99 protein-coding genes, 1 tRNA gene, 3 pseudogenes and 3 riboswitches (1 of these 106 running past the window's edge) are annotated in these 115343 nt (G+C 37.2%); of the genes and pseudogenes, 79 read left to right on the plus strand and 24 right to left on the minus strand.

Going from position 1 to position 115343, the window contains the following annotated elements; translation table 11 throughout:
- A protein-coding gene (locus tag AC4D4B_RS01475) for a YhgE/Pip domain-containing protein (RefSeq protein WP_490998976.1) crosses the window boundary here: on the minus strand, positions 1–624 show its 5' portion. It extends 528 nt beyond the left edge of the window; only the first 624 of its 1152 coding nucleotides appear in the window; it begins with the start codon at positions 622–624; the stop codon falls past the left edge of the window.
- A gap of 129 nt (positions 625–753) precedes the next feature.
- On the opposite strand from AC4D4B_RS01475, the gene AC4D4B_RS01480 reads away from it, so the two are divergent.
- Positions 754–1338, plus strand: coding sequence for a TetR/AcrR family transcriptional regulator (locus tag AC4D4B_RS01480; RefSeq protein ID WP_490998977.1), 585 nt, complete (start codon positions 754–756; stop codon positions 1336–1338).
- A 227-nt stretch (positions 1339–1565) separates the two neighbouring features.
- Positions 1566–2045: a metal-binding protein gene (locus AC4D4B_RS01485; protein ID WP_490998978.1), complete on the plus strand. Its 480-nt coding sequence runs from the start codon at positions 1566–1568 to the stop codon at positions 2043–2045.
- A 190-nt stretch (positions 2046–2235) separates the two neighbouring features.
- Here AC4D4B_RS01485 and AC4D4B_RS01490 read toward each other — a convergent pair whose 3' ends face one another.
- The gene (locus AC4D4B_RS01490; RefSeq protein WP_490998979.1) at positions 2236–2685 is read right to left on the minus strand and encodes a NanQ anomerase/TabA/YiaL family protein; all 450 of its coding nucleotides are present in this window, start codon (positions 2683–2685) and stop codon (positions 2236–2238) included.
- Positions 2686–3070: 385 nt separating this feature from the next.
- Here AC4D4B_RS01490 and AC4D4B_RS01495 point away from each other — a divergent pair, with 385 nt between their 5' ends.
- From AC4D4B_RS01495 to AC4D4B_RS01510, 4 genes are all read left to right on the plus strand, one after another.
- A complete protein-coding gene (locus AC4D4B_RS01495; RefSeq protein WP_490998980.1) occupies positions 3071–4093 on the plus strand; it encodes a C45 family autoproteolytic acyltransferase/hydrolase in 1023 nt (340 codons plus the stop codon).
- A gap of 279 nt (positions 4094–4372) precedes the next feature.
- Positions 4373–4419, plus strand: a riboswitch (PreQ1 riboswitch).
- 125 nt (positions 4420–4544) lie between these two features.
- Positions 4545–5045, plus strand: coding sequence for a preQ(1) synthase (gene queF, locus AC4D4B_RS01500; protein WP_490994277.1), 501 nt, complete (start codon positions 4545–4547; stop codon positions 5043–5045).
- A gap of 38 nt (positions 5046–5083) precedes the next feature.
- Positions 5084–5127: riboswitch (PreQ1 riboswitch) on the plus strand.
- Positions 5128–5175: 48 nt separating this feature from the next.
- Positions 5176–5847: a 7-cyano-7-deazaguanine synthase QueC gene (queC, locus tag AC4D4B_RS01505; RefSeq protein WP_490998981.1), complete on the plus strand. Its 672-nt coding sequence runs from the start codon at positions 5176–5178 to the stop codon at positions 5845–5847.
- Positions 5847–6389, plus strand: a complete 543-nt coding sequence (locus tag AC4D4B_RS01510; protein ID WP_490999054.1) for a VUT family protein — start codon at positions 5847–5849, stop codon at positions 6387–6389. Before queC ends, AC4D4B_RS01510 begins: the two co-directional genes overlap by 1 nt.
- A 339-nt stretch (positions 6390–6728) precedes the next feature.
- Here AC4D4B_RS01510 and AC4D4B_RS01515 read toward each other — a convergent pair whose 3' ends face one another.
- From AC4D4B_RS01515 to AC4D4B_RS01525, 3 genes are all read right to left on the minus strand, one after another.
- Positions 6729–7247 (minus strand): transposase, encoded by a 519-nt coding sequence (locus AC4D4B_RS01515; RefSeq protein WP_490998982.1) that lies wholly within the window; start codon positions 7245–7247, stop codon positions 6729–6731.
- Positions 7248–7343: 96 nt separating this feature from the next.
- Positions 7344–9005, minus strand: a complete 1662-nt coding sequence (locus tag AC4D4B_RS01520) for an FAD-dependent oxidoreductase (protein ID WP_490998983.1) — start codon at positions 9003–9005, stop codon at positions 7344–7346.
- A 548-nt stretch (positions 9006–9553) separates the two neighbouring features.
- Positions 9554–10606: an SMI1/KNR4 family protein gene (locus AC4D4B_RS01525; protein WP_490998984.1), complete on the minus strand. Its 1053-nt coding sequence runs from the start codon at positions 10604–10606 to the stop codon at positions 9554–9556.
- A 269-nt stretch (positions 10607–10875) separates the two neighbouring features.
- Here AC4D4B_RS01525 and AC4D4B_RS01530 point away from each other — a divergent pair, with 269 nt between their 5' ends.
- Entirely contained in the window at positions 10876–11526 is a 651-nt protein-coding gene (locus tag AC4D4B_RS01530; protein ID WP_490998985.1) for a FusB/FusC family EF-G-binding protein, read from the plus strand.
- A 302-nt stretch (positions 11527–11828) separates the two neighbouring features.
- Here AC4D4B_RS01530 and AC4D4B_RS01535 read toward each other — a convergent pair whose 3' ends face one another.
- Positions 11829–12395: a biotin transporter BioY gene (locus AC4D4B_RS01535; protein WP_490998986.1), complete on the minus strand. Its 567-nt coding sequence runs from the start codon at positions 12393–12395 to the stop codon at positions 11829–11831.
- A gap of 191 nt (positions 12396–12586) precedes the next feature.
- Between AC4D4B_RS01535 and AC4D4B_RS01540 the strand changes: the two genes are divergently transcribed.
- Complete coding sequence (locus AC4D4B_RS01540) at positions 12587–14119, plus strand: hypothetical protein (RefSeq protein WP_490998987.1); 1533 nt, start codon at positions 12587–12589, stop codon at positions 14117–14119.
- A 104-nt stretch (positions 14120–14223) separates the two neighbouring features.
- Here the strand turns inward: AC4D4B_RS01540 and AC4D4B_RS01545 are convergent, their stop codons facing one another.
- Entirely contained in the window at positions 14224–14508 is a 285-nt protein-coding gene (locus AC4D4B_RS01545; protein ID WP_490994286.1) for a hypothetical protein, read from the minus strand.
- An 89-nt stretch (positions 14509–14597) separates the two neighbouring features.
- On the opposite strand from AC4D4B_RS01545, the gene helD reads away from it, so the two are divergent.
- The 8 genes and pseudogenes from helD (at position 14598) to AC4D4B_RS01585 (ending at position 23261) form a co-directional block, all read left to right on the plus strand.
- Positions 14598–16838 (plus strand): RNA polymerase recycling motor HelD, encoded by a 2241-nt coding sequence (helD, locus tag AC4D4B_RS01550; RefSeq protein WP_490998988.1) that lies wholly within the window; start codon positions 14598–14600, stop codon positions 16836–16838.
- A gap of 127 nt (positions 16839–16965) precedes the next feature.
- Complete coding sequence (locus tag AC4D4B_RS01555) at positions 16966–17874, plus strand: ABC transporter ATP-binding protein (RefSeq protein ID WP_490998989.1); 909 nt, start codon at positions 16966–16968, stop codon at positions 17872–17874.
- Entirely contained in the window at positions 17871–18626 is a 756-nt protein-coding gene (locus tag AC4D4B_RS01560) for an ABC transporter permease (protein WP_490998990.1), read from the plus strand. Before AC4D4B_RS01555 ends, AC4D4B_RS01560 begins: the two co-directional genes overlap by 4 nt.
- Before the next feature lie 26 nt (positions 18627–18652).
- Complete coding sequence (locus AC4D4B_RS01565) at positions 18653–19555, plus strand: DUF1848 domain-containing protein (protein ID WP_490998991.1); 903 nt, start codon at positions 18653–18655, stop codon at positions 19553–19555.
- Between the two features lie 47 nt (positions 19556–19602).
- Positions 19603–20463 (plus strand): CvfB family protein, encoded by an 861-nt coding sequence (locus tag AC4D4B_RS01570; protein WP_490994291.1) that lies wholly within the window; start codon positions 19603–19605, stop codon positions 20461–20463.
- 11 nt (positions 20464–20474) lie between these two features.
- The gene (locus AC4D4B_RS01575; RefSeq protein WP_490998992.1) at positions 20475–21035 is read left to right on the plus strand and encodes an HAD-IA family hydrolase; all 561 of its coding nucleotides are present in this window, start codon (positions 20475–20477) and stop codon (positions 21033–21035) included.
- 504 nt (positions 21036–21539) lie between these two features.
- On the plus strand, positions 21540–22163 hold the full coding sequence (locus AC4D4B_RS01580) for an ECF transporter S component (protein ID WP_490998993.1): 624 nt from the start codon (positions 21540–21542) through the stop codon (positions 22161–22163).
- Positions 22164–22548: 385 nt separating this feature from the next.
- Positions 22549–23261 (plus strand): annotated as a pseudogene (locus tag AC4D4B_RS01585) (AAA family ATPase).
- 296 nt (positions 23262–23557) lie between these two features.
- Here the strand turns inward: AC4D4B_RS01585 and AC4D4B_RS01590 are convergent.
- From AC4D4B_RS01590 to AC4D4B_RS01605, 4 genes are all read right to left on the minus strand, one after another.
- Positions 23558–24715, minus strand: a complete 1158-nt coding sequence (locus AC4D4B_RS01590; RefSeq protein WP_490998994.1) for a mannitol-1-phosphate 5-dehydrogenase — start codon at positions 24713–24715, stop codon at positions 23558–23560.
- Positions 24712–25152: a PTS mannitol transporter subunit IIA gene (locus tag AC4D4B_RS01595; protein ID WP_490998995.1), complete on the minus strand. Its 441-nt coding sequence runs from the start codon at positions 25150–25152 to the stop codon at positions 24712–24714. Before AC4D4B_RS01595 ends, AC4D4B_RS01590 begins: the two co-directional genes overlap by 4 nt.
- 16 nt (positions 25153–25168) lie before the next feature.
- The gene (locus AC4D4B_RS01600) at positions 25169–27256 is read right to left on the minus strand and encodes a BglG family transcription antiterminator (RefSeq protein ID WP_490998996.1); all 2088 of its coding nucleotides are present in this window, start codon (positions 27254–27256) and stop codon (positions 25169–25171) included.
- Between the two features lie 98 nt (positions 27257–27354).
- Positions 27355–28797 carry a PTS mannitol transporter subunit IIBC gene (locus AC4D4B_RS01605; protein WP_490999055.1) on the minus strand — a complete coding sequence of 481 codons (1443 nt, stop codon included), beginning with the start codon at positions 28795–28797 and terminating at the stop codon, positions 27355–27357.
- Positions 28798–29419: 622 nt separating this feature from the next.
- On the opposite strand from AC4D4B_RS01605, the pseudogene AC4D4B_RS01610 reads away from it, so the two are divergent.
- Positions 29420–29655, plus strand: a pseudogene (locus tag AC4D4B_RS01610) (hypothetical protein); the annotation flags it as partial.
- A gap of 15 nt (positions 29656–29670) precedes the next feature.
- Here AC4D4B_RS01610 and AC4D4B_RS01615 read toward each other — a convergent pair.
- The gene (locus tag AC4D4B_RS01615; protein WP_490998997.1) at positions 29671–31263 is read right to left on the minus strand and encodes an ABC-F family ATP-binding cassette domain-containing protein; all 1593 of its coding nucleotides are present in this window, start codon (positions 31261–31263) and stop codon (positions 29671–29673) included.
- A 351-nt stretch (positions 31264–31614) separates the two neighbouring features.
- Between AC4D4B_RS01615 and AC4D4B_RS01620 the strand changes: the two genes are divergently transcribed.
- The 38 genes from AC4D4B_RS01620 to AC4D4B_RS01805 all read left to right on the plus strand — a co-directional run bounded on the left by AC4D4B_RS01620 (position 31615) and on the right by AC4D4B_RS01805 (position 77485).
- Entirely contained in the window at positions 31615–32484 is an 870-nt protein-coding gene (locus tag AC4D4B_RS01620; protein WP_490998998.1) for a 3D domain-containing protein, read from the plus strand.
- A gap of 245 nt (positions 32485–32729) precedes the next feature.
- Positions 32730–33824: an SEC-C metal-binding domain-containing protein gene (locus AC4D4B_RS01625; RefSeq protein ID WP_490998999.1), complete on the plus strand. Its 1095-nt coding sequence runs from the start codon at positions 32730–32732 to the stop codon at positions 33822–33824.
- A gap of 164 nt (positions 33825–33988) precedes the next feature.
- A complete protein-coding gene (locus AC4D4B_RS01630; protein ID WP_490994297.1) occupies positions 33989–34540 on the plus strand; it encodes a mismatch-specific DNA-glycosylase in 552 nt (183 codons plus the stop codon).
- A 220-nt stretch (positions 34541–34760) separates the two neighbouring features.
- Complete coding sequence (locus AC4D4B_RS01635) at positions 34761–34961, plus strand: cold-shock protein (RefSeq protein WP_066103471.1); 201 nt, start codon at positions 34761–34763, stop codon at positions 34959–34961.
- Positions 34962–35042: 81 nt separating this feature from the next.
- Positions 35043–35240, plus strand: coding sequence for a cold-shock protein (locus tag AC4D4B_RS01640; RefSeq protein WP_066103474.1), 198 nt, complete (start codon positions 35043–35045; stop codon positions 35238–35240).
- A 167-nt stretch (positions 35241–35407) separates the two neighbouring features.
- A complete protein-coding gene (locus AC4D4B_RS01645; protein ID WP_490999000.1) occupies positions 35408–36064 on the plus strand; it encodes a GTP pyrophosphokinase in 657 nt (218 codons plus the stop codon).
- An 85-nt stretch (positions 36065–36149) separates the two neighbouring features.
- Positions 36150–36566 (plus strand): CBS domain-containing protein, encoded by a 417-nt coding sequence (locus tag AC4D4B_RS01650; RefSeq protein WP_490994299.1) that lies wholly within the window; start codon positions 36150–36152, stop codon positions 36564–36566.
- 235 nt (positions 36567–36801) lie between these two features.
- Positions 36802–39111 (plus strand): ATP-dependent DNA helicase, encoded by a 2310-nt coding sequence (locus AC4D4B_RS01655; protein WP_490999001.1) that lies wholly within the window; start codon positions 36802–36804, stop codon positions 39109–39111.
- A 12-nt stretch (positions 39112–39123) separates the two neighbouring features.
- Positions 39124–39600: a dCTP deaminase/dUTPase family protein gene (locus AC4D4B_RS01660; protein ID WP_490994301.1), complete on the plus strand. Its 477-nt coding sequence runs from the start codon at positions 39124–39126 to the stop codon at positions 39598–39600.
- 104 nt (positions 39601–39704) lie between these two features.
- Entirely contained in the window at positions 39705–39854 is a 150-nt protein-coding gene (locus AC4D4B_RS01665; RefSeq protein WP_490994302.1) for a lmo0937 family membrane protein, read from the plus strand.
- A gap of 353 nt (positions 39855–40207) precedes the next feature.
- Complete coding sequence (locus tag AC4D4B_RS01670; protein WP_490994303.1) at positions 40208–41353, plus strand: histidine kinase N-terminal domain-containing protein; 1146 nt, start codon at positions 40208–40210, stop codon at positions 41351–41353.
- 671 nt (positions 41354–42024) lie between these two features.
- A complete protein-coding gene (locus AC4D4B_RS01675; protein ID WP_490999002.1) occupies positions 42025–43578 on the plus strand; it encodes an acyl-CoA synthetase in 1554 nt (517 codons plus the stop codon).
- Positions 43579–44396: 818 nt separating this feature from the next.
- Entirely contained in the window at positions 44397–45269 is an 873-nt protein-coding gene (locus AC4D4B_RS01680) for a R2-like ligand-binding oxidase (RefSeq protein ID WP_490994305.1), read from the plus strand.
- Between the two features lie 20 nt (positions 45270–45289).
- Positions 45290–46807: an aldehyde dehydrogenase family protein gene (locus AC4D4B_RS01685; RefSeq protein ID WP_490999003.1), complete on the plus strand. Its 1518-nt coding sequence runs from the start codon at positions 45290–45292 to the stop codon at positions 46805–46807.
- 35 nt (positions 46808–46842) lie between these two features.
- The gene (locus tag AC4D4B_RS01690) at positions 46843–48045 is read left to right on the plus strand and encodes an iron-containing alcohol dehydrogenase (protein ID WP_490994307.1); all 1203 of its coding nucleotides are present in this window, start codon (positions 46843–46845) and stop codon (positions 48043–48045) included.
- Between the two features lie 44 nt (positions 48046–48089).
- Positions 48090–49607, plus strand: a complete 1518-nt coding sequence (locus AC4D4B_RS01695; protein ID WP_490994308.1) for a class I adenylate-forming enzyme family protein — start codon at positions 48090–48092, stop codon at positions 49605–49607.
- 98 nt (positions 49608–49705) lie between these two features.
- Positions 49706–51847, plus strand: a complete 2142-nt coding sequence (locus AC4D4B_RS01700; protein WP_490999004.1) for a sigma 54-interacting transcriptional regulator — start codon at positions 49706–49708, stop codon at positions 51845–51847.
- A 91-nt stretch (positions 51848–51938) separates the two neighbouring features.
- Positions 51939–53027, plus strand: coding sequence for a CaiB/BaiF CoA transferase family protein (locus AC4D4B_RS01705; RefSeq protein WP_490999005.1), 1089 nt, complete (start codon positions 51939–51941; stop codon positions 53025–53027).
- Positions 53028–53291: 264 nt separating this feature from the next.
- Positions 53292–54428, plus strand: a complete 1137-nt coding sequence (locus AC4D4B_RS01710) for an acyl-CoA dehydrogenase family protein (RefSeq protein ID WP_490999006.1) — start codon at positions 53292–53294, stop codon at positions 54426–54428.
- Between the two features lie 13 nt (positions 54429–54441).
- On the plus strand, positions 54442–55593 hold the full coding sequence (locus AC4D4B_RS01715; protein ID WP_139891864.1) for a thiolase family protein: 1152 nt from the start codon (positions 54442–54444) through the stop codon (positions 55591–55593).
- Between the two features lie 48 nt (positions 55594–55641).
- Complete coding sequence (locus AC4D4B_RS01720; RefSeq protein ID WP_139891865.1) at positions 55642–56412, plus strand: 3-hydroxyacyl-CoA dehydrogenase; 771 nt, start codon at positions 55642–55644, stop codon at positions 56410–56412.
- 22 nt (positions 56413–56434) lie between these two features.
- Complete coding sequence (locus tag AC4D4B_RS01725) at positions 56435–57217, plus strand: enoyl-CoA hydratase/isomerase family protein (protein ID WP_490999007.1); 783 nt, start codon at positions 56435–56437, stop codon at positions 57215–57217.
- Between the two features lie 47 nt (positions 57218–57264).
- Positions 57265–58047, plus strand: coding sequence for an enoyl-CoA hydratase/isomerase family protein (locus AC4D4B_RS01730; protein ID WP_490999008.1), 783 nt, complete (start codon positions 57265–57267; stop codon positions 58045–58047).
- A gap of 150 nt (positions 58048–58197) precedes the next feature.
- Positions 58198–59373 (plus strand): acyl-CoA dehydrogenase family protein, encoded by a 1176-nt coding sequence (locus tag AC4D4B_RS01735; protein WP_490994315.1) that lies wholly within the window; start codon positions 58198–58200, stop codon positions 59371–59373.
- A gap of 32 nt (positions 59374–59405) precedes the next feature.
- Complete coding sequence (locus AC4D4B_RS01740) at positions 59406–60599, plus strand: thiolase family protein (protein ID WP_490999009.1); 1194 nt, start codon at positions 59406–59408, stop codon at positions 60597–60599.
- Between the two features lie 3 nt (positions 60600–60602).
- Positions 60603–61886 (plus strand): acetyl-CoA hydrolase/transferase family protein, encoded by a 1284-nt coding sequence (locus AC4D4B_RS01745; RefSeq protein ID WP_490994317.1) that lies wholly within the window; start codon positions 60603–60605, stop codon positions 61884–61886.
- A 30-nt stretch (positions 61887–61916) separates the two neighbouring features.
- Positions 61917–63101 (plus strand): acyl-CoA dehydrogenase family protein, encoded by a 1185-nt coding sequence (locus tag AC4D4B_RS01750; protein WP_490999010.1) that lies wholly within the window; start codon positions 61917–61919, stop codon positions 63099–63101.
- A gap of 47 nt (positions 63102–63148) precedes the next feature.
- On the plus strand, positions 63149–64333 hold the full coding sequence (locus AC4D4B_RS01755) for an acyl-CoA dehydrogenase family protein (RefSeq protein ID WP_490999011.1): 1185 nt from the start codon (positions 63149–63151) through the stop codon (positions 64331–64333).
- Between the two features lie 174 nt (positions 64334–64507).
- Positions 64508–65080, plus strand: coding sequence for a nucleotidyltransferase family protein (locus AC4D4B_RS01760; protein ID WP_490994319.1), 573 nt, complete (start codon positions 64508–64510; stop codon positions 65078–65080).
- Positions 65081–65242: 162 nt separating this feature from the next.
- On the plus strand, positions 65243–67000 hold the full coding sequence (locus AC4D4B_RS01765) for an ABC transporter ATP-binding protein (protein ID WP_490999012.1): 1758 nt from the start codon (positions 65243–65245) through the stop codon (positions 66998–67000).
- Complete coding sequence (locus AC4D4B_RS01770; RefSeq protein WP_490999013.1) at positions 66997–68775, plus strand: ABC transporter ATP-binding protein; 1779 nt, start codon at positions 66997–66999, stop codon at positions 68773–68775. The genes AC4D4B_RS01765 and AC4D4B_RS01770 overlap by 4 nt, the downstream gene beginning before the upstream one ends.
- A 107-nt stretch (positions 68776–68882) precedes the next feature.
- Positions 68883–69950, plus strand: a complete 1068-nt coding sequence (locus tag AC4D4B_RS01775; RefSeq protein WP_490994322.1) for a GntR family transcriptional regulator — start codon at positions 68883–68885, stop codon at positions 69948–69950.
- Positions 69951–70173: 223 nt separating this feature from the next.
- Positions 70174–71253: a multiple monosaccharide ABC transporter substrate-binding protein gene (gene chvE / locus AC4D4B_RS01780; RefSeq protein WP_490999014.1), complete on the plus strand. Its 1080-nt coding sequence runs from the start codon at positions 70174–70176 to the stop codon at positions 71251–71253.
- Positions 71254–71381: 128 nt separating this feature from the next.
- On the plus strand, positions 71382–72440 hold the full coding sequence (gene chvE, locus AC4D4B_RS01785) for a multiple monosaccharide ABC transporter substrate-binding protein (RefSeq protein ID WP_490994748.1): 1059 nt from the start codon (positions 71382–71384) through the stop codon (positions 72438–72440).
- A gap of 80 nt (positions 72441–72520) precedes the next feature.
- Positions 72521–74056, plus strand: coding sequence for a multiple monosaccharide ABC transporter ATP-binding protein (gene mmsA / locus AC4D4B_RS01790; protein WP_490999015.1), 1536 nt, complete (start codon positions 72521–72523; stop codon positions 74054–74056).
- Entirely contained in the window at positions 74053–75216 is a 1164-nt protein-coding gene (gene mmsB, locus AC4D4B_RS01795; RefSeq protein WP_490994325.1) for a multiple monosaccharide ABC transporter permease, read from the plus strand. The genes mmsA and mmsB overlap by 4 nt, the downstream gene beginning before the upstream one ends.
- Positions 75217–75246: 30 nt before the next feature.
- A complete protein-coding gene (locus AC4D4B_RS01800; protein ID WP_490999016.1) occupies positions 75247–76230 on the plus strand; it encodes an aldo/keto reductase in 984 nt (327 codons plus the stop codon).
- 214 nt (positions 76231–76444) lie between these two features.
- Positions 76445–77485: an aldose epimerase family protein gene (locus tag AC4D4B_RS01805; RefSeq protein WP_490999017.1), complete on the plus strand. Its 1041-nt coding sequence runs from the start codon at positions 76445–76447 to the stop codon at positions 77483–77485.
- Between the two features lie 80 nt (positions 77486–77565).
- Here the strand turns inward: AC4D4B_RS01805 and AC4D4B_RS01810 are convergent, their stop codons facing one another.
- Positions 77566–77958, minus strand: a complete 393-nt coding sequence (locus AC4D4B_RS01810; RefSeq protein WP_490994328.1) for a DUF1648 domain-containing protein — start codon at positions 77956–77958, stop codon at positions 77566–77568.
- A 184-nt stretch (positions 77959–78142) separates the two neighbouring features.
- The gene (locus AC4D4B_RS01815; protein WP_490999018.1) at positions 78143–79066 is read right to left on the minus strand and encodes an NAD(P)/FAD-dependent oxidoreductase; all 924 of its coding nucleotides are present in this window, start codon (positions 79064–79066) and stop codon (positions 78143–78145) included.
- A gap of 151 nt (positions 79067–79217) precedes the next feature.
- Between AC4D4B_RS01815 and AC4D4B_RS01820 the strand changes: the two genes are divergently transcribed.
- Entirely contained in the window at positions 79218–80006 is a 789-nt protein-coding gene (locus tag AC4D4B_RS01820; protein WP_490999019.1) for an SDR family oxidoreductase, read from the plus strand.
- 317 nt (positions 80007–80323) lie between these two features.
- Here AC4D4B_RS01820 and AC4D4B_RS01825 read toward each other — a convergent pair whose 3' ends face one another.
- The gene (locus tag AC4D4B_RS01825; protein ID WP_490999020.1) at positions 80324–81187 is read right to left on the minus strand and encodes a phosphatase PAP2 family protein; all 864 of its coding nucleotides are present in this window, start codon (positions 81185–81187) and stop codon (positions 80324–80326) included.
- Between the two features lie 262 nt (positions 81188–81449).
- On the opposite strand from AC4D4B_RS01825, the gene AC4D4B_RS01830 reads away from it, so the two are divergent.
- The 5 genes from AC4D4B_RS01830 to AC4D4B_RS01850 all read left to right on the plus strand — a co-directional run bounded on the left by AC4D4B_RS01830 (position 81450) and on the right by AC4D4B_RS01850 (position 85636).
- Positions 81450–81893, plus strand: coding sequence for a hypothetical protein (locus tag AC4D4B_RS01830; protein ID WP_490999021.1), 444 nt, complete (start codon positions 81450–81452; stop codon positions 81891–81893).
- Positions 81881–82171, plus strand: a complete 291-nt coding sequence (locus AC4D4B_RS01835; RefSeq protein WP_490994333.1) for a YxcD family protein — start codon at positions 81881–81883, stop codon at positions 82169–82171. The genes AC4D4B_RS01830 and AC4D4B_RS01835 overlap by 13 nt, the downstream gene beginning before the upstream one ends.
- A 200-nt stretch (positions 82172–82371) precedes the next feature.
- On the plus strand, positions 82372–83514 hold the full coding sequence (locus tag AC4D4B_RS01840) for an acyl-CoA dehydrogenase family protein (protein WP_490999022.1): 1143 nt from the start codon (positions 82372–82374) through the stop codon (positions 83512–83514).
- A gap of 84 nt (positions 83515–83598) precedes the next feature.
- Complete coding sequence (locus AC4D4B_RS01845; protein WP_490999023.1) at positions 83599–85218, plus strand: long-chain fatty acid--CoA ligase; 1620 nt, start codon at positions 83599–83601, stop codon at positions 85216–85218.
- Between the two features lie 163 nt (positions 85219–85381).
- On the plus strand, positions 85382–85636 hold the full coding sequence (locus AC4D4B_RS01850) for a sigma-G-dependent sporulation-specific acid-soluble spore protein CsgA (RefSeq protein WP_490994336.1): 255 nt from the start codon (positions 85382–85384) through the stop codon (positions 85634–85636).
- A gap of 156 nt (positions 85637–85792) precedes the next feature.
- Here AC4D4B_RS01850 and AC4D4B_RS01855 read toward each other — a convergent pair whose 3' ends face one another.
- Positions 85793–86530: a cyclase family protein gene (locus tag AC4D4B_RS01855; RefSeq protein WP_490999024.1), complete on the minus strand. Its 738-nt coding sequence runs from the start codon at positions 86528–86530 to the stop codon at positions 85793–85795.
- Between the two features lie 331 nt (positions 86531–86861).
- On the opposite strand from AC4D4B_RS01855, the gene fbp reads away from it, so the two are divergent.
- A complete protein-coding gene (gene fbp / locus AC4D4B_RS01860) occupies positions 86862–88790 on the plus strand; it encodes a fructose-1,6-bisphosphatase (RefSeq protein ID WP_490999025.1) in 1929 nt (642 codons plus the stop codon).
- Between the two features lie 67 nt (positions 88791–88857).
- Here fbp and AC4D4B_RS01865 read toward each other — a convergent pair whose 3' ends face one another.
- Positions 88858–89208 carry a hypothetical protein gene (locus tag AC4D4B_RS01865; RefSeq protein WP_490999026.1) on the minus strand — a complete coding sequence of 117 codons (351 nt, stop codon included), beginning with the start codon at positions 89206–89208 and terminating at the stop codon, positions 88858–88860.
- A gap of 211 nt (positions 89209–89419) precedes the next feature.
- Between AC4D4B_RS01865 and AC4D4B_RS01870 the strand changes: the two genes are divergently transcribed.
- The 3 genes from AC4D4B_RS01870 to AC4D4B_RS01880 are packed head-to-tail and all read left to right on the plus strand — an operon-like array spanning position 89420 to position 91278.
- Positions 89420–89995 (plus strand): copper resistance CopC family protein, encoded by a 576-nt coding sequence (locus AC4D4B_RS01870; RefSeq protein ID WP_490999027.1) that lies wholly within the window; start codon positions 89420–89422, stop codon positions 89993–89995.
- A 3-nt stretch (positions 89996–89998) separates the two neighbouring features.
- The gene (locus AC4D4B_RS01875; RefSeq protein ID WP_490999028.1) at positions 89999–91087 is read left to right on the plus strand and encodes a copper resistance D family protein; all 1089 of its coding nucleotides are present in this window, start codon (positions 89999–90001) and stop codon (positions 91085–91087) included.
- A 50-nt stretch (positions 91088–91137) separates the two neighbouring features.
- The gene (locus AC4D4B_RS01880) at positions 91138–91278 is read left to right on the plus strand and encodes a hypothetical protein (RefSeq protein ID WP_192796798.1); all 141 of its coding nucleotides are present in this window, start codon (positions 91138–91140) and stop codon (positions 91276–91278) included.
- 348 nt (positions 91279–91626) lie between these two features.
- On the opposite strand, the gene AC4D4B_RS01885 is transcribed toward AC4D4B_RS01880, so the two are convergent.
- The 5 genes from AC4D4B_RS01885 to AC4D4B_RS01905 form a co-directional block, all read right to left on the minus strand.
- Positions 91627–92118 carry a hypothetical protein gene (locus AC4D4B_RS01885; protein WP_140461513.1) on the minus strand — a complete coding sequence of 164 codons (492 nt, stop codon included), beginning with the start codon at positions 92116–92118 and terminating at the stop codon, positions 91627–91629.
- A gap of 6 nt (positions 92119–92124) precedes the next feature.
- Entirely contained in the window at positions 92125–92541 is a 417-nt protein-coding gene (locus AC4D4B_RS01890; RefSeq protein WP_066103550.1) for a hypothetical protein, read from the minus strand.
- Between the two features lie 222 nt (positions 92542–92763).
- Positions 92764–93354 carry a DUF6944 family repetitive protein gene (locus AC4D4B_RS01895; RefSeq protein WP_490999056.1) on the minus strand — a complete coding sequence of 197 codons (591 nt, stop codon included), beginning with the start codon at positions 93352–93354 and terminating at the stop codon, positions 92764–92766.
- Positions 93355–93719: 365 nt separating this feature from the next.
- A tRNA-Arg gene (locus AC4D4B_RS01900) sits at positions 93720–93793 on the minus strand.
- A 141-nt stretch (positions 93794–93934) separates the two neighbouring features.
- Positions 93935–94423 (minus strand): STAS domain-containing protein, encoded by a 489-nt coding sequence (locus AC4D4B_RS01905; protein WP_490994353.1) that lies wholly within the window; start codon positions 94421–94423, stop codon positions 93935–93937.
- A gap of 809 nt (positions 94424–95232) precedes the next feature.
- Here AC4D4B_RS01905 and AC4D4B_RS01910 point away from each other — a divergent pair.
- Together AC4D4B_RS01910 and AC4D4B_RS01915 are read left to right on the plus strand one after the other, a co-directional pair.
- The gene (locus tag AC4D4B_RS01910; RefSeq protein ID WP_490999029.1) at positions 95233–96540 is read left to right on the plus strand and encodes a hemolysin family protein; all 1308 of its coding nucleotides are present in this window, start codon (positions 95233–95235) and stop codon (positions 96538–96540) included.
- Between the two features lie 72 nt (positions 96541–96612).
- Positions 96613–97674, plus strand: a complete 1062-nt coding sequence (locus tag AC4D4B_RS01915) for a hemolysin family protein (RefSeq protein WP_490994355.1) — start codon at positions 96613–96615, stop codon at positions 97672–97674.
- A 62-nt stretch (positions 97675–97736) separates the two neighbouring features.
- Here AC4D4B_RS01915 and AC4D4B_RS01920 read toward each other — a convergent pair.
- Positions 97737–98074 (minus strand): annotated as a pseudogene (locus AC4D4B_RS01920) (YunG family protein).
- Between the two features lie 312 nt (positions 98075–98386).
- Between AC4D4B_RS01920 and AC4D4B_RS01925 the strand changes: the two are divergent.
- The 6 genes from AC4D4B_RS01925 to AC4D4B_RS01950 all read left to right on the plus strand — a co-directional run bounded on the left by AC4D4B_RS01925 (position 98387) and on the right by AC4D4B_RS01950 (position 108575).
- Complete coding sequence (locus AC4D4B_RS01925; protein WP_490999057.1) at positions 98387–100549, plus strand: DNA topoisomerase III; 2163 nt, start codon at positions 98387–98389, stop codon at positions 100547–100549.
- A 90-nt stretch (positions 100550–100639) separates the two neighbouring features.
- On the plus strand, positions 100640–101566 hold the full coding sequence (locus AC4D4B_RS01930) for a manganese-dependent inorganic pyrophosphatase (RefSeq protein WP_490999030.1): 927 nt from the start codon (positions 100640–100642) through the stop codon (positions 101564–101566).
- A gap of 380 nt (positions 101567–101946) precedes the next feature.
- Positions 101947–102402, plus strand: a complete 456-nt coding sequence (locus tag AC4D4B_RS01935) for a YueI family protein (protein ID WP_490999031.1) — start codon at positions 101947–101949, stop codon at positions 102400–102402.
- Between the two features lie 165 nt (positions 102403–102567).
- Positions 102568–104808, plus strand: coding sequence for a DEAD/DEAH box helicase (locus tag AC4D4B_RS01940; RefSeq protein ID WP_490999032.1), 2241 nt, complete (start codon positions 102568–102570; stop codon positions 104806–104808).
- Positions 104809–104893: 85 nt separating this feature from the next.
- Positions 104894–105075, plus strand: a riboswitch (cobalamin riboswitch).
- 166 nt (positions 105076–105241) lie between these two features.
- Positions 105242–107506 (plus strand): ribonucleoside-diphosphate reductase subunit alpha, encoded by a 2265-nt coding sequence (locus tag AC4D4B_RS01945; RefSeq protein ID WP_490999033.1) that lies wholly within the window; start codon positions 105242–105244, stop codon positions 107504–107506.
- Between the two features lie 16 nt (positions 107507–107522).
- The gene (locus AC4D4B_RS01950; RefSeq protein WP_490999034.1) at positions 107523–108575 is read left to right on the plus strand and encodes a ribonucleotide-diphosphate reductase subunit beta; all 1053 of its coding nucleotides are present in this window, start codon (positions 107523–107525) and stop codon (positions 108573–108575) included.
- 46 nt (positions 108576–108621) lie between these two features.
- Here the strand turns inward: AC4D4B_RS01950 and AC4D4B_RS01955 are convergent, their stop codons facing one another.
- Positions 108622–108774, minus strand: coding sequence for a YpzG family protein (locus AC4D4B_RS01955; RefSeq protein WP_077248014.1), 153 nt, complete (start codon positions 108772–108774; stop codon positions 108622–108624).
- Between the two features lie 1078 nt (positions 108775–109852).
- Between AC4D4B_RS01955 and AC4D4B_RS01960 the strand changes: the two genes are divergently transcribed.
- From AC4D4B_RS01960 to AC4D4B_RS01985, 6 genes are all read left to right on the plus strand, one after another.
- Positions 109853–110455: a DUF6438 domain-containing protein gene (locus AC4D4B_RS01960; RefSeq protein WP_490994361.1), complete on the plus strand. Its 603-nt coding sequence runs from the start codon at positions 109853–109855 to the stop codon at positions 110453–110455.
- Positions 110456–110588: 133 nt separating this feature from the next.
- Positions 110589–111692 (plus strand): branched-chain amino acid aminotransferase, encoded by a 1104-nt coding sequence (locus tag AC4D4B_RS01965; RefSeq protein ID WP_490999035.1) that lies wholly within the window; start codon positions 110589–110591, stop codon positions 111690–111692.
- Between the two features lie 176 nt (positions 111693–111868).
- Positions 111869–112300, plus strand: coding sequence for a MarR family winged helix-turn-helix transcriptional regulator (locus AC4D4B_RS01970; protein ID WP_490994363.1), 432 nt, complete (start codon positions 111869–111871; stop codon positions 112298–112300).
- 30 nt (positions 112301–112330) lie between these two features.
- Complete coding sequence (locus tag AC4D4B_RS01975; protein WP_490994364.1) at positions 112331–113197, plus strand: YitT family protein; 867 nt, start codon at positions 112331–112333, stop codon at positions 113195–113197.
- Between the two features lie 127 nt (positions 113198–113324).
- Positions 113325–114059 carry a gamma-glutamyl-gamma-aminobutyrate hydrolase family protein gene (locus tag AC4D4B_RS01980; RefSeq protein WP_490994365.1) on the plus strand — a complete coding sequence of 245 codons (735 nt, stop codon included), beginning with the start codon at positions 113325–113327 and terminating at the stop codon, positions 114057–114059.
- A gap of 101 nt (positions 114060–114160) precedes the next feature.
- A complete protein-coding gene (locus tag AC4D4B_RS01985; RefSeq protein ID WP_490994366.1) occupies positions 114161–114640 on the plus strand; it encodes an acyl-CoA thioesterase in 480 nt (159 codons plus the stop codon).
- Positions 114641–115343 lie beyond the last annotated feature (703 nt).

The raw sequence follows: 115343 nt of genomic DNA on the forward strand, positions 1-115343 counted from the left end.
GCCACCGATTAAGGCACCTACCCAGGCAGGCACTGCCATTAAGGTTGGAGCACTTCCGTTTGCAGTTGAGGCTGTAACGGCATTGAATACTTTTTCTTCAGAAACAATCGGATTCACAAGCACAGATGCCTTGTTAGCCTCTATTTGTTGACCGTCCATTTGCGCAACAAAATTTGAAGAATATTGGTTGTTTAATTGAGTAATCAAAGCTGTTAAAGCAGTCTTCGCATAATTTGCACCTGTTATGTTATAACCTTGGTTAATATATACCTGTAAAGTTGCTGGAGAGTTGTTTGATATCGCATTCTGCAAGGAATCATTATACCCTTCAGGAATGACTAAAGCTGCATAATACTCTTTATCATCAAACGCTTCTTCAATATTTTCTTCCTTTTCATTTGTAAAAGCTAACATCGGTTCTTCGCCGTCAGTGCCTTTACTCATTTGTTCAACAGCTGATTCCACAGCGTCCACATGTACACCTTGATCATTTATAATAAGTGCAACCGGTAAATTTCTTACTTTTGGGTTTCCCTGTGCAAATAAGTTTAATGAGAATAGAGCAATTATTAATATAACTGCAATAGGAGCTGCCCATGCTAATTTTTCTTTAAATAATCTCAATCATTTTCTTCCTTTCTTAGTAAACAACATATTGTTCCGTAATATTTATTCATTTTATAATTAAGGTGTAAACAGAAGCAATAAACAAAAGTAAACAGCATGTTCATTTTTGGGAATAGAGGGTTTTTTATGAGTATTTATGAAGAAAAAAATCGTAAAACTAAACAACTTATTCAACGGTCATTTTTACAAATTCTAGAGAATAAGCCGTTTGAAACGATTACGATAGGAGATATTGCAAAAACAGCACATATAAATCGCGGAACATTTTATTTACATTATCTAGATAAATTTGATTTGCTTGACCAAATCGAACAACAATTGTTTAGAGACTTAGGAAAACATATTGACCAATTACAATCTGGATATTCATCTATATATACATTTGAAAAAGACCAAGAGCAATTAGCTGCAACTTTATTCAGCTTCATAAAAATGCATGCTCCATTATTAAAAATATTTTTAAGCAATCATGGCAGAGCAGGTTTTCACATTAGGTTTAGAGATGCCTTTGCAGAAAAAGTACGTATTAATTTAGAGAAGAACGAAAGCATTCACACAAGGTTAATAGGTTCTATGGACTATTTTTTATCGTTTATTACATCTGCTTTTTTAGGATTAATCGAACAATGGGTCCAAAATGGTCTAGATAAAACACCTGAAGAAATGACAGCCTTATATATTGATATTATTTCTTTTATTCAACAAAAGTAAGGGAGCTTTTAAATCTGGGAAAATTCATCCTACAACGCTGTTTCGTGTCTAAACAAAAGCTCTATGAAAGCCAAGATTCTTGGCTTTTTTTATTTTTCCAGCGACGAATGAAAGAGCGAACGTTTGTTTTGAGCGAAAATGTGTTCCCTGCTCTGATTATCCCCTATAATGGAAAACAATGGCTGGTTCAATAGAGCCGCCATAAGAGAACAAAACGGAGGATTAGGATGGCAAACGGGAGAGCGCATAAGAAAATTAATCTAATATTTTTAGCAATTGGAATCGGGGCCGTGTTGATCAGTTCACAGCACTATGTACATGGGATATCCGTGATAATAGGATATCTCTTCGGCACCTATTGGATGAACCCTGATTTGGATATAAAAAGCAATCCGTATCGGCGATGGGGATTCTTACGATTCATGTGGATTCCCTACCAAAAATTGAAGCATCGCTCCATCTGGACACATGGGTATGTGATTGGAGATATCATTCGGTATCTTTATGTAACGGCTTGGATTATGTTAGGAGCGGGTGCAATGAGTATCCTGACAGGTGTGCCATATGCTGCATATATAGACCAATTAGAGGAGATTGTCATTGAACATAAATTGTCTATCTTGTCCTTTATTGTCGGGAATATGCTTTCGTCTACTGCACACATTTTGACCGATCATGCTTCAACCACATTCAAAAAGATCTTTTAACCAAAATCCAAATCCCTTTTCGTCTAGTAGAAAAGGGATTTTTAGCATTTCAAGAGGGCTTATCGTTTGTTAAACCCCAAACGTTTTTCCTAAAAATGTTAAATATTTTCTTGTGTTGAACAAAAATGAATACAAAACGAGCTAAATCAAAAGAAGAGGCAAAATCAGCTCAATGATTTTGCCTCTTACATTAATCGCACAATACTTTTACTACTGCTTTTTTTACAGCTTGTGGTTGTTGCACACAAACACCTGGCATATGAGCGTCTTGAGGCATAAACACAGCAAAACATCCCTCTTTCACGATAAGATGGTTACCGTCGCCATTTAAGAACATTACATCATTTTCTTTTTGTTCCTCTACGACTTCTGTATCTTCCTTATTTGTATAAACCATTCTTTCCTCGCCTTTAATGACGTATTGGATATCTGTATATGAATAATGAGCTTCCATGCGACAGTCTTCAATAAGCTTTGTATCATACTCTTGAATCATTACGAAGACCTTGTCATTTTCAATTTCATACTTTCCTACCGGCAAAGCCTGCAAATCATTTTCCATTAAAAAAGCAAAGGCTTTCTTTAATCTTGGATGCACTCCATCATATAATGGAGCATTTGATAATTGATCGATAATCATATATGTTTCCTCCGATAAGCGATTTATCTTATATAAGTATATAAAATAGTAACATATCCAGTATTAGCGATACAAGAACTTGTATACCAGTCTGGTTTATAGGATAACAAATAGTGAAACGATACTTCCTTTATTTGGATATAGATAAACTGTATAATCAAAGGTATCCAGCTATAGTAAGTGCTTCTGGAACATTGTGAGTATGAGAGATAGGCAAGAAAGATTTCTAAATTACTTATTTTTTAGTGAGACAATATCCAGAATAGAATGGTGAAGAATCCCAGAAAGTTAGAAATGTTTCGAGAGAACGTGATAGTTAAATGAGATGATTTGGATTTGTAACGAGGACTACAATCGAGACAAGCAAAGAAGGGGAGAATTACGAATGGAAGAGTTGATAATCAGACTAGTAGAGTTAAAGGGAAGCCCTTTTGAATATGGGCTAAAGCAAAGTGAAGAAATTAAGTCGACACTGCTTTCAAATCAACTGCGTTTACTTGAGGATTTGAGCACTACTTCAAATACGAAGATAGCAAAAGAAATACTAAAGGACATGTCACCGAATCTTTTAGAGGAACTTAGAGGTTTGGCGGAAGGACTGGATATGGAGTTAGACACCATCATTAGGCTGTATAGTGGCTATGATGTAAATTTTCCAGCAATGGGTTGCACGGCATTCATAAAGGATGACTATTATGTGCGAAACTATGATTTTAGCCCTGAGCTTTATGATGCAAGACTTGTTTTCTCTAAACCAGCTGATGGCTATGCCAGTGTTGGATTTAGTCAGCAGGTAATTGGCAGACTTGATGGGATGAATGAAAAAGGGCTTGTTGTTGGATTACATTTTGTAAACAGTGAACATAAATCAGAAGGTTTTCTTGCGACAACAATTGTAAGAATACTATTGGATCAGTGTGCTAGTATAGAAGAAGCAATCGACCTTATTTCAATACTTCCCCATGGATATTGCTACAATTATTCTATTACTGATCCGAGCGGAAAAGGTGTAATAGTAGAAGCCTCTCCTCAGAAACAGATTTTTAATTACGGCCCTCCGTTAATATGTACAAATCATTTTCAATCGAAAACATTGCAAGACAAAAATGAGAAAGAGATACAAGGATCCATAAAACGTAAAGAGTATGTAAGCAGTCTATTAACAGAGGAACTTTCTCCTTTAACAGCGTATCGTCATTTTAATGACGGCAATTCTCCTTTATTTTTTAACTACTATAAAGAGTACTTTGGAACATTGCATACAGTTGTTTATTTGCCAAAGGAATTAAGTCTTATCGTTGGTGTAGGGGAGAATAGTGAACCAAAAATGTTTTCCTTAAGAAAATATTTGGATGGTAATATTAATCTTCCTAAAGTATTAAAAGGAACGATTCAACAAGCGGAATAAAATAAATGGTCCATCCCTCTGTGGTGTTGTTTAAGTAGGACATTGTTTTTAAACAGAATAGATGGCAGCGTAAATTAAAAAACGGATTAATCCCATCAATCAGTAGGACTAGTCAGATGAGCATTTTATGGAGAAGGATTGTAAATAACTTTATAGCGGAGACTAGTATGAGATTTTTTATTGAGTATATTACAATCAGTTATCTTTTTTATTTTTCCTTTTATATCCATTAATGGGTGTGGTATGATAAGAGATAATTAAAATAATATCTGAAGAATTTCAGGAGAGGTTCATAGCGGATACCCTCTATAAAAAACTATGGATACATGTCATTCTCGCCATGTCCATATATTGGACGTGGCTTTTTTGACTTTCTAAGTAGTTATTTTTATAGAAAAAGAGCATGCCCCTCCTTGGAATGATTAGATATCTAATTCAAGGAGGGTTATTTATGTCTGGTCGGCATCAAACAGAAGGATTAGAGGATTTAACGTTATTAGGAAATCAAAATGTGAAGTATGCATTTAATTATGCACCTGAAGTATTAGAGTCTGTAGATAATTTACATTCAGACCGGGATTATTTTGTTAAGTTTAATTGCCCTGAGTTTACAAGTCTCTGTCCAATTACGCAGCAACCGGATTTCGCGACCATGTATATTTCGTATATTCCGGATAAAAAAATTGTAGAAAGTAAGTCACTAAAATTATATTTATTTAGTTTCCGTAACCATGGAGATTTCCACGAAGACTGTGTCAATATCATTATGAATGACTTAATTAAACTGCTAGATCCACGTTATATCGAGGTGTGGGGTAAATTTACTCCACGTGGGGGTATTTCAATTGACCCTTGGTGTAACTATGGCCGTCCAGGTACGAAGTTTGAAGAAATAGCAAATTATCGTTTAATGAATCACGATTTATATCCAGAAAAAATTGATAATCGCTAACTGCAGGTTATGAAAATATCAATAAAATCCTTATAGCCAAGGGAGAGGTTGTTAGCAACCCTCTATAAAAAACTAAGAAGAACAGCGCATCTATCTTAGTGCTGTTTTTCATTTGAATGGAGAATGATCAATGAAGCAAGAAAAAGCATTAGTCGTGTTTAGTGGCGGACAGGATAGTACGACCTGCTTGTTTTTGGCATTAAAAAAATTTAAAGAGGTTGAGGTTGTGACATTTAATTATGGACAACGACATGCATTAGAAATTGAATGTGCAAAGCAAATCGCTAATGAATTAAACGTCCATCATCACATTTTAGATATGTCATTACTAAATCAACTTGCTCCAAATGCATTAACACGCGCTGATATTGAGGTGAAGGATGGTGCGGAAGGTGGGTTGCCATCAACATTTGTACCGGGCCGCAATTTATTATTTTTATCTTTTGCAGGTGTATTAGCGAAACAAATCGGTGCAAAGCATATTATTACAGGTGTTTGCGAGACAGATTTTAGTGGATATCCAGATTGTCGCGATATTTTTATAAAATCGTTAAACGTCACAATAAATTTATCAATGGAAGAAGCATTTGTTATACATACACCTTTAATGTGGTTGAACAAAGCAGAGACATGGTCCTTAGCAGATGAATTTGGTGCATTTGATTTTGTAAAAGAAAAGACCTTAACGTGTTATCACGGTATTAAAGCGGACGGCTGTGGTGAGTGTCCCGCTTGTAAGCTGCGTCTACAAGGAATGCACACATATTTACATACCAAACAGCATATAGGAGGATCAAAATGATACGCATTCTATTTTATTTAGTATCAATTGTAACGGCAAATGTACTGACAGCCCGCTTTGCGCCATTTGAATTTTGGATATTCATTATTCCAATGGGCTCGTTCTTAATTGGTGCAACATTTATCTTCCGTGATTTGGTCCAAAATAAACTTGGTCGTAAGAGGACATATGGTTTTATTTTCTTAGCCTTAGTATTATCAGCTACTGCATCGTATTTATTAGGAGATACCCTAATTATCGTCGCAGCTTCTGCGCTATCATTCTTAATCGCAGAAACAACAGATACAGAAATTTATACACGTTTAAAACTGCCGATGGCTTGGCGTGTCTTTTATAGTGGAATGGTTGGAGGTTTATTAGATTCAGTTGTGTTCGTCATTGTCGGACTAAGCCCATTAGGAGCTGGGTATATTCCTTGGTCAGCTGTACCAGCGGCAATTATTGGTCAGATTATCGTGAAAACGGTTATGCAAATGATTGGTGCTTATCTATTAGGGAAAGGGTTGTCTTATAAAGAAAAACATCTGGCGAAAGCATCTTAATCATTATTTAAATTATTACTTCTGTTTCAGGTATTAAAAAGTCTATCTCATACATTCCATACCGTAAAAAGGATTAAATCCTAGGTGGGGAGAGGAAGGTTATTATTTCCAACGTGTCTTTTGGGGAAATCTGAATCATCTAGAAGTAATTAAAGGGAAACTTGAGAATTATGGGACTTGAAATCTTCCCACGAACAAATCGCACGAACAAATCGTAAGAAAAAAGACAAAAGCATCTGAATTAGTATTGACACTTTTCCCAATAATAATAAGTGCTGCGTGGAATATCAGCGACTTTGATTAATTCCACCACTTCATAGATTTCCTTTAGTTCATAAATTACTTGCGCTTTGATTTGGTTGGTAATTTTTCTTGCATTTGAACTAAAGTGTTTAACTTTTTTAAATATGCATTCTCCATTTCCAGTTGCTTTATACGTGCTTCAAGTTCTTCTACAGATCCTTCAGCCGGTACAGGCTTCATTGTTTTTTTCGTGTTCTTTTTCATGGATGATTGCCCCTTTTTCTTAGAAACAAGGGCTTCATAACCGCCAATTTCAAACTTCTTCTTCCAATTTCGAATCATGCCTGGAGATGAAATGTTAAATATCGCAGCTGTGTCAATTGAAGATGTACCTGTTTCGATCATATAATTTAGTACACTCATTTTATACTCAGCAGAATAGTTTGTATAGGGTTTTAAGAATGCCTCTATACCGTTCGCTTGATAAAGGCGAACCCAGTCACCGATAACCCGTGTTGTAACACCAATATCTTTCGCAATTGCATTCATGGTTTCATATCCATTTACATAACGTTGAACTGCTTGGATCCTTTGTTCAACAGTTAATTTTGCCATAAAAAAACCCCCCGTAAAAATTAGATTAGTGTCTAACTTTTACGGGGCAGTTCATATGTTATTCAAATGCTTTTGTCCATGATGTTGAAGTGTCCTTTATTTTTTATGCTTACAGTGCATGGAAGCTACGTAACCAAAGGTCATACCTGGTCCCAATGTTGCTCCTGGTCCAGGATAAGAATGACCCATAATGGATGATGAGCAGTTACCACAAGCGTATACATTATCAAATACAGTGCCGTCTTCTTTGACAACCCTTGCTAATTCGTCTGTAACTACCCCGCCTTTAGTGCCGATATCCCCTGGGTAGACTTTCATTGCATAGTAGGGGGCCTCATTGATTTCAAGTAAATTTGGATTTGGCAAAGAAGGATCGCCGTAATATCGATCATGTGGCGTTTCACCTCTATGGAAATCTAAATCCTTACCATTTCGAGCAAATTCATTGAATCTGTTCATTGTTTTAACTAAATTTCCTTTTGGAATATTTAATTTATTTTCTAATTCCTCGACTGTGTTCCCTTTCAAAACAATATCATTGTCATAGTATGCTTGAGGGAAATCTTGCCCAGGGAAGAGGCCGGTAAAGATATATCTTTTCTTAGCCCTTGCATCTAAAATAATCCAGGAAGTGATGGCTTTCCCGTCTGTTTTTTCATTATGCTCATACATTTTATCAACGAATTCATGATATGGAGTCGGTTCATTGATATAACGATTTCCGTCTTGGTCAACGATAATCATATTCGGCAAGCCTCTATCCGCTACTAAGAAAAATGGCATACCCAAATGATTAATGACAGTAGGTGCACCCCAAACTCTGTCCATTAAACCAAACTTCGCATTCAATTTTGCGAAAGGCTCAATAATATCACCAGTTTGACCTTTTGGTGAGCTTGTCCAACTCACATCTTGTGGACTTGGAAGATATTTATCTCTCTTTTCTTGATCCCGAGAAAATCCACCTGATCCAAAAATTAAGCCTTTATTGATTTTGATTGTTACTTGTTTACCGTTTTTGTTTACGATTAGGCCTGTTACTTTATCGTTTTCGTAAATAAAATCAACAAATGGTGAATCAAGCCAAATTTCACCGTTTAAATCTTTGTAAGTTAGAGCCAATCGAGCTATTAAAGCTCTACCTAATGCGGCATAATCTTTTTTGAATAATTTATGCTTAATTAATCGCCATCCAAGTGTTAAAGAAGCTCTTTTTCCTGCCCAGGACCTGGTGATCATATTCACTTTAACGAAATCCTGTCCTGTCATAACGAAACCTTTTGTATCCATAGCAGGAGGGAGAAGCTTGCTCTTCCAATCTTCTAATTTATTTAAATCAATTACTTTGGGCTCGATCGACCGGCCGATCCCTTTTCCACCCGGATGTGTCGGGTAATAGTCAGAGTAATTATTTGCATAGGAGAATCTCATATGTGGGCTTAAATTATGCATATAATCCAGCATTTCGATCCCTTTTTTCAAATAGGTTTCTTTAATTGTATCACTTACTAAATCACCTACAGTGGAATCTAAATATAATTTAGCCTCTTCAAAACTATCGGCTACACCAGCCTCAACTAAATATCTGTTATTCGGAACCCATACACCGCCGCCTGATAAAGCAGAAGCTCCTCCAAAATGCTTTTCCTTTTCAATTAGCAGTGTACTTAATCCCTCTTTTTTTGCAGTAATGGCGGCAGAAAAACCTGTTGCTCCAGAACCGACTACTACTACATCATATTCGTAATCCCAACCCATTAAAAAATCCCCCTTTGAGTAGTATCCGCGCAAAATAACAAAACCCCTAAATAGAAACCGTTAAATATTCAGACAATTAAATTTTACAGTATTTAGAACAGATTATACAATAATATTTGGAAATATTTATTAAATATCAATCAGTAGAAGGACTGAATTGACCCATACTTAATAAATGAGATAAGCATAGAGAGTGAAACGAGAGTTTATTGTAGAAAAATATATAATGTTACACCTGGTATTTAAGAATCATTTAATGAACAATGCATCCAACTTTAATAGGGTGGACGGTTAGTTTACCAATGAATGCCAAAAGGAAATGATGGTTGTTATTGAGATTGGCACTTTGAAAATTACAAAATGGTAGATAAATAAGAATTGATGAAGATTAGATAAAGGAGGATCTCTGGATATGTTTTATCGTCTAGATAAGTGAAGGGAAATAATCCAAAATAATCAGATCCTGATCAACTTTAGAGGTCAGGATCTTTTTATAGGTTAGAGTGCTCTAATTAGTACACTGTAATTTTTTCTTTTCTTAAAAAAGCTTATATTATCTTAACTTCTACCCAAGCATCGGTAAGAGGGATTCCCCCCAATGTTGCCTCTTTAAAGAATTGTTCTATTGAATCGAATGACTGATCTGCACCAGTGAGACTTTCCAATATCCATTTATTATCTTTCTGTATAACATGGTAGCTATTGTCTTTATACATAAAGCTGGATACGACATTGTAACCATAATCAGTATTTTCTCTTACCATTTCCATCTTTAAATCTTCTATAGAGTAATTAATTTTTTCTGTAATCATATCAGCATAGCTTCTCACATCAGAATCTGTATCATTTTTAAATAGTTCAATGAATTTCTTTAAGGTATCTTCACTAAATTGGTAAGTATAATCATTCCAAATTTTATTAGCTATAGAGATCCTTAAATCATCATCAGGATGTTCGCTCAATTGTAATAACTTTTCGCCATACCAATCTAAATCTGCTTCCTCATCAATAGTATCAAATTGGATAATTTCAGAAAGTGTTTCAGCATCATCATGTTCGATTAACGATTCAAAGTCTTCCTTACTATATGTCACAATAGAATAGTCTTCGTCATCTGGTAATTCTATTTCCACTACATATAAGTTTTCTAGAAAATCGTCAAAGTTTCTAGCGATTGTTATTACTTGTGAAATCTCATCATTATTATCTACGTACACAATTGGCGGATTTGAAGAAGTATGCCGATAATCAAAGGCCAGCCAGTAATGACCATCACCATTAAACAAAACAAGGCCTTTAGGCATTTCCCATTCTTCTATTAATTCTTCACTATCTAGTATTCCTCCATTTTTGCCAATTCCATCGAGGTATTCTACTTCTATGAATAAATCGTCAAATACTTCATGCTTGGGAGCGGGATGAGCATTGTAGATGATACTCCCGCCGTTTTGATCTTTTAATAATTTTATGTAGGATTCTGGAAGTTTAACACCCAGCTTTTTTTCGGCCATTTCAATAATTGAATCAGTGACCGGTAGTGGTTTGTAATCTACATCTTTATCCCATATGCTGCTTTTCAAAATCTCTTCACCTAATTTCATATAAATTATTGCTATATATATAATTCTACAAAGTTTTATTTAATTCTTTACATAAATTGGTTGTTGGATAATCCATTGTGTGACTTTAAATATAATTTGTATTTCAGAAAAAACGAAAGGAAGATAGAGGAAATGGTGATAACGTGACATTTTTTAAAAGATGAAATGAACAAGCCATCTATTTTAAGTCATTTTATTCATATTATAAAATGGCTTTATAGTTTAATATAAGGGAATAAAGAAAATCGTCCAGATTGGAGATTTATGTGATGAATGAAAAATTTATTAAAAATGAACAATTAAATTTTATAAAAGAACAGATTGCCTTAATAAAGGATAGTAAGAAAAAGAATATACCTCAAAATATTTTGGACGCTGTCGTTTCCTTAGCAAATGTAAAAATTCTGGACCTATTTCCAGATAAAAGAACAGGAATAACGGAAATGCTTGATTTATCTATGCTGAAAACAGATAGAGAGTATGAAGCGTACGTACAGCGTCTTGAGGACTGTGTGCTTACTTTTCCACAAATTACAGAGAGCCAGTTAAAAAAATTATTCCCGAAACAGAAAAAATTAAAGCTGCCTGATTTATCAAATATAGACCACAACGAGTTGACCTATTTAAGCTGGAACGACCTAAGATCCAATAAAAAATTTATAATTTATGAAATGGAGGAGAAAATGGTCGGTATCGTATGTCAGCTTGCACCGACCAGCACGAAAAATATTTGTTCCTTTTGTAATAATATTGGGGAGGTTGCCTATTTTTCCACTGTAACAAAAGCGAAAAAAATGAACAACCCAGATTATTACAAGTCTATAGGTAATCTTATATGTGTCGATAGCAGCGAATGTAATAAAAAGATAACGAACGTGGAGTATATAGAAGCTTTTCTAAAAGATTCACTAAGAACGTGAATTGTTTAGGTAAAAGAATAATATTTTTGTTAGGTAATTGCATGAAGAAATGAATAGAACGTTGGTTACTACAAAATTAAATAATATGGATGATTATAGCGGGCACTCAAATAGGGTGCCCTTTATTGGTTTTACAGCACAATTATATAGTTTTGTTCATATTCTTTATGGAGTATCTAGTTATTTTTAAGTTAACAAGTAGAAATATAGTCAGTAATAGAGAAGCTGATAAAAACATACTTTAACCGTCTTATAGTGAATAACACCCTCCCAATATACCAAAAGATACTCCTCCCTATGAATTAGGTGGAGTATCTTTTAGCTTGAGCTGGTAATAGTTTAGCAGAGTTCAAGCGCTGCCTTATAGTGATGCCGAACCATGCGGCAAGGATAGCTTTAATAATGCCGACTGGTAAAAATGGATAAATACCTGTTACTAATGCTTCCTGCCAGGATAGCGCCGCAAATCCTTTTAACCAAATGCATCCAATGGCTAAGGTGATACACATACCGATTAGGTTTGCGAGAAAAGCTTGACTGTATGTATAGGATGTTTTTTCTAACCATAGCCCAATCAGAAAAGCTGTTGGAATGAATCCGATTAAGTAACCGCCCGTTGGTCCAAATAAAATGCCCAATCCGCCAGTGAATTGAGAGAATACAGGTAAGCCTATAAGACCGAGTGTTAAATAGACTAATACTGTAATCGTGCTATGTTTGGATCCCAAGATGGTTGCCACAATCCCAACGGCTAATGTTTGTCCTGTAATAGGAATCAGAGGCAAAGGAATGGTGATTTGGGCTAACAGACAGATGATGGATGCACACATTGCTGTGAGAACTAGCTTTTTCGTTTTATCATGAGCCATAGACAGTCACCTCAATCGAAAATAAGTAAACTAATTTAAGTAATAGGTTAACATATTTTACGGAGATTTAACAAGATTTCTATAAATTAAAATTTAAACAATTGTAATTTATAGAAAATTCTATCAAATCAAACTAATATAGTGATATTATTTAAATGAGTATAAAGATCTAGAGATTAAGGGGGATTCATTTGAGTAAGAAGGCCATAATTATACCAATTATTACAGGTTTTATCATGTTGCTGCTTTATTATGTGTATAATGTAAGACTGGAAACAACTCTGCCTGATGATGGGTGGGGAAGATCAAGCAATTTGAAAGCATCATCAAAATATCCAATGGAGTATTACAGTTATCAAAAAGATGATGAGTTACACATTTTTATGCCGGATGAGACAGACGTTTCTCACAAAGTATTCGATCAAAATTTTAACCTGTTAAAAGAAGAATCCATCCAAGCCGAAGTGGCACCGGCAGAACCAATTTGGGCGTCCGATGGTCAGCTGATTTATATGGACGATGATAAGTTAACCATCAACCAAGAGGGAACGAATCAGGCTATCGACCAAGACATTAGCTCTTTTACACCTATCCAAGCTGGAGTTCTCTTTTGGAATCAGAATGAACTAAAAGAATATAATGCAGGTACAGGTCAAACAAAGCTTTTACATACATTTGATCAACCTATTTACACAGCACTGCAGGCTAAAAATGGAAAGTCCTTTTTAGTAGGACTTCAAATATCTGATTCCGAGGTTCATTTTTATTCATTATATAATGGAAAATTTAAAAAGCTGCTCGAGCATTCAGCAACTGGTGGGGAAACAATTGAGAATATCATCTATGATGCCGGAGACAAAAAAGCTACGGCTATTATCGAAAAATATATGATGGCACAGGGACAAAGAGCCTATCAAGCGTTGGAATTGAGCTTTGATTTAGCTACTTCAAAAGTAGAAAAAAATGAGAAGTATACTTTTTATGATGAGAAGAATGGGAGTGAGTTAGAGAATCCTCGCTATTTGCAAATTTCCTTCCAGGATAATAAGCCGGTAATCTTATTTGTTGCTGAGGGAGATCGAGTTGCAAAGCGTTCTGGATATAATGTTTACTATGCTACGCAGCAAAAAGGAGCCTGGGTAGCTGAGAGGAGAAGTAATACGGAAGACACTCCAGCCAGACCTCAATGGCTTGATCAGAATTATATAACTTGGCAAACGTTTGATGGGAAGGAATATATGTTGAACGGCACAACGGATGATGATCGATATATCGAAACTTCACAAAAAATAACCAAAGAAGATTATACCTCCGCTCTATATTATTCTATTTCTGGCATATTCAGCGGCTTTTTTATGCTAGTGCTCGGACTGGTATGGGTTGTTCCGCCATTGGTCTTTTACGGAATCCTGTCGTTTATCAAGAGTGATATTTTCGAAAGGAATGAACGCAGTTGGGTAGAGCCGGTGGGAATTCTGCTCTATATTGGTACTATGATCTACATGCTGAATGAGGTCTTATCAGAAAGGTCATTCTTTGCGGCTCCATCATATTTAAACTTCGATGGCAGCTTGATTATTTGGCCTTTAATCATCAGTATTGTTACGTATATGATCTATCGCTGGGTGATGAAGGAAGATACAGGTTTATTTGCTGGATTATTTTACTACATAGGCTATAATTTATTAGTTATGACCTGTTTATTTGGGCCATACTTATTGTGAATAACCGTTAAGAAGAATACCAGGCAATCATGAAACGATTGTCTGGTTATTTTGTCGTATCGGGAGTATGAATATAACGTTACTTGGAAGATCCCAAAATCAATTTAGTAAGAGATTTCACTGCTCGGTTTATATAAATCAATATAATGGATCGGTAAATCCCTAGTGAATTTAATTATTCGTTTAAATATCTTAAAATGAGTGAAAAATTCATCAAATAAGAGAGGTTCCTGTGAATTAAAGTCATACACGGACAAAAATTGTTCCATTATTTCACATGTCTCCGGATCATTCAATATTCCATGAACTTCAAGCGGCACTTCGAATTTTAAATAAAGATGATCTAACCCAAAATCAGAAAAGACCAAAGCAATTTGATTTCTGTACATGTTTCCACCTCCAATAAGCAGTATGGTGATTTGTTTAGTCTTTCAAACAGGAATTCTTAAAAATATATAAAGAAAGGATTGGTGAAAGAGTGATAAGTGGTGTAAATCAGGAGATTGACGAGGAGAAACTACGGCTCGAATTTATAAAAAAATACATGCAGGTTGTCATTGATACAGCTGAAACAAACAAAGAACAATTTATGGAAAAGATGAAGGACATCTTTAAAGATGAAGACTGGGTAGAGAGTGCGGGGTATTCGCAGCTTTTAACTAGTGCAAGCTTCTATCAGCTCTCAAGGTCCGAACTGGAAAGTCTAATTAAGGCGATACCTAAACCGTATTTTGCGCGGGTTGATTTCACTTCTCGTGAGGCTGGCGGAATGGAGAAGCTTTATTTTGGAAAGACATCCTTATTCCAGCGTGACAATCAGGAGCAATTGATTATTGATTGGCGTTCACCTATTGCTAATTTATACTATGAAGGCCGGTTGGGAGAAGTGAGTTACACGTCAGAAGGTGAAACTTATGACGGTACGATTAGTCTGAAAAGGCAATTCATCATTGAAGATGGAGAGCTGCTCGACATACGGGATATCGATGTCACGACGGTGGATGAATTATTGCAGGAGTCTCTTGCCGGCAGTTCTGCCAATCGATTAACAGAGATTGTTGCAACGATTCAGGAGGAGCAGAATCAAATCATACGAGCGGATTTAAATAAACCTATTATTGTGCAGGGAGCTGCAGGAAGTGGGAAGACAACGATTGCTTTGCACCGTATTTCATATTTTTTGTATCACTATAAGGATGTATTCCAGCCTGAACAATTATTAATTTTAGCACCAAGCTTTTTATTCCTTGATTATATATCAGAGGCTCTCCCAGAACTCGGTGTTGAGAAAGTAAGGCAAATGACCTTCCAGGGATATGTAGAAGAGGTGCTGGGGAAGAAAATTAAATTGACAGAGGATACTAAGCTACGTGATATCCTCAAGGATCAACAATTCGTTCACATCTCAAGCATCAAAGGTTCCTCTCTATTTCAAGGGGTGCTTGACCATTATGTAGAAGAAATAAAAACCGGATTAATGGTGCATGAAGACTTTCGGGTTGATAAGTTTAAATTGTATACAGCAAAACAGTTTAATCATCTTTTATACAATGAGTATACCTATTTGCCGCTTTATAAACGAATCGAGAAACTAAAAAAAGTCCTTCAAAATCAAGTACGTTTGAATAAAGATAAAATGCTGAAAAAAGTAGCTCAGCATTATGAGGTCAGAATTGACAGGGCCTTAAACTGGAAGGGTGATGAGAAAAAGCGGAGGCAATACATTTCGCTGGCTTTGGATAAAAAAGAGGCGAGGGTCAATGATCTGAAAATGGAAATCAAAAAAGCCGTCCAGGATTATATGAGCTATTTTGATAAGAGAGATATATGGACACTTTATAAAGAATTATACAGCAACCCGGACAGACTGGTTCAATACTCAGATCATAAACTCAGTAAAAAAGAGGCGTTAGAACTTTGCGAAAGCAGTCAGAATATCTTTTCTAAGAAAAAGTATGAGCTTGAGGACTTAGGCCCTATTCTGTATTTATATGCAAAAATTTATGGAGTTAAGCCGGAGAAAAAGGCAAAGAATGTAGTGATTGATGAGGCGCAGGATTATAGCTTTATGCAGCTTCAAGGGCTTAAAACAGCTTTGGAAACAGATATGTTTACCCTTGTCGGTGATTTGGCGCAGGGCATCTATTCTTACCGGGGAATAACCGACTGGCAGGAAGTAAGACAATCCATTTTTCCAAGAGCCATTTATAGAGAGCTGAAAAAGAGTTACCGAACAACCGTCGAGATTATGAATGAAGCCAATCAATTATTAAAACGGCTCTCCACTTCATTTCCGGAGGTTGAACCAATCATTCGACATGGCAAACCACCTGTATTTTTAGAAATCACATCAGATGAGGAATGGTCTGAGCAGATTTCTAGTCAAGTAAGGCAGTTAAAGGAAGAGAAATTCAATACTTTCGCGATTATTACAAAAACTGAGGAAGATGCAGCGATTGTAAATTCCATTCTTCAACAGCATACTGAGCTTGACCTCTATTTACTTGAAGAAACAACATCTATTCCAAAGGATAAAATAGTAATTGTACCGTCGTACTTAGCGAAGGGATTGGAGTTTGATGCTGTATTTGCTGTCACATATAATGAAGTATACTCGGATAACCATGAGATCGATATTAAACTATTGTATGTCGTAATGACCAGAGCTCTTCACCGATTGATATTAATGGGGAAACAGAAGCGGGCATTTATTCTCTAACCTTTGTTGGAGAAAATTGTCCCTTTTTCTATTTGTTTTGGAAAACACGTTTACGGTATATAGGTAAGCGGTTGTAAGTAGTGTAAAATAGATAAGTAGATTGGATTAGGGAGGTAAGGCAGGGAGAATGAGAAATACAGTTTTAGAAGTCAAATCAATCAGCAAACAAATAGCTGGTTCTGATATTCTTAAAAATATCAGTTTTGAAATAGAAGAAGGCGAAATTTTCGGCTTAATCGGACCTAATGGGGCTGGAAAAACGACCTTGATTCGAGTGATTTGCGGACTTATGAAGAAAAATGCCGGTCAGATTAGAATCATGAATCACGAGGTAGGAACGTCTTTTGTTGACGCTATCCAACATGTAGGAGCTATTATTGAAAATCCAGCCTTCTACGATTATTTAACGGGGTGGCAAAATTTAGAATTATACGCTAATTTATATTCGAATATCTCATCTGATAGAATAGAAGAAGTTGTTGAATTAGTAAATCTGACAGAAAAAATTGATGACAAGGTACATACATATTCGTTAGGAATGAAACAAAGATTAGGAGTCGCCCAGGCCATTTTGCACAACCCGAAGATTTTGATTTTGGATGAGCCGACAAACGGATTGGACCCAGAAGGTATGCGTGATTTACGTAATCATCTTCTTTATTTGGCCAAAGAAGAGAATATATCGATTCTCATTTCCACTCATCTTTTATCTGAGGTAGAAATGCTTTGTGATCGAATTGGCATCATAAAAGCGGGTGAATTATTGGAGATTACAAATGTAAAAATGGAAAATCATGTACTTATTATTGAAGTGGATGATGTCCAACATGCTTTGTCTGTATTAGATGCAAATTATGAGGTTATTTCATATAAGGGAAACCTTATTCGCTTATCAGCTGAAAAAAAGGATATCCCGCTGCTTAATGAATTGCTGGTTCTGAATAAAGTGAAAGTATATCAGCTTGCTTATGACCAAAATCAGTTGGAAGATACCTTTTTACAGACGATTTCAACGAGGGAGGTCGGAATATCATGAGGTCATTACTTTATAACGAACACTATAAAATGACAAATAACAAAATGGTCAAATACTCCTTTCTGGTGATGCCTTTGTTGATTTGTTTATTACCATTCTTTTTTACAAAACTGATTAAAGGAACAGACGGAAATGTGATTGACTTTATGTCTGTGCTATCCAACTTCCTAATCATCACGATATTTCTAGCGATTGGTTTGGCGGGGAGTATACTGGCTAATGAATTTCAAACAGGAACAATTAAACTGTTATTGATCCGTCCGAGAACAAGGTCAATGGTCTTATTTGCCAAATGGCTTACGATTCAATTGTATGGTATATATTTATTAACCACTACATTTATCTTTTCCTGGCTTATTGGAGGAATCGTTTACGGTTTTGGAGCGGGCTATGGGCTTATGTTTCAAAAGTTATTGTTAACGTATGGAATTACATTTTTGGAATTGATGCTGATTTCAACCTTTACATATGCAGTATCTGTCGTATTTAAAAATAGTGCCTTTGCAATTGGGTTTGGAATAGCTGCGTTACTTGGCGGGAAGTTTGTAACGGAAATTGCAGAGTTGCTGGAGCTGTCCCTTGGCAAGATTTTGCTCTTTGCCAATACACAGTGGGACCAATACTTATTCGGTAATACACCTATCCTGTCTGGAATGTCACCAGGCTTTTCGATCATCATCCTTATCATGCATTTCATTTTCTTTTATGGTGTTGCTTGGTTTTTCTTTGCAAAAAGGGATATAACAGTATAAAGTAAAGGCCTGAAAGGGTGAGAATGATGATTATTAGTGCCAGCAGGAGAACAGATATACCTGCGTTTTACTCTGAGTGGTTTATGAATCGAATCAGAGAAGGCTATTATATGAAGGTGAATCCTTTTAATCGTCATCAAACAAAGAAGGTTTCACTTTTGCCGGTAGATGTGGATGCAATTTGTTTTTGGACAAAAAATCCAAAACCGATGAATCCTTATATTCCTGAATTAGTGGAGATGGGCTACCGTTTAATGTTTCAATATACTCTAAATGACTATCCAAAAGAGATTGAGCCAGGGATGCCAAGTTTATCTAACAGAATGAAAGAGTTCCAGTATATATCTGATTTAATCGGGCAGGAGAAAGTAATCTGGCGATACGATCCCATTGTGTTAAGCAATAAAACGAATGTGGAGTATCATATCGAGCGATTTACTCATATAGCAAAACAATTATCCGGGTTTACTACGCGTGTAGTGATTAGTTTTCAAGATTTTTATACGAAGACAAAAGGTAGACTTGCTAATCTGGAAAAGGTCGAGGGCTATCAATTCGATGACTGGCTTGACCCTAACAATCGGTCAGCTTTAAATGCATTGACCCGTACCATTGGTTCAGTTTGCAAGCAATATGGAATGGTACCAGAGACTTGTTCGGAGATTATTGACTTGGATACACACGGAATCAAACATGGCGCGTGTATTGATAAAAACTTTATTGAAGAAGTATTTAACCTGCAATTATCCGGTAAAAAGGATAAATACCAGCGGACTGAATGTGGGTGCATGGAGGCAGAAGAGATGGGTTCATATGATACATGCCCATTTGGCTGCGTATATTGCTATGCGGTAAGAAGTCCGAAGCTGGTGCAGACAAATAGACAAAAACATGATCCAACTAGTCCTTATTTACTGATAAACGGGTAAAATAATGATATACTTAAGGATCGTATAAAGGAAGCGGTGAAGAGTTAATGAGTTATTTACAACCAGGTATTAAAGCAACATTAACAGTGGAAAGAGAGGTTTCATTCGGATACTTTCTTTCTAATGGTGAAGAAGATGTTTTGCTTCACACACATGAAATTGTTGGTGATCTTGAAATAGGGCAAGAAATAGAGGTTTTCTTATTTAATGATAAAGAAGGTCGATTGACAGCCTCCATGAAATTGCCAACCATTACTGAAGGTGAATATGATTGGGTTCCGGTCGTGGATGTTCATCCAAGCCATGGGGTTTTCCTTGATATCGGACTTCAAAAGGATTTATTGATCTCCAGTGACGACTTACCAAAATTGAAAAGCTTATGGCCAGAAGTCGGCGACCAGCTTTATGTTACATTAAAAGTCGATAATAGAGGCAGAATGTTTGGACGTCTTGCTACTGAAACAGTTGTACAGGAATTAAGCGAGCATGCTCCTGAATCAATAAAAAATAAAGATTTTGAGGGAAGAGCTTACCGTTTATTAAAAGTAGGCACCTTTATTTTAACAACTGAAGGGTACCGTTGTTTCATTCATGAAAGTGAACGTGCGAATGAACCAAGACTGGGTGAGTTGGTCAAGGGCAGAATTATTGAAGTTAAGCCTGATGGCAGTACAAATGGCTCGTTACTGCCACGTACGCATGAACGCCTTGATGAAGATGCGGAAGCAATCTATACTTATCTTGAAAGCCGCGGAGGCAGTATGCCTTATTGGGATAAATCGGATCCGGAGTCTATCCAAAAACGCTTTGGTATGAGTAAAGCAGCTTTTAAACGTGCTCTCGGCCGACTAATGAAGGACCGCAGAATTACACAAGATGATGGCTGGACGAAGATAACGAAACAATAAGGGGAATGGATATGAATATACTTTGGGACTTTGACGGCACTTTATTTGATACCTATCCCGGTTATGCGAGAATGGTCAAAAGTGCAGTGGAGACATCTCTCTCAGAGGAAGAAATCTTTTCCTTGCTAAAGGTGTCATTTGGCCACGCGTTCAACGAACTTAAGCTAACCGAAGAACAAATTAAACATATTCATATACTTGAAAGGCAGTTAAAGCCCTTGGATTTCAAGCCGTTTCCGGGAGTGAAGAATGTGCTGGAGGCAGCGGATTTAAATGTAATCATGACGCATAAATACCGTGAAGGTGCCGAGAGTATTTTAAAAGCAAACGGAATGGATCAATATTTCACAGAAATAGTAGCCATTGATGACGGATATCCAAAAAAACCTCATCCGGCAAGCTATCAGTACCTGCACGATAAGTACCGTATTGATCTCGCGGTTGGGGATAGGGAATTAGATATTTTACCTGCCAAAAGTATTGGAATCAAAACCTGCTTATTTCAGAATAATACGCCAGGTGCGGATTATTACGTTAACAGCTATGATACGTTTTTTGAAATTGTTAAATAATTAAGCTAAGTAAAACAGGTGGGAAGAGAACATATCGTTCTTTCCCACCTGTTTTTGCTTTTTATGGATAGATTATAACGAATTCCTTGCTGGAAATAGATTTAACACACATATATAGATTCCTGGATTAGGAGAAAAGAATAGATATGAGGTTAAATAGCTATTAATAGAGCCGATATCCAGAATAATAGAGCCAATTTTAGTCATAATAGAGCCGATTCTGATCAGAATACAGCCGAATTCAGCAATAATAGAGCGGATTAGTTTTCCAATGGATATTTTCTTAATCTTTAGGATGTATAGCGATCAATGAAGATCCCATGAGTACAATTACGTAATTCGGTATCTGTAAGGGTTATTTTACAATTTAAGATCTACATTAATCGCTAAATTTTGAATCCTCAAAGCGAAATATCTTTACATTCGAAATAATTTATCCTTATAATTTAATTTACTAACCAAAAGATAATTTAAAGAAATTTGATTACTGAAGGAGTTAGAAAGTTGAAAATAAAAGACTTTACGTTAACCGCAATTTTTTTGTCTATTATTTTATTATTTGCGTTTACACCATTTGGGTTTATTCATTTAGGTGTAATTAAAGCAACCTTAATTCATATTCCAATTATTATTGCCTCTATTATTTTAGGACCAAAGATAGGTGCGTTATTGGGATTAGTATTTGGATTTACTAGTATTGCTGTAAATACAATCACTCCGACACTATTATCATTTGCTTTTTCACCAGCAATTCCCGTCTTAGGAACAGATCAAGGAAGTTTTTGGGCGTTATTTATTGCTATTGTTCCCAGAGTAATGATTGGATTTATACCTTACTTCATTTTTAAAGCATTTCGTAATGCTATAACAAAGAAAAATTCGCTTCAAAAACCTGCTTTATTTATTACAGCTTTAGTGTCCACTTTTATGCATACATTCTTGGTTATGGGTTCTATTACCTTTCTATTTCAGGATGCCTATGCAGAGGCTATTAACGCTGGCAGTACAAGTGCCATTTATAAAGCTGTTTTAACTGTGTTTTTTACAAATGGACTTGCCGAAGCACTCCTTGCCGGGATGGTAACGATGGCGGTAGTTCCGCCTTTATTAAAGATTTCGAGAAGATAAACTCATGTCATTATTTCTGAATATCAACTAAGAAATGTCAAACTCACATATTAATTTGAACGCCATTTTGAATATCAATATTCAAAATGGCGTTTTTTATAGTTGCTGTTAGGATTGAACTTATTATCAAGTGTTATAGAAGTTACTAAGTAATTTCAAGGAAAATAAGCCGTACGTGTCGTCTATAATCAATTTTTCCAACTACGCGGTTTTATACTATTTTTGTGGGATTAAATTGTGAAAAATAATGATATTTTGTATATAATTGTTAAAAAAGCGATCCGATTTGATTGTCGAATGCTATGCATGGTTTATTGTCTTTTTCATTCAGTTAAAGGGACGTTTTATTCGAAAAAAGTAAAAAAGGAAATCGTAGGTGATAGTGTTGTTCTTAAAGAGAATTCAACTTGAGCATGAAAACATACCTTCTTATAATGAGTACCCTTTCTCTATTCCTTCAATAAAGAATCTTCACCAATTGAATTTGAAAACCAATGTTACATTTTTTGTTGGAGAAAACGGTTCAGGAAAATCTACACTTCTAGAAGCAATTGCTGATAAATGTCAGTTTAATACAGCAGGTGGAGGGCGGAATAATACTTATAATGTTCATGTTTCAGAATCCGCACTTGGCGAATATATAAGGCTTTCGTGGCTTCCTAAAGTCACAGATGTTTTTTTCTTAGAGCAGAATCATTTTATAATTTCGCTTCTCATATTGATGAAGTAAAAGCTTATAATGCCTATGGCGGACGTTCCTTGCATCAACAATCTCATGGCGAGTCTTTTCTGTCCCTCTTTTTAAACCGATTTAAAGGCAGAGCCATCTATTTATTAGATGAACCAGAAGCTGCCTTATCACCTCAGCGGCAACTTTCATTTTTAAAAATCATACATAATTTAGTCACAGCAGGGGACAGTCAATTTATAATCGCTACACATTCTCCAATTCTTTTAGGATATCCCAACGCCACAATTCTAAGTTTTGATAACGATACAATTAAAGAGATAGATTATGAAATGACAGATCACTATCAAATAACGAATTACTTTTTACAAAATAGACAAAAGTTTTTGCGAGAGATATTAGAAGATTAATCATCCTGAAAACACTATATGTAGTAGTTTGACTAAGGTTAAGGCTTCAATGGTAGAGTATGAAATACAGGAGGATTTAAGCAGTTTTGTAATTTTTTTAATTCTTGGGGATAGTAAACAAGGCACTAACCAAATTATAAGAAAAGAGACAGGGACAAAACTCACCTTTAAACTAAAAAAGCCGATGGAATCTTACAAAAGTAAAATTCCACCGGCTTTGATCATTTTTTATGCTAGATATGTTTCAACCTCATTTAGGAGTGATGACAGAATTTTTTTAGCAATCAAATCAACTTTTATTTTTGTTCTAGCGGGAGACGTAAAGACGATACCAATTCTAGTGTCAATGGATGGTCCGGACTCAACCCGCTGTATTTTGAGAGGGCTTGGGTGATACCTGCTTCTTGGATTGTTTGTTGTATTTCCATAGATTCTTCATCTTTTGGATTATTGTAAAGGTATCCTGCAGCAATGCCTTGTAATAGATGTATAGGAAGTGTACCAAAAGCATCGTAATATTGTATTGCTGGACTAATCAGTCGGTCATCGGGACCAAGTTTCCGTATTGGGGAGCGGCCCACCCGGATAACCTCATCTGAAATGAATGGATTTTTGAATCGATTGATAATCTTCTCTATATAGGCAAGGTGTTCTTCTTGATCGAATCCATGTTTATTAATAAGCACTTTTCCCGATTCAATTAGAGAACCCTTTACGACATCGGCAATTTTTTCATCATCAATAGCTTGTTTAATGGAAGTATACTCTGCTAAATATCCAAGGTAAGCTGTTATGCAATGACCAGTATTGACAGTGAATAGTTTTCTTTCTATAAATGGAGATAATGATTCAGCAAATGTTGCCCCATTAATAGACGTAGTTTCACCAATCATTTCTGACTTATCGATTACCCATTCATAATATGGCTCAACTGAAACTAAAAGCTTGTCTTCATTGGTCTGATTTGGAACTATCCGGTCAACGGCCGAATTAGGAAAAGCAATGAGAGAAGCTGCAAATTTCTTTTCTTCTTCGTCGAGATATTCGTAAACTTTTTCCTTTAATAAACTGCTGGCACCAATCATATTTTCACAAGCTATTATATTGAGAGGTTGTTCATTTTCTTTCATTCTTTCAGAAATACCTTGTGAAACCAACCGAGATATAATCGAAAGTACATTAGGTCCTACCGCAGTTGTGATGAGATTCGTCGTTTTGATTGCTTCGATAACTAGCTCTGGTGATTTTTGACTATTTATCGCTTTAATTCCTTTGATCATTGTTTCCTTCGGGTGAACATCAGCTAGCACGATTTTATAGGTTTCTTTTGTATTCAGCAGATTGACAATCTCTTCATTAACATCAACGAAGGTTACCTCATATCCGGATTCGGAAAGCAGACCACCGATAAATCCTCGTCCTATATTGCCGGCTCCAAAATGCAGTGCTTTCATTGGTCTACCTCCTCGAACAAGGAAAGGATTTCTTCTTTTGATGTGGCATTTATGATGGCTTCCACATTTTCTTCATCTGAAAGGACAATGGCAATCTGCGACAATAAATCGAGATGTTCTCCGTTTTTCCCGGCAATACCTATCAATACTTTCGCAATGTTTCCATTACCGAAATCAACTCCTTCCGGCACTTGTAAGATCGAGATACCGGATGACAGGATAGAAGATTTTGCATCTTCAGTTCCGTGTGGGATGGCGACTTGATTGCCCATATAGGTACTTGTTATTGCCTCGCGTTCAAGCATTTTTGGGATATAAGAATGATTTACGTGTCCATTTTCAATGAGTACTTTTCCAGTTGCAACAATCATGTCGGTTTTGCTACCAGTTGGAACGTTCAATTGAACATGATCAGGTGATAAGATTGTTTTGTTCATAATATTGAATCTCTCCTTAATGTTTCTGTATTTTCTCTAAATGTTCTTTCAATCCATTAGCTAAGAAGGTGTATATTTGATATTTATTTGAATATTGAAATAATTTATATGATGCATCGTCTTCGATAATCATTGAACTGATATGGCTCATGATCTCTACCGCGCCTTTTTTCGGTTTGGCAGGGAGGAGCATTACCAAGGCGGATTGCATTTGAATTAATGAGCCATCCATAGCAGCAGTTGGCACCGGATCCTTCAACCGGAAAATTTTGAAGAGAGGAAATTTAACTGCTTCACTTCTTGTGTGCAGCAGAGCGAGTCCTGTCTTTGGTATGCCTGTTCCTCCTTTGTTTTCTCGTAAAAGAAGATCATCATAAATCTTTTTGTCATCTGTCACGAGATTTTGCCTAGCCAAGGATGTACTGATGAAGCGTATCAATTGCTCCTTATCATCATTGGTTTTAGTTACTTGGGTAACCGAGAAATGCTCCAATACATTTGCGATTGAATCCGTATATCCAGCAAGTAACTGAACATATTGGAGAAAGCCTTTATCCTCTGATTCTGAATATGATTCCTGCTGGATTGTTTTCCTGACAGTCAATTTTTGTATGGCCGCCTTAATTTCACCTATATCACGCTCAGTCAAAAAAGGGTTCACGAGAAGATATGACCTGTTTGTTATATTGAGGTGGACAGTGGAAAGTATTAAATCATAGTCATCCAGCCGGAGGGAAGGGATATCAAAAGCAGATACATTCCTGACCAATTTCACTTCAGGGAACTCTTTCTGAAGAGTTGCGGTCAAGACTTTAGATGTCCCTATTCCACTGGTACAAACAACTAATGCACTTAAAGGGTTTTGTTCTTCGCTCAACAGTAATGTTGAAGCAAAATGCATAACTAGGAATCCAATTTCATCTTCAGGTATTTGCAAGTGCGGAAATACCTCGCCAGCGGTTTCAATTAAAATATTGAAAAGTTCCCCATATTCTTTTTTAATGGAGGAGAGCAAAGGATTTTGAATCCCCATACGTTCCTCCAGTCGGTATATGGCAGGTTTCAAATGGGTGACCAAGCCATTGTATAAGGAATTATTTCTAGTAAAATCAATCCCCAAGCGTCTTCCAGTCAATGAAACCAACTTTTGTGTCGCCAGCCAAAGAGATTGATCTTCATCAGGCTGTAATTCTTTTTCTTTTAATGTTTTCGCTCCAATTAGATGCATAGCTATATAGCTTTTCTCTTCTTCAGGAAAGCGAATCCGGAATGCTTCCTCCAATTCAGCCATTAAAGCTGAGGCCGTTTCATATTCCTTTGATTTTTTCAGCCTCTCCATTTTTGGAAGCGTATTCATTATGAGTTTTCCTTCAGAGAATCTTTCAATTGCCAATGCGAGATGAACTATTAAACCCAAATAGGCTCTATCAGATATATGATTATTGTTTTTTTGGATAAACCTAGTGACAACCCGTTCTACTGAAGTGAGTATTCCTTTATCAATCAGACCTAGCAACCTACCATCTATTTCATTCAAATATTTGCTTTTTTTATCAGTCTTGTTATGGAATAAAAGCAGAAGTTCAAGTTCATCAGTATATCGATGAATAATACTGCTCATCATTTGTCTTTTTGCTGTTTCACTGCCAAAGATTTCAACCCCAGATCCTCTTTTTCTAACAAGTTCTAAGTTACTATTCTTTAATAGATTGCTAATCTTATCCAAATCATTGCCTATTGTTGCAAGGGATACTTTTAATTCATTTGATAAGGCACTTTGTTTAATAGGCTCGGCAGATTGCAGTAGCCGGGATAGAAGGAAGGTGTGCCGTTCCTCGGTTGTATAGTCAGTATGGGTTGCAGTTAAAATGGCGTCTAGAAGCTGTTTTTTTCGATTATCTAGACCGATGGCCACTATACCATTTCCAGGTTTCTTCTCAAGGGAAATGCCAGTATCCCGTAAAATATCTTCTGCACCTTTAATGTCTCTTTGAATGGTTCTGATACTTACATCCAAATCTTCTGCTAACTCATGAAATGTAGTTTCATGGTTGGTACTCAATAATATTTCAAGTATTTTTCTTTCTCGTGCAGAAATGTACATTTCACCTACATCCTTTTTTAATATTTGTAAGGTTACTAGATTTGGTGTATAAAATAGGGTGGAAATTATTAATTAGCGTCTGCTGAATAGCGATTTATTTAGTGTTTCAGCTGTTCGATCAGTTTGTCATATTCAGGACTGTTTAGGAAATTTTCTACAGAGATATGAACAGAAGCGGGTTGTTTTTCCTTTGCCCGTTGAGTCAGATCTTTGTGAGTGATCACAACATCGGCGTCTGCTGGCAATTGATTGATCGATGAATTAGTAACATCAATATCAAGTTCTGCTTTCTTAACCTTGTTTCGAAGGATGGAAGCACCCATGGCACTTGAGCCCATACCAGCATCACAGGCGAAGACGATTTTTTTAATATTCTTCAAATCTTCGGTTTTTGTAGTTTGTTGCAATACAGAGCTTACCGAGCTCTTTTTACCTTTCATACTCTCCATTTGGGTAGAAGCTGCACTTAAATCTTCGTCTTCTTTTTTACTCGTTTTCATAATTAAAGAGGCAATTACGAAGGAGACCAATGTAGCGATAATGACCCCTGCAATAACTCCTAAGTAGCCACCTTTTGGGGTCATTAGAATAACCGCAAAGATGCTGCCTGGGGAAGGGGGAGCCACAAGACCGCCGTTCAATAACGAGAAAGTAGCAACTCCGCTCATTCCTCCACCGATTGCAGCTAAGAGAAGTGCAGGCTTCATAAGGATGTATGGGAAATAAATTTCATGTATCCCTCCTAGGAAATGGATAATAACCGCACCAGGTGCTGATTGCTTTGCCGCACCTTTTCCGAATAGCCAGAATGCCAGCAGAATACCAAGACCAGGTCCGGGGTTAGTTTCAAGTAAGAATAAAATTGATTTTCCAGTTTCTGTTGCTTGTTCAATTCCTAGAGGGCTCAACACCCCATGATTAATAGCGTTATTTAGGAATAATATTTTTGCTGGCTCTACGAAAACGCTTGCAAGAGGGAGTAGACCGGCATTTACAATTAGTTCAACCCCGGTACCGAGTACTTTATTTAACCCTTCAACAACGGGACCTATTGCTCTTAGTGCGATTAAAGTCAAGATACCGCCGATAATTCCGGCCGAAAAGTTATTGACTAGCATTTCGAAGCCTTGCTTGACCTTTCCTTTAATAAGAGAATCAAACCACTTGATGGCTAATCCTCCAACTGGTCCCATAATCATGGCCCCAAGGAACATTGGAATGTCCGCCCCGACGATAACTCCCATCGTAGCTGTAGCACCCACAACTCCACCCCGAGTGTCATAAATTATTTTTCCGCCTGTGTAACCGATTAATAATGGTAGTAAATACTTAATCATAGGATCTACCAAGGCAGCCATCGTTTCATTCGGGAGCCAGCCAGTAGGGATGAACAATGCTGTAATGAGTCCCCAGGCAATGAAGGCACCAATGTTAGGCATAATCATCCCGCTTAAATAACTTCCGAACTTCTGAATTTTTACCTTAAAGGGCGATTTTTGATTCGTGTTTACGGACAATTCTTTATTTGTTTGAGTTTCCATTTTTATAAAAACATCTCCTTTCTCTACTTTCATAGTTAAACATACCCTGTTTTGTAATAAATTAGCATTAAAAGAAAAACTGGTTTTGTCATAGCTACATTTGACAAAATTAATGTAGTGTTTTGAAGTGCAGCGAGCTATGATCATTGCAGAACAAAGGAAAAGGACGAATGACAAACTTTAGGATAGGTTCCATTGACTGGTATAAAGAAGTGATAAACCGATGGTGAAGTTAGATAAACTAGATTTAATTAGTTTATAAGGATGAGTGAAATCAGACCGACACAGACAGAAGCCATTGTACTTAACTGGTAGAGAGAAGTAGAAAATAATGAATGAAAGGAGAGAAGAGGTTGGGACATACGTAATTCAGTTAACGATAAATCCTAACTATTAGGTGATATTTTCTCTTATGAATTTCGCCTGTGGATAATAGGAATTTAAATTTTAAACGAAAAATACCTGGCTGCTAAAAACCTGGGTAGGTATTTTTCTTATTGATTTTCAACGTGATTATCATTATGATTTGCAGATTACTTTCTGAGATGTAGGTCATCCTAGTCCTAAATATTAAAAAAGCTAATAGAGAAAGAGAGAAAGAGGGGTGGGTCAAAATGCTCCTGTGGAGCCAGTTTTTGAATTCTTGAAGGCTAATTTGCGTTTCACTCGCTTTTCTGTACGTGGAAAATTAAAGGTAGAAAACGAATTGGGCTATACGTTAGATTAGTAGTAGTAAATCTAAGGAACTTTACGGTCTCACCGATGACCATAGAAATTTTAAACACAAACATAAAGAAGGCGAATTCGAGTTTACTCAAATTCGCCTTTCTAATTATTTTGAAGCTAGATATGTCCTAGCCTCTACTACATTCATTACTTTTTAACTGTCTCTAAATACTCATCATACGTCATTTGTTTGTCGAGGATGCCATCTGGAGTAATTTCAATAATACGGTTTGCAATCGTTTGGATAAACTGGTGGTCATGAGATGTGAAGATCATGGCACCTTTGAAATTAATCATACCGTTATTGACTGCTGTGATGGATTCCAAGTCTAGATGGTTGGTTGGTTCATCCAAAAGAAGAACATTTGCTCCGCTGAGCATCATTTTGGATAGCATACAACGAACTTTTTCGCCGCCGGAAAGAACAGACGGTTTCTTCATTACTTCCTCACCAGAGAAGAGCATTCTTCCGAGGAAACCGCGAAGGAATGATTCGCTTTCATCCTGTGGAGAGAATTGACGAAGCCAATCCACTAGAGTTTGCTCGTTTCCTTCAAAGAACTCAGAGTTGTCTTTAGGGAAGTAGGATTGTGAAGTCGTAACTCCCCATTTGAATGTTCCTTCATCAGCTTCCATTTCACCCATTAGGATTTTAAATAAAGCTGTCTTGGCATTATCATTTTGACCAACTAAAGCGATTTTGTCGTCTTTATTCATGATAAAGCTAACATTGTTCAGTACCTTTTCGCCATCAATCGTCTTGGTTAGACCTTCAACACGTAGAAGATCATTACCAATTTCACGCTCTGGAGTAAAGTGTACATATGGATAACGGCGGGATGATGGTCTAATATCATCGAGCGTAATCTTTTCCAATAATTTTTTACGGGAAGTGGCCTGTTTGGATTTAGAAGCATTTGCACTGAAACGGGCAACGAATGCTTGTAATTCCTTAATCTTTTCTTCCTTTTTCTTATTGGACTCAGCTGTTAATTTTTGTGCCAATTGGCTGGACTCATACCAGAAATCATAGTTTCCGACATACAATTGGATTTTTCCGAAATCAAGGTCTGCAATATGTGTACATACTTTATTCAAGAAATGACGGTCATGGGATACAACAATTACCGTATTCTCAAAGTTGATTAAAAATTCTTCAAGCCATTGAATAGCTTTGATATCAAGGTGGTTGGTAGGCTCATCGAGTAATAATACATCCGGTTTGCCAAATAAAGCTTGTGCAAGCAATACTTTTACTTTTTCTCCACCATCTAGCTCGGCCATCTTTTTGTTGTGTAATTCTTCTGGTATCCCTAACCCTTTAAGTAGGATTGCTGCATCAGGTTCTGCTTCCCAACCATTCAGTTCAGCAAATTCACCTTCAAGCTCTGCTGCTCTCATACCATCTTCGTCGGAGAAGTTTTCCTTCATATAAATAGCATCTTTTTCTTTCATAACTTCATAAAGTCGGGCATGTCCCATAATAACCACTTGGATTACTTCAATATCCTCATATTCGAAGTGGTTTTGCTTTAAGACAGTAAGGCGCTCTCCAGGGCCAAGACTGACAGTTCCAGATTGAGGCTCTAGCTCACCTGATAAGATTTTAAGAAAAGTAGATTTTCCGGCACCATTGGCACCAATTAATCCATAGCAGTTTCCAGGTGTAAATTTAATATTTACATCCTCGAACAATTTTCGGTCTCCAAAGCGAAGACCTACGTTATTTACAGTAATCATGTATTTCATTTCCTCCGTTTGCTGGTATCTAGGAAATTATATCACCACATGTACACATTTTGAAAGAGAAGTACTAACATTCTCGTGTTTTAGTCAGAAAACAGCACTTTGACGGTGGTAATTTGTGTAAAATGACTACTTCTTTAGCTATAAAGACAAAAAATCCGTACTTACAGAATCAATAGATAAAGCGCTTACTTAGTTACTTTTCTGTAAATTTGTTACACTATTGTAATGTTAGCGACATATATGTAATAGGTTTAACATCTATTTGTTCTTAACAACTAATTTAGTTAGCTGGTAGGATAATGTCTGAAATTCATTCGGTCAAAATAAAGGAGGTTAAGCCCGATGAATCAATTGATTATTGCAGTATTAATTTCAACATCACTTGCGGGAGTCATACAAGGTGGCTTCGTTTCCTCATCAAATCATAATAAAACTCAACATATAGATCAGCAGCCAACAGCAGAAGTAAGTCAAGTAGTGAAAGATGATTTGAGTGACTTTATGTTTATAGATATGCCTGAAAAAAAGACAAGCTCTACAATCGTTCAGAATGAAAAAGAGTCTGAGCATACAACATATGCATCTATTAATTCAAGTAAAAAAGATACGCAAATGAATATTCAATCTTCTACTAATGCTGCTGCCGATGCAACAGATATAGTCGAAACGGAAAACGTGCAATCCAATGAACGTAGAACGGACTTATCTAAGATAGAAAAGCCTGTAAAGACAGAAAAGACTCAGGAAAATCAGGTTATTGATACACCTGCAGTTGAAGATAAAGATGAGGTAAAAGAGACACCTGTAAAATCACCTGTTGAAGAAGAGGTAAATAAAAATACAGAAACTGCTGTAACTTCTGAGGTTGAAGAAGTAAATGAAGAAATAAATACCTCTGCTGAAAACTCTGAGCAGGATGAGAAAATCATTACCGTTAAAGCAACGGCCTATACGGCGGATTGTGAAGGTGGAACTGGTGTCACATACACTGGTATTGACCTTAAAGCTAATCCGAATCAAAAGGTAATTGCTGTTGACCCATCTGTCATTCCACTTGGCACAAAAGTTTATGTGGAAGGGTATGGACACGCAATCGCCGCAGATATCGGAGGAGCAATTAAAGGGAATAAAATTGATGTTTTTATTCCATCTCAGGCTGAAGCGGAAAACTGGGGTATTAAAACAGTTGATGTGAAAATTTTGGAAGATTGATAGAATTTTAATTGGTTATAAAAAGCAATCCAGGCACGAGCCCGATTGCTTTTTTCTTTCTATTCCAGTAAAAGAGAGGTAGTATCAATACCATATGTTTTAATCAAATACATAAGTGTATAGCCGGAAATTAAAATGTAGGAATAGAGCGACAGTTTATTTTTTTCGTGATTTGTAGTAAAATTTAATTCTTTGACGGGGAATTATTATATTTTTAGTTTTTGATTCAATATGGAGGAATTCTGATGACAACTGCAACTGTAGATGAATATAATTTAGAGAGTTTGCTGGATTCATTAAAGATGGATGCTTTAAAGAATATCCGCAGAAATCTAAATTTAAAAAACATGAGTTCATTAAGAAAAAAAGAATTGGTAGCAGCATTGGCTGAGAAAATACCAGCTTCTGTCCCTGAGAAGGTTCAAATGATGGATCTTCATCAATACACAGCTATTGTGGCGATGATGACAAAAAGCGGGATTATGCCAATTGAACAAATTGGACTTGAAAATGTATTTTACTTATCAAGTATCGGATATATCCACCCTTCCAAAGTGGAAGATCAACCAGTGGTTGTAATGCCGACTGAAGTAATGAAACAATTTTACAATCTAAATCCAAAAGAAATTATGACGGTAATTAACCGTAACCAAAAAGTGACAAACATTCTTTTTGGCTTAATTCGTTATTATGGATTTATGGAGGTTGAAAAAGCCCATAAATTGATTGAAGGATATATCCAGGAAGAAGTGGATATTGAATGGCTGCACAATTACATTCGTTATTTGGAAGATTACTATGGAGATTTCCGTCTAAATGATGAGTATATTATTCACGATACAATCAAGGAGTTAGATGGATTTAAACAGGCACAGGCAAGCAGAGTAGGCTTGAAATACTATCAAATTCCTGCTGAAACTATGGTAAAAGTGAACCGATACGAACCATTTGAAAGAACAGAGCAAATGGTTGAACTCATTCAATATTTATCAGATACGTATTCTATGAAGCAAGAAGAAGCAGCAGAATTGGCAGACCGTTTCATCTTTAAAGTTCAATTCGGAGAATCCTTGCCTGATGTGGTGAAGTGGTTTGGAGAACAAATTGAATTTGGGTCAGAAAAAGATATTAATGCATTGGTTGAAAAAATGGTTATTGTCGTAAATAACACAAGACTATGGATTTTAAAAGGTCATACACCTTCTGAATTATCCTCTCCATCTGCTAATAAACCTGCAGCTTCTGCTCCAGTCCAAAAAACTCAACCAAAAGTAGGCAGAAATGAACCTTGCCCATGCGGCAGTGGAAAAAAATACAAAAAATGCTGCGGTAAAGCTTAATCTAATAAAGGTAACTTGTAAACATGGTGTGTATCCAGTGGCTTGCTACTGGGTATATGCCGTGTTTTTTTTATAAGGAGTGGTAAGAACAGGTATAAGTAGATTTCTTTATCATCATTCTTAAATGCGTTATAATCATCCAAAAAAGAGCGAGGAGGGTATGAATGGAGGATTTTGAATCTTTAACATTGCCAACCTATATAAAGCCTGGATTGGATATTGTATTTTGTGGGATTAATCCTGGCAGAATTTCAGCTCTTAAAGGGTATCATTTTGCGAATCCAGCGAATTTGTTTTGGAAGGGATTGTATTTGGGCGGCATTACGCCGTATCAATTTAAACCTGAGGAGACGGCAAAGCTCCTGGACTATGGCTACGGAATAACGGATATTGTCGGCAGAGCAACACGATCTTCTTCTGATTTGAAAAAAGAAGAATTTATAGAGGGTGCGGCAGACTTAAGGAATTTAATCATTCAATACAAGCCTAAATGTTTATGCTTCATTGGGATTACGGCCTTTCGCTACGCAACAAACCGTCTTAAAGGCAAAGTGGAACCAGGTCTTCAGGACGGCCTGTTTTATGGCACTTCCGATTGGGAAGGCTGCCATATCTTTGTTGTTCCATCTACAAGCGGAGTAAATGCCCATTATACAAGAGAAGAACGAATAGACTATTTCCGGCAATTAAATGAGTGGAATAAATCACAAAAATAAACAGGTATACTATCTGCTGATAGAGGCATGATAGGATTATAAAGTTCAGCAGATTATTGACATTTCTGAAAATGTGCTGTATAATTAGGTGTAATGTTTATCTTTATAAAATTGCCGGTAAATAGACATTCACTTATTATAAAGTGTTCTCTTTTTTACAGAGCGGTACTTTTTATAATAGGTGAATCTTTATTTATCACACATTTTTGGAGGTAACAAAATGAAAAACGGTAAAGTAAAATGGTTTAATGCAGAAAAAGGTTTCGGATTCATTGAAGTTGAAGGCGAAAATGATGTATTCGTACATTTCTCTGCTATTCAAGGCGAAGGTTTCAAATCTCTAGAAGAAGGCCAAAGCGTACAGTTCGACGTAACAGAAGGCGCTCGCGGACCTCAAGCTGAAAACGTAATTAAGCTTTAAGAAGTATGCGAATAAAGGCTATCCCATGTACGGATAGTCTTTTACTACATAATTAACTTCTAAAAGAAAGGTGTGCCGGTTATGTATAATCGAAAAAATGTTGAGGAAATAATCCCTGAAGAAACGAAGGTGTGGGAATGTACTTCTGATGATTGTAACGGTTGGGTACGTGACAATTTCAAAGCTACAGCAACACCTAAGTGTCCATTATGTGGTAGTGAGATGACAGAAGGAATTAAAATGCTTCAAGCGATTAATAATCCTAGACGGAACGATTAAGCCGTCCAGCTTTCTCGCAGAAACAGACCATTGAATATGTGGTCTGTTTTTTTTGTTTTTATTTTGTGAATTTACCAATATTTTCAGTAAATCAAAATGAAACCATTTAACCGTTTTGATCGTATGGAGGGTTATGGAAACACTACAGAAAAGAGGTATCTAAAGACGTGAATTTGCCTTTTGAACAAGAATTAAATGAATGGAAAGAATTTTTAATTGGTTATAAGTTTGCATTAAGTGAAATGAATACGAAACTGGAAATATTGAATCAGGAATTTGAATTCATTGATAATTATAATCCAATCGAACATATTAAATCGAGAATGAAAAGTCCACAGAGTATTATGAAAAAATTAAAACGAAAGAACCTTGATATTACGGTTGAAAATGCACAGCAGAATGTCCGTGATATCGCAGGGATTCGTATTTCCTGTTCATTTACAACAGATATTTATGCAATTGTAGATGCCCTTGGAAAACAGGATGATATACATATTATTGAGATTAAAGATTATATAAAAAACCCTAAGCCAAATGGGTATAGAAGCCTTCATTTGATTACGGAAATCCCGGTATTTTTTTCGGACTGTAAAAAATGGATGCCGGTGGAAATACAAATTAGAACCATTGCCATGGACTTTTGGGCCAGCCTGGAGCATAAAATTTATTATAAATTTTCTAAAGATGTACCTGAGCATCTACTCCAAGAATTAAAGGAATCTGCTGATATGATTGCAGACCTGGATGATAAAATGCTCAGAATCAATGAAGAAATTCAAGTTTATAAAGATATGGATAAATTAATGAGCGAAATCAAACTTTAATTAACCTTCCTCCTTCCATCAAAAATAATGTGTCAAAAAGCTGAAAAAGGGGAAGATAGAGGTAAAAGGAAGTGAGGTATAGCTCATGACGATGTTAAGAGAGATTATGACAACAAATGTAGACTATGTTACACCGCTTGATAATGTATATGAGGTTGCTTTGAAAATGAAAGAGGATAATGTGGGAATTATTCCTGTCTGTGAGGATCATACGTTGGTTGGCATCATTACGGACCGCGATCTGGTTGTGGACGGAATTGCTGAAAAACGGCCAGGTTCAACTAGAGTAACAGATGTGATGCATCAAAATGTTGTGACTGCAAACCCTGATACAACAGAGGAGGAAGCAGCTGCACTAATGGCTCAACATCAAATTAGACGTCTGCCTGTCCTGGAAAACGGTAAACTTGTTGGTATTGTATCCTTAGGTGATTTAGCCGTAAGCTATACCGGTAATGACGAAGCTGGTGAAGCTTTACAGGATATTTCAGAGGAAAATTAGAAAAAACGAGTATATTTATACTTTACAAAAACTATTAAGTGACAAGACAATCCAATAAACAGGGTATTCTCAAAATCTGAGAATACCCTGTTTTATTTACTATTTATATGAATGGATCAATGAGTCTCAATAGCCCCTGCTTTATATAAAGAGATGTTTTTTCGATTTCAAAGTAAGAACATCTGTGCCCTATATGGTATGATAATGGTACTACGAGCAGGTTGGGTGAGTGTACATGTTAGGTGAGTATCATATATCCATTAGACAGTTAGTTGAATATGTTTATCGGAGCGGCGATTTGGACGGGGGTTTTCGCACGGCCAGCTCCATAATTGAGGGGACAAGAATTCATCAAAGAAGGCAAGCAGAATATGAGGAGAACGATGAAAAAGAGGTACATCTTAATCTTATAATGGAATACGGGGATCTTCTTTATGAGATTGAAGGAAGATGTGATGGTATTTTACATCGGCCAGAAGGAACAGTTATTGAGGAAATAAAATCAACCTCTGGACCTCTTGATGCGATTAAAGAGAATACATACCCTGTACACTGGGCTCAGGCAATGTGTTATGGCTATATATACTGTTTAAATAAAGGTCTGGAGCATATAGATATACAATTGACTTACGTACAAGTACTGACCAATCAAACAGCCTCGTTTCGCAAAACCCTGACGTTTAAAGAATTAGAACAATTCCTAAATCAAGTACTTGAAACCTTTTCACCATTTGCAATCCTGCAATTAAAGATACGGAGAGAAAAACTCAATTCAGCAGCACAAATTGAATTTCCGTTCGAAAATTTTAGAAAAGGACAGCGAAAGCTCATAGGAGCCGCCTGGAAAACCATTTCTGAACGGAAAAAATTATTCGCATTGGCACCGACTGGCATTGGAAAGACCATTTCTTTTATATTTCCAACCATAAAAATGATGGGAGAAACAGACCATAAGATTGAACGGTTTTTCTATTTAACAGCCAAAACAATTACGAGGCAAGTGGCTGAGGATACACTAAATATCTTAATTGGAAAAGGTTTAAGAGTGAAAACTGTTACGCTTACAGCTAAGGATAAAATGTGTCCTGATTGTACTGCTGGTCAATGTATGTATGGGGAGGGTCATTATGACCGAATTAATGCTGCAGTTTTGGATATTTTAGAAAATGAATGGTTAATAGATAGAGAAACAATCCTGGAATACGCTAAGCGCCACCGAGTATGTCCTTTTGAATATTCGATTGAATTAGCGTACCTGGCAGACATTGTGATTTGCGATTATAATTATATTTTTGATCCACGAGTCTTCTTGAAACGACTATCTGATGAGCAAAAGAAACGAACTGTAATTCTGGTTGATGAAGCGCATAACCTGGTGGAACGCGGCAGGGAAATGTTTTCTGCAGAGTTGGAAAAGAAAGCATTCTTAGAAATAAAAAGGTCCTACAATCAATTGAATCCAGAGCTATCAAATGCAGCTAAAGTAATTAATGCATTATTGATTCAGCAAAGGAAGGGATTGGGCGAAAGAAAATCGGCTGCTTATCCGGGAGTGCCGGACGAGTTACTGGATGCACTAGAAGATTTCGTACTTCATGCCGGTGCTCAATTAGCCAGGTATAATGAGAATCATTCGTCAAATGAAATTGATTTATTAGAAACCTTTTTTCAATCACAGAATTTTCTACGGATAGCTAAGTATTATAATGAGCATTATACGACGCATGTAATAAAAGGAAGCAATAATGTATACTTGAAGCTGTTTTGTTTGGATCCTGCTATAAATTTGCAAAAGATGACGAAGGGATTTGCTTCCACTCTATTCTTCTCGGCTACATTGACGCCAATTGGCTATTACATGGATGCATTAGGAAGTGATGATGGGGATTATCGGATTCAAATCGGTTCACCATTTTCCCCAGATCAGTTGGATATAGCAATACAGCCGCTTTCTACAAGATTTCATGATCGCTCGGTATCTAGTGTTCAAATTGCCAGAACCATTCATGCAATTACAAAAAACAGAGGTAATTTTTTAGTGTTTTTCCCGTCCTACCAATTTTTAAGAATGGTTATGGACGAACTGGAGGAATTTGAGGAACCTTCTAAAATTCTGATACAAAATCAAGGAATGAGTGAGCAGGAAAGAGAAGATTTTCTGTCAGCCTTTGAAGAGGACCTGGATATTCCTGTGATTGGCTTTACAGTATTAGGTGGAATTTTTTCTGAAGGAATCGACCTGGTTGGCAATCGATTGAGTGGAGTTATTATAATTGGAGTTGGATTGCCTCAATTAAATGAAGAAAGAAAAATAATTCGAAACTATTATCACTCGAAAGGTAAAAATGGATTTGATTACGCGTATGTTTATCCGGGGATGAACAAAGTATTGCAGGCTGCAGGCCGATTAATTCGCAGTGAACAGGATACAGGTACGCTTACTTTAATAGATGATCGTTTTTTAACCGATAAATATCGATCTTTGTTTCCTGAAATGTGGAGTCAGTTTAAAATTATTAATAGCTACAAGGATATTGTTACATAAAAGGAGATTTATATGAAAGAGCAAAAAGTAAGAGGATTCGAAGTTGTTAATCCTGCGCATATCAAGATGCAAATGACGGAGGATGAGGTCAAGCTGCCAATGCGCGGAGATGCCGGATCAGCAGGATATGATTTTTTTTCAAATGAAACCATTACATTGAATGTTGGAGGAAAGCATCTGTTTTGGACTAACATCAAAGCTTATATGCAGCAAAATGAATTGCTGGAGATACATATCAGAAGCAGTCTAGGAGTGAAATATGGCCTGGTTCTATCAAATGGGACCGGCATTATTGATTCTTCCTACTACGGAAACCCTGAAAATGATGGGAATATTGGTATTTCCATTACTAATCGCGGAGAAGCTCCAGTTCTTGTAAAAAAAGGGGACAGGATTGCACAGGGTATTTTTAAACAGTATCTATTAGCGGATGAGGATCAAGTACTTCATGCTAGCAGAACCGGCGGATTTGGTTCAACCAAACGCTGATTGGCAAGGTAATAAATTATTGTTAATAAACGCTTTTGTTTTAAAATCTTTCAAATGGGTAAAAATAGGTAAATCAAACCCTTATTGGAAGAGAGATGATTCAAATGCTTTGGACATTAGTTGGAATTTTGGTGGCTATATGGTTATTAGGTCTTATATTTAAAATAGGTGGAGCAATTATCCATGTTTTCTTAATAGTGGCTGCGCTTGTACTTGTTTATAATATTATCAAGAACAGAGTTTCGCGAAGGTGAATAGGCAGATTTAAAACTAAAGAATTCAAATCAACTATATCAGCCATCACTGAGGACTATATAAGGACATTGCTTCCTATATAGTCCTTTTTAGTTGGACCTAATTGATTAATAAATAACTGGTGTATCGTTAAGTGTTTGATGTTACAGGTCTTTTATTACACTATACATAGATGTGCAATAAGGGGAAGAATGGTATTTTCAAAAGGGGAATTACATAAAAATAATCATTTTACATGAATATTACAATATTCACAATCTGTAAATGTTTTTATGACAGTAAAGGATATCAGGTGTATTTGTCGAATATAGAACATACGTGTAAAGCTAAAGTGAAATGGTGGTCTAATGGTATGGAGCCAATTTTATTAAAGCAAGGTGAATATCAGCAGCTGATTGAGGATTTATTGATAAAAGAAGAGGCGAGTTTATTTCAGGAGTATTTAGATTCTATTAAGATGTCAAATAAAGAGGATTATCTAGAATCTATGGAACAGCCGCGTAAAATTATGTTCAACCAATTGATTGATACGATAAACGGGAAAATATCTGAAAATCAAATTAAGGAAATGGCAATAAGGACAGCCAGGGAGCGAATCGATGATATTAATATAGGAGATGTCTTATATAACATCAATCAGGGACGCAGAATTTTTGTGAATTTTGTGCTGAAGATGGATATACCCTCTTATATACTCCAAAGTACAATTAATAATATCAATAAACAATTTGACACATTCAGCTATGAATTGGTTTCGACCAGTATACATTTGAAAAATAGGGTCATTGATGAGAAGACTACATTCATCAATGAAAACCATAAGGATAAATTAGCACTGCTCGGCCAAATATCATCAAGCTTTGTGCATGAATTCCGTAATCCGCTTACAGCTGTAATGGGATTTAATAAGATTTTGAGAAATGAATATCCCGATATGAAATACCTAGATATCATGGATTATGAGCTTAATCAATTAAATTTTCGGATTAGCCAATTTTTGCACACATCAAAGGCTGAATTCAATGAAGAGGAAATTATGGATATATCAATCAGGGATCTGATTGAAGAGATTAAACAATTAAGCTATGCGAATATTATCGACACCAATGTTAAGGTTGACATCGATGTTCCTGCTGATTTAACCATAAAGGCAAGCAGAAATGGATTGAAGCAGGTTGCCCTCAATCTTTTTATTAATTCAATTGATGCCTTGAAAAATCAGCCGCCTCCGCGTTTGATTAAAGTAAAGACCACTATTAAGAACAATCAATTAGTGATAAGCTTGTCCAATAATGGGCCTATGATTGCAAATGAAAATATTGAATCCATCTTTGAGCCATTTTTCACTACGAAGGAATTAGGTACGGGTATTGGCCTATATGTATGCAAAAAAATTATTGATAGTTATAATGGAGACTTAGTATGTACGTCCAATCCGGAATGGACGGAATTTAGTATTTTTCTGCCTGATTCTATCATTATTAATCCTGCACAGTGAGTTCTACTTAAGATCTCTTTATTAATCGGATGCATTTTAAAAATTTAATATGGTCATTAACATTTATTCGGCTGGTAATTAAAAATACCTCTAAAAGCAGTCCAGAGACTGATAGGATTGCGAGAAAACTAAGGATCATTACGCTGTGTATTTGTAAATGTAATAAAGCTTTTCTGAAATATTTTATTTAAGCAGCACTTATCCATTACGGGCAGGTGCTGTTTTTTTATGGGTAGTTATGTTCCAAAAGGAAAAAGAGCAAGAGAATACTCGTATAAAGCGGTCCCAGAGATCAGTAGAAGGAGCTTGTTATGGAGCTCAGATTTAGATTCTATTAAGCCACGTCGTTTTGCGTAATGGACAAGAAGGAAAAAGAGAAATTTATTATTCTTCCATCAGATTCGAATTTCATAGATATTAAAAATCGGCGTGGATCAATGTGTTAGACTATCAGACACCTGTAATCATTGTTGTGTGTGATTTAGAGACATGAATAATTGAATATTAGCATGTGATTGCAAAAATACAGGTTGGCATCATAATTGCATTATTGTAAGTGATGGCAAAATACAGTAGATGCTTGCCAATTCTCCCATAGAGGTTGATTTCATAATGAACCATTTAAGTGATTTTGTTCAAATAGATCAAAATTTAAATATGGAGGGATTTATGTGACGACATCTAATTTGGATTTATCCAGATCATTGTTAATTGGAGAGTATTTACGCAGGGCAGCACACACGGCTCCTGAGAGAGAGGCATACCTATTTGGCAGTGAGAAACTGACCTATCGTGAGTCAGAGAAAAGAGCAACCCACTTAGCAGGATGGTTGCAGGAAAACGGTATAGGATATCAGGATAAGGTTGGATTTATGCTCTTGAATGGACTTCCTTTTATTGATATTTTCTTTGCTACCTCATTAGTTGGAGCATTGGGAGTCCCAATAAATTTTCGCCTCACAAAAGATGAGCTAGCGTATATCATTGGGCAATCTGAGTGTAAAATATTGTTTGTTGATCACGTCTTTTTACCTGTGATTGAGTCGATACGATCACAAATTCAGCTTGTAGACAGTATAGTTATCGTGAATGGAGATTCATCCTCTTCCCATATACCATATGAGGAAATATATGACAGCTCATCAACGTATCGTCCGTGTAATTCATTATCAGGTGATGATGGAGCGCTTATTATGTATACTTCAGGTACAACTGGGCGTCCAAAAGGAGCGGTTTTAACTCATCAAAATATGTGCATGAATGGGATGAACCAAGTCGTCACAGCAGGACTTAGCTCAAATTTCAAACAATTAGTAGTTGCGCCCTTATTTCACATTGCTGCTTTATCAACTCTTTTATACCCTATTAATGGAACCACCGTGATTCATTCGCAATTTGACCCCGAAAAAGTACTTCAAACTATCGAGAAAGAACGAATTAATTTTATCTTTTTAGCACCGACCATGTGGCATATGCTTGTAGAATTTCCTTCGATTGAACAGTATGATTTAACATCATTAGAAAGGTGTGCCGCTGGGAGTGCACCCTGTTCTCTATTATTGAAAGAAAGAATTGCAAAATATTTTCCGAATGGGAAACTGCGCGATCCTTTTGGGCAAACAGAAATGAGCCCGGTTACCACCTGTCTTCAGCCAGAGGACTCTATTAGGAAAAATTCTTCCGTTGGTAAGCCGGTGGTCAATGTGGAAATCAGGGTTGTTGATGACCATATGAATGATGTTCCGCTCGGGGATGTAGGGGAAATTATCTACCGTGGACCAACCGTTATGAAAGAATATTACAAAAATCCGGAAGCAACTAGAGAGGCATTCCGTGGAGGATGGTTTCATAGCGGTGATTTAGTCAGGATGGATGATGAAGGATTTATTTATGTCGTTGATCGTAAAAAAGATATGATTATCAGTGGCGGAGAGAATATCTACCCAGCTGAAATTGAACAAGTCTTAAATAGACATACCAAAGTGGTTGAAAGTGCTGTCGTCGGTGCAGTTGATGAAAAATGGGGAGAAGTGGTTCAAGCATATATCGTTCTAAAGTCTGGTGAAACAATGACAGAGGAAGAAGTCATTCTCTTTTGCCAGGACCATTTGGCATCCTATAAAAAGCCTAAGCTGGTACATTTCGTAGATTCATTGCCAAGAAACGCAGCTGGAAAAATTGTTAAGACAGTCCTTAGAAAGGGATATTTAGAGACAGAAAAGTAGATAAGGTCAGTTCGTTTGAGCATCAGGCAGTGACAGGAAATTTAGTGGCTTATCACTGCCTCTTTTTATGCGACTTCACTAGTTGAGTTTTTTTATAGGGGGAAAAAGGTACAACTATATGTATCTATCGGGTAATTATCTATACTAATAGGCACGATAGAAAAATAGTCGTTATAGTAGCTTAAACATAGACATATCGCAAAAATGAAAATCTGCGCTCAATCGGCTTCCTTTTTCACTTAGTCTTCGCTAATTCAATCCTTAAAGTGGTTTGGCTCAATTACTGTCATTTACGGTTCAAATATTAGTTGAATCCGCTCTATTATTTACTAAAAGTACTTTTTAAACTATGTATATGGATTGATTTCACAGGGGAACTTGTTTTTCATTAAAATTTAATAAAAGAAAGAAAAATAGTCTCAAAATGAAATCCTATTAATAGGCCTGGAAATTGATGATAGATTTATTCTATCTTTTTTTAGTTAGCCTACAAATTACAACATATTATGTATAGGTTATAAGTTACAGTTTAAGTAAAGAAGTTCCGTCTGCAGGGTTCAAAAAGCCTATGCTTGATATTCAAACAGCAAGGAAAAAAGGTTGTTTGGAAATCAAGCATTCCTAAATAAAGGCCATATTATTTTCCTGATTCTTACACGGATAGTGTGTTGGCACGGAACTTGCAATTAGTTAAATGAAGGCTGTTCCAAGTGGATGCAACTTAATGTAAGCGCTTTATTAATGTAGGGAGGAGGGAATACATACGAAAAGCATCCATGAAAAAATAAAAGTTAATTATTCTAAAAGGAGGGATATGAATGCGCGAATATGTAACTACCAAACAAATGATCAAAAAGGATTCACTTCCGTATAAGCTGTACCAAAAGGCAAAAAGACATGGGATTTGGAATCCGGTTGATATTGACTTTAGCCAGGATAAAGAAGATTGGAAGAAGCTAAGTCCTGATCAGCAGCAGGAAGTTCTGATTCAATTTGCACAGTTTATTGGCGGAGAGGAAGCTGTCTCGGAGGATATCCTGCCGATGATTATGGCTGTTTCCAAAAAAGGATGGTTTGAAGAGGAGTCCTACCTATCTACATTCTTATTTGAAGAAGCTAAGCATGCGGAGTTCTTTAGTCTATTTTTAGAAGAAATCGGCGTGAATGAGGATCTCAGCCATCTCCTGACATCCGGTCATAGGAAATTATTTGACGATGTCCTCCCTAAGACAATGAATAGATTACTCGTAGATCAGTCACCTGAAGCGATGCTGGATGCTGCGGTCACATACAATATCTTTGCTGAGGGTGTATTGGCGGAAACCGGATATTGGTTCTTCTATGAAGCTTTATCAAAAGCGAATCTATTCCCAGGATTTATTGAAGGAATAAGGAATGTAAAGAGGGATGAAGGACGCCATATTGGATTTGGAACATTCCTTATTCAGCGCTTGATTCATGAAAACCCCGAGTTATTTGATCGTGTCCAAGTAAGACTCCAGGAGCTGCTTCCAATTGCCTATGAGCTGACTGCGAGGGAAGATGGGGCAAAAGTAACGAGTCTTGGTATTGAGGAAGGAAAAGCAATGGAATATGCACTGAAACAATTGAGTGCTCGGATTGAGGTACTTTCACGTGCCCAGGAAAAAACGATGGAAGAAATTCATGAAACTGAAGTTATTTTTGAGTAAGAAAATAGGGGGGATATAGGATGAGTACAGACGTGAAGGTTCAGGAATTCGCACAATTTATTGGTGGAGAATGGACACCAGGATCTACGGGAGAAATGTTTGATGTCATAAATCCAGCTACATCTGAAGTAGTTGGTAAAGTCCCTAAAGGTACAAAAGACGATGTGAATAAAGCTGTCCAAAATGCAAAAGAAGTTTTTAAATCAGGTGTATGGTCAAGGAAAACACAGGCAGAAAGAGCACAAATCATGTTGCAATTTGCCGGTAAAATAAAGGAACATGCCCAGGAGTTAATTTATTTGGAAGGTATCAGTACCGGAGCGACCTTACGTAAAATTGGCGGAGCAGATATAATGCAGCTCATCTTATCTCTTCAGCAAACAGCCAATATGGCTCTTGAATATGAATTTGTTCAAGCATTGCCAGTAAGGGAAGTGTTCGGGGCAAATAGAGCCCAGTTGGTTCGGGAACCATTAGGCGTTGTAGCCGCGATTACACCGTTCAATTTCCCGCTTGTCTTAGCAATGTGGAAGATTGCTCCAGCCATTGCTATGGGGAATTCCATTATTGTCAAGCCGGCATCTGATACCCCGCTTGGGACATTAAAACTGGCGGAGATTGCTGTTGAAGCAGGACTTCCTAAAGGAGTTTTCAATGTCATTACCGGATCAGGTTCAGAGGTAGGAGAGGCGCTTGTGACACATCCGGATGTAGAGAAGATTGCGTTCACAGGTTCAACTGAAACAGGAAAGAAAATCATGGAGTTAGCCTCTACGGGTGTGAAAAAAGTTACGCTCGAGCTTGGCGGAAAGGCACCTGCAATTGTACTTCCGGATGCTGATCTGGAAGTGGCCATACCTGGGATTTTACTTGGCGTATTCTTTCATGCCGGTCAAGTTTGTGAAGCAAGCACACGTGTCCTGGTTCATGAATCGATGTATGATATCGTCGTTGAAAAATTGGTGGTCATGACTGCAAAAATAAAATTGGGCCATCCACTTGATCCAAGTACCGGAATGGGGCCAGTCATATCAGAGAAACAAATGAATAAAGTTTTAGGCTATATAGAATCCGGATTGGAACAGGGTGCCCGTCTTGTATGCGGTGGCAAAAAAGCAGAAGGACCGGGATTTGATCAGGGTTATTTCATCGAGCCAACCATTTTTGCAGATGTCACTAATGATATGAAAATAGCACAGGAAGAAATTTTTGGTCCAGTTCTGTGTGTGATGAAGTATTCAACAGTGGAAGAAGCTATTGAAATCGCTAATGATACGATTTATGGATTAACAGCAGGAGTATGGTCCCGTGATGTTGTAAAAGCAAATGAAATTGCCACGCAGCTTAAGGCAGGAACAATTTGGATTAATGAATGGCATGCATTCAGAAATGATGCTCCATTCGGCGGTTATAAACAAAGCGGGCTTGGACGTGAATTGGGAAGTCAGGTTTTCAATGAGTATACAGAGCAAAAAAGTATTATAACAGCACTCACAACTGAAAATGAACAACGGGCAGCTTTAGGGCTGATATTCTAGCATTCTTTTAAAACTAATAGGAATGGGGAGATAAGATGAAGGTCACTTCGTATTATGAATTTATCCATCGATCAATCATTAAGAATGGGGCAGGGTCGCATATACTTATTCCAGACTTAATTCAATCATTGGGCGGTAAACGACCGGTTTTATATTCAGATAAAGGCTTAACCCAGGCCGGATTGACGAAAAAAATCCAGCGTTTATTTGAGATGGTACCTGGTATCCAATTGGCAGGGGTATTTGATGATGTTACACAGGATGCCAAGTCCTCCAATATTAATAAAGGGCTGCAATATTACAAAGAGTGCAATGGTGATTCTTTGATTGCCATCGGCGGTGGTTCAGTTTTGGATACAGCAAAAACCATTAAATGGTGTCTTCATAAGAAAGTGAACAAGATCGAACATGCCATGAATGGAAATGTTTTAGAAGTTTGGCCAGAGGCTCAGCATATGGGTATTCCCCACATTTCGATTGCAACTACAGCCGGAACAGGTGCGGAGATATCAGGCATCTCGGTCGTCTACAATGAGCAATTAGGGGTGAAGTGTAATTTGCTCCATCCATTTATCAATTCAGATATCGCAATTCTTGATCCAGAGTTAACTGTTGGCTTACCGCCAAAAATTACGGCTTTTACTGGATTAGATGCCTTAACCCATGCAGTTGAAGGGTATTTTTCCAATAATTCAAGTGCAATGGGAGATGCATTTGCACTCCATGCTGCTAAACTAATTAGAGCTAATTTGGAAACAGCTGTACATGAAGGCAGTAACATCGCAGCACGTGCTACTATGCTGCAGGCGAGTGCGATGGCGATTACAAGCTTTGTCTTGGCATTTGCTGAAATGCCAATCCATAATATAGCCCATACTCTTGGTGCAAAGTATGGCATCCCACATGGTTTAGCCAATGCTGTTTTAATGCCGAGTGTTATGAAAAACTTAGCTCCTCTCTATTTACCTAAGATAAAAGAATTTGCTCAGGCGCTTGGCATTGAGAATATTGCCGATACCGAGGAAGAGTGCTTACAGCAATGTATAGAAGAAATTGAAGCACTTCGTAAAGCTGTAAACTTACCAGATGATTTTTCTGAATATAACATTGAATCTGCCGATATATCGGAACTTATATCTGCTGTCCAAAATGATCCTTCTGGTCAAACCTATCGTTTGCCAGAAGAGGTAATTGAGCAGGTTTGCCGAGAGGTTTTAGGCACAAAAGTAAGTGTTTAATAGGCGGAAATATAGATTCTATATTTTAAGGAGGTAGTTAATTTTTGAATATTGTTGAACTGCTAACGTCCACTGTGTCGCGTTTGCCCAATCAGCACGCTATTCATTACCGGGAACAAGTGATGACTTATCAAGAGCTGAGAGATCAAATTTTCAGTGTTGCAGCCGGGTTAAAAAATAAAGGCATTACTCAGGAGACAAAAGTAGCGTTGATGATGACCAATCGACCGGAATATATCATTACGTATTTTGCTATATTAGCAACTGGTGCAACAGTCGTACCCATTAACCCTACCTTTAAAGAAAAAGAAACAACCTATATTATTAATGATTCGGAATCGGAATATTTAATTACGGAAGTTGCTGCATCCGCTGTCATTCAAAACTCTATGAATGACTTTAAACAGATGAAAGAAATCTATTATTTTGGAGAAGAGGAAAATCATCCATTTACTGACTGGCAGGAATTGCAATCTCTATCTCCTATCAGCAAGGTGGCCCCTGTTCATGCGGAGGATGTCGCGCAAATCATTTATACATCCGGGACGACCGGTAATCCAAAGGGAGCCATGATTACACATGCCAACTTGAATTGGATGACAATTACGGCAGCCGTCATTAATCAATTAACGCCAAAAGACAGGGTCCTTTGTGTATTGCCTCTTTTTCATGCTTATGCCAAATTACAAGGATTCCTAGCGCCGATTGCCCACGGAAGTACGATTTATTTAGAGGAACGTTTTCATCCTGTTGATACACTTGAAAAGATATCAAAATATCAAATCTCGATATTCTTGGGCGTCCCAACTATGTATGCTTTCTTTCTTCAAAATCCAGCCATTTCAGATTTAGACTTTTCTCATCTTCGGACAGCTGGTTGTGGTGGTGCGAGTTTGCCTGCTGAGATCCTCCATAAGACCAATCAATCACTTGGTGTAGAAATATCAGAAGGATATGGTCTGACAGAAAGTACAGTTATGCTAATGACCACACCTCGAGATATGGCTAAAAAATTGAATTCTGTTGGAGTGCCTATTCCTGGCGTCGATTTGAAAATTGTTGACCCGGAAGGTGAGGAAGTAGAGCCTCACGCGGTAGGGGAGATTATTTTCAGAGGACCAAACATGATGAAGGGCTACTATAAGAAGGAAGATGATACGATTAACACGATTAAAGATGGATGGTTATATACTGGTGATTTGGCCTATTATGATGAAGATGGATACCATTTTATTGTGGACCGGAAGAAGGACATGATCATCAGAGGCGGCTTTAATATTTACCCGCGTGAGTTAGAGGAAGTATTGTACACGCACCCTGATATTTTGGAGTGTTCCGTTATTGGCAGGCCTGATCCGGTCTTTGGCGAAAAAACGGTGGCCTATGTAGCAAAGAAAAAACCAGAGTTACAGGAAGAAGAGGTAGTTTCCTATTGTAAAGAGAGACTGGCAGAGTATAAGGTTCCTGATTATATTTGTTTTATTGACCAACTACCGAAATCAGGAACAGGAAAAATGCTAAAAACTGTTTTAAAAGATTACGATAAAAATACTATTAAATAATAAATGATTTCAGTGGGGCAAAATCCTGATTCTTAAACGAGAAGGATTTTGCCGATTTTTATTCCCTTCCTATATTTAGAGGAGTTTTACACGTATTTGTGGAAAACGTATATAGAATCTTAAAGGGGGAGAAAACTATAAAGCCCGTTAAAGAAATTATGAGTCCGCTCGAACATTGTTTATCACCAACGAACACATTGATGGAAGCGCTGTCAATCATGTATAAGCAAAAGTGGAATACGATTCCGGTGACAAACAGTTCTGGAAAACTTATTGGCGTATTTACAAGAAGTTCATTGTACCAAATGATTCTGACTGATGTTTCTAAAGATACGACTATCAGTGAGTATATCAAAAAAGATGTAGGAACGGTTTTGGAGGATATGAATGCTGAACTGTTGGAAAAACTAATATCCAAGAGCAGGGTTGGCACGGGGATTGTTGTGAACAAACAGGGTGCACCTGTAGGTATTTTTACAAAAACAAATGCGGTTATGAATTACGTGAGAGAAACGCAATTATTAAAAGAACAGCTTGAAAAAGTTTTACAAACATCCAATCTGGGAGCCATTATGACAGATGAAAAAAATCAAATAATCTTTGTGAATGAAAAAATCACTGACATGATTGGCATCCCTTATTCATCACTCATCAATGAAAACCTCGAGATTTATATCCCTCAATTAGATCAATTTTCCGAGAAAATGGAAGCTCATTTTCCAATGGTTTTTCAATCCGAACATTATATGGTACGTCTGTCGAAGTATGATTTAGAAAATGGTAAACAGGGGTATATCACGCTTTTTCAAAATGTATCTGAATTAGAGAATTTAACGAGAGAACTAAAATTTCAAAAGAAATGGAAAACACTTTTGCAATCTGTTATCCATAATGCTTATGATGGCCTTGTCATGATAAATGAAAAAGAAGAAGTTACTTTTATCAGCCCCTCGTTAATTGAGCTGTTTGATCTTTATGAACAGCAATTGGATATGAGGGAAATCGAATCGGTTTTACCACATCTTCATTTGCCGCATGTGATGAAAACGGGTGTAGCGGAAGTAAGTGAGTTTATGCAGGTTAAAGGAATAGACTATATCGTTCACCGTATACCCGTTTATCAGGATGAGCAAATTATCGGTGCCATTGGTAAAATCGTTTATCGCCAACTGCACGAAGTCCGTGAGTTATTCAAAAGTGCAGAGATAAATGATAGGAAGAATCTGAATCCTACCAAGCTTGAGAAATCAAGATTTACTTTTAATCAAATCCTGTCACACGATAAGCAAATGGATAAGCTTATGAGGAGTGGGATGAAAGCAGCCAAGGTAAAGACCACGGTATTAATTTTTGGGGAAAGCGGAACAGGTAAAGAGTTATTTGCCCATGCCATCCATAGTGCCAGTCCATTTGGAAAGGGTCCGTTTATTACGGTGAACTGCGCAGCTATACCAGAGCATTTATTGGAGTCAGAGTTTTTTGGATATGAAGAAGGCGCTTTTACAGGCGCTAAACATAAAGGGAAGATCGGCAAATTTGATATGGCTAATGGTGGCACACTTTTTCTCGATGAGATTGGGGATATGTCCTTACCCATTCAGGCCAAGCTGCTTCGTGTCCTGCAAGAAAGAGAGTTTTACAGAGTAGGCGGAACAGAACGGATCAGTGTAAATGTCCGAATCATTGCCGCTACCAATCGTCCCTTGGAAAAAATGGTTGCTGCCGGGGGATTTCGGGAGGATCTATTTTACCGGTTGAATGTCATATCCTTCGAGATTCCTCCTTTAAGGCGGAGAAAAAAGGATATTCTCCTCCTAAGCGAAGCTTTTATTAAAGAATTTAATAAACAAAACGGGACAAGTATTACAGGGTGGAACCCATTGTTCGAGAAAGCAATATTGGAGTATGATTGGCCTGGAAATATCCGGGAATTGCGGAATGTTTGGGAGAGAGCCATGATTTTTGCAGAGGATGGCAAAGTCGGCCTAGAGGACATTCCAGAATATATTCTGCAGAAAGTTGGCTATGATTTTTTCTTGAATGAAGAGGAGGAAGATGAAACACAGCCTTTATTAGCGAAAGCGGAGCAGATGGCCATACAAAAAGCATTGGAAATGTCAGGAGGGAATAAAAGTAAGGCCTGTCTTCTGCTTGGAATCAGCCGATCTGTATTGTATGACAAGCTAAAGAAGTATGATTGGTTACTGCCTGAATCTTCCCACTTAAAACAGCAGAAATGAAGGTGTTTGAAAATCAGACATTCTTTATGAATGGGATAAATTCTATATTTTAACAGGTTATGAATTAGGTGAATTTAAGGAGGAAGCGTACATGCTTAAGGGAATTAAAGTAGTTGATTTCACCCAAAACTTGCCCGGACCCTATGCAACCCTGCGGCTGGCAGATTTAGGAGCAGAAGTCATTAAAATAGAGCCTCCAACTGGAGATCATGCGCGTATGCCATTGGAGGATGATCAAAAAGAAAATTATCTTTTCCGGTGTATGAACCGAAATAAAAATAGCTTGGCCCTGGATTTGAAAAACGAAGCGGACAAAGAATTGGCGATTGAGTTGATCCGTAATTCAGACATTTTAATTGAAAGCTACCGTCCTGGTGTAATGGCTCGCTTAGGGCTTGGATACGAAGATATAAAAGTCCTGCAGCCATCGCTTATTTATTGCTCCTTATCCGGCTATGGTCAAAAAGGAACCATGCACCAACTAGGCAGCCATGATTTGAATTACATGGCTCTCAGCGGTGTATTAGCTCAGTTAAAGGATGGGAATGGCAGACCCATTCAACCGTCACTTACATTTGCTGATTTGATCGGTGGAACTTCAGCAACCGAAGCTATACTAGGTGCCCTCTTTCAAAGAGAACGATCAGGCAGTGGAAGCTATTTAGATATTGCTTTATTGGACACGACTGCTGCATTAATGAATTACCATGTGTTTATTGAATCAGCAACAGGCAGAAAAAACGGAATCCCTACTTTAAATGGTAATGTGATTTGTTATGGAATTTATGAAACCAAAGATCACAGGTATATGACGTTATGTGCGTTGGAGACAAAGTTTTGGCGGAATTTTTGCGCGGCAACAGGACAGGATGCATGGATAAATGCTCAATTTTCTAAGCCGACTAAGCAAAATGAAGTTTATCAGGAAATAGTTCAATTGTTTGCAAGTAAAACATTCGAGGAATGGATTCATTTCTCTATGGAAGTGGATTGCTGCATGGCGCCTGTCCTTGAAGCCGATGAGCTAAGCGAACATATCTATATGAAGGACAGAAATCTAATTCACGAGAAAGATTCATATCGATATATGGTGACTGGATTTCAATCAGGAGCATTTTCAAATGAAATAATCGGTACCTATCCAAAGCTTGGCCAGCATAATCGAACCTATCAAAAATAAACGCTAGTAAACTGCTGTGTATGAATACCGGCAGTTTTTTCTTTATAGATTGATAATTAGCGTATTTTGCTAGGTGCCGTTTAAACCAACCTGCTACAGCAAGCGACAATGGACGAAACGAGACACTAATGAATGGGAAGGTGTACAGATTTCATACAACCAATCTCACAATCTGGCGGAATACCCATTTAATAATTTGGCATGATAATTGCATGTATATAGGGTGTACAGATATAAGACTATGAATAGAAAGGGAGTACAAATATGACCGGTTATTTAAAGGAAGAGCATCGTATTTTTCGTGAATCAGTTCGGAAATTTCTAGATAAGGAAGTGATTCCTTACTATCTTGATTGGGAGAAGGAGAAAAGCACACCTAGAGATTTGTGGAAAAAGTTAGGAGACCAAGGGTTTCTTGTACCGTGGGCAGATGAAAAATATGGTGGGTTTAATGCAGATTTTGCCTATTCAGTCATTCTTGCTGAGGAGTTTGAAAGAGTCGGAAGCGGAATCGGAGGATGTGTTTTACATAATGATATTGTTGTTCCATATTTATATGAATTCGGTACAGAAGAACAAAAACAAAGATGGATTCCAAAGTGCATTACGGGTGAATATTCAACGGCTATTGCAATGACTGAGCCGGGAACGGGATCAGATTTAGGGAATTTGCAGACAAGAGCTGTTAGAGATGGGGATCACTATATTATTAATGGGCAAAAAACGTTTATATCAAATGGACTCAGGTCCGGCCTGACCATTGTTGCCTGTAAAACAAATCCAGAGGCAGGACATAAAGGAATCAGTCTGATTGTAGTTGAAAAAGAAACACCCGGATTTATACGCGGCAAAAAGCTGAATAAGATTGGTCAGCTTGCGGGTGAAACGACTGAGTTAATTTTCGAGGATGCAAGAGTACCGATAAGCAATTTATTAGGAGAAGAAAATAAAGGATTCTATTATTTGATGGCCAAGCTTCAGCAGGAGAGGTTAATGTGTGCGATTCAGGCCTTAGCAGCAGCAGAGGAATCATTGAAAATCACGATTGATTATGTCAAACAGCGGACAGCCTTTGGTAAATCAATCAGTGAATTTCAAAATACACAATTTAAAATAGCTGAAATGGCGACCGAAGTGGAGATAGGTCGCACATTTATCGACGATTTAATTGTGAGGCATATGGAGAGACAGGATATTGTCACCGAGGTGAGCATGGCCAAATGGTGGATAACCGATATGGCAAAGAGGTTGGTCAGCCAATGTATGCAATTGCACGGTGGTTACGGTTTTATGGAAGAATATGCGATTGCGAGAAGATACCGAGATATAGCGGTCACCTCGATATATGCAGGTACAAATGAAATTATGAAGCAAATAATCGCTAAGAAAATTGGATTATAAGGGGGAGAGTTATATGAGGGAGGCCGTAATTGTTGAAGCAGTCAGAACACCGGTAGGAAAGCGTAATGGAGTATTGAGCTCCATCCGCCCGGATGATTTGCTCGCAAACGTTTTAAAAGAAGTAGTAAACAGGGCAGGTGTTTCTTCTGATTTGATTGAGGATGTCATTATTGGGTGTGTATCCCAAGTGGAAGAACAAGGGTTAAATATTGCACGTTCAGCTGCCTTGATGGCTGATTTCCCCATTAAAGTACCTGGCACGACGATTGATCGACAATGCGGTTCCAGTCAACAAGCGGTTCATTTTGCCGCACAAGCCATTTTGAGTGGAGATATGGATATCGTTATAGCGGGTGGAGTGGAGAGTATGTCACGAGTGCCGATGGGTTCAACAAGAAAGCATTCACAGCCTAGTGAACAGCTGTCTTCCCGTTATGAATTAATCAATCAAGGACTATCAGCAGAAAGAATTGCTGAGAAATGGGGCTTTAGCCGCAATCAACTTGATGAATTTTCTCTATTGAGTCATCAGAGAGCTATTCAAGCCCAAAATGAGGGGCGCTTTGATCGTGAAATCGTGCCAGTGGAAGTATTGGATGATTTGGGAGCAAAGACTTTAGTTACACAGGATGAAGGCCCACGTCGGGGAACGTCTCTTGAAAAGCTGGCCACTTTGCCTACAGTTTTTAGAGAAAATGGTGTGATACACGCTGGGAATGCCAGTCAAATGAGTGACGGAGCTGCAGCCCTGTTAATCATGTCTAAGGAGAAGGCGTTGGAATTAGGCTTAAAACCAAGATTTTCGATAATTGCCCGAACGATTGTAGGATCCGATCCAACCCTGATGTTAACTGGACCGATCGAGGCGACGAGAATGGCACTTGATAGAGCAGGACTGACGATACAGGATATGGATTTATATGAAGTCAATGAAGCCTTTGCACCAGTTCCGCTCTGTTGGAAGGAAGAACTTGAAGCAAGCATGAATAAGTTAAATGTAAACGGAGGAGCGATTGCACTCGGTCATCCTCTTGGTGCAAGTGGGGCAAGGGTCATGGTTACTTTAATGCATGAACTCGAAAGAACGGGTGGACGATATGGATTACAGGCTATTTGCGAGGGTGCCGGTATGGCCAATGCAACGATTATCAAACGAATTGAATAGAACAATCAAACAGGTATGATTGAAAACTAAAAAATGGAGGTTGGTTGTATGAAGATGCAAAATATAATTGCTGTTGTAACAGGTGGAGCTTCGGGTCTGGGAGAGGCTACAGTCAAGAATATTGTGGAAAATGGCGGGAAAGTAACGATTATCGATCGCTCGGAAGATAAAGGGCTGGCATTAGCCGAATCACTCGGTCATGAAAATGTGATCTTTGTAAAAGCGGATGTAACCAGTGAGGATGAGATTCGGACTGCCATTGAGAAAAGTGTTGAAACGTTTGGGAAAATCAATACGGTCGTCAATTGTGCAGGGATTGGAGTAGGTGAAAAAGTCGTCTCTAAGGATAAAGTTCATGATCTTGGCAGATTTAAAAAAGTGATTGAGGTCAATTTGGTTGGGACATTTAATGTAATTCGTCTGGCTGCAGAACAAATGATTAAGAATGAACCTAATGAAGAAGGGGAAAGAGGTGTTGTCATTAATACAGCTTCAGTAGCAGCTTTTGATGGACAAATTGGCCAAGCAGCCTATAGTGCTTCAAAGGGTGGAATTGTTGGCATGACCTTGCCGTTGGCAAGAGATTTAGCGAGAAGCGGAGTTCGTGTTATGACGATTGCTCCGGGCTTGATTGACACACCTTTGTTTGGGGGATTACCAGAGCAGGCCAGGAGTGCCCTCGGTGCGATGGTACCATTCCCGCCAAGGCTCGGATATCCCTCAGAATATGCCATGCTCGTCAAAAGTATTATTGAAAATCCAATGCTGAATGGAGAAACAATTCGCCTGGATGGGGCAATTCGTATGCAGCCAAAATAATAGATTAAGAGGAGGCAGTGCTATGTATTCATTGCTGCGTGTTGAAAAAGAGAATAATGTCGCAACGGTCGTCATTAATAATCCACCGATGAATGTTTTGAGTGAACTACTGGCAAGTGAGCTTTGTGATGCCTTTACTGAACTGAGAGATGACAATTCAGTGGTTACGGTTATTTTAACAGGGGAAGGTGACCGGGCATTTATGGCGGGAGCAGATATTAAGGAGTTCCCCAACATGATTAACCAAAGCACGGAGGCCAGAAAACAGCCCAGTAAGAAAAATGAGGTTTTTCGATTGATATCCGATTTTCCGAAGCCTACTATTGCCTATTTAAATGGAATAACACTGGGTGGTGGATTTGAACTTGCACTTGTCTGTGATCTTCGTATTGCCAAGGAGACGGCCCAACTTGGCTTGCCTGAAGTGAAGCTCGGCCTATTTCCAGGTGGAGGGGGAACGCAAAGGCTGCCCCGTTTAATCGGTTCAGCTAAAGCAAAAGAGCTGATGTTTACAGGCGATTCGATAACGGCTAAAGAAGCGCTTCAGCTCGGGATCATTAATCAAATTGCTACAGATGAAGAAGGGATTGAAGCTGCCCGCAAACTGGCCCGGAAAATCAGCAGGCATTCTCTTCAGGCTTTAAGAAGAATCAAGCAGGCAGTCAATGAGGGGGCAGATCATCAATTACAGGATGGGCTCGAATTGGAATCAAACCTGTTCCAGGAAATCTTTACAACAGAGGATATGAAAGAGGGAGTAACTGCATTCCTTGAAAAACGCCGTCCGGTATTTACTCATCAATAAGCATGTAAGTGTTTGCTATTGGGAAGAAGTCTGGGGGAATCATCTGTATGAAGTATGTTGAATGGAAACGGGTCGGTGTGGAGGGGCATATAGCCGAAATACGATTAAACAGACCTAAAGCGCTTAATGCCTTTGATACAGAGATGGCTAAAGAAATCCTTGCGGTTACTCAAATTATTTCTGAAAGTGATGCAAGGGTGGTTTTAATCACATCGTCCAATAAGAAAGCTTTTTGTACCGGTGCAGATTTGAAGGAGCGCAACGAGCTGAATGAGGAAGAGTGGAAAAATCAGCACCAGCTATTTCGGGAAATGTTCACTGCTATAGCATCTCTTAAGCAACCGGTTATCGCGGTAGTGGATGGGTATGCTTTGGCTGGAGGATTTGAACTCGTTTTGAATTGTGATTTTTTAATTGCAGCAGATACGGCACAGTTTGGATTGCCGGAAGTGACGCGTGGAATTATGCCTGGGTGTGGCGGAACGAGATTGCTATCAAAGCGAATACCGGTTCACCGTGCAAAGGAATGGATATGTACAGGACGGATTGTGTCGGCTTTAGAAGCGGAAAAGGATGGATTATTGAACAGGATGACCAGTTCTGCTGAATTATATGAATCAGCATTCGAATTTGCTGGGGGTATTGCCCGTAATGCCCCTATAGCTGTCCAGCAAGCAAAAGCAGCAATAGATTCCTTGTCTGTATTAAAGAATAATGAAGCAAAAATTGTAGAACAAGAGTACTATAACCGATGTTTATCAACCTCGGATCGACTTGAGGGAGTAAGGGCATTCGTCGAGAAACGGTCCCCTAAGTTCATCGGTAAATAAAATCAGGAGAGCCTGTCATTATTCAAAAATGATTCCGGGAGGCTCTCTTTAAGCAAAGATTAATAAATTATATAAATAGGAGCACTTATTCTAAATTTTTCTCTTGGTTAGGCGTGTTAAGTAAACAATAGGTGATTGGAGGTGAGTTAAGTGAAATCTGTTCCCCTGGAAGAAACAGTCCAATTTAATAAAGAGCTGCGTCACAGTGTACGAAGAGTATGTCAACGATTCTCCGGCTCTTATTGGAGAGAGCTAGACATGAAAAATGCATACCCTGAAGAGTTTGTAAATGAAATAACGAGAAATGGTTTTCTATCAGCTTTGATCCCAGAAGAGTATGGTGGTTCTGGATTAGGGATTGCGGAAGCCTCTATTATTCTTGAAGAAATTAACCGAAGCGGAGGCAACGCTGGTGCCTGTCACGCTCAAATGTACATAATGGGGACGTTAGCCCGGCATGGAAACCAGCAACAAAAGTCAAACTATTTACCTCGTATTGCTGACGGTACATTACGATTGCAGGCTTTTGGAGTCACAGAACCAACGACAGGTACCGATACGACTAAATTACAGACTTTTGCAGAAAGAAGAGGAAATTATTATATCGTGAATGGCCAGAAAGTATTTATTTCAAGAACAGAGCATTCTGATTTAATGATGTTGCTAGTGAGGACTACACCGGTCAGTCAAATTAAGAAAAAAACGGAAGGTTTATCTGTCCTGCTTGTTGATTTGAGGGAGGCAATAAACAATGGTATTACCATCCGTCCCATTCAGACGATGATGAACCATTCTACGACTGAATTATTTATTGAAAATTTAAAGGTACCAGCCGAAAATTTGATTGGTGAAGAAGGAAAAGGTTTTTCCTATATTTTAGATGGTATGAATGCAGAACGAATATTAATTGCCGCTGAATGTATAGGGGATGGACGATGGTTTATAGAGAAAGCAACTCAATATGCAAACGAAAGAGTCGTTTTTGATCGGCAAATTGGGAAAAATCAAGGAATTCAATTTCCATTGGCGAAGGCACATATTCAAATAGAAGCAGCGGACTTAATGCGTAAGGAGGCATCAAGACTATTTGATTCAGGCATAAAATGTGGGGCTGAGGCGAATATGTCGAAATTGCTTGCCGCTGAAGCGTCGTGGGATGCTGCTAATACAGCACTGCAAACCTTTGGAGGATATGGTTTTGCATCTGAATATGATGTAGAGAGGAAATTCAGAGAAACACGCCTTTATCAAGTGGCACCAATTTCAACTAATATGATTCTTTCTTATGTAGCGGAGCATGTCTTAGGTTTGCCTAAGTCTTACTAGTATGAAACTCAAGGTTGATGGGAGGATGTAGTATGAGAAATGCGGTGATTGTTGAGGCTGTTCGGACGGCGGTTGGAAGGATAGGCGGATCGTTAAAAAATGAGGAAGTGGATTTTCTTGCTGCTGCCACCATGAACGGATTGATTGAACGCACAGGAGTCCAGAAAGATGAGATTGATGAAGTCATTATCGGCCAGGCGAAACAAAGCACAGATCAGCCTAACCTGGCTAGATTGGCATTATTACGTGCCGGACTTGCAATCGAAACGCCGGGTTATACGGTCCATCGCCAATGCGGATCAGGAGTGCAGGCTATTCATAATGGTGTCCAGCAAATCATGTGCGGCTTATCGGACATAGTAATTGCCGGAGGGGCTGAAAGTATGAGTCAGGCACCATTCTATTTACGTAATGCTCGTTATGGGTTTGGCACTGGTAATACGAAAATACTTGATTCCAATACGGAAAGTCAGCCACGTGCACAACCAATCGAGACATACGGTCATTTAACCATGGGGATGACAGCAGAAAACCTTGCCGAAAAATATTCAATCACCAGAGAAGAGCAGGATGAATATGCACTTTTAAGTCAAGAAAAGGCTGAACGTGCTATTTCTTCTGGTCTATTTAATGATCAAATCATTCCATATCAGATAAAGACGAAGAAAGGGACAGAAATATTTAAAGTGGATGAACATCCAAGAAAAACGAGTATGGAGCAATTGGCGCGGCTTAACCCTGTTTTTAAAGAAAATGGAACTGTAACGGCAGGGAATTCAAGCGGTAGGAATGATGGAGCAGGGTTGGTTATGCTGATGGCAGAAGAAACAGCTATTCAAAAGGGCTATAAACGTAAAGCAAAAATCATTGCTCAGGCAGTTGCCGGTGTTTCTCCAGATATTATGGGAATCGGTCCTGCACCAGCTACGAGAAAAGCACTGAAGCTAGCCGGGTTGAAGTTAGAGGATATAGGACTGATAGAATTAAACGAAGCATTCGCTGCTCAAACCTTAGCTGTGATTAAAGAATTGGATTTGGATACGAAACGATTGAATGTAAATGGCGGAGCGATTGCGCTTGGCCATCCAATCGGAGGGACTGGAGGTATTTTAATGACCAAGCTTATTCATGAAATGGAGCGCAGGGGAGAAAAATATGGATTGGTCACCTTTTGCATTGGGGGAGGCTTAGGAATATCCTCCATTGTTGAGAATCTGCAGGTTTAGGCCATGCAAGAGAAGAAAGGGTTGGATCTTTACCGTTCACGTACCGTCACTGCAAAAGAGGCAATCTCTCTTATAGACTCCTCTTACAATGTATTTTTGGCACCTTTTTGTAATGAACCGCAACAGCTGGTAAAGGAACTTATTCGGCAAAAGGAACGGTTTTGTTTATTAAATTTATACACTTGTATTGTTGGGAGTCCCTGCTTGTATGCTGAATCGGAGAGGAATCCTCATTTTTTTATCAGGACATTCCTTGGATCCTCATTATTAAAGGGGGTTTTTCATGCAGGAAATGGTGATTATATACCTTTGAATTTATCCGAATTACCGGCATGGGTGGAAACAAATAAAATTGATTTTGCCATGATTCAGGTTACTCCTCCCAATCAAGATGGTTATTGTAATCTGGGAATCTCAGTCGATATTATCCATTCACTTAGTAAACATGCTGGTAAAGTCATTGCTCAGGTCAATAGCAATCTTCCCAGGACATTTGGGGATTCAGAAATTCATGTATCAGAGATTGATTATTTTGTTGAATCAAATGATAGTTTATTGACGATTTCATCTGGAATTCCAAACAAAATAGAAGAGGCAATCGGTAAAAATGTTGCACAATTAATCCCTGATTATGCAACGATTCAAGTTGGGATAGGTAAAATTGCAGATGCCGTTCTTTTGGCCCTTAAGGAAAAGAAGGGATTGGGTGTTCATTCCGGTACTATAACAGACGGTGTCATGGAAATGATGAAGCGAGGAGTTATTACTAATGAAAGAAAAGAAGTGATGACTGGTAAAACGGTTTGTACCACTTTAACTGGAAGTCAGCAGTTATATAGATTCGCCAACCTCAATAAGGATATTTGCTTATACCCAACAGATTTTACACATAATAGCTTACAAATTTCAAAGATTACGGATTTCTATTCAATTAACTCAGCTTTGGAAGTCGATTTGACAGGACAAATAAATGCTGAGCAAATTGGCAATTATCCATTAGCTGGAGTTGGCGGCCAAATGGATTTTATTCGTGGGGCCAGACTTTCAAAAGGTGGAAAAGCTATTATTGCCCTTCCAGCGACTGCAATGGGAGGTACTAGGTCGAGAATAAAAAATACTGTATCTTCTGTTACATCCTTAAAATCAGAGATTGATTATATTGTGACAGAGTACGGAATTGCTTCCTTGTTTGGCAAATCACTTAAAGAACGAAGACAGCAAATGCTGAACATCGTACACCCGAATTTCAGAGAAAGTTTAAGTGCTAATCTTACATCACAGTTGTAGCAATAATCTTTTTTACATGGAGGGGTTTAGGTGTCAATCAAGGTGAAACAGGATCAGATAAAAAGGGCAAGACGGCCATTTTTTACTGATGAACATGAAATGTTCAGGAAATCACTCGTGAGTTTTTTACAAAAAGAAGCTGTTCCCTATTTTGAAACATGGGAAGAGGAGAGATTGATCCCTCGATCCTTTTGGGAGAAGATGGGTGAACAAGGCTTCATTTGTCCGTGGGTCAGTGTGGAGTATGGCGGAATGGGTACTGATTTTGGCTTTGCTATTATTTTAAGTGAAGAATTAGCAAGAATAGGAGCTGGTTTGACGGGCATAGGAACTCACAGCAATATCATTGTTCCTTATTTACATACATTTGGCAATGAGGAACAAAAGCATAGATTTTTGAAAAAATGCGTTAAAGGGGAACTGATTACTTCGATTGCAATGACAGAACCAGGGGCTGGATCTGATTTGGCAAACATCCAAACGACGGCTATCCGTAAAGGTAATCAGTATATATTAAATGGTCAGAAAACATTTATTACAAATGGAATCCATTCTGATTTGATTATTGTTGCCTGTAAAACGAATCCAAAAGCTGAACCAAGACATAAAGGGATCAGTCTTATATTAGTTGAACGAGATACCCCAGGGTTTACGCGTGGGAGGAAGTTAAATAAGGTGGGAATGCACAGCCAGGATACGAGTGAGCTAATATTTGAAGATTGTATAGTGCCAGTCTCAAATCGATTGGGAGAAGAAGGAAAAGGCTTCCGCTATATGATGATGAATCTTCAGGAGGAACGGCTCTTATGCGCAACAAATGCGGTCGTGGCTGCTGAAGATATGCTGCAAATAACCATCCAATATGTAAAAGATAGAAATGCCTTTGGGAAACCAATCAGTCAATTTCAGAACACTCAATTTACGCTGGCCGAAATTGCTACTGAAATAAGACTTGGCCGGACTTTTGTCGATGATTTAATCAAAAAACATATCGATGGAAAAGAAATTGTGAAGGAAGTAAGTATGGCTAAATGGTGGACGACAGAGATGGCAAAACGTGTCTCCACCCAATGTATGCAGCTTCATGGCGGTTATGGCTATATGGAGGAATACAAAATTTCCAGACGGTACAGAGATATACCTGTTACATCCATTTTTGCGGGCTCCAATGAAATTATGAAGGTCATTATCTCTAAACAACTGGGACTCAGCTGAAAAAAGCATGATATACCAAATTAAAAAGAAGAGGGGAGAGAACGAGTATGGACTTTACCTTATCAGAAGAAACGGTAGAAATGAAAAAGATGATCAAACAATTCATTGATGAAACGGTCGATCCGAAAGCAGACTACATCGAGAAAAATGATTATATACCTGAGGATATCATGCAGCTAAGCAGGGATATGGGTCTATTTGGTTTGAGTATCCCGGAAGACTATGGCGGACTTGGCCTTGATATGGTTGGCAAATGTGCCATATATGAGGAGCTAGGCCGTACGCATAATGGCTATACGACCATCATTGGAGCACATACGGGTATTGGCTCTGTTGGGATAGTTGAGATGGGAAATGATAAGCAGAAGCAAAAATATTTACCCAAAATGGCAACTGGTGAATTAATTGGTGCATTTGCTTTAACAGAGCCTGAAGCTGGCTCAAATGCAGCTGCGATTAGAACAAGAGCCGTTCGAAAAGGAGACAGCTATCTTCTAAATGGAACCAAGCACTATATAACTAATGCATCCATTGCCGGGTTATTTACCGTGATGGCTGTAACTAATCCGGATGCAGGTCCTAAAGGAATTACCTCCTTTTTGATAGAAAAGGGTACAAAAGGAATGATTATTGGGAAAAAGGAAGAAAAAATGGGCTTGCGAGGCTCTCATTCTTTCGAAATCTTTTTTGAAGATTGCGAGGTTCCCTCAGATAATATTCTTGGACAAGAGGGAATGGGATACGTGAATGCTCTTAAGATTCTAGCTAATGGCCGCGTTGGTCTGGCTGCGAGGAATCTGGGATCCTGTCAAAAATTATTGGAATTATCGGTCCAATATGCATTTGAACGGAACCAATTCGGGAAGCCGATTTTTGAACAGCAAATTATCCAGCACTATTTGGCTGATATGGCCTTGGACATTGAATCGCTCCGTGCATTAACCTATAAGGTTGCCTGGATGGTGGACCAAGGAAAGAATGTTATTAAAGAAGCGGCTATGTCTAAACTACAGGGTTCAGAAATATTTAATCGAGTAGCTGATAAAGCCGTTCAGATTCATGGGGGCTTAGGATATATGAAAGGATATCCAATCGAGCGATTTTATCGTGATGCAAGAATCACCAAGATTTATGAAGGTACATCTGAAATCCAGAAAAATATTATTGCTGCACAAATAAAGAGAGATTTCTATAAGCATTCACAGATGATATATATACATAATTCTTATTAAGACAGACAGGCATTGATATCGAAAATAAAAATGGGCAGGATTCCAACGGATGAGAGGAATCTATTTTTTTGCGTGGAGGTGTTTTAAAACAGTATAAATTATTACGGTAAACTGGCTAGAGATTTGTTAAAATTGGAATATATGTTCGATTGTGGAAGGTGGGGTCGTTTTAAGATGTTAAAGAATGAAGAGGATGTTATTAGGCTAATTCAAAACGATGAAAAAATGATGGAGATTATAAAGGCTGCGAGCACTTTAAATTTACCTGATTGGTGGATATGTGCAGGATTTATCCGTTCAAAAATCTGGGATACTTTGCACGGATTTAATGATCGTACTGAAACACCGGATGTTGATGTTATCTATTTTGATAAATCAATAATTAATGAGGATATCGAAAAAGAATTTGAGAATAAATTGATTAGTATTATGCCAGATATACCTTGGTCTGTGAAAAATGAAGCTAGAATGCATATGATTAATAACTCATCTCCCTATACCTCTTCGCAGGATGCCATTTCAAAATTCCCTGAAACGGCGACAGCTCTAGGCATAAAGATAGATAGTGAGAATAATCTAATTCTTTTTGCTCCTCATGGATTAGATGATGTTATCAATTTAGAAGTGAAGCCAACTCCTTATTTTCGCGGGTCAAAAGACTTGGCTGTTATTTATAAGGAGCGAGTTTCAAAAAAGAATTGGAAGTCTATTTGGCATAAGGTTGAAGTTCAAAATGTATCTGATTAAGAATGATCGACTCTCATTTACTTTCCCTCTTTTTATTAGTATCTCTATAACTTCTATTATTTTGATATTTTCTCGTGTATCTTATCTATCCATTTATAAGAATATGTAATTTTGTGTAAAAAATGGTGATAATATTCTGAAAATATAATAAAATATGAATTTATGGGGGTGTATAAAGATATGCGTTTAGCGGGTGAGATACTTGGCCACTTTAAGCCGTATTGGATCAGTATTACAATAGCAGTAGTTTTTTCTTTGATTGGTGGGGGATTTACGATACTTCCGCCAATTCTGACAGGTAAATTGGTTGATGATGTACTCTTACATAATGTAATTGAACTTCTTCCGTTGATCATCGGAGGTATTATTGTTTCTTATATTGGAAAAGTAGTATTTGAGAGTATGCAGGAATATATTCAAATCAAAGTTGGGCTGAATGTCATAACGGATATGCAATTGCGTGTTTTTAAGAAATTGCATAAAGCCCCAATGTCCTTTTTCCAAAAGACACCGCGCGGAGACATGTTATTTAGGCTGACACATGACGTAGAGTCGATTCAAAATTTAAATAACACTGTAGTTCCACGATTCCTGCAGCAGATAATCAGTGCAGTTGCTGCTTTTTCGACCGTCATTTTTCTTTATTGGCCAACTGCTGTGGTAATGATGATTGTATTTACTATTTATTTATATCCTTCCTTTAAGCTTGGGAAAACGGTTAGGAAAATGGGAGCTATTCAAAGGGATATGAGTGCTGATATGTACCACCATCTGCAAGAAAGTATTGAATCGATACCTTTGGTTCGTACTTTTCATCAACAGACTGCTGAAATAGATAAGCAGAAATCCAAGCTGAAGAAATGGATGGCTTTCTCCATCAAAGCAGCGTTGATCGGTAAAGTGAACTGGCGCCTGGGTAATTTGTTCAATATCGCTACACCAGGAGTAGTTATGCTTTTAGGAGGCTATTCGGTTTGGAAGGGTGAAATCACGGTTGGTGTACTCGTGACTTGTTTAGGCTTTATCCCAACCATGTTTCAGCCAGTGCGTTCACTCGCTGAAAATGCAATGATCATCCAGCAGGCTATACCAGCCTTGCAAAGAATCTATGAATATTTCAATTTACCTGAAGAGCATGATGAACAACTACCTGACATAGGTCCTATTGCAGGAAAAGTAGAATTAAGAAACATCACTTTTCGTTATTCAGAATCAACTGAGAATGTATTAAATAATATTTCAATCACGGTAGAACAGGGCCGCCATATTGGAATTGTAGGTACAAGCGGAGGCGGAAAAAGTACCTTGGTCCAGATTTTACTAGGATTATATAATCCTGATAAGGGCGAGGTCCTGATTGATGGGAAGAATCTTCATTCCTATAATCGGAATTCGTTCAGAACCCAGGTTGGAATTGTAAGTCAGGAGACTTTTCTTTTGAATGCAACATTGAGAGAAAATTTATGTTATGGAAAACGGGATGCAAAAGACACCGACTTGCAGCATGCTGTTGAAGCTGCTGGATTGGCTGAATTGATTGAGTCATTACCGGAAGGCTACGAAACAATCGTAGGAGAAAGGGGCCTGAAGCTCTCAGGAGGGCAGCGTCAACGGATCGCACTGGCGAGAGCTATTTTAAGACATCCTCACCTTTTGATATTTGATGAGGCAACATCCTCTTTAGATGGAGAAACAGAAGAGAAGGTACAAGAAGCACTTGAAAAGCTCATACCAGGGAGAACAACGATTACGATTGCCCATCGCTTAATAACCGTTCGCCATACAGATGAGATTTTGCTTTTACATAAGGGAGAAATAGCCGAAAGAGGGACGCATCAAGAATTACTTGACCTGAAAGGGAAATATTATGAGTTGTATATGTCGCAATACAGTGAACTTGAGAAGGGGCGAGTAGGATGAGTACTGAACAAAAGAAGCAAAAAAATCGCGATGGCAGACGTGTACTCGCCTTTTTAAAGCCGTTTTGGAAATGGGTACTGGGGGATTCATTTGTGATTGCTATTGCACAAGTTTGTGCAGCTGTAATCCCGGCATTTGCTCTGAGCTGGCTTGTAGATGAAGTGATACCTAAACAATCCTCATCTTTATTATGGGGGTTAATGTGGCTGCTGTTGTTTGTAGCCATATTTGATTTACTCATGATGGTTATAGACGAATATTTTTGCCATTATATTGCGAAGTCCGTTACGAACAGACAGAAAATAAAATTATTTACTCACATCCATTATCTACCCTTCTCCTACTTCCAGAATGCAAAATCAGGCGAATTACTGGCCCGTGTTTCAGATGATCCTGATACATTGCACAATTTCCTGGCATGGGAAGGCTCCACATTAATGGCTGCTGTTCAGGGAGTTATCATATATAATTTCGTTCTATTTTTTATCCATCCCTACCTGATGCTGGTCAGCATGATTCTAGGTATTATTTTTTATCTGGCATCTAATCATGTCGGTAAAAGAACAAGGTCTGCTTCTCAAAAAGCGAGAGAAGAGGCGTCCCGATATTTAGAAAGACTGCGTGAATCTGTAACTGGGATCCATCTTTCAAGAGTCTTGGGCGTATCTGATCGTGAGGTGGAGAGCATTATATCCATTCGGGAGTCCTTTGTTAAACATTCTATAAAAGAATTAAAAGCACGTATGCAATCGATTGTTGTAATTGGCGGATATAATGGAATCGCACTTGCAGGAGTTTATTATTTAAGTGTCCTTTTGATTTGGGACAATCAATTAACAACCGGTCAAATGCTAACAGCCGGGGGTCTTGTAACGATTGCGGCGAATGAAATGCAAAAGATGTTAAGAATGTGGCTATCGGTAAGAAGAACCGGTCCAGCACTGGATCGGTCAGATCTTCTCCTTGCCATCCCGAAATCTGAAATTGAAACCAATCAGGGTGAAAAACAGGAATCGATTGTTGGTACTATTGAAGCTTCTAATTTGGTTTTTTCCTATCCTAATAAAGATGAGCCTGTCTTAATGGGAGTCTCATTCAAGATTAAGCAAGGAGAGATTGCCGCGATTGTGGGACCGAGCGGATCTGGGAAATCAACGATTGTTGACTTGCTTTTACGTCTTTATGATCCTGTTGAGGGTGCAATCAAAATTAATCATCAGGATATTCGTTTGATTGATGTCGGAGGGCTTCGCCAAAAAATTGCGTTCGTTTCTCAGGATGTTCAGATGAGGAATGGAACGTTGGCTGATAATTTGAGAATTGGAAATCCAGAAGCAACAGATGAAGAGCTTTATACCGCAATTCGAGACAGCGGGCTAATGGAATATGTAGAAGGATTACCGAATGGACTGGAAACAAATGTTGGAGAAAGAGGCAGCATGCTGTCCGGGGGACAAAAGCAACGTTTATCTTTAGCACGGGCATTAGTAAAAAAGGCTGAAATTCTCATCCTGGATGAAGCAAGCTCAGCGTTGGACCCGATCACTGAGCTCAAAATAAATGAAGCAATCAGAAAAAGGAAAGATTCGCAAACCATCCTGATCATTTCACATCGACTTTCCACTGTCCTATCAGCCGACCGAATTATTGTTATGGAAAATGGAAAAGTAATTGAGACAGGTACACATAGGGAACTGCTTGAGAATAAACAAGGGGTATATTCAAGGTTATTTAGCAGGGAAGCCGAAATGGGCAATCAAACTGTAACTATATAACTCTACAGAATCGTAAGAATTGGATGGCTCACACCTCTAACATGTACTTACAAGTTATGGTAAACTATTCATGATTCGCGTTTGTTCATAGAGGGGTGATTCATATAATGAAAAAATACGAACAAGTAAAGATGGAGATTAAGAAGCTCATCGAAGAAGGCGATTATATACCTAATCAGCGCATAAGTTCTGAATATAGTTTAACGCAGCAATTTGGAGTTAGCAGACATACAGTGCGTAAAGCAATTAATGATCTTGTAAATGAAGGCTGGTTGTATACAGAGCAAGGTTCAGGAACCTTTTGTGCTGACCGGGACTTAAATCAACCATCTGAAAAAACAATTGCTCTTTTGACTACCTATATATCCAATTACATCTTCCCCTCCATCATTAATGGAGTTGAATCCTATCTAAGCAGTAAAGGATATAATTTGCTCCTTTATAGTACGAATAATGATTTAAATAAAGAAAAGTTATGTTTAGAGAATATTTTAAACAGGGGAATTGCAGGGTTAATTGTAGAACCGACTAAAAGTAATTATTATAATCCGAACCTGAAATACTATTTAAATTTAGAAAGTGAAAAAATACCGTATTTAATGATTAACGCTTATTATCCAGAGCTACACCCGTATAGATTAACGGTAGATGATGAATTAGGCGCTTATATGGCAACAGAACATTTGATTAGATTGGGACATAGACGCATTGCAGGTATCTTTAAAACCGATGACCAGCAAGGTGTTAAGAGGATGCAGGGATTTATCAAAGCACATAGGGAGCATAGCATCCCCATCTTACCCAATATGATTTTACCCTGTACAACAATTGAAAAAGATAGAGTATTGAATGAAGAATTCAGGGGTCTGCTAAATTCTGAACAAAGACCTACAGGGCTCTTTTGTTATAACGATGAAATAGCTTTGTCTGCTCTTGATGTTATTAGGGATTTTGAAATGAGTGTACCTAATGATTTATCGATTGTAGGGTTTGATGACTCAAATTTAGCGACTGCATCTGAAGTAAAATTAACGACCATCAGACATCCCCAATTTGAAATGGGAAGACAGGCTGCAGAAACAATTCTTCAGCTGATTGAAAATAAAGTAGATGGAGATCCTTCAATCCGTTATAAACCAGAGTTAATATTACGAAATTCAACGAAAAAAATATAGGAATATCCTTTAAAAAACCCACCAAAATGGGTTTTTTATTTTGTTCACAAAATGATTGTAAAAAATATGAAAAGAAGCATAATTTATGTAGCGTACTTGTACTAACAAGTAGTATGATATTAATGTAAGCGCATGCACTATTTAGAAAGGTTTCTATATTCATAATATTACGTAATTATCTTGAATAAGAGCCTTATTTTATCAAAAGGGAGTGGTTGATAACATGAGAAAGTTTGTTACTGCAATGATGATGTTTGTACTGGTATTTACCTTAGCAGCATGTGGCGGTGATGAAAAATCCAGCGGTGATGAAAAAGGGTATGTTGGAATTGCCATGCCAACAAAGTCATCAGAGCGTTGGGTATTTGATGGCGAAAATATGGTCAAGGAATTTGAAAAGTTAGGCTACAAAACAGACCTTCAATATGGCGAAGATGTTATTGAAAATCAAATTGCCCAAATTGAAAATATGATTACTAAAGAAGTAGACATTTTAGTAATTGCCTCTATTGATGGGGAGTCTTTAACAGAAGTTCTTCAAAAAGCAGCTGATCAAGATATAAAAGTAATTTCTTATGACCGATTAATCAAGGGTACAGATAATGTAAGTTATTATGCAACATTTGATAACTTCAAGGTTGGTGTTTTACAAGCCTCCTATATTGAAGACAAGCTTGGTCTTAAGGATGGCAAAGGGCCATTCAACATTGAGTTGTTTGGTGGGTCTCCAGACGATAACAACGCATACTTTTTCTATGATGGTGCAATGTCTGTCTTAAAACCATACATAGACTCAGGAAAATTGGTTGTTAAAAGCAAACAAACTGATATGAAGCAAATCGCTACTTTACGTTGGGACGGGGCAACTGCACAATCTCGTATGGACAACTTGCTGAGTTCACAATATTCAACTGATCGTGTAGATGCCGTTTTATCTCCGTTTGATGGAATCAGTATTGGTATTATTTCTTCTCTTAAAGGGGTTGGTTATGGAACTGAAAGTAAGCCATTGCCAATAATCACTGGACAGGATGCTGAGTTGGCATCAGTAAAATCAATTATTGCCGGTGAGCAAACCTCAACCATCTTTAAAGATACGAGAGCATTAGCTAAAAAAGCAGTGGTGATGGCTGATGCAGTCCTAAAAGGTAAGGAAGCAGAAGTAAATGATACTGAAACATATGACAACGGAAATAAGGTTGTACCTTCTTATCTATTGGAACCGGTTACAGTTGATAAAGAGAATTACAAAGAAATTTTAGTAGATAGCGGATATTACACAGAAGAAGAATTAAGCAAATAACAGAAGTGATAGGTCTTGGTATTTTGAAAGGTTTCTATATTCCAAACTTTATGGGGCTAGAATGAATTAGAAACCTTTATTTTTATCAAAAGGGAGAGGTTCAAAACATGAGAAAGTTTGTTACTGCAATGATGATGTTTGCACTGGTATTTACCTTAGCAGCATGTGGCAGCGATGAAAAATCCAGCGGTGATGAAAAAGGGTTTGTTGGAATCGCTATGCCGACAAAGTCATCAGAGCGCTGGGTATTTGATGGAGAAAATATGGTCGAAGAGTTTGAAAAGCTAGGCTACAAAACAGATCTTCAATATGGCGAAGATGTCATTGAAAATCAAATTTCCCAAATTGAAAATATGATTACTAAAGGAGTAGATATTTTAGTAGTCGCCTCTATTGATGGGGAATCATTGACAGAAGTTCTTCAAAAAGCAGCTGACCAGGATATTAAGGTTATATCCTATGACCGCTTAATTAAAGGGACAGATAATGTGAGTTATTATGCCACATTTGATAACTACAAAGTTGGTGTTTTACAAGGCTCTTATATTGAAGAAAAACTGGGTCTTAAGGACGGAAAAGGACCATTTAATATTGAATTGTTTGGCGGATCTCCAGACGATAACAACGCGTACTTTTTCTATGATGGTGCAATGTCTGTCTTAAAACCATATATAGATTCCGGAAAATTGGTTGTTAAGAGCAAACAAACAGATATGAAGCAAATCGCTACTTTACGTTGGGATGGCGCAACAGCGCAAACTCGTATGGACAACTTGCTAAGTTCACAATATTCATCTGATCGTGTAGATGCAGTTTTATCACCAAATGATGCATTAGCAATTGGTATTATTTCTTCTTTAAAAGGGGTTGGTTATGGATCAGATAGCAAACCATTACCGATTATTACCGGACAGGATGCTGATTTAGCATCAGTTAAATCTATCATTGCCGGTGAACAAACCTCTTCCATCTTTAAAGATACAAGAGCATTGGCTAAAAAAGCAGTTGAAATGACAGATGCAGTTCTAAAAGGCAAGGAAGCAGAAGTAAATGACACTGAAACATATGACAATGGAAGCAAGGTTGTACCATCTTATCTTTTAGAACCAGTAATAGTAGATAAGGAAAATTATAAAGAAATTTTAGTCGATAGCGGATATTACACAGAAGAAGAGCTAAGCAATTAACAGAATGGATGGCGGATGCTGTTTGATTGTAATGTAAACGATTAAACAGCATCTTAATTTATACAGTTGAGGTGAATGGCGTGTCATCAATTTTATTAGAAATGAAAAATATCACGAAGACATTCCCTGGGGTAAAAGCTCTTGACCATGTGAATTTAAAGATTAAAGAAGGTGAAATCCACGCCCTTTGCGGAGAAAATGGAGCTGGTAAATCTACTTTAATGAAAGTATTGAGTGGAGTATACCCACATGGCACTTATTCTGGAGATATCTTATTTAATGGAGAAGTGTGTGAATTTAAAAATATTAAGCAAAGTGAAAATCTGGGAATTGTAATTATCCATCAAGAATTGGCTTTAATCCCTTACCTATCCATCTCTGAAAATATATTTATAGGCAATGAACAAACAAAACATGGAATCATAAATTTTAATGAAACGATTGTAAAAACATTAGACTTACTGAAAATTGTTGGGTTAAATGAATCACCGAATACACCGGTTAATCAACTGGGTGTAGGAAAGCAACAATTAGTTGAAATAGCAAAGGCATTATCCAAGAAAGTGAAATTACTTATATTAGATGAACCAACTGCAGCTTTAAATGAGAATGATAGTGAAAATCTCTTAAATTTAATGCTTGAATTTAAGAAACAAGGAATGACCTCCATAATAATCTCTCATAAATTAAATGAGATTGCAAAGGTGGCCGATTCGATAACCATCCTTCGTGATGGTAAAACTATCGAAACTCTTGATATGAAAAAAGGTGTTACGGAGGACCGAATCATTAAGGGGATGGTAGGACGTGACTTAACGAATCGGTATCCTGAACACACACCAAATATCGGAGAAACCATATTAGAAGTGAAAAACTGGACGGTTCAGGATGAAAACAATTCCGATCGTAACGTGGTTGATGATGTAAGTTTCCAAATAAAAAGCGGTGAAATTATTGGCATAGCCGGATTAATGGGAGCTGGGAGAACCGAGCTGGCGATGAGTTTGTTTGGAAAGGCTTATGGTAAAAAAATCTCAGGCCAAATAATTAAAAAGGGAAAAGAACTGAAGCTGAAAAATATTACACAAGCAATCGATAATGGTATTGCTTACGTAACAGAAGACCGTAAATCATATGGACTTGTATTGGAAGAAGATATTAAAACGAATATCACATTGGCGAATCTCGGTAAAATATCCCAAAAACTAGTAGTAAATGATAATCAGGAAATTATTGAAGCAGAGCAATATCGTAAAAAAATGAATATAAAGAGCCCAAGTATCTTACAAAAAGCAATGAATCTAAGTGGAGGAAATCAACAAAAAGTCGTGTTAAGCAAGTGGATTTTTGCGGAACCGGAAATCTTGATTTTGGATGAACCAACACGTGGTATTGACGTTGGGGCAAAGTATGAAATTTATTCTATTATTAATGAATTGGCCGACAAAGGAATGGGAGTATTGGTTATTTCATCAGAACTGCCTGAGATATTAGGGATATGTGACAGAATTTATGTCATGCGTGAGGGCACATTTACGGCAGAATTTGACCGGCTTGAAGCTTCACAAGAAAAAATTATGAAATATATGACCAGAACAGGGGTGGAACAGCTGTGAAAACACTGACTAGTTTATTGAAAAATAATATAAGACAGTATGGAATGGTATTGGCTCTGATCTTTATCATGGTGCTATTTCAAGTATTAACGGATGGCATATTACTAAAACCTCTTAATATTACAAATCTTATTCTTCAAAATAGTTATATTCTTGTTTTAGCAATTGGGATGCTGTTGGTCATTATATTGGGGCATATCGATCTTTCCGTAGGTTCGATTGTAGCCTTTGTTGGCGCTATGTCAGCGATATTTATGATTGAAATGAACATGCCGGTTTGGTTATCTGTCTTACTTTGTCTTATTATAGGAGCTTTAATAGGAGCTTGGCACGGATTTTGGGTTGCATTCCTTAAGATCCCAGCGTTTATCGTTACACTCGCAGGGATGCTGATTTTCCGTGGACTTACTATGCTTGTGCTCAATGGGCAATCCATTGCTCCGTTTCCTGAGTCCTTCCGCCAAATGAGCACAGGGTTTATACCAGGGCTGAATAAAACAGGAGAATTAGATTTACTGACTATGATTGTCGGAGTTTTAATCTCTCTCGTACTTTTATGGAGTGAATTAAGAAAGCGTAAAAAACAACAGTCTTACAATTTTGAAGTACTTCCAATGTGGCTATTTGCTTTAAAACTGGTATTTATCGTAGCAGTAATGAATATATTTGCTTATTTCCTAGCTTCATATGAAGGTATTCCAAATATTTTGGTGATTTTAGTTGTACTAATTGTTGCTTACTCATTCTTTACAAATAAAACGGTTCCAGGTCGACATTTATATGCGCTTGGCGGTAATGAAAAAGCTGCAAAATTATCAGGTATTAAAACAAAATGGCTAACCTTCTGGGTATTTGTAAACATGGGTGTATTATCTGCCTTATCAGGATTATTATTTGCAGCTCGGTTGAATGCAGCAACTCCTAAAGCGGGTAACTCTTTTGAGCTGGACGCAATCGCTGCGGTCTTTATTGGCGGAGCTTCTGCATATGGTGGTATAGGTACCGTTATAGGTGCTGTAGTGGGTGGCTTAGTAATGGGTGTGTTAAACAATGGGATGTCATTAATTGGTTTAGGTGTAGATTATCAACAAACAATTAAAGGTTTAGTATTGCTATTAGCTGTAGGCTTTGATGTTTATAACAAGAATAAATCCTCATAATCTAATTTAATTTAAAGGAGTAACCTATAAATGAAATATCGTAAACTTGGAAATACCGATTTATCTTTCAGTGAAATTAGTTTTGGTACATGGGGCATAGGCGGTGATTGGGGAGAGTCAGATACTCAGGATGCTCTTCTAGGTTTAAACCGCGCTATGGAGAATGGCGTTAACTTTTTTGATACAGCGGATGTATATGGGAGTGGCAGAAGTGAAGAGCTCTTAAGGGAGGCAACGAAGGGAAAAGAGGATACGATCCATATAGCTTCGAAATTTTGCCGGGCCGGTGATATCCATGATCCAAATACGTATTCAGAAGAATCTATACGTGCATATTGTGAGGCAAGTTTAAAGAGACTTGGCCGTGAAAGAATTGATTTGTATCAAATTCATTGTCCGCCATTACATATTTTACAGAATACGGATGTATTTACAGTATTGGATAAACTTCAGCAGGAAGGGAAAATTCGCCACTATGGCGTGAGCGTAGAAACCGTTGAAGAAGGCTTATTCTGTCTTACCATTCCAGGTGTGAGAGCATTACAGGTTATTTTCAATGTATTTCGGCAAAAACCGCTTGAAGAACTATTTCCGGCAGCTAAAAAACAGGGTGTTGGTATATTAGCCCGCGTACCACTGGCCAGTGGTTTGCTAACAGGAAAATTCAGCACCCAAACAAAATTTGAAGAAAATGATCACCGCCGTTTTAATGCGAATGGAGAAGCATTTAATGTTGGTGAAACGTTTGCAGGACTTGAGTTTTCAAAAGGAGTTGAATTGAGCAATCAGCTTTCCTGGATTGCGGATGGAAGAGATAACATGGCTAATTCAGCTTTACGATGGATTCTGGACCATGAAGAAATTACATGTGCAATTCCTGGTTTTAAAAATGCGCAACAGGTTGACCAAAATTTAAAGGCCATTCAAACTAAATCCTTTTCAAAAGAAGAGTTAGACAGGCTGAAAACATTTTATATGAATGAAGTGCATGATTATATTCGCGGACCTTATTAATGCGGGTTAAACAAGAGATAAAATGATTAATAGCTAATCAATAAAAAGGAACAGGTATTAGATATTATATATTTTCTAATGCCTGTTTATTTGCACAGTTTATAACTTCTTAAGTATTCGAATATTCATAGTGTTTCAATCACGTTTGTTGTGAAGGCATACATACAAATTATATAATTAGGTCAGACCTCTATATGATAAGGAGAGAACGTACATGCAAATTGAACAGAAGGTATTTGGTGAAATTGAGAATCAGGAAGTTGTACAATTTTCAATTACTAATAAATCAGGATTTACCGTTCGTTTTATAAATTATGGTTGTGTGATTACAGATATTATGGCTCCTGACCGTGAGGGAAATATGGAGAATGTCGTCTTGGGGTTTGATTGTATGGAAGATTACGAGGATCATTCACCTTATTTTGGAGCGGTTGTCGGCAGAATTGCAGGACGAATCGCAAATGGTCAGTTCACTCTTAACGGGAAGTCCTACCAGATTACTAAAAACGAGGGGGATAACCACCTACATGGAGGGATTAAGGGATTTAGCCATGTTCTTTGGGATTATAAAGTAGTAGAAGAAAAGGATACTGTTGGGGTTGAATTCAGCTATACAAGTAAAGCAGGAGAAGAAGGATTTCCTGGCAAGGTAGAGGTTACAACGACTTATTTAGTAAATGAAAACAATCAGCTTGATATTCGCTATAAAGCTACCACCGATGAGGATACGATCATCAATTTAACGAACCATACATATTTCAATTTAAGTGGGGACTTGAGCAAAACAATCAAAAATCACGAATTACAGCTCGATAGCAGTCGATATATTGAGCTTAAGGAAGATTCTATTCCGACTGGTCGATTAATTCCTGTCGAGGGAACACCATTTGATTTTACGAATAGCAAGCCGATTTCTCAAGGTGTCGATAGCGGCTACAAACAAAATGAGTTAGCAGGCAATGGCTTTGACCATCCGTTCGTTTTGGATACCAATTTTAATAAAGAAATAGAATTATATGATCCTGAGAGTGGACGTAAGTTAGTAGTGGAAACGGACCAACCAGCCGTAGTTATTTATACGTGTAATCAATCAGAAGGGGATTATGAAATCAGAGGTGTCCGTCCGCATCATCATATGGCTATATGTTTGGAAACACAGGGATTCCCGGATGCTATTAACCAACCTGAATTCCCTCCGGTTACACTAAAAAAAGATGATGTATATCAAGCGCATACGAGATATATTTTTAAATAAGGCTATGTTTTAAGAGAGTGATGCTTTTAATGGATTAGGAGGACCTTTAGAATTAGGTCCTCTTTTTATGTTTCTGTTTATTACAAGATTGAGAAGATAATTCTCCAGTTAGCTATGACAAAACAAATTACTATGCCATTTTTTATTGCATTTACGAGAATTCTATTGTATTTTAACTCTTTCGTTTTATCGTCACTTCGATACAAAGGTAGGTTAATATTATGCGGATCCTTTTCAATGAAACTGAATACAAACCAAATTAATAATCCGATGAGCGGAAGAGCTAAAATGCTTTTTTTCTCCCCCCAATGTGACACATGACCGTTCGAATCGAATGTCATAGGAATACTATTGGGTATATCTGACCATCTAATCATTATGTATACAAAAATGATTATAAGTAGGATTAAAGATACTATATTAAAACTGAATTCAAATAATGTTTTTTTGTTTTCGATGAGGCCCTTGATCATTTGTGCCCTCCTTTTAAAATAGATAACCTAATTTTACCATACAACCAAATATACGTAATGCAACTATTCGAGAATCCTGCAAAGTACTGAAAACTTTGGCAACCATTATCTTTAAATAAACAAAACAAAGAGAGAGCGGGATTTAGTATCCGCTCTCTCTTTCTAAAATAACCAATATACTGGTCTACAACAAACCTTTTCGTTTGTATTCCATTAATCGCTTATTGATCCAAATGGCCGCCTGTGTCGCATCCCCCATGGCAATCGTGGCCTGTTCGGAGTGCGATACAATATCTCCCGCTGCCCATACATTTTTAACATTGGTTTCTTTTGTTCGTGCATCCACTTTAATATGTCTGTTATTCTCTATATGAACATCAATTTGACTGGCCAATTCTGTATGAACTTTATTGCCGCCAAAGCCAATAAAAGCTCGATCAGCTTGCAGGGATTCACCATTTTTTAAATGGACGCCTGTAAAAAAGTCCTCTGATTCTTTTGACACAGATTCTATTTCCTCTTCTAAGTACGTAATATGATGTTGGTTAAGTTTAGATAGAATGTCCGCTGAGACAGGTGTTTTCTCATGATTGATATAGGTTATATCATCCGTCCAATTTAATAAAGATACTGCAAGATTGGCACCTGGATCACCAGCACCCATCACAATAATTTTTTTATCCATCGCTTCGTAGCCATCACAATCTGTGCATATATAAATGGTGCTGCCCAGGCACTCTCTTATATTGGGGATATCAGGTATCCGATCGGTAACGCCTGTAGCCAGTAAAATAGTCTTGGTTTGATAAGTTTCGTTATCAGTCGTTACCAAAAATTCCTCATCTCTTTTAGATATTTGCTTCACATCAGATTTGATGAATGTAACTCCTGTTTCAGATGCTTGCTGCTGTCCTTTTTTTCTTAATTCCTCACCACTGACGCCTTCAGGCCATCCGATAATATTCCGATAATCCTTACATAAATTAGACCGTCCTGCTTCCTTTGAATCAATAACTAAACATTTAATTTGGTTTCTGCCCATCTGTATAGCCGCCTGAGTACCGGCAATACCTCCACCTATAACAATACATTCCCAAGTATTTCTCATATTAGTACCATTGCCTCCTGCTTAACGTCATCCTTAGTATCAGGATGAATTAAGATATTATACCCTTCCATGCCCATTCATAGTGTATTTTGACAAACAATTGGTCTAAATGTGAAAATTAGATATCCGAATTAGAATGGAGGGTAAAATTTTGGATCTTAAATTAGCTGGAAAAAACGCGTTAGTGGTTGCATCTAGTCAAGGATTGGGAAAAGCAATTGCGCAAAAGTTAGTGGAAGAGGGCGCAAATGTGATGATAACTGGCAGATATGCAAACAAGTTAGAAAAAGTGGCAAATGAACTAATCCCTTTAAACAAAAACAGCAAGGTTGTCTATTGTGAAGTTGACATTACAAAGCCTGAACAAATTAAGGACTTGGTAAGGAAAACGGTGCAAGAGTTTGGAACAATTGATATTCTACTCAATAATGCAGGTGGACCTCCGGCAGGGACATTTATGGATTTAACTGATGAAGACTGGCAAAATTCGTTTGAATTAAATTTATTAAGCTATGTCCGAATGATTCGAGAAGTGTATCCTTATATGAAAGATCAGGGTGGAAGGATTCTTAATATGGCTTCTATTTCTGTTAAGGAACCGATTCAGGGATTGTTGTTATCAAATACATTCCGCCTTGGCATTACCGGTTTAACGAAGACATTAGCATCTGAATTTGCTCAGGACCATATCTTAATAAATACGATTGCACCTGGTGTTATATCCACAGACAGGATAACCTATTTGGATGAAAAAACTGCCGAGCGTCAAGGGATATCGATAGATGAGGTAAAAGAAAATGCACAAAAGCAAATTCCGCTTGGCCGATACGGAGAACCAGAGGAATTTGCTAATTATGCAGTATTTCTGTTGTCAATGCTTAATACGTATGTAACCGGACAAGTATTACTAGTCGATGGTGGAAAAGTGAAGGGAATTTAATTTCGTATAGAGTTTAAAAGAATACCCGCTATTTTTAAAAGATAAAGATTGATGAGGAGATTTATTGAAATAAATATTGTGTATTCGCTTTAAATTTTTCTTGATTTATTTAACAGGGCAAGTGGTGTTTCTAATGAATCTCTTTATAACTTTACATGAAAACCAATAATAATTTTAAAAGGCATCGTCAACAAACGATGCCGTTTATATATGGATACGTTACTTTCGTTTAATTTTCTTTCCCTGAAAAAGAAGCGGAAATCATAAGTGTCTCTTTGAAAAAGACTTTGAAGTCATTTTATGTTGGTGATTCAACATTAGTTCGCTTGCTTTTCAGATTTAATCTTTGAAGATACGGTTTTATTTTTGATGAAAAGCAGGTTGGGTGTTAATTTCCCTTCCATCCCCGCAGACTTACTTATCAATACAGAGATCAAATTGGCCATCGTAAAGGCTGTAATAGCAAGAAGTACTCCTGCAGCCATATCTGTCAGCCAGTGTATGCCAAGATAAATAGTAGAGAACATGATAATTCCCACACTGCCAGTCATAAACCATTTAAAAGGCTTATTGTTCGACCTATAGCTTAAGAATAATAAAGTCAGTGAAATCGAATTATGCAGGCTTGGAAAACAGTTATTCAATCCAGATACATTCCGATATTGAGTCTCAAAGTCCGGATAAACTTCCGGGATTAAAAAGTGTACCTGAGAATGGACGTACCATACCTCATTAACAGGTAAAAAAAGATAAAAGGGTATGGCAATAAGATAATTCAGCCCAACGGCATAAATAAATGTATAGAATAATTGCTTGTTTTGTTGGATGAAATAGAGGACAAATGATGTTGAAATCAAGGTGACAAATATAATGATGTAGAAAAAAGTTGTGATTTCTGTTAACCAGGTATTGTTCAATAGTTTTTGGAAATTAGCCAGAAATTGCCCTTCATACTGCTGAATAATATGAGAATAGTCACCGATATGAATAAAATTGCTCTCTATTTGCAATTCCAGTTTATTAATTAAAAGTATAGTTCCAAGTAATGCAAAATGAATCCATAATTTTTTGTTTTGTCGGCTATCCCATAATATCTTAAATACGATGAAAGGGTTACGCTTTGATAGGATGATGACTAAAAAAACCGTCATAATCGTGATGGTGATAGCAATCGTAAACATAGATTGATACATAAACAGACGATCCCTTCCTGATTCAATATATTCATAGTGTTTATATTATAACGTTTTGAATTGTAGGAATAGTAAAAAGGGTACAATTTTAACATATTTTATTTAAAATGAACGATTAACTTACAAATTCTATAAAAATCTATATAAATTTTGAAGAAAAATGAAAAACAATGAAACTTCTTAAAACTTGATTCGTAAATACAAATATGGGAAACTAAGCCTGACTACTAGAATTACAGGAGGAATTACTTTGTTAAAGAAAATGTTAACTGCTTTTATGTTGGTTACCTTTGTATTTGCACCGGTGGCTGAACATGCGTTTGTAGGAACTTCACACGAGGTTAGTGCAAAATCATACCGTTCAGGTAAAAAATCGTTCAATTTAAATAACAACCAATCTAATTTCAACCAAAATAAATCAACGGTTAATAAGCAAAAATCAACAACAAACAGCAATGCCAAAGCAACTAAAACAAATTCATTTAATAAAGGTGGATTTATGAAAAGCATGATGCTTGGCGGTATTGCCGGTTTATTATTCGGCGGTTTGCTGGCTAATATGGGTGCCATGGGATCCGTACTTGGTTTATTATTAAATGTAATTGCGATTTTGCTGGTTGTTGTTTTAATCAAAAAAATCTTTACACGCAGTAACCGTCCACGAAAAGAGGTTGACGGAACGTGGAGACAATAAAAATATCAGAACAAGAGATTATTAATTCACTTTGTGTTTATATCGCAGCTAAAAAGCAAGTCAATCCTGAACAAGTAGAAATTGAATTAATGTATGACGATAAATATGGGTTCTCCGCAGAAGCACATGTTAATGGTAGATCCCAAATTCTAATCACCGCAAACATGATTGAAGCACTGCGTTTTTATATTGAGCATGAGCTGAGTATGGATCCATTTGCTGCAGCAATTGAACTTGAATTAGATGACGAGGAAGGCATTATTGCCTACGTTCAATAAAAGTATGAAAAGAGGCTTAGGCCTCTTTTTTTATTGTTTAAAATGATTAGCTTATAATCAGTCTATTCATCAATTGACTGTGACTGTTACATATTTTCAGAAAAATATAAAAATGTTCGTGACTTTATACATATTGGTCGCTAATATAAAAAGCATAAGAAATGATTAAGCGCTTACATACATATAGGAGGAAATAAAAGATGCATCCTTATTTAAATGAAGAGCATGACATATTTAGAAAATCCTTTAGAAAGTTTCTAAAAAAAGAGGCGTATCCATACTATGATCAGTGGGAGAAAGAGAAACTGATTCCAAGAGAATTTTGGTCCAAGCTTGGTCAAGAGGGATATTTATGCCCTGATTTACCAGAGCAATATGGCGGCTTGGAAACGGATTGGGGTATATCAGTTGTCATTAATGAAGAACTTGAACGCCTTGGTTCCGGTACAATCGGGTTTGGTCTTCATAATGATATTGTTGTGCCGTATATTAACGCCTATGGTACGAAAGAACAGAAGGAGAAATGGCTTCCCAAATGTGTCAGCGGGGAAATCATCACAGCTATTGCCATGACAGAACCGGGTGCAGGCTCTGATCTTGCTTCCTTATCTACATACGCAGAATTAAAAGGGGACCATTATATTTTAAATGGACAGAAGACGTTCATTACAAACGGAATCCACGCAGACCTTATCATTGTAGCTTGTAAAACGGATTTACATGCTGTACCCAAGCATAAAGGAATCAGCCTGCTTGTTGTCGAAAGAGATATGGAAGGCTTCTCAAGAGGACGTAAACTAGAAAAAGTGGGTATGCATTGCCAGGATACAGCTGAGCTCCTATTTGAGGATTGTATCGTACCAAAGGAAAATTTATTGGGAGAAGCAGGGCAAGGTTTTATGTATATGATGGATAAGCTCCAGCAGGAACGGTTAATCGTGGCTATTTCAGCTCAGGTTGCTGCTGAGGATATGCTTCAGATGACGCTTGATTATGTTAAGTCAAGGAAAGCCTTCGGAAAATCAATCAGTGATTTTCAAAATACGAAGTTTAAGCTGGCTGAAATCGCATCCGACATAAAAATGGGAAGAGTATTTCTTGATCAATTAATTGCAGATCATATAGCCGGGAAGAATATAGTGGCAGAAGTCTCAATGGCTAAGTGGAAATTAACAGATATGTCTAAACGCATCTCGGTAGAATGCATGCAGCTACACGGTGGATATGGATATATGGAAGAATATAAGATTGCCAGACGATTCAGGGATACCCCGGTTGCCAGTATTTATGCCGGTACAAATGAAATTATGAAGACGATCATTGCTAAAAACCTTGGACTCTAATGGGGGAAAGTGAATTAGCATTGGATTCTCGGTCAGGTGAGATTTAAGAGTACTATATTCAATTAATAGGAGGAAGGGGTAATTATGATGATGCAAGTGCCATTAACTGTACATTCTTTGCTGGAAAGAGCGGAAAAAGTTTTTCCGAAGAAAGAAGTGGTATCAAGGACTCATGACAAGGTGCAGCGATTAACGTACAAAGAAATCGGTGAAAGGACAAGAAAGCTGGCGGATGTACTCCAGAAAATGAATGTATTAAGAGGTGATAAAGTCGGTACGCTGGCGTGGAATCACCATCGCCATCTCGAAGCATATTTTGCAGTACCTGGCATTGGAGCTGTTGTCCACACCATAAATATTCGGTTATCTGCAGAACATATTACCTATATTATTAATCATGCAGAAGACAAGGTACTATTGATTGATGAAGATGTTGTACCCATAATAGAAAAAATCGCTCCAGCATTGACAACCGTCAAGGCCTATATCATTATGACGGATCAACCAGAAATTCCCTCAACAAGTCTTAAACCGGCATATTCATATGAAGAACTCCTAGCAGTCGGTAACCCGAAAACTCCATTTATAAATGATTTGGATGAAAATGAAATAGCAGGGATGTGCTATACATCAGCAACAACTGGGAATCCAAAAGGAGTACTGTATTCTCACCGGGGAATCGTGCTGCATAGCTTTGCACTCGGCCTCGCCGATACAACAGCTGTTTCTGAACGAGATGTGGTCATGCCTGTTGTACCAATGTTTCATGTGAATGCTTGGGGATTGCCGTTTGCAGCTACCTGGTTTGGAACAACTCAGGTTCTGCCTGGACCTCGATTCAACCCGAAATTATTAGCCGAATTTATCCAATCAGAAGGTGTGACAAAAACAGCGGGTGTGCCGACAATTTGGTTAGGTCTCCTGCAGGAGCTTGAAAAAGGTACGTATGATACAAGCTCGTTGGAATTTATTTTATGCGGCGGCTCGGCTGCACCAAAAGGATTGATTAAGCAATATGAAATTAAATATAAGATACCATTCCTACATGCTTATGGAATGACAGAAACTGCACCATTGGCAACCGTATCACGTCTGAAAAGCTATCAATTAGACTTGCCAGAGGAAGAGCTGCTCGATATTAGAGCTAAGCAAGGCTTGCTTGTACCAGGCTTGGAAATGAAAGTGGTCGGAGCTGAAGGTGAAGTGAACTGGAACGGAATGGATATGGGTGAGCTGATGTTACGCGGTAATTGGATTGCTGATGAATATTATCGTGATGAACGGACTGCCGAAGCATTTAAAGATGGATGGCTATTGACTGGAGATGTGGCTACTGTAGATGAAGAAGGGACAGTCAAACTGGTCGATCGTACTAAGGATCTAATTAAGAGCGGCGGAGAATGGATTTCATCTGTTGATCTGGAGAACGCCTTAATGGCTCATGAGGCGATATTTGAAGCCAGTGTCGTAGCCATACCGCATCCCGAATGGCAGGAAAGACCGATTGGGTGTGTCGTTCTTAAGCCTGAATTTCATGGGAAGGTTACAGAAGAAGAGATTCGAAGCTTTCTTAAGCCACAGTTTGCAAACTGGTGGGTACCTGATGAAATTATTTTTATGGAAGAAATCCCGAAAACCTCGGTTGGTAAATTTCTAAAGGCTAAATTGAGAGAAATGATTCAAGAGAGAGTATCTAATAACTAATAGTGGATAGATAGGGGAGAAGTCTAAACCATCAAGGAAGTGGTTTGGACTTTTTTAGTGAGGCTGCTTTATAAATGCAAAGATGAATCGGAAAATGCTGGTATGATTTGTTCTCTCCTGTAAAGAATAAGGGATAACTACTATTCATTAAGGAGTGTACTTTATGAACCAGTCATTAGGATACGTGCAGGAAATCTTATCAGCACATACGGAGGACAGCAAAGTTGGCAAGCATATTTATAATATGATTGCAGACGGAAATTACGATAGCGGAGAACAGTTTGTCAGAGATTTATCAGTGGGTGAAAGTCATTATCTCAATCGGGTTTTACAAGATGCCATTGCTTATTCAAACCAAGAACAGGACGAAGAACGATCCAGGCATTTAAATGAGATTTATGAGTTGTTGTTTGTCTAAAGGAGTTTAATTCGCACGACTTCACAATTATCATACGTTTCAAGGAGAAGGCAGAACGATTCAATTATTTCATAGAGTTTATATATAAGATTTTTTCCTAAAAATTGCTCAAGAAGAAAGGAGGTGCATAGCAACTCCTTTTTTATGTTTGTCCTTTCAAGGCAAAATAGCGAACGAACGCACGGGGAACCCTGATGCCTTTTCGGGTTTTGGTACAATATTAAAGATGATGGCTCCTTTAGGAGGCAGCTTGTCCAGGTTTTTCATGAGTTCAATTTGATATGTATCCTGAGAAAGTACATAATATTCTCCTCTAAGTTCTCCATTTTTGCGGAAGTCAATAGCAGAATCAGTGTCAAAAGTTTCATGGCCTATAGCTTTGATTTTTCGTTCTTCAAACAAAAATTGCAAGGCTTCATAACCCCATCCAGGGATATGATTATGGCCTTCCTCATCTTTATTGGAGAAGGCCTCTTTATCAGGCCAGCGCTTGCTCCAGTCGGTGCGCAAAGCCACAAATGTATTTGCCTCAATCGTTCCGTGTTCAGTCTCAAAATCTAATATATCATCGATGGTGAGCGTGAAATCAGGATTTTCCGCTGCCTCTTTTGATTTGTCAATCACAATCAAGGGTAACACAAGCTCCTTTAGCTCCAATTCGTCTAAATACCGGGTGTCTGGCACAAAATGAATGGGAGGATCAATATGCGTTCCATATTGACCAGCGAACGAATAACGCTGCGCCATGAATCCGTCATCATGAGTAAATAAAGTATCAATCTGTGCGTCATCAAACATAAAGAAATGAGGGGAATCTGGTCCAAATGTATGGGTGAGATCCACCCACTCCTTAGATTTCAAGATATTAAGTACCTGCAACAGATCGTTTACCATCTACTCAGCCTCCATAATTTTCAATTTTCAAATAATTATTATATACTTTATCATAGACATGAAATAGCAACAAGCTCTCTCTTAAAGAATATAAGCCTGATGCTTTTCTTACATATGTTTACTTTTATAAGGACTATTATTGTAAAGAAGTGACGGTTTTGCTATAGGAAATTCATTAAATCTATATTCAACTATTGGTTTAAATAAATTATAATTAAATTATTACTATATGCGCTAATTCGGGGAATTTACAAAGGCATTCGAATTAAATGCTTTCCCTTTTATTAATTAAATCCAGATTGATAGAAATATCGAAAGGGGATACATATATTTGAATACAAAATACTTAGACTTACTTGTCCAAAAATATGATTGTGAAGAAAAAGTAGTAACAGAAATAATTAATTTGGAGGCCATCCTTAATCTTCCGAAGGGGACAGAACATTTTGTCAGTGATTTACATGGGGAGTATCAAGCTTTTCAACATGTGCTGAGAAACGGTTCCGGGAATGTAAAACAAAAAATCAAAGACTTGTTTCAAGATGTTTTATTAGAAAAAGAAATTAATGAATTTGCGACATTAGTTTATTATCCTGAAGAGAAATTAAAGTTAATTAAAAATCAATTTGATAATAAAGAAGAATTGAATCAATGGTATATCGTTATTATTGAGCGGATGATGAGGCTTATTTCTCATGCTTCATCCAAATATACACGTTCCAAATTAAGAAAAGCATTGCCTAGGCAGTTTGAATTTATTATCGAAGAGTTGTTGTACAAAACGAATCAAGCGAATAAGGAAAAATATTACAATGAAATTGTTGAGCAAATCATCTCCTTAGGCCAAGCTGATAAACTCATAACGGGTCTTGCCTATACAACTCAGAGATTGGTTGTCGATCATCTTCATGTTGTTGGCGATATATATGACCGTGGACCTGAACCTGATAAAATCATGGAAACTCTAATCAATTATCATTCGGTTGATATTCAGTGGGGGAACCACGATGTACTTTGGCTAGGTGCTTATTCTGGTTCATTGGTTTGTCTTGCTAATATTATTCGTATTTGTGCAAGGTATGACAATCTCGATATTATTGAAGACGTGTATGGAATCAATTTGAGGCCCTTGTTAACTCTGGCTGAGAAATACTATGATGACAATCCGGCTTTCAGACCAAAGGTACATTCAGATAATAAACTATCTAGTCATGAAAAATTACAAATAACAAAAATTCATCAAGCCATTGCGATGATTCAATTCAAGCTCGAAATGCCTATAATAAAAAGACGTCCGTGCTTTAATATGTCCGATAGGCTTTTATTAGAGAAAATTGATTATGATAAAAATGAAATAACGATTTATGGTGAGACTTACCCTCTTGAAAATACTTGCTTTGCCACGGTTAATCCCGAGCAGCCTGAACAATTATTAGAGGAAGAACAGCAGGTTATGGAAAAGTTGTTATTTTCAGTCCAGAATTCAGAAAAGCTCGCCAGACATATGAATTTCCTTATGAAGAAAGGAAGCCTTTATTTAAAATATAACGGAAACCTATTAATACATGGGTGTATTCCTTTAGATGAAGAAGGAAATATGGAGAAGATGACCGTCGATAATAACACCTATTCAGGTCGTGAATTACTTGATGTTTTTGAGCAATATTTACGTTATTCTTTTGCGCATCCAGAAGAGACGGATGATCTTGCGACGGATATGGTCTGGTATTTATGGACGGGAGAATATTCGTCACTCTTTGGAAAAAGAGAAATGACAACTTTTGAGAGGTACTTTATTAAGGACAAGTCAACACATAAAGAAAGAAAGAATCCATACTATCATTTACGGGAGAATGAAGAAATTTGCCGCAAAATCCTAGCTGATTTTGATTTGGATCCTGACACGGGACATATCATAAATGGCCATACACCAGTTAAAGAAATAGAGGGAGAAAATCCAGTTAAGGCAAATGGGAAAATGATCGTAATTGATGGAGGTTTCTCCAAAGCATACCAATCAACAACAGGTATAGCAGGATATACATTACTATACAATTCCTACGGTATGCAGCTGGTTGCCCATAAGCACTTTAACTCAAAAGAAGATGTCTTACTGAACGGGACAGATGTTTTATCAATAAAAAGATTGGTAGATAAAGAATTAAAACGGAAAAAGGTTAGAGAAACCAATATTGGAGAGAAAATAATTCAGGAAATTTCAATATTAAATAGTTTGAGAGAATATCGCTACATGGATTGATAGTTGCTTGGAATTAAAAACAGGAACAATGTTTCCTGTTTTTTTGTTTTAAGAGAAATCAATCTGGTTAACTTTGTCCTTCATGTATCGATATTCCAAACATGTTTATACCTATATTCTTTAATTGCCTCTCTAAATGTTCTGGCTTCACTTTCCCGTTCTCTTGGCAGTAAGTTGGGTAGTAATCAGGTGAGGCGACAGGTGCCTCTAAATTCAGCCACACTGAACGATAGATTTTGTGTACATCTCTTACGGGTAAATACTCTCCGCTTTCCAATTCGACATCATCATCCACACCATATTCGAATCGGCAGCAGGAACATATTTCATAAGAACCCACCTCTAACTGTTTAGAATCATAATAAGCGGGCTCATCAAGCCCTTTATGACCGCATACGGGGCAAATATATTTCATCATTTATAATCTCCTTGCTCATGTGTGAATTCTAAATAAAGGTAAATGACTTCTCTGTTTCCTGTATTTCCTATATTATAGTGAGGGGTTACTTACATTATTTAATCCATAATTTCAAATAAGTCTGGCTACTATTATCTTATTATTCAGGATACTGGATAGTTTATCAATAATTAGAATTTGTTTCGAATAATTAAGAACAGGGGGAAATGTTTTGAAGAAAATTATACTAGTCACGGTACTGTTACTGGTATCTTTTGTACCTGATGCTTTTGCGCACTCTCATTTAGAGAGTTCTACACCTAGTGACGGGGAAGTTATTTCAGAAGAATTACGTGAAATAACATTAACATTTAGTGGGGAAATTGAACAAGGCAGTACTTTTAAACTATTGGATTCCAAGGAACAAGCTGTTTCAGTTGAAAATATTACGATCACGGACACTGAAATTACAGGAACAATTCCTGTTAGTTTGATAAATGGAAATTATGTTGTTGATTGGAATATTATTAGTGCAGATGGCCATCAAATGGAAGGGGAGTTTTCATTCGAGGTGAAAATGACTGAGACTGAATCTCCACTAGCTAACAACAATGAGCAAGAACAAGTGAGTAAAAATGTAGAAAATCATGAAGGAAATCAAGATGGTTTAAATGAACAGGATTCTAATGAAAATGTTGCTAATGATCAAACAGAAAATGATATATCATCCAATCTCGTTCCTATTATTATCGGTGTTTTAATAGTCACCATTATAATCACCTTTATTGCATTAAGGAGAAAAAAATAAACAATGTCCTCTGTAATTTTTAGCGAAGTTGCCCTATATCTTTGTCTTTCCATATTAATGGGCAGTTTTATTCTATCCATTGTTCCAAACCATCATCGGCCTAGCATATCTGTAGGAAAGAAATATATGATCTTAGCTGCCATTGGTGTTGGATTATTTTCTTTTTCACCCGTACTCATTCTAATCTTGAACTTACAGCAAAGAGTAGACTGGCAGGGGAGAATACAAACGGTATTATTAACGTTCGAAATTGGCAAGGCATGGATTTTCACAACTATTGTGATGTTAATTTTACTCCTGTTTATTGCTAAATTTCACCAAAGAGAAGATTCTAAATACTCTTGGATTGGATGTATTTTAACCATTCTTTTGATTATGGGCCTTGCTTGGTCCAGTCATGCAAGTACATCGGAACAGATCATCGGTTTTTTAACTCATTTTGTGCATGTTACTGCTGTAACGGTCTGGGTTGGTATTCTATTTGTTATAAGTTGGTTCTCAAAAAATCAAGAGAATTGGCTGCAGTTTTTGCGATGGTTTACCCCAATCGCAATTAGTTGTGTCCTAGGGACAGCTGCTTCAGGAATAGTCCTTATGACATTTGTTATAGATCTATCGCAATATCCAAATTCTTGGATGGTTGATTATGGACAATTTTTATTGATAAAACATATTCTTATTATGGTGCTGCTTGCCTACGCTTTCGTTAATGGCATACTCATTCGACGGAGGTTAAGGGAGGACGAAACCTTTAATCCAGTTCCCTGGGTGAAAGCCGAAAGTATAGTAGCACTACTGATTTTTTCGGCAACTGCTGCAATGAGCCAGCAATCACCGCCAAGTGCAGGTACATTGGAACATGAAGGATTATCTTTTCTATTCGAACTCTTTTATCAAGGTCAGTATTATTCAGGAATGGATGTTCAGATGAGTGTAAATTCAATCAGTATCTTACTTATTACTATTGCTTTTCTATTTTTAGCCTTGCTATTTTATGCGTTTATTAAAAAAGCTTCATCAATGATCACATTAGTGCTTAGTATCTTCTTTGTCCTTTCAAGCTATTTGGCTTTGATCATGAGTGTTAGTTAAAAGGGAATTATTATAAATTTTTCCGTAGGTTTTAAGTTAGAGATTATAAAATGAGTTTATTTTTAACAAAATGGGTGCCATTCATGAATGGATTGGCCTTTTTCTATATAAGGAATATATGTCGATGTACGGGCTACGCTGAAATTGAAAAAGCGATTAAATCGGTGATTAAACGTGAAGCAATAGAGTAACGAATAACTACAAAGTATTCATAGGGTGTGGTCATCAAGCAAAAAAGATTTAATCGCTTTGCCAACTATATTTTATATTCGTTCTTACGAAACGAAAGTCAGCAGAAGCATAATGAATAGGAACGTCCTAGGCATTTATAGGACGTTTTTATTAATGAGAAACATAAAAATTATTTATGGATATATGCATACAGACTATTAATTGCAATTTACTCACAACTATGCTCAAAAACATGTGGAGCTTATTGTATGGTACTATCTGAAATTGTAAAGATAAGTATATAGCTGATTCGATTGTGAGGATATAGGATATATCCCATTGAGATAAAGAAACGTGTGGAAATACATTTAATTATATCTAGCATATAAAAAATTTTGTATATGACTAACTTCATTTTTTAATGAATTAACTAACGAAAATAAAGCATTCACATCATTTTGCAATAGGGTAATCTGGTTCTCGATTTTTTTAAATTGTTTGTTTTGTTCTTCCCTATATGTTTGCTCATTCTTTTCATTTAATTCTGATTGTTTTATATCCAGAAAAGTACCGCCAATAGATACTAAATCACCAATTGTTATAGTACTTGCTCCAATTAATGCAAGGATAAAACCTAAGTTGGATTCATTGGCCTGGTCAGGGGGAAGAGAAGAATCTGCCGTATTTTCTAATTGCTCTTCTTCTTCAATTTCCTCAACTTCGCTTGCCTCAAAGCTGATGCCGAGAACTGTAAGAAGGTTACCTATTGTGACAATCATTTGGCCAAATAAATCAACCTTATCTCCAAATTCAACAGGCAAAGATTCGATAAATTGATTTTCTGAGTCCTTTTTAATCAACTCTAATCACCTACTTGATTGTAGCCTGATTTTCTCCATAACTTTTAATGTAGTTTGATTTAAATCCTCTTGAATTCTTTTTAATGATGAAAAATCTTTTTCAAGTTCTATTTCATTTAATTCAAATAAATGATCCATACTATCAGTGTTAAATACGTTGTTTAGGCAATTTAGAATCCCTTGGAAGGATGATACTAGTTGAGTATGTTCAATGACTAAAAATGAGGGAGGAATTGTATTTTCTAAACAAAGTACGCTAGTCTGTGCAACATTTACTGCATTTTTTAAATCTATATAGTATTGTTCTGGGTTTATGATTAAACCATTATCAGCAAACTGTGGATAGATTTTATTTGATATATAGACTAAGTTACCGCCGGCTAATTGAAGAGCATGCCCATATTGTTTTATAGTGTTTGCCATATCTTTTCCCCTTTGATCTATAAAGTAAGTTAAAACAATATATGCCCAAAGATTAAAGAAGTTCCAAGAGTATATAATCTGGATGCCATTGTGATTACAGATGTCTTTTTTCAAATGATTAATATATGAATTGTAATATTCCACCAAATAAAAAAGGAGTTCCAATAAATCGTCAACATGACTTTTTGGAACGCCTCTATTTATAAAGAAATGCAATTTTATCTATTTATAGTATACAACTGAATTAACGGTTTGAAATTTGGAAAGATCCGACTCACTTATTGTTTGAGCGATTGCTTGGATGATAGCACCAATAGCTTGTATCCAGCTGCCTATGGAATTGAATTGCTGTCTCTTAAGACTGGTTGATGGTAAAAATCCCGCTATTACTAACATATTAATCCCAATGGTTTGTAACAATCCTCCGAATGCATTATATAGATCAGTAAGATTGGTTATTCTTTCCAATGAATAAATAAAAGACAAAACAGTGCCCAATGCTTGTCCTTCATTTCCTATATTGAATACGGTTTGTTGTGCATTTGAATCACTAAACGGAAGGATATAACCGGCCACTTCCGCAGACAAGCCGCCTGCTTGAATTATATTACCAACTTTATTTAGTGTCAGGTCGCTCTCAGTGTCAACCAGGACTGCCGTAGCTGCAAGCTGAAGATTGTAACCAATTAAATTGATATCAGATGAGGCCTTATTATCGAGTGATATAGGTGGTGTATTCCCAATAGCAGTTACAATTCTGCCAAACGCGCCTACCCACATTGCACCTGTTATTATCTGTGTTTTGTTTTCTATTTAAATCACCAACTTATTGTGGTTTTAGTCATGCATCATTGTATTCAAATAAGTAAATTTATGTTCTGCTAAATTAAATAACGGAAAAATAAATGCAATCCTGTCCTATTTGCAGAATTTCTTCAAGAAGGATTCTAAATATACGATTTCAAAATTGTATTTCAGCCGATTAAAAATATTCATTAAGAGTTGGAAAAAGAGAAGAGTAGAAATCTTTTGAAGTGTAGGGGAACGTGCAAAATAAATGCAAAATAAAAGCGTAAACTATAGATTTCTTTAGGAAACTACAGTTTACGCTAATCCTTATAAACGTTGATATATCAAGGGTTTGATGTGATTATTTGAATTCTTTAAGAAACAGGAAACGTCCCAGAGAGGATTCGAACCTCCGACCTACAGTTTAGGAAACTGTTGCTCTATCCTGCTGAGCTACTGGGACTTATGTAAGATACTTTATAATTATAATAATTTTATTACAAAAGGTCAACTTTATTAACCAATTAATATTCTAAATTAATAAATATGGTTTATTAAGGAAAATGTTATAGGATTTTAAATTCCTTATCACTGAAATCTCAATCTATTTCAGTGATTCCTTTACCATAATAAGACCCTTTTCTTTCATTAAACATTCCAGTGCTGTTTTAAAGGTTGAGAATGTATGTAGTGAATTAGTAAAAGGTAATTGGGAAGAGACTAAGTCTTTTACGAATTCTGGTGATAAGCCTACAACGAGGACTTGTATTCCCATCACTTTTAGGGAGGATATTAAGTTTCCTATATTCTCACCCATCAGTTCTAAATTATCACAATCTTTTAGTACAAAACCGGAAAAATCCAGTACGATGGAATCGATTTCTGAGTTATTTACATAATTTAATATGATTTGAATAACCTGATCAAAGTAGGCTACTGAAACATCAAAAGTTAAAGGAACAAGTAAGGTATCGGGTATGATGGAAGCAATCATCGGGACTGAAACTTTACGGTCCTTAGCTTCCAACTCCCTGACTCTTTCGGTTAAATCATTTATTTGCTTAAGAAGTAATTCTTTTTCGTTAGTCTCCATCTTCAACCTCGCTTATCTAAAATATATACATTGACTTCAGGTATATTATTGTTTAATTCGGTGGAAACACATGTAAATCCTTTATTTTAAAAAAAACTTCGAAAGTAAACCGATTGATAAGAATACTTATAAGGGTGGATGTTTAGAACTGGAGTTTACCATACGCGCAGCATAAAAGACTTTTAGATTGCCGTGATTGATTATGAAGGTATATATGGTTGCATTAACATATAAAAAACTATAAATCAAATAATAATTTTGAAATGGATGTTTTTTATAGAATCCTACATAGTAGTAGCCAAATAAAGGATTAACCCTTGTTAGTATGATCCTTTAGCTTCTTTAGAATGTTATTTTAATAAAATTTATGAAAGTTTTTTGAACATTTAGATGAATTTATGATAGTCATAAGTGATTTCATTTTATATTAACATTATTTTATGTTATAGTTTTTCCTAACTATATTAGGCAAGGAGGCTAACTAGCTAGAATTGTAAGGCTTAGTATGATAATCCAATGCAACAGACTCCTTTTAAAGATGTTTTTCATTAGAGAAGGATCTTCCGCTTAACTCTTCTTAAATCGTGTCCTACCATGGTAAGGAAGGATTTCGATTAATTTCTACTTTAATTATATTTTCACCCAATTTGAGAGCATTTAACATTCTCGGCTTGGTCTTTTGCATGCAGAAGAGTATTTAGAGATAATAAGGATGTAACCAAAACTAATAACAAAACGTAAAGAACTATTAAACTAGTAATAATTTTTAAAAATAATTTGGAGGTGAATCCCTCTTAAGAGGGAAATAATTGGACATAACCACGATAATCAATCTTGTTTTACTTGTAGTACTAATAGGAGCCTCAGGGTTCTTCGTAGCATCTGAGTTTGCGGTCGTAAAAATTCGGATGTCCCGTATTGATCAATTAATTTCAGAAGGAAACAAAAAAGCGGTGCTTGCTAAAAAAGTAGCAAGTGACCTCGATTACTATCTTTCTGCCTGCCAGCTTGGTATTACCGTAACCACTTTAGGACTTGGTGCACTGGGTAAACCAGCGGTTGAAGGTCTGTTGTATCCTTTGTTTAATCTTTTTAATGTGCCAGACACAGTTGCATCTGCATCGTCCTATGCAATTGCTTTTATACTGGTTACTTTCTTGCATGTTGTAGTGGGGGAAATGGCGCCTAAAACGCTTGCCATCCAATTTGCTGAAAAACTTACATTAATGCTTTCACCGCCTTTATATTGGTTTGGCAGAGTGTTGTCACCATTTATTAAAGCATTAAATGGGACATCAAGAGTAATTCTTCGTGCATTTGGAGTCAAACCTGCAGGACATGAAGAGGCATATTCTGAAGAAGAACTAAAGATTATTATGACTCAAAGCTTTCAGGGTGGAGAAATTGATCAAACGGAATTGGAATACATGGAAAACGTGTTTTCGTTTGATGAACGTGTTGCCAAGGATATTATGGTTCCAAGAACTGAATTGGTTACGCTCGATTTGAATATGAATTATGATGAAATCGTGAGCATTATTGATGAACATAACTACACACGTTATCCGGTTGTTGAAGATGGGGATAAAGACAAGATTGTCGGAGTAGTAAATGTGAAAAAAATGCTGACTCATATTGCTGCCAAAAGAGAACGTAAACTTGAAGAATTTGTTAGGGACTTGCCTTATGTTCTTGAAGCAACCCATATACAGGATGCGTTGTTGAAAATGCAACAGGAACGGGTACATATGGCTTTAGTCATTGATGAATACGGAGGCACTTCAGGAATTCTTACGATGGAAGATGTGCTGGAAGAAATCGTAGGAGAAATTCGCGATGAGTTTGACGCTGATGAAGTGGCCGATATCCGTAAAGTCGGAGAAAACCAATATATGATTAATGGACGAGTCCTTTTGAGTGAGATGGAGGAACTGTTTGGTTTAGAGTTTGAGGACAGTGAAGATATAGATACAGTCGGAGGCTGGATTCAATATCAAAAAATTGATACTGTTCAAAACGGCGATTCCTTAGAGCATGGTAAGCATCTATGGACTGTCAAGGAAATGGATAACCACCAAATTAAACAAGTATTATTTACTCAAAAGGTTAAGAAATAATCAAAAGAATTATTGGAACAACAAATTTTTTTACTATTCTTGGAGGTGAATCCCCCTTTATGGGGGAAATAATTGGACGGATCAATCGCTTTAAATTTATTTTTAGTAGCTATATTTATAGGGCTTACTGCATTCTTTGTGGGTGCTGAATTTGCCATTTTGAAAGTAAGGATGTCCAGAATTGAACAATTGATATCTGAAGGCAACAAAAAGGCGGTTCTTGCCAAAAAAGTTGCGGAGAATCTGGACTATTACCTGTCAGCATGTCAATTGGGTATTACGGTTACAGGATTAATATTAGGTGCTTTGGGTGAACCAACAGTTGAAAAAATGCTCCATCCTGTATTTGATGAATGGGGGATCTCAGAATCAGTATCTACTGTCCTCTCCTATGTGATTGCTCTTACCATCGTCACGTTCTTGCATGTTGTTATAGGTGAACTTGCTCCTAAAACATTGGCAATCCAATTTGCAGAAAGATTATCCTTGCTTTTATCGCCGCCGCTATATTGGTTCGGAAGAGTAACAAAACCTATTATTAATGCATTAAATGGTTCTGCACAATTTATCCTTCGAATCTTTGGTGTACAGCCTGCTGGACATGATACAGTCCATTCGGAAGAAGAATTGAAACTAATTGTCACTCAAAGTTATGAGAGCGGAGAGATTAATCAAACTGAGCTGGCTTATCTAGAGAACATTTTTGCATTTGATGAACGTATTTTAAAAGATATTATGATTCCAAGAAATCAAATTGTCACTTTGGATAAGAAAATGTCTCTTGAAGAAATTCTTGAAACGCTTGATCGCTATGAATATACTCGCTATCCTGTTACGGAAAATAGCGATAAAGATCTTCTGGTTGGATTTATTAACACGAAAGAAATGCTGACAAATATAGCAGCAGGGCGTGAAAGACCGATTCAGGATTTTATTCATGATATGCCGCGTTTGAAATCAACTACTCATATCAAGGATGTATTATTAAAAATGCAGCAAAGTCGGATGCACATGGCTATCGTTGTAGATGAAAAAGGCACTATAGCCGGCTTGGTCACGATGGAAGACATATTGGAAGAAATCGTTGGAGAAATTAAAGATGAATATAATGGAGATGAACTGCCTGCAACTTAATGGCAAGTTTATTCAATGGTATGTAGAAGGAGGGAGGCTTTCCGTTGAGTTGTTGACAAAACTTAGCGGAGCCTCTTTTTTATGCATATAAATAGTTGATTACTGCTTGTTTGAGTTTCATTGGTGTCTGAAAAGGCTTCCTCTCTATTTGAGCTGACAACCATATATCCAATATCATTTTTAAATTAGGAAGCTGTAAAATCATATCTTTTACCATCTATAAAATTATAAAAATGCCAACCCTCAGGCTTATTTCGCTGCCTAATAAATCCTGGACAACTAATGCAGTGACACCGCATTGACCCTCTACCGGTATAAGGTTAGTCCATTTCCAGCTTGATTTTAAAGACCATGAGTTATACAATGCCTTCTTTATTTGAGGAAGATGCCCAGTCTCTATACAAAACCTCCTTTTTTAATCTAATCTATTAGTAATTGCTCCAAAACTTGTATCTATAAGATTTCCACAATTTTGGTAAAAAGTTGATAGTCAAGGAGTTACGAAGAAATATATGCTTTTTAAATATACTCTAATCCATAACGTTTATCCATTAATTACCAGTTTAAACTTTTCAGAATCCTTGTAGTAAAATAGAAGTATCTTTAAAAATAAAATAAAAATGATACTATTAGCAAGTGGACTTTTTTATTAGATTTTTAAGCTAAAGTAATGAACAAATTTTCATAGAAGGAGTTTGACCTGAAAATGGGAATCCCATTGATTATTGCGGAGAAACCGGATCAAGGAGTTACGCTGGCTTCTCCATTCTCTTTCAAAAAAAGGGACGGGTATTTAGAGATTGCTCCTAATGAAGTATTTCCGGAAGGGGCATTATGTTCATGGGCCATCGGACATTTAACCGAATTATCCTCACCGGAGAAATATAAACCGGAGTGGAAAAGATGGGCTATTGCCACATTGCCTATTATCCCTGATAAATTTACATATGAAGTGACAAAATCAAAAACAAAGCAATTTAACATTATCAAGCAATTATTGAAGCGACCAGATGTCGAATCGATTATCCATGCAGGTGATGCTGGGAGAGAGGGTGAATTAATCGTACGCAATATTATTGCGGTGAGCGGCGTTCGTAAACCGATGAAGCGTTTATGGATCTCTTCTTTAACGAAAAAATCTATATTAGAAGGATTTAACAGCCTCCGTGACAGCCAGGAAACTATACCTCTCTATCATGAAGCCTATACAAGATCGTGTGCAGATTGGCTTGTTGGCATGAATGCATCAAGAGCATATTCCTTGCTGCTTAAACAAAAAGGTATGAATGATGTATTCTCTGCAGGAAGAGTACAGACACCTACACTAGCTTTAATAGTGAAACGGGAATTGGAGATTGAAAAATTTGAATCTAAGCCATTTTGGGAAGTCATTGCTACGTTTGATATAAATGGGCAGACTTATGAAGGAAAATGGGAAAAGAATCAGGAGTCCAGGCTGGATAAGCAGGAGATGGCTCAAAATATTGCAGCTTTTTGTAAAAATAAAGATGCAAAAATTGTAGAAATGAAGACGGAGCGTAAAGAATTCCAGCCGCCATTATTATTTAATTTATCGGCCCTGCAGGCAACCGCCAATAAAATGTATAAATACTCACCAAAACAAACGCTGGATATCACGCAAAAACTGTATCAAAAGGGAATTGTCTCTTATCCGCGGAGTGATTCAAACTATGTGACTAAAGGAGAGGCGGAGACATTTCCAGAGATCCTTTCGAAACTTGCTCAGTTCGAGGAATATAAATCATTCATACCGGTTCCAAACGAATCCATTATCAATAACTCTAGGTTTGTTAATGAAAAGAAAGTATCGGATCACTATGCGATTATTCCTACTGAACAGGTGACGAATCCTGCGAAGCTTTCAGGAGAAGAAAGGAATATCTATGATTTAATTGTGCGTCGTTTAATTGCTGCCCATTATGAGTCTGCCATCTTTGACTATACAACCCTAATAACATTAGTGGATGGAAGAGCAGAGTTCATTTCAAAAGGAAAGCAGCAAATACGAGAAGGCTGGCGACAAATTATTTTCCAGCAAGAAAAGGATGAAGATACCATCCTTCCGAATGTCCAAAAAGATGATGAAGGTAAAGTGAAAAACGTTAAAGTAAAAGAAGGAAAAACGCAGCCGCCTAAACGATATACTGAGGGACAATTAATTACGTTAATGAAAACGGCCGGTAAGCATCTTGATAATGAAGAACTCGAAAAAGTGCTAATGAAATCAGAAGGACTGGGAACGGAAGCAACAAGAGCGGGAATTATTACGATGCTGAAGGACAGAAAATATATAGATGTTAAAAAGAATCAAGTATTTGCGACCGATAAAGCGAAAGTTTTGATCAGAGCGATCGGCGACGAAATATTGGCCTCACCTGAAATGACGGCTAAATGGGAGCAGCGCTTGGCCGAAATCGGGCAAGGAAAAGCGTCAGCTGCTCAATTTATGGAACAGACCAAGAAACTAACGGGGAAGATTATCGAGGATGCTGTAAAAGGCTTTGAAACCTGGGATTTTACAGGGTTAAAGGTTGAATCGATTGAACGTACCTCTTCTAAGTTTACAACAGGGAAAAAGGTAGGTGCCTGTCCGCTGTGTAAAGGGGATATAGTCGATAAGGGTGAATTTTATGGATGTGCGAATTATAGGCAAAACCAGTGTAAATATACGTTTTCGAAAAAAATCCTAGGAAAAAAGATTTCCCAAACCAATATGCAGAAATTATTAAAAGATGGGAAAACCAATGTCATAAAAGGGTTTAAAAAAGGAGAAAAATCATTTGACGCGGCGATTGAATGGAAGGACGGTAAAATTAATTTCCTGTTTTCAAATGAAATTGCTCCAAAAACTTAAAAATTTTTGTGCATTCAGGTATAATGGTCGAAGGAGTTTCCATTTGCGCTGGTAAATGGAGTACATATTATATTAAGGGAGTTTTTGTAAATGAGTAAAGTATTGATTTTTGGACATAAAAATCCAGATACTGACACAATTTGTTCAGCAATCGCTTATGCTGAATTAAAAAAAGAGTTGGGTGTTGAAGCAGAGCCGATTCGACTTGGTGCCATTAATGGTGAAACACAATATGCACTTGATGCATTTAAAGTGGCAGCTCCCCGTTTGGTTGAGAAGGTTGCGGAAGAAACTCAGGAAGTAATTCTTGTGGATCACAATGAAAGACAGCAAAGTGCGGATGATATTGATCAGGTTCGAGTATTAGAGGTTATTGATCACCACCGCATTGCTAATTTTGAAACAGCGGATCCATTGTATTACCGTGCTGAGCCGGTTGGATGTACAGCTACCATTTTAAATAAGCTATATAAAGAAAACGGCGTTCAGATCAAAAAAGAAGTAGCTGGCTTAATGTTATCCGCGATTATTTCTGATTCTTTATTATTCAAATCCCCAACATGCACAGAGCAGGATGTTGCTGCTGCAAAAGAATTAGCTGAAATAGCTGGTGTTAATGCAGAAGAATACGGATTGGAAATGTTAAAAGCAGGAGCAGATTTAAGCAAGAAAACTATTGAAGAATTGATTTCTCTGGATGCTAAAGAGTTCTCTATGGGCACTTCCAAAGTGGAAATTGCACAAGTGAATGCAGTTGATACAAACGATGTTATGGTGAAGCAAGCTGAACTCGAAGCAGCTATGCAGGCAGCTATTAATGAAAAGGGTCTGGATTTATTCCTATTAGTTGTAACAGATATCCTAACAAATGATTCTGTTGCCCTTGCTATTGGTGAAAAAGCTGCAGCAGTTGAAAAAGCTTTCCATGTTACATTGGTAAATAATACAGCTGTTCTAAAAGGGGTCGTTTCCCGCAAGAAACAGGTAGTTCCAGCATTAACAGAAGCATTATCGTAAATTTTACTTGCAAAATTTCTGGTATGATGTTATATTAATATATGCGATGAGCTGAATTGTGTAAGTCGAGCACATACCTTATGGTACACACTATGTGGAGTGTGGTGACTCGCCTCAATTTTTTCGAACAAGGCACCTGTTTTTTAACAGGTGCCTTTTTATATATTCATATCCAGAGATTCGATTGGGAATATCAATAATGGTACACAAATAGCGAGCTTTAAAATACATAATGCAGGCAGATCAATCAAAAAATAGTAAAGATAATAATCAGGTTTTCTGAATAGGGAATCGTTGAGAAGGCATTTAACCAAACTAATACATAAGCTCAAGTTAAGAACGATTTACATATGTTAATTAGTATTCAAGGAGGAAATAAAATGAATAAGAAAACAGTAGATGATTACTTACAGGAAGGGATACACGGCGTTAAAGAAATAAAGCCTGCTGAACGGAAAGAATTCCTTGGGAGCTTACGTGAACGTGTGGTTGTCGCATTAACACAGGCTCAGGTTTTTCAAAAACAAATCCCACATGGATTTATTGACCTATTGAAAAAAAATAAGGGCGCCAAACTTTATTTAAATGGCCACATTAATTATTCCCATCTATCGAAATTCGTTAAAGCAGCAGATGAACATGGGATTCAATTTAAAATCGTGACTAATAAAGACTATAATTCCCCAAACGGGTTGGTATTGGCTTACGATTATGCAATTAATAACGATAACATTACGTTAGAAGAACCGGCAAAGGAAGAAACTAACGCTGAGGAGACAGAAAAAAAGACAGGTTTTTTTGAATCACTTAAGCAACTCTTTACAAAAAAATCATAAACAAAAAGTCATAACTGTGCACCCGTTAATACGAGAAACAATACGGTGTCTGGATGCATGTTTCGGTTACGTGAGTATGTGCCGTCGACTATTCTAGTTTTAGTTTGTATGATATAGTTATCGAATTAGAGATAATTTAGGTTTATGATTTGAGGGGCACAAAGAATGAATTCAACACAAGAATATATTGAAGAATGGCAGGAAGCACTGGAAGAAGAGATTCAGTATTTAAAAAAATATGGAAGTACCCGCTATCACCTGATGAATGGCAATAAGATTATGTCAGGTGATTCTTTTACGTACTATTTTGAGTCATCCAGTATTTTGCGTATACCTGTTGGAACGATTGCTAAGCTGGAATGGGGCGGTAGTCGGTTTGATGCAAGAATCCTATCTTCTGAGGGCAATAGTTTGCTTCTGTCTCTTGAACAATCAATAGGTGAATTGATTGAGGAGGCTACGATTTATCATGACCCATGGGAACTTTTAGATCAGCTAATTGAAAGACTGGATGATATAAGGAAAAGCAAACGGAAAAGAAGTCGGGTTAAACGGATCATGGAGCCTTCCATGCCTGATAAGCGAACGGATAAAACAAGTAAAAGCGCGGTACGCGAATTATATGCCAGATCAAAATATAACCCGGTCACATATGTTTGGGGACCGCCTGGAACAGGAAAAACGTATACTTTAGCACGAACGGCAGCCAATAAATATTTTAAAAAGAAACGTATATTAGTTCTCTCTCACAGTAATCAGGCTGTGGATGTCCTGCTTGCCGAAATTACGGCATTTGTTAAACGAGCGGATCGTTTTCATGAAGGAGATATTTTACGTTACGGCTCTCAAACTGGTGAGGGTCTTCTGATGCATGGGGATATATTGCCGGCTAAATTATTGGAAAGTCATGATGGACATTTAGTGAAGGAAAGGGATTCGATTGCTGAAGAAAAGAAACTGCTAAAAAAAGATTTGTCTCTGTCTTTCAGCGTACGTGACTCGGAGCAGCTATTAGACCTTGAAAAGAAACTGGGCAGAATCTTAGAGAAAATAAGGCAAAAAGAAATTCATTTAGTAAAAAATGCCTTCATTGTTGGGACTACCTTGGCGAAAGCAGCAATGGACCCGAGTATTTTTGAACAAGAGTATGATCTAGTTATCATTGATGAAGCGAGTATGGCTTTTATCCCGCAAATTGCCTTTGCCGGCTCACTCGCAAAGCGTTGTATTATTTGTGGAGATTTTAAACAATTGCCCCCTATTGCGGTTTCGAGGGGGGAGCTTGTAGACCGCTGGCTGAAGGAGGATATCTTCCACCGTGCCGGTGTTGCTGATATTGCACGAGGGGGAAAACTTCATACTCATCTGTTTTTATTAAGGGAACAGAGGAGAATGCATCCGGATATCTCCGCTTTTACGAACCAATATGTCTATAATTCACTGGTTGGCGATCATCCAAGTGTTCATATAAACAAAAAAGATATCGTTTCAAAAGCACCATTTGTAGATCGTGCTTCCGTGCTGTTAAATACAAGCTTCACAGGGGAACACTGCTTTACGGGCACTTCATCTGGTTCTAGAATGAATTTGATGAACCTATTGTTATCCTTTCAGGTTATTCATGAAGCCTACAGCAATGGGAGTAAATCAATCGGTTATGCAACCCCTTATCGTGCGCAGGCACAATTGATGGAAACATTAATTAAAGATCTGTATGAGGAAGAGAATGGCCTGCATGATATATTGGCTGCCACTGTCCATCGTTTTCAGGGAAGTGAACGGGAAGTAATGGTATTTGATAGTGTGGATAGTTATCCGCAAAATCGTGCAGGGATGCTTTTAACGGGCAGGGAAAGTGAACGGCTGTTAAATGTTGCAATTACCAGAACAAAAGGGAAACTGATTCATGTCAGCGATGTGGAGTTTATAGAATCAAAAGTTTCGCATACAAAAACTCTTCATCAGCTCGTTCAATATCAAATGAAACGGAATCAAATGGTCAATATGGATCAAATAGGCAAATGGATTGCCAACCATCATCCAAAATTACAATGGATTTATGCAAGAAATTTGGAAGGGTTCTATCAGGATTTAAAAAAAGCCCAATCTTCCATTATCCTTTCCTTGCCAAATTCCAGTGTGTTATCATCGGATTTTGTTCAAAGAGTGAAGACGAGGAACTCAAGAACAAGACTGATGATGTATTCTCCAGATTCCCATTCCTATTTGGATCCGGATATCCATCTTCAGAATGGGCCAAGCTTCACATTTGTCATCCTTGACCAAAAAGTATTGTGGTTGGGGGTTCCTCTTGAAGCCAATAAACGTGTTCATCCACCATACATTGGAATTCGATTGAAATCCGAAGCATTTATCAATCAATTTCTCCAGCAATTGCCTAAATAAATTGTCGGAATTTTAGTTGCTATTTTCACATATAAGATTTATAATTCTATATGTTGTTATTGTTTTAAATTAAAATACTATATATTGAGTTTAACGTGTTTAAGGTGTCGTAATTCGACTTAATAGGGAATCCGGTTAAAATCCGGAACTGTACCCGCAACTGTAAATGCTGATGAAATAAGTAAACCACTGTAGAGAAATCTATGGGAAGGACTTAGAGTAAAGCGAAGCATGAGTCAGGAGACCTGCCTTTTTCACTGGTTTGCCTTTATCGGGAGCAATGAAGGTGGAACGGATGAAATAGCAATATTGAACAGTTCGATCTTGTTATTATTTCTTTCCCATTGCTTATTTTTAGGCAATGGGATTTTTTGCGTGGAGGGAACAGACGTTTTTAATCGATTTATCGGCAAACAATAAGGGGGAATTTAGTATGGCAGTATCTTACGAATCAAACTATGCAAGTCTGGAAGTTATAAATTTAAAAAGCATAGAAACATACATAAAGGAATGTGTTAGTTCTTATACATCTATCTATTCAGCAGAGGAATACTTAGAAAAAATCAAGACAGCACTTGAGTATAAGTCTGACTATAGCAAGAAAGAGTTGGTAAATTTACTGGTACTCAGCGCCGTAGAGCGTATATCTGCTGATGAACCTGATTGGACATTTGTAGCGGCAACTATTTATTTAGACCAGTTATATGATAAAGCTTCAAAGAGCCGGGGATATGATTTAACACATAAATATGGGAGCTTTCATCAGCTTGTTGAACTATTGACTGATATGGGGATTTATAATCCAGCATTGTTAAATGAATATACGGAAGACGAAATCAATGAACTCGAAGCAGTCATCGATCCATCAAAAGATCAGTTGTTTACGTATATTGGCATTCGGACACTGGCAGATCGCTATTTAGCCAAATCTCATCATGGAAGCTTATATGAACTTCCTCAGGAACGGTTTATGATTATTGCCATGACTTTAATGATCAATGAGCCTAAAGAACAGCGAATCGAATTAATAAGAGAAGCATATTGGGCCTTATCCAATCTATATATGACGGTGGCAACTCCTACGCTTGCTAATGCTGGGAAAAGCTATGGCCAATTATCCAGTTGTTTTATCGATACTGTTGATGATAGTTTACAAGGTATCTATGATTCAAACACCGATATTGCCAATCTATCTAAAAATGGCGGAGGAATAGGTGTTTATTTAGGGGGAATTAGAGCGCGAGGCAGTGATATTAAAGGATTTAAGGGTGTTTCCTCAGGAGTTATACCATGGATGAAGCAATTAAATAATACCGCCGTCAGTGTGGACCAACTGGGCCAAAGACAGGGTGCCATTGCAGTTTATCTGGATGTTTGGCATAAGGATATATTTGCCTTCCTCGAAGCGCGTTTAAATAATGGGGATGAACGTTTTCGAACGCATGATTTATTTACTGGTGTATGCATTCCGGATTTATTTATGGAAATGGTCAAGGAGCGGGGTACCTGGTATTTATTTGATCCGTATGAAGTAAGAAAAGTAATGGGATATTCTCTTGAAGATTATTTTGATGAAGAAGCAGGGGATGGCCAATTCAGACAAAAATATACTGAATGTATCAATCATCCGCAGCTTTCCAAAAAAGAAATACCTGCCATTGAAGTGTTTAAGGCGATCATGATTTCTCAGCTTGAAACAGGAACACCTTATATGTTTTATCGGGATACGGTCAACCGCTCTAATGCTAATCGCCATAAAGGAATGATATATTGCAGTAATTTATGTACGGAAATTATGCAAAATCAAAGTGCTACCAAAGTTATTGAACAAAGAACCGAGGATGGGAAAATTATTATTGAAAAAACACCGGGTGACTTTGTTGTATGTAATCTTTCGTCTATCGCCCTTGCCAAAGCTGTAAAGGAAGATGTCCTTGAACGCTTAATTAAGATACAGGTGAGAATGCTTGATAATGTCATTGATTTAAATAATATCCCGGTCATTCAGGCAAATATAACGAATAAAAATTATCGTGCTATAGGACTTGGGACATTTGGCTGGCATCATTTATTAGCGCTTGAGGGCATTGCCTGGGAATCAGAGAAAGCCGTTGAATACTGTGACCGATTATATGAAAAAATCGCTTATTTAACGATTAAATCAAGTGTGGATTTAGCTGGTGAAAAAGGTGCTTACCCATTTTTTGAAGGATCTGATTGGGAGACCGGATCTTATTTTGACCAAAGAGGCTATGATTCAGATGCTTGGAATCAATTGAAAAACAGAGTGCATACATCCGGAATTCGAAATGGCTATCTTATGGCCGTGGCACCGAATTCTTCAACTGCGATTATTGCCGGCTCTACATCCGGAATTGATCCGATTTTCAGAAGGGAATATTCCGAAGAGAAGAAGAATTACCGCATTCCAGTGACTGCACCTGACTTGAATCTGGAGACGATGTGGTATTATAAATCCGTTTATTTAATTGACCAAAAATGGAGTATTCTCCAAAACGCACGTCGTCAAAAACATATCGATCAGGGAATCTCGTTTAATTTGTATGTCCGTAACGATATTAAAGCACGTGAGTTATTAGACTTGCATCTGCTTGCATGGGAGACCGGATTAAAAACAACATACTATGTACGTTCTACATCAAGCGCTGTTATAGAAGAATGCGAAAGCTGCCAATAAGGATGGGGGAAATATAATGGATACAAAAACAATAGTGGAAAAACGTAAATTAGTCGATCGGGATGCACCGAATAGCTCAACAGGCATTATTAATGGCAGAAATTCGAATATTTTAAATTGGGACGATGTTCGCTATCCATGGGCATATCCTAAATATAAAGTAATGCTATCTAATTTTTGGACACCTTTTGAAATCAATATGGTAAATGATGCGAAACAATTTCTAAATCTTTCGGAAATTGAACAAGAATCCTTTCTGAAAATTATAGGCTTGTTGGCATTGCTTGATAGTATCCAGTCTGACTATGCCAGTAAAGTCGCCGACTATTTAACCGATTCATCACTGAATGCCTTGATGATCATGCTGGCGCAGCAGGAAGTTATTCATAACCATTCCTACTCCTATGTATTGTCAACTATTGTTCAGAAAAGCAAGCAAGATGAAGTTTTTGAATATTGGAGAACCGAAGAAATTTTGCGTAAACGAAATGATTTTATTACTGATGGCTATCGAGATTTCACAGAAAATCCAACTATCGAAAATCTGCTTAAATCGATTATCTATGATGTAATCCTGGAAGGGCTCTTCTTTTACTCAGGCTTTGCTTTCTTTTATAATTTGGCCAGAAATCAAAAGATGGTGGCAACTTCGACGATGATTAATTATATAAATCGAGACGAACAGATCCATGTTGGGCTGTTTGAGAAGATTTTTAAAGAAATTTTGGCTGAACATCCCGAAACAAATACAGAAGAATTGAGAAGTTTTGCGATTGAAACCTTCCGAACTGCAGCAGAGCTTGAGATTGAATGGGGTCATAAAGTTATTGGGAATAAAATTGAAGGAATTACAATGGCTGAGCTCGAACAATATATCCAATTTATGGCCAATAAGCGTTGTAATCAATTGGGGTATGGAAGATCTCCATTTCCAGAGGTTCCGAACAAAAATCCATTAAGATGGATTGTTGCGTATCAGGAAGTGGATTTAGGCAAGACGGATTTCTTTGAGCAGAAATCAAGACAGTATACAAAAACAACAGATACAAATGGATTTGATGAATTGTAATGTAAAAAAGACGCCAATTACGGCGTCTTTTTGCTTGAAAGCATCCTTACCAGCGGTGAGCTTTCGCATTGCTCCTCAAAATGATATTGGTTTGGGACATTGCAGTATGTCCGTTAACCTGTGATTTTGAGCGTTTCCGCCTTGTCCAGTTATGGTGAAAAAGAGAAGAGTGTGGATCTAAATGATTCCGGTAACTCATTGCTTATCACCCCATCAGTAGGATACGTTCTGATGTCCCTTTTTGAGGACATCAAGTATAGGATATACAAAATGAGTGACTTTTAATCTCGGAAAAAGTTCACGAATTATTTTCTATATTATGATAAAATATATATAATATGGATATTAATGGTGGGATAATTATGCGAAATTTGGAATATGAACAATAATAACGGAGAAAACTATGCCGGGTCTCCCATTTTGACAGAATGATTTATAAAATCATCTGTTAAAGGGTAAAATTCGATGAAATAGCACTGAAAGAAGTCCGGAAGTATGATATGACTGTTGTTTATAGCCTGAAGCCTATCTAATCCAATGTTTATATGACGTTGGTGCTTTTATCATTTTTAAAAGCCATACCTTGGAAAGTACCGAGTTTTGAGTTGGATCATTATTTGGATGTATGATATATAATCCACCAGATTATTCAGGCGGATGGGTACTTTGATGTAACACATCATCGATTTATCCTTATTGCGGAACCTGTATAAGTAAATGTGTTATTGAATAAAAGTCGGGCTTTCTTATAGTTTGTTTTCTGCTTATGAGCCAGCACTTCTTTCAGATAAAATTTGTCCAAAAGAAAGATTGCTGTTTCTAATTTTCGTAAAATTAAAGTTAGCATATTTATCTGAAACATCAATTTTATACAGATGTGTTATAGTAGCTTAGTGATTGATTTTAATTTATTGGCAGAAATCCATACAGAAACATTCCTCGATATTGTCAAGAAAGATCAGCTTATTCTCTATTCAATTTCTTCACCAAGTAAAATACGCTCTCCCGAAAGTATGATAACTTATATCTAAAGAGACATATTATATAAATTAGGAAATTTAACTCATATTATTTGTATGATAGCCGGCCTTAAATAGATACTTTTGGTCTTTAATTAATGTGTCAGTTGGATTATTATAAGTGGTATTGGTCTTTCATAGTATATATGGTAGACTATTTTATCTGGAAAATGTTTGAAATTTGAGCACGGTGATAAATATATATAGACATCTAGCACTCTAAAGAATCAGTTTGGACTAATAGGAGGAAATGAAAAGTTGTTTAAAGAATTTTCCATCTCGCGGACATCATGTCTTGGCAAATCCCCGATTTATCAGGCAACCATCACAAGTGAAGGGCATGTAAGTTGGCAGGGTGAGAAGTATGTTTCATATATAGGCGTTAAGAACTTTACGGTTTCTAAGCAAAGAGTAAAAAAAATTGAAGATCTCTTGCTGTCATTCGATTACAAAAACTTCATCTATAATACTACTGCACAAATTGTGCCAGATAGCCCGACTTGTGTTACCCGATTGGTATATCAATTTGGCGAACATAAGACAGTAGTACATGATTTGGGTGACGAGGATGCTGCTTGTGAAAATAGTAAGCATACTTTAAAAAAATTGGATGCCTTTGAAAGGAAAATGGAAGAATTATTGGGATTAAAGAATTTAATTAAACAACCTCTCTATCTCTTCCATATTAAAAGAAAGTCAAACTCACATGAGGAATATGTAATATCCAGCTCCAATCAAGCTGATGCATTTCAAATGATTAATGTGAATGAGGCTAATTATCATAACTGGCAGATTGATAAGTTAGGAAAAGATAGTACAGGTCGTATACATCCATATATCATTATGAGCTCGGAGCGCTAAAACATTTGATTATAAGAAATAGTCGTTGAATTGGATTATTTTTATAAATATTAAGCTTGCTACTTGCAGGTTCCCAATTTGAGGAGTACAATTAATTTTATTAATTATTCTGACAATTTAAAGGGGACATCACATGGATACTCAACTAATTTCTATCACAAAAACCAATTATAAAAAAGAAAAGCCCAATCCTGAAACACTTGGCTTCGGAAGAATTTTTACGGATCATATGTTTATTATGGATTATGATGAAGAATTGGGTGGGTGGCATGATCCGAGGATTATTCCCTATCAACCTATTACACTAGAGCCTTCCTGTATGACTTTTCACTATGGACAAACGGTTTTTGAAGGGCTAAAAGCATATCGTACTCACGATAATCGGGTTTTTCTGTTTAGAACGGAAAAGAATTTTGAACGGATGAACAAATCTAATGATCGTTTATGCATCCCCCATATAGATGAGTCGTTTGTTATCAAGGCATTGGAAATCCTAATCGATATTGATCGTGAATGGATTCCGGACCGGGAAGGTACTTCTTTATACATACGGCCGTTTATTATTGCAACAGAACCTTATTTGGGTGTTGCACCGTCCAAGCATTATCAGTTCATAATCATTTTGTCACCAGTGGGAGCGTATTATAAAGAGGGAATCAATCCCGTTCGAATTGGTGTTGAGAAAGATTACGTACGATCTGTAAAGGGCGGTACAGGGATGGCCAAAACAGGCGGTAATTATTCATCCAGTCTTAAAGCGCAGGAGCTGGCAGAAGCACTTGGCTGTTCACAGGTGCTTTGGCTTGATGGAATTGAGAAAAAGTATATCGAAGAAGTCGGAAGCATGAACGTCTTCTTTAAAATAAATGGTGAGGTTGTCACGCCTGCATTAAACGGCAGTGTATTGGATGGTGTGACTCGTCAATCAATTATTCAGCTATTACAACATTGGAACATCCCAGTTACAGAACGTCGAGTTTCTATGCAGGAGATTATTGAGGCTAATAAAAATGGGAGATTGGAAGAAGCCTTTGGGACAGGAACAGCAGCAGTAGTTTCGCCAATTGGTGAATTATTATGGGATAATGAAATTTTAACCATCAACAAAGGGAAAATAGGAACGTTAACGCAAAAATTATATGATACCATCACAGGGATACAAAATGGTAAAGTAGAAGATCCATTCAATTGGATAAAGGAAGTCAAAGAAGAAAGCCAGATACATGCGTATAAATAATAAGTTTTTAAAGAAAATCGTGGGTAACCACGGTTTTTTTTTTGCATTTTTTTGTTTGGTGGATACTAATTTGGAAAGTGTATATAAAAAATAGTTAAAGTGTTTAATTATTATATGGTATAATAATTAAGCGAAAAAATTAAATTTATTCTCGATGTGAGAGAGGGCAATATAGGATGGATGGAAAAGAGAATCAAATAGAAGAATTTGAAAGTATATTGATTTCTACAATTAGAACAATCATGTCGGAGATTACGCAGCATCAGGATTTGGGGATTACCGGATCGCAATTTCATTTGTTAAATAAAATCGAAAAAGAAAAAGTAACGAACGTTAAACATTTAGCGAAAATCCTCAATGTGAAACCAAGTGCGATCACCGTCATGCTCGAAAGGCTGGTGCAGCATGGGTTTGTTTCAAGAGTTCAAGATGAGAAGGATAGAAGATCTGTCGCTGTAACACTTACCGAAGAAGGGGTTCGAGTTCTTCAACAGGCAAAAGAGAACTCCCGAGAAGTTTTAAAAAAATATGCAGCTTTACTGGATGAACACGAGCTTAAGGTATTAAATTCTATTCTTCAAAAATTCAGTGATTATCAATCCAAATAATAAATATTTATAAAGAAAGAAGGAACAGTTTTGCCAAAAACACATAAAAAAGCATCTATATTTAAAATACTAACGAGATTTTTCTTCATTACACTTGGTGCAGTCATGATGGCTGTCGCATTGGAACTCTTCTTGGTACCAAACAGTGTCATTGATGGTGGAATAACTGGGATATCTATCATGCTTTCGCATATAACCAAACTACAGCTGGGACTATTCATCTTTATTATTAACTTGCCATTCCTATATATTGGATACAAACAAATAGGAAAAACTTTTGCGATTTCCTCTATTTATGGTATCGCCGTACTTTCTATTAGTACAGCAATGTTGCATCATGTTGAGCCATTTACAGATGAGAAAATCCTTGCGGTGTTATTTGGAGGATTGATTCTTGGGCTTGGAGTTGGGATTGTTATTCGTGTTGGAGGCGCCCTTGACGGTACAGAAATCATAGCGATTTTATTATCTAAGAAATTAAGATTGCCAGTTGGACAAATCATTATGTTCATAAATGTTTTCATCTTTATTGCTGCAGGTTTCGTGTTTGAATGGGATTCTGCAATGTATTCTATTTTCGCGTATTATATGGCCGCTAAGGTTATGGATATCGTAGTTGAAGGTTTAAATGAATCTAGATCTGTAACGATTATTTCCAACGAATATGCAGAAATTTCAGAGGCTATTCAGGATCGCCTTGGAAGATCGACCACGTTTATTTATGCAAAGGGTGGCTACCTAAAGGAAGATACGCAAATGGTTTATTGCGTAATGACACGTCTGGAATTGGCTAAATTAAAAGATGTTGTACATGATATTGATGAAAATGCCTTTATAGCGATTCAGAACGTTTCTGATGTTATGGGCGGTAACTTTGAAAAGAAAAACATACACTAATATTAATATGATAGCAGCTCATCATTGGGCTGCTATTTTTTGTTAGTTGAATAAATTACAAATATTTCTAGAGTAAAAATAATATTTAATGGGAATAGAAGTGAGAGATTAAGGGAGGAATTTAGATATGAAAAATGATAAACCGATTATTGGGTTAACAAGTAATATATTAAAAATAGAAGGAAACAATACAACAACTGTATTTTTAAGTTATTCAGAAGCAATAAAAAAAACAGGTGGAATTCCATTGATTTTTCCATTGGGTAATGAGGAACTCGCTAAGATTTGGGTTTCGATGGTTGATGGGATTTTATTAACGGGTGGTATTGATGTGAATCCGATATTTTACAATGAACCACCAAGTGAGGATTTAGGAGACACACATAAGGGGCTAGATCAATCACATTTCCAAATCATTGAAGAAGCACGCAAGCAAGGGAAACCGTTATTTGGAATCTGCAGGGGTTCACATTTAATTAATGTAGCATCAGGTGGAAGTCTCTACCAGCATGTTGAAGAAGATAAAGAAGATGATAATTCTGATGATTTGGAGCATCTATCAAATGTAGAGCGGCCTGAGCCAGTTCATACAGTTTTTTTAGAACAGGATAGCCAACTATATAGTATTGTCAAAAAGGATAAAATGGATGTGAATAGTTTTCATCATCAGGGCATAAAAGAGTTAGGTAAAGGCTTAAAACCAGTCGCGAAGGCTGAAGATGGATTAATAGAAGCGTTTGAAGGAATTGATGATTCAATTATGGCAACTCAATTTCATCCAGAAGAATTGCGTAAACATGATGCCAGCATGGATCAATTGTTAAGACATTTTATTGGTGTTTGTAAGCAAAACGCTTTATGAGAAATTAAGTAAGCTAAACGAAAAGACTGTCATTTGGCAGTCTTTTTCTATGTGTAGTATATTGGGATAAATAGAATATAATAGGTTAGGGGTCGAGCGCCATGTTGGATGAAGGCAAATTACCAAGTAATTCAAAAGCTTATTTGACTGATTTAGTTTTACCTGCTGATACAAATCAGTACAATTCGATTTTTGGTGGTAAGGTAATGGCGTATGTTGATAAAATTGCAGGAATTGCTGCGATGCGTCATTGTAGAAAACCAGTGGTTACAGCTTCAAGTGATTCGTTCGATTTTCATGCTCCTATTAAATCTGGGCAGGCTATCTGTTTGGAGGCGTTTGTTACTTGGTCACACAATACCTCAATGGTGGTGTATGTAAGGGTTGAAGGAGAGAATCTGATGACTGGAGAAAGAAGACTAACGTCTGAGGCATTCCTGACCATGATTGCGATTGATAAAGATGGAAAGCCCTCTTCAGTTCCTAAAGTACTGCCTGAAACCGAGCTTGAAAAAGAGCTGTATAATCGTGCTGAAGCGAAGTATCAAGAACGGAAAATGAGAAAGCAGAAATCTAAATAAGGGAGTCACCAAAGCCTTGGAAATATGTTTTTCAAGGTTTTATGATGATTTTTGTAACGGCTAATACTCCTCAATTATTCCTGCTTTTTAAAAAGAAATAGTCCTAAATTAGAAGGATATTTCTAGAGATGAATAGCTATAGTTGAGTTACTTCTACCAAAGAAGAGAGAAAACATATACATAAATCCAGACCGAATTCAGTAATCTGAGGGAGCTAGTTTACTATTATAGAGATTAACACAGATGATAACAGGGAGGGCTGAGGCCTTCCCTCTTTTATTTCTGAAAAATAAATATGGTATCTGACTCTTCTAGATATTTCATATTAACCATGTGTATACCTACGAAACTGAACAGGGTTTACAGAGAGTGATATAGACTCAAGATCAGATGTTCAGTATTAATTGGATGATTATCCTATCATAAAAATCTTAGGATCGTCAGATATAAATAACTCAAACGAAGGTACTATATTATATGAAAATACTATTTATGAATGCTGATGATTATGAGATTTAGTGCATTTGAAATTTCTGGTTAGTAAGCTTTTAAAAAGGGTATTGTTTTATCAACGTTATGAATGATTTTTCGACTATGGAATATTGATTGGAAATTCCAATCTGATACGTATTAAAACATATGAAAATATGGATAGCATAAGATAAAGCAGGAGAACCAGAGAGGAGGACTGCAATATTATAAA

It is taken from the genome of Pradoshia sp. Z6_59, assembly GCF_058267515.1.

What these genes read in the sequence shown, in the direction of transcription:
- AC4D4B_RS01485 (WP_490998978.1), top strand. Translation starts at nt 1,566, where the DNA reads ATGGCAAACGGGAGAGCGCATAAGAAAATTAATCTAATATTTTTAGCA.
- AC4D4B_RS01950 (WP_490999034.1), top strand. Translation starts at nt 107,523, where the DNA reads ATGGATACAAAAACAATAGTGGAAAAACGTAAATTAGTCGATCGGGAT.
- AC4D4B_RS01690 (WP_490994307.1), top strand. Translation starts at nt 46,843, where the DNA reads ATGAAGGTCACTTCGTATTATGAATTTATCCATCGATCAATCATTAAG.
- AC4D4B_RS01965 (WP_490999035.1), top strand. Translation starts at nt 110,589, where the DNA reads ATGGATACTCAACTAATTTCTATCACAAAAACCAATTATAAAAAAGAA.
- AC4D4B_RS01840 (WP_490999022.1), top strand. Translation starts at nt 82,372, where the DNA reads ATGCATCCTTATTTAAATGAAGAGCATGACATATTTAGAAAATCCTTT.
- AC4D4B_RS01680 (WP_490994305.1), top strand. Translation starts at nt 44,397, where the DNA reads ATGCGCGAATATGTAACTACCAAACAAATGATCAAAAAGGATTCACTT.
- AC4D4B_RS01980 (WP_490994365.1), top strand. Translation starts at nt 113,325, where the DNA reads ATGAAAAATGATAAACCGATTATTGGGTTAACAAGTAATATATTAAAA.
- AC4D4B_RS01635 (WP_066103471.1), top strand. Translation starts at nt 34,761, where the DNA reads ATGAAAAACGGTAAAGTAAAATGGTTTAATGCAGAAAAAGGTTTCGGA.
- AC4D4B_RS01775 (WP_490994322.1), top strand. Translation starts at nt 68,883, where the DNA reads ATGAAAAAATACGAACAAGTAAAGATGGAGATTAAGAAGCTCATCGAA.
- AC4D4B_RS01535 (WP_490998986.1), bottom strand. Translation starts at nt 12,395, where the DNA reads ATGGCTCATGATAAAACGAAAAAGCTAGTTCTCACAGCAATGTGTGCA.
- AC4D4B_RS01740 (WP_490999009.1), top strand. Translation starts at nt 59,406, where the DNA reads ATGAGAAATGCGGTGATTGTTGAGGCTGTTCGGACGGCGGTTGGAAGG.
- AC4D4B_RS01560 (WP_490998990.1), top strand. Translation starts at nt 17,871, where the DNA reads ATGAGGTCATTACTTTATAACGAACACTATAAAATGACAAATAACAAA.
- chvE (WP_490999014.1), top strand. Translation starts at nt 70,174, where the DNA reads ATGAGAAAGTTTGTTACTGCAATGATGATGTTTGTACTGGTATTTACC.
- AC4D4B_RS01715 (WP_139891864.1), top strand. Translation starts at nt 54,442, where the DNA reads ATGAGGGAGGCCGTAATTGTTGAAGCAGTCAGAACACCGGTAGGAAAG.
- AC4D4B_RS01490 (WP_490998979.1), bottom strand. Translation starts at nt 2,685, where the DNA reads ATGATTATCGATCAATTATCAAATGCTCCATTATATGATGGAGTGCAT.
- AC4D4B_RS01725 (WP_490999007.1), top strand. Translation starts at nt 56,435, where the DNA reads ATGTATTCATTGCTGCGTGTTGAAAAAGAGAATAATGTCGCAACGGTC.
- AC4D4B_RS01555 (WP_490998989.1), top strand. Translation starts at nt 16,966, where the DNA reads ATGAGAAATACAGTTTTAGAAGTCAAATCAATCAGCAAACAAATAGCT.
- AC4D4B_RS01720 (WP_139891865.1), top strand. Translation starts at nt 55,642, where the DNA reads ATGAAGATGCAAAATATAATTGCTGTTGTAACAGGTGGAGCTTCGGGT.
- AC4D4B_RS01665 (WP_490994302.1), top strand. Translation starts at nt 39,705, where the DNA reads ATGCTTTGGACATTAGTTGGAATTTTGGTGGCTATATGGTTATTAGGT.
- AC4D4B_RS01595 (WP_490998995.1), bottom strand. Translation starts at nt 25,152, where the DNA reads ATGAACAAAACAATCTTATCACCTGATCATGTTCAATTGAACGTTCCA.
- AC4D4B_RS01845 (WP_490999023.1), top strand. Translation starts at nt 83,599, where the DNA reads ATGATGATGCAAGTGCCATTAACTGTACATTCTTTGCTGGAAAGAGCG.
- AC4D4B_RS01615 (WP_490998997.1), bottom strand. Translation starts at nt 31,263, where the DNA reads ATGATTACTGTAAATAACGTAGGTCTTCGCTTTGGAGACCGAAAATTG.
- AC4D4B_RS01515 (WP_490998982.1), bottom strand. Translation starts at nt 7,247, where the DNA reads ATGGCAAAATTAACTGTTGAACAAAGGATCCAAGCAGTTCAACGTTAT.
- AC4D4B_RS01530 (WP_490998985.1), top strand. Translation starts at nt 10,876, where the DNA reads ATGAATGAAAAATTTATTAAAAATGAACAATTAAATTTTATAAAAGAA.
- AC4D4B_RS01650 (WP_490994299.1), top strand. Translation starts at nt 36,150, where the DNA reads ATGACGATGTTAAGAGAGATTATGACAACAAATGTAGACTATGTTACA.
- AC4D4B_RS01685 (WP_490999003.1), top strand. Translation starts at nt 45,290, where the DNA reads ATGAGTACAGACGTGAAGGTTCAGGAATTCGCACAATTTATTGGTGGA.
- AC4D4B_RS01575 (WP_490998992.1), top strand. Translation starts at nt 20,475, where the DNA reads ATGAATATACTTTGGGACTTTGACGGCACTTTATTTGATACCTATCCC.
- AC4D4B_RS01520 (WP_490998983.1), bottom strand. Translation starts at nt 9,005, where the DNA reads ATGGGTTGGGATTACGAATATGATGTAGTAGTAGTCGGTTCTGGAGCA.
- AC4D4B_RS01810 (WP_490994328.1), bottom strand. Translation starts at nt 77,958, where the DNA reads ATGATCAAGGGCCTCATCGAAAACAAAAAAACATTATTTGAATTCAGT.
- AC4D4B_RS01655 (WP_490999001.1), top strand. Translation starts at nt 36,802, where the DNA reads ATGTTAGGTGAGTATCATATATCCATTAGACAGTTAGTTGAATATGTT.
- AC4D4B_RS01525 (WP_490998984.1), bottom strand. Translation starts at nt 10,606, where the DNA reads ATGAAATTAGGTGAAGAGATTTTGAAAAGCAGCATATGGGATAAAGAT.
- AC4D4B_RS01935 (WP_490999031.1), top strand. Translation starts at nt 101,947, where the DNA reads ATGAATAAGAAAACAGTAGATGATTACTTACAGGAAGGGATACACGGC.
- AC4D4B_RS01600 (WP_490998996.1), bottom strand. Translation starts at nt 27,256, where the DNA reads ATGTACATTTCTGCACGAGAAAGAAAAATACTTGAAATATTATTGAGT.
- AC4D4B_RS01825 (WP_490999020.1), bottom strand. Translation starts at nt 81,187, where the DNA reads ATGTTTACGATTGCTATCACCATCACGATTATGACGGTTTTTTTAGTC.
- AC4D4B_RS01565 (WP_490998991.1), top strand. Translation starts at nt 18,653, where the DNA reads ATGATTATTAGTGCCAGCAGGAGAACAGATATACCTGCGTTTTACTCT.
- AC4D4B_RS01765 (WP_490999012.1), top strand. Translation starts at nt 65,243, where the DNA reads ATGGGGGTGTATAAAGATATGCGTTTAGCGGGTGAGATACTTGGCCAC.
- AC4D4B_RS01905 (WP_490994353.1), bottom strand. Translation starts at nt 94,423, where the DNA reads ATGGAGACTAACGAAAAAGAATTACTTCTTAAGCAAATAAATGATTTA.
- AC4D4B_RS01480 (WP_490998977.1), top strand. Translation starts at nt 754, where the DNA reads ATGAGTATTTATGAAGAAAAAAATCGTAAAACTAAACAACTTATTCAA.
- AC4D4B_RS01590 (WP_490998994.1), bottom strand. Translation starts at nt 24,715, where the DNA reads ATGAAAGCACTGCATTTTGGAGCCGGCAATATAGGACGAGGATTTATC.
- AC4D4B_RS01755 (WP_490999011.1), top strand. Translation starts at nt 63,149, where the DNA reads ATGGACTTTACCTTATCAGAAGAAACGGTAGAAATGAAAAAGATGATC.
- AC4D4B_RS01945 (WP_490999033.1), top strand. Translation starts at nt 105,242, where the DNA reads ATGGCAGTATCTTACGAATCAAACTATGCAAGTCTGGAAGTTATAAAT.
- AC4D4B_RS01930 (WP_490999030.1), top strand. Translation starts at nt 100,640, where the DNA reads ATGAGTAAAGTATTGATTTTTGGACATAAAAATCCAGATACTGACACA.
- queC (WP_490998981.1), top strand. Translation starts at nt 5,176, where the DNA reads ATGAAGCAAGAAAAAGCATTAGTCGTGTTTAGTGGCGGACAGGATAGT.
- AC4D4B_RS01815 (WP_490999018.1), bottom strand. Translation starts at nt 79,066, where the DNA reads ATGAGAAATACTTGGGAATGTATTGTTATAGGTGGAGGTATTGCCGGT.
- AC4D4B_RS01855 (WP_490999024.1), bottom strand. Translation starts at nt 86,530, where the DNA reads ATGGTAAACGATCTGTTGCAGGTACTTAATATCTTGAAATCTAAGGAG.
- AC4D4B_RS01880 (WP_192796798.1), top strand. Translation starts at nt 91,138, where the DNA reads ATGAGTTTATTTTTAACAAAATGGGTGCCATTCATGAATGGATTGGCC.
- AC4D4B_RS01770 (WP_490999013.1), top strand. Translation starts at nt 66,997, where the DNA reads ATGAGTACTGAACAAAAGAAGCAAAAAAATCGCGATGGCAGACGTGTA.
- AC4D4B_RS01985 (WP_490994366.1), top strand. Translation starts at nt 114,161, where the DNA reads ATGTTGGATGAAGGCAAATTACCAAGTAATTCAAAAGCTTATTTGACT.
- AC4D4B_RS01605 (WP_490999055.1), bottom strand. Translation starts at nt 28,797, where the DNA reads ATGGAAACTCAAACAAATAAAGAATTGTCCGTAAACACGAATCAAAAA.
- AC4D4B_RS01705 (WP_490999005.1), top strand. Translation starts at nt 51,939, where the DNA reads ATGCTTAAGGGAATTAAAGTAGTTGATTTCACCCAAAACTTGCCCGGA.
- AC4D4B_RS01940 (WP_490999032.1), top strand. Translation starts at nt 102,568, where the DNA reads ATGAATTCAACACAAGAATATATTGAAGAATGGCAGGAAGCACTGGAA.
- AC4D4B_RS01955 (WP_077248014.1), bottom strand. Translation starts at nt 108,774, where the DNA reads ATGAGTTACCGGAATCATTTAGATCCACACTCTTCTCTTTTTCACCAT.
- AC4D4B_RS01760 (WP_490994319.1), top strand. Translation starts at nt 64,508, where the DNA reads ATGTTAAAGAATGAAGAGGATGTTATTAGGCTAATTCAAAACGATGAA.
- AC4D4B_RS01970 (WP_490994363.1), top strand. Translation starts at nt 111,869, where the DNA reads ATGGATGGAAAAGAGAATCAAATAGAAGAATTTGAAAGTATATTGATT.
- AC4D4B_RS01660 (WP_490994301.1), top strand. Translation starts at nt 39,124, where the DNA reads ATGAAAGAGCAAAAAGTAAGAGGATTCGAAGTTGTTAATCCTGCGCAT.
- AC4D4B_RS01545 (WP_490994286.1), bottom strand. Translation starts at nt 14,508, where the DNA reads ATGTACAGAAATCAAATTGCTTTGGTCTTTTCTGATTTTGGGTTAGAT.
- AC4D4B_RS01625 (WP_490998999.1), top strand. Translation starts at nt 32,730, where the DNA reads ATGACAACTGCAACTGTAGATGAATATAATTTAGAGAGTTTGCTGGAT.
- AC4D4B_RS01745 (WP_490994317.1), top strand. Translation starts at nt 60,603, where the DNA reads ATGCAAGAGAAGAAAGGGTTGGATCTTTACCGTTCACGTACCGTCACT.
- AC4D4B_RS01670 (WP_490994303.1), top strand. Translation starts at nt 40,208, where the DNA reads ATGGAGCCAATTTTATTAAAGCAAGGTGAATATCAGCAGCTGATTGAG.
- AC4D4B_RS01570 (WP_490994291.1), top strand. Translation starts at nt 19,603, where the DNA reads ATGAGTTATTTACAACCAGGTATTAAAGCAACATTAACAGTGGAAAGA.
- chvE (WP_490994748.1), top strand. Translation starts at nt 71,382, where the DNA reads ATGATGATGTTTGCACTGGTATTTACCTTAGCAGCATGTGGCAGCGAT.
- queF (WP_490994277.1), top strand. Translation starts at nt 4,545, where the DNA reads ATGTCTGGTCGGCATCAAACAGAAGGATTAGAGGATTTAACGTTATTA.
- AC4D4B_RS01875 (WP_490999028.1), top strand. Translation starts at nt 89,999, where the DNA reads ATGTCCTCTGTAATTTTTAGCGAAGTTGCCCTATATCTTTGTCTTTCC.
- AC4D4B_RS01890 (WP_066103550.1), bottom strand. Translation starts at nt 92,541, where the DNA reads ATGGCAAACACTATAAAACAATATGGGCATGCTCTTCAATTAGCCGGC.
- AC4D4B_RS01800 (WP_490999016.1), top strand. Translation starts at nt 75,247, where the DNA reads ATGAAATATCGTAAACTTGGAAATACCGATTTATCTTTCAGTGAAATT.
- AC4D4B_RS01865 (WP_490999026.1), bottom strand. Translation starts at nt 89,208, where the DNA reads ATGATGAAATATATTTGCCCCGTATGCGGTCATAAAGGGCTTGATGAG.
- AC4D4B_RS01495 (WP_490998980.1), top strand. Translation starts at nt 3,071, where the DNA reads ATGGAAGAGTTGATAATCAGACTAGTAGAGTTAAAGGGAAGCCCTTTT.
- AC4D4B_RS01710 (WP_490999006.1), top strand. Translation starts at nt 53,292, where the DNA reads ATGACCGGTTATTTAAAGGAAGAGCATCGTATTTTTCGTGAATCAGTT.
- AC4D4B_RS01805 (WP_490999017.1), top strand. Translation starts at nt 76,445, where the DNA reads ATGCAAATTGAACAGAAGGTATTTGGTGAAATTGAGAATCAGGAAGTT.
- AC4D4B_RS01850 (WP_490994336.1), top strand. Translation starts at nt 85,382, where the DNA reads ATGAACCAGTCATTAGGATACGTGCAGGAAATCTTATCAGCACATACG.
- AC4D4B_RS01640 (WP_066103474.1), top strand. Translation starts at nt 35,043, where the DNA reads ATGTATAATCGAAAAAATGTTGAGGAAATAATCCCTGAAGAAACGAAG.
- AC4D4B_RS01630 (WP_490994297.1), top strand. Translation starts at nt 33,989, where the DNA reads ATGGAGGATTTTGAATCTTTAACATTGCCAACCTATATAAAGCCTGGA.
- AC4D4B_RS01730 (WP_490999008.1), top strand. Translation starts at nt 57,265, where the DNA reads ATGAAGTATGTTGAATGGAAACGGGTCGGTGTGGAGGGGCATATAGCC.
- AC4D4B_RS01620 (WP_490998998.1), top strand. Translation starts at nt 31,615, where the DNA reads ATGAATCAATTGATTATTGCAGTATTAATTTCAACATCACTTGCGGGA.